Source organism: Spiroplasma alleghenense (genome assembly GCF_003363775.1).
In the GTDB taxonomy this organism is placed as follows: Bacteria; Bacillota_I; Bacilli_A; order Mycoplasmatales; family Mycoplasmataceae; genus Spiroplasma_B; species Spiroplasma_B alleghenense.
Map to the genome: position 1 here is coordinate 1,038,084 of NZ_CP031376.1, position 115,343 is coordinate 1,153,426.

The following is a 115,343-nucleotide window of genomic DNA, read 5'->3' on the forward strand; positions in this document are numbered from 1 at the left end:
AATATTGAAAATCTGTATTTGATACTAAAGTGTAGTCAAAACCTCTTTTAGCTTGTGGAACCTCTGATAATATAGCGGTTTCAATCTGATTTAAAAATAATTCTTGATTTGTTTTAAAATTGAAATCAAATGATTCAATAGTTTCCTTTAAATCTTTAATATTATAGGTTTGAACAACAAACTCAACATCTTCACCAGTTAAGATTCGCGAATCTTTTTTAGCAACTATTTTTACTTTATCTCCCTCTCTTAGTGAGTTTGAGCCTGATGGGAATTCAAAAGTGTAGTCTTCACCCTTTTTGGCATCAAAAACATTAGTTTGTATGACTTTTTCAAGTCGCGTTTCTACATCTACTATTTTCTCATTTATTCTAGGAATTGATTTTTCATAATTAATGGTATTTATGTCAAAAATATTGATTTGTACAACAGATGCTCCTCGAACTATTCTTGATTTTGGTAAAGAAGACACAGTAATAGAATCTCCTTTTGAAAAAGACAAATCATTTTTCATATTATAAATTATTTCATAATCGGTTTTTAGTTTAATTCCCCTTATTTTTGCTTCCAAAAATTCAATTAATATTTTATCAAAAGTATTTTTGTCTTCTCCTGGTAAAGGCTTTATTAAATTTAATTCTTCATCTAATTCCGATAAGCTAATTAAATTTGTTGCTTTATTGATTATTTTTCCATAGATTTTATCATTATCTTTAACTGGTTTGATATAGACTTGATCACCAACCGTGAATTCCGCCTCTTTATTAGTAGCAATTATTTCATAATGAGTTTTATAAATTAAATCTTTAGACCAATTTTCAAAAATACTAACAACTTCATCAATATAGTCGGTTACAAGATCTTTTGGTCGGGGCTCACGGATTTGTGTCTCAATATCAGCCATATTTAACATTTCTACTTCATCTTCAAAAATATGCTTAACTTCTTTAGAACAAGATAAAGTTAATACCGGGGATGAAGTTATTGAAATTATTAATGATAGAGATAATAATAATTTTTTCATTTTATATATCTTCCTTATGATTTTATTATATACTATATATGAACAAGGACAAATACAAAATGAAAAGTTTTATCAAAAATTATTGATTTGCAATAGCGCCGTTTATTAATTTTTTACTTATATTAATATTTTTTATCTTTTATTTATTTTTTGCAAGCAACGGAATAAACTTTGCAAAAAATCAAATGCAATTAATTAATTTAAATAATCTAAAAAATTTATTAGAAGAAGATGAATACTACATTGTTATCAATGAGGGCAATGAGTCTCGAGTTGAAAGTATATTGGATGGGGTTTTTCAAGATGCATTTAGTCACTTAGAAAACGGTTTATCAATTGTCAAAGACGATGAATGAACCGTATTTATTGAAGAATTTACCTCTTTTCAAAAATATGAAAATAACTTGAATTACTTTGATTTTGCATTGGAAATCTTAAACTTGCCCACAACCTTTCTAAGTTATCAATGTGATAGCTTTCGAAGAAATGATTATAAGGCGGTTTTTAGTCCGAAGGCAATCGCCAGTCTAAACACTCAATACTATGAAAGTGATATCATAAATAATGAATTTTGAGTAGATTTTGAAACTGATTATAACTATTTTGTTTATCAAAAGATATTTACCGAGCAAATGGTTAAAACTCTAATGGGAATAATTAATCAGGATTTAGAAACACCCGAAAAGAAGATTCTTTCCAAAAATTATAGTCAATCAAAAAATTACTACTTAAATAAACGATTAGAAAATTTTGAGATTTTTCTCAAAAATTATGAAATTAAAAATTACTTAAATAATCTTTTGATTAGTTGCTATATGACAGTTGTATGAATGCCACTATTTATAATTGAAATAATTTATGGATTTGGATTAATGTTTTTCTTAAGATTTTCAGAAAACTATTATTTTCATAAGTATATTCAAGTTATTGATCGTTAAAAATAAAAAATGTTCTTACTTATATGATAGTGTACACCTAAATAAAACATTTTATGCATTATTTAATTAATGCATTAAAATAGTTACATATGGGTGTACACTCTCTATGTTGAGAGCATTTTTTTTCTATAATAAAAAACCAATTTTTAGGCTTCGAAAGCTGGCTTTTCTTGATAAAGAACATCATTTTTGTTATTACGTCTTTTTTCTAACTTTGTATCTAAATAAGTATAAATTCATCACGCAGTAATAGTCAAAGCAGAGATAAGAGCAAATGTGATAGCAAAAGCATTGCTAATAGCAAAACTATTATAATTAAAAACTTCATTAATTGATTCTCTTAATATTTGTAATTGACTTTGAAGCTCATCTGTATTAAAAAAATCTTTACCGAAATATTTAAAAATTTGTTCATCAAACGCGCGATAAAAAACTCCCCCACTTAAGGAAATCGAGTATATAACTATTAAAAAAATTGATACTGTAAATTCGACCACTGATCTTCACATAAGGTTTTTTTTACCTCAAAGCTCTGATGGATGAAATCAAGCAAGACTAGTTATCGGCTCAAAAAGCAAGGCAATTAAAAGTCCAGTACACCAACACATTAATATATAACCCGAAATATTATTAGAAAAGCCAAAAATTGATGAATATACCCCTTCTGTGCTTAGGGATGCCGTTTTGTAGATACTTACTCCATTTACTTGAAATTCATTAAAAAAGTAATCTTCAATTCCGGGCATATCTTTAATAAAAACCTCTGACCCTCCGATTAAAAAAATAGGTAAAGATATTATGATTACGCTGATTATCAGTACCAATTGATAGGAAATAGTTATTTGATATTTTGGAATTTTTTTAATTTTCATTTATGTTCTCCTTGATAGTATACTTACTTTGGTTTTAGCGCTTTTTAAATTAAAAAATAAAATAGTGCGATATTAGTATTAAAATAATTGTTATTGATATTGAACAAGTCACTTACAATAAAATACTCATTATTATAATTTTTTTTCAATAATAGTTTTTAAAACCTCAGCTGTTTGTTCTATTTGTTAATTGATTTTTTTGCTCTAACATTTTTTACTAAATAATTTCTTTAAAAGTATAAATCCCTATTTTTAGCAATGTTAATTTCAAATATTTTTGGATTTAAAAAAATATTAACCGAATAATTATATTTAATGTAAATAAAATAGTAAAAAATCAAGTACCTCTAACAATTAATTTATTTGAGTCGCTTTTTTGGATTCAACCAATCATCGTTAAGATAATTGTGCAAATAATTCAAAATGGCAAAAATGTAATATATACCACTTTATTATCTTTGGCACTTCTCAATTTTCAAAATGAAATTATCATTATTTTAGATTAATATAGGGTCTTTCAATTAAGCCATCATTCTGATTGAATAAATCCTTTTGGAAATATGCGATATCATAAATTAAAGTTTTTTTTATTTCAAAAAAAAATAATACATGACTTAAGACTAACGACAGCAGTGAAAAAGTGATAAAAGTGTTCAAGTAGTTTTCTTAAAATTACCTATTTAATTCTCCCTTTTAAAAAAGTTCGATACAAATTAAATGTAAAATAAATTATTTAAAATATTTATTTTGTTCATGAAAATATCTTCAAAAATAGTTCTCCAATAATTTTTATCATTGTAAGAATATTCGTTTTCGAAAATATTTAAATTAGATTTAAGTTCATTTATCTTTTTTTCATTATCGAGTCTTAAATTAATATAGAAATCTTTTAAATCATCATCACCAATTTTATCATAATTAGCGGAAGAATTTCTTTTGATAAAACTATTTTTTTGAATTAAATTACCGTAAGAAAAAACATCCTCAACATCTGAGTAGTTTAAATCTAATTCACGATTAAACATTTCAATATCTCTATTTTTTATTTTTAAAAGGTTATTGTAATTAATTAGATTATTTTTTTCTAACATTAATAAATATACTTCATTATCAAAACTTTTAATTTGCGAAGCAATAGAGTTTTTCTCTAAAAAACTAGTATTTAAAGAATTAGTTTCAATCTCTCTAGTTTTAAATTTAAATCCATATTTTATTTCATTATAATTATCAGTTATTTTAGTCATTGTATGAATCGTATTAAGCATTGTCAGTATCGCCAAAGCTTTATTTAAAGCCTTAGAACATTTATCGGTAATTTTTATGAAATTTCTACTAAGAACTCCATTTTGTTTATATGTTCCCATAATTCTTAATGCAAATCTTCCATGCAAAATAAATATTTGAATGCGTTCAAAAGCTTCATATTCTCTGCTGCCTAAATTGTCAGTCGCATTTCTAAATCCCGCAGCCGATTCTTTAAAAGCGATATTGCTTAAAATGGCTGCAGGCATAAATCAAGCACATCACATTGATAAGGCAACGGCAGCAACGGTGCTACTACCAGTACCCATTACTCAATTATATCTTGTAGTTAAGTCGGCAAAATTATTTCAACTATCGGTTGTCTCTTCCAATAACTTTGAGTCTAATCTATTTATATTGTCAATTTGAGAATTTAGCTCAGCAATCGATTCGTCTACATCTCTTGTCTTTTCATCAATTTCTGAAACACGTATTGTGTTTTCTGCTACTACTTCATTGTTTCCCAAAAATTCCCTTCGCATAATTTCCTGCTTAATTTTCTTTAAATCTAGAAGTCCTTGAATAACCTTTATAAAAGACTCTCTGCAGTTATAAATATACTTATATTTTTCTACATTATTTAAATTAGATCATTCATCAAAATTATACTTAAAGAATTCTATTTTCATGATTTGATCATAATCATCTGAGCTTACTAGATTTTCGTATGCTAAAATATTTTGAAATAAAATATTTTTTACAAAACCAATTTGTTCACGAACTTGACCTTCGCTATAATTTCGAGTTACCAATCTGGAAGAAATTTCATTTTGGATTTGTAGATTGACATCTATAAAATCGCTATTTTGAACCATACTTTTGTGAAACGAATTGGTGCTAACCTTTTCTAATTCATTTAAATACAAAGCAATCAATTCTTCTTCAATGTCAGCCTTTTGAAATGAGGAAATAACTTGTTGTTTTGAAGTAAAATTATAATTATTTTTTAATAAAATTTTAGGATTATTATTGTGTGATAAAGAGTTTGCTAAAATCGCTGAACTAGAGGCCACTAGCGCCAAACTACCAAAAACTCCTAATCATAAATATGTTTTTTTATTGGATTTAATTTTCATTTTCGCACTTTTCTATTATGACTTATTGAATTTTATCAAAAAATCATGAAATTTGATTTTTAACTATATCAGCTATTAAATAGAAAATTGCAAAGTAAATTTATGCTTTATTCTTGATTAAGTATCATATACTCTATAAAAGCTAACAACTTAATTATATACTATTCATATTAAAATTAGCAAAAATATAAAATTTAAGTAATATGAAAAAAACAGCGCATGAACGCTGTTTTTGCACCACTCTAAACATTCTCCCCATTTGATTTAATTAGTTTTTGATATCAATAAAAACTATCTTTTTTAAAACGTTTTTTAGTACCTTGTCCTAAATCATCTTGGTCAACATAAATTAAACCATAACGTTTTGACATTTCACTAGTTCCATGAGAGATTACATCAATTGGAATTCATAAAGTATAGCCTAAAACCTCTACTACATCTTCATTAATAGCTTTACTCATTTCATTAATATGTTGACTTAAATAATCAATTCGATAATCATCATGGATTTCATTATTATTATCTAAACTCTCAACAACTCCAATACCGTTTTCAGTCACCACTAATGGTAAGTTATAATGGGAGTACAAATCATTCATAGTATAACGAATTCCTTGATGATCAATTTGTCATCCTCATTCTGAAGCTTTTAAAAATGGATTTTTACTCAGTAGATAAAATGTTTATAATTTCTTTTATTTTAGGATCTTTTAAATTCTCTTCACCCATAGCCGTAACTTTCTCAATGAGCAAATCTAAATCCAAATTTATACTTAGATTTTCAACTCCAGTGTAATTAATAAGTTTTGAATTTTTAATTCAATCTTTAATACCGGCATTTCTTAAATTTTCTATTCCATATTTTTTCATGCTATACCAACTATTCTTTCCAAATCATTATTGATAATGTAAATATAATACATTAATATTGTGTAATTTAAAGGCAACACTTCCACCATTACTCTTTAATTACATAATATTAGTAATTAAATATAAGATGACCAAAGTGCAATAAAAATATTTTTTTTGAAGGTTAACTATATCTTTGTATTAAACTCCATAGTTTAAATTTAAAGACTTAATTTTATTTTCATATTTTTTAACTACTTTAGTTTTAACTTTTTCATTTTTAAATTCTAGCGAGTCAATCAAGTTATTGATTTCCCCAATTCATTGATTTTGACAAGTTGTTAATTCCTTTAATTGCAAATCCAAATCATTTTTTATACTCAAAGCCTGGTTTTCTAAAGTGGTTAGCAAAATTTGATTTTTCTCACTAGTTATTGATGTTTTTGAACTAGTTTGAGTTTTATTAACTTTGTTAAGTTTTTCTTGGTTTTTTTGTCCTAAGATAATGTTATTTTCTATTTGGTTAATGAATTCTTGTTTAGCCTGAATTGTTAAGCTAATTTCATTTAAAGCATCTAAAGTTACTTGATTATTTTCTTTAACTTGATTTTTTAAATGTTTATTTAAGTAAACTACACTTTTGAATTCATCTGGTCGTTCACGATAAGTTAATAATGTAAATACCAAGGCTAAACCAACGACTCCAAATCCTAAGGCTAAATAAATTCAAATGTTTGCAATGCTATTAAATCCTAAAGCCGAGAAAACCCCATTACCAGTATAATTGTTCATTTCTAAATTTAGTAATCCAGCAATGAAACCACCAATTCCAGCAGCTGTACAAGCACTAACAAATGGTTTTCCTTTTGGCAATGTTATGGCATATAATGCTGGTTCGGTAATTCCAAAGAATGTTGCAATCGGAAAAATTCCATAAGCATTTCTTTTGAAAGCTAAATCTTTACTGCGAATTGCAGCTCCTAGAACCGCTCCCCCTTGACCAAAGGCTGCTAGTCCCACACAGACAAAGTAGATTGAAGCTTCACCAGTATTAATCATTGACTGCATTACAATTGTTGATAAAGCTAAATGAGCTCCAGTTAATACTAATGGTTGTAATAAGAAGGCAACAATTAGTGGTCCAATTCCAAAAGGAATTTTTAAAGATACCAAAACCCCTTTTGCTAATAGTTCTTCAAATAATGTTACAAATGGTCCTACTACAAAGAAGGCAACACTAATAGTTACCCCAACACTGACAATTGGAGTAAAAATATTTGAGACACTGTCAGGCATTCATTTTTCTACTCATCGATTTAGATAAGCATAACCAATAACAGCGATAATATAAATTAATACTGAATTTTCATATCCTTTTCAACTAATATTTCTTTCCCCAAACACATTTGCAATAATAGGTCATTCAACTCCAAATAATAAACGACTTGATAGAGTTAAACAAATTAATAAAGCTAGAATGGGATTGGCATTGAAATATTTAGCAGTGGTGTATCCAAAGAATACTCCAAGTAGCATAAATCCAACTCTTGAGTTAATGATTAGGAAAGCTGAGAAAGGATCTAAATCACCAAGTCCTTCTCATCCTGGTTTGGCTCATCCCAGTTGTTGAAATAAAGCAGCCACCCCACTACTCAGTCCGGTGTAAAACATTAATGGTAAACATGGTACAACAACTGCTACTACAAATTGTAGTAAACGACGATACCAAACAATTTTGGTTTTCCCTTGATTGGTAATAGTTTTACTGCCGTGATTCATTAATTCATCAATTGCGTTTTTAACTTTACGAACCTCAGATCCAATAACAATTTGTAGTTCACTACCGTTTCATACCAAACCCTTAACTAATCGGTTTTGACTTATAGCTTCACTATCAACTAAATTTTTATCTATAATTGTGAATCTTAATCTTGTTAAACAGTTACGATAATCACTAAAATTCTCTGGACCTCCAACTTGTTTTAAAAAGTCACTTGCTGCCTGATTAATTATTTTGGCTTTAAGAGCAGATTTCTTAAGACTTACATCATCAGCTTCTAAAGTCAACTGACCAATCAGGGTTCCAGCCTTAACAACTCCACTGGTTAATGTTTTAGTTAGTTGATATTTTTTTAAAATGTCTTCTTCAATTACTAAGGCAGTTTGTGAAGATATATTTTTATTTTTGAGAAGCTTTAAATCAACATCAACAATCTTATCAGTTAATTTGAATTTTTCACCAACTTCTTTGTGAGTTGAAAAACCTTGACCATTTAATTTAACAGTATCAATTCCAATATGCATTAATAAATTAATATCTTCATTTTGAAAATAAATGGCGTGTTTAGTTTCAAAAATCATTGGAATAGTTCCTGATTTAAATACTGGATAGAAAGTATTACTTGACGGAGTTATACAAAAACCATCCCCTAAACTTTTGCTAGAAAAGACTTCATCATCCATTGCGGTGATATCATTAATTTCCCCATCACAGGGAGCATATAATTTAATTACTTTCACAATCTAGTCCTCCTTAATTGTGGTATCTCCATTTGACTTGATTACTTTTTTGTATCATTCAAACGAAGCTTTTTTGATTCGAGATTTAGTACCATTGCCATAATCATCTTGGTCAACGTAAATCAGGCCATATCGTTTTGACATTTGATGTGTTGAAAACGAGATAATATCAATAGCACTTCAAGTTACATAACCAAGACACTCAACCCCATCAGCGACTGCTGATTTTATTTGTTCAATGTGATCTGATAAATACTTAATTCTGTAAGTATCATTAATCATTTTCAAATCAGGATTGTCTTCCTTAACCCCCATACCATTTTCTAAAATAAATAAAGGTTTGGCATAACGATCATATAAATCTAACATGGCAATTTTTAAACCAACTGGATCCACTTGTCAACCTCATGCGGTTTTCTCTAAGTACTCATTAACCCCAGTGGCCATAACATTTCCCCCAGTTACTTTTTCATCTTCTCTAAAAGTTGCAGTTCCTGACGAATAATAACTAAAACCAATAAAGTCAGCAGTATAATTTTTTATTAATTCCAACTCTTGTGGTGTAGTTCTTAGTTTAACTTTTAAATCACTGAAAAGTTTTTCTGTATATCATGGGTACTGTCCCTTCAAAAAGACATCGGCAAAAAAATAGTTTTCTTTTTGCATTTTTTGATAATTTTCTAAAACATCTTTGGGATGACAAGTTAGTGGATATGATAGCATTCATCCTAACATAGTTCCAAATTGATTATTAGCATCAATTTGTTTTCCTAATTGAATTACTTTAGCGTTAGCAACAAACTGATTATGAAAGGCATTGTAAGATTCATTTATTAAATCTTTGGTGTCATCATAAATAGCAGTATTATCAAAACCCAAATGATTAAATTCATTAAATGGTACCCAGTAATTAACCTTACCTTTAAATTTATTCATTACCACCAAAGCATAGTTAACAAAGAAATCAATTACTTTTTTGTTAGCTCAACCCCCGTAGTTTTGCGCAATCCCTAAAGGGATTTCATTATGTTGGAGAGTGAATAAAACTTTAATGTTATATTTCAAACACTCGTTGACAATATTTTCATAATATTTTAAACCCGCTTGATTTGGTTCTTTTTCATCTCCGTTAGGAAAAATTCTTGTTCAAGCAATTGACATCCTGAATACTTTTAATCCTAACTCCGATAATATTTTAATATCCTCTTTGTAAGTTTGGTAGAAACCAATTCCATTACGCTTTGGAAAGTAGTAATCATTTTTGGGATCCAAGTACTTAGCAATTTTTTCTTTGGTCATCGTAATTCCCTCAATGACATTATTGACATCAAAGTTCTTATCAATTGGTCAAGCATCTGCTGTTGAGATTCCTTTACCATCAACATTGGTAAATCCCTCAGCTTGATTGGCAGCTATTCCAGCTCCTCATAAAAAATTCTTTTTTAATTCTTTCATTGTATCACCCACTTTTATTATTCACCCAAAAAATGATTTTAAAACCAAAAATTCTTTTTGGGAAAAAGTTGGACTTGTGGCAACTAGTTGTCAAAAAAAATAACTAGAGCAGGAAAGCTGGTTCGCTTGCTCTAGTTATTTTTGAATTTATGATATTAATTATTTGTTGATTTATATAGTTAAAATATATTTCTTTATAATTGCTGTCAAAGCGAGAATCGGTTGGGTCGATAATAATTATTTTCTCTGCTTGTAAGTTTGAAAACTTTTGAGATTGTGATTGAGAACAGACTACAAAAACATTTTCCTTAAAGTGCAAACTTTCAAAAACTTTCATTAAGTACTCATTATCAACTCCAGAAACATAAATTATCATTAGGTCAGGGGCTTGCATTTTTTCAACAACAAATGAAAAAGTCTTTTTGTTTTTGGGATTCCAACATGGTTTATCAATTGATAATAAGTACTCATTCAAACCCTCACTGACATTTATATTTTCATAACTTGATAATAAATAAATATCACTAGCCTTCATGATTGCTTCAGCTAAATTTACTATTTTATTAATTTGTGAATTGATGCTATTAATTTGTTTTATAAATGTTTGATGGAATTCTTTAAAGATTTCATCACTTGAAGTTGGGGTAATAATTTTGTTTTGATTCAAAGTGATTTTTTCAATTTCTAATTTTAAAACAAAAGAGAAATCTTTATAGCCTTGGAATCCTAAACTCTGACAAAATCTAGTAATTGAAGATTTATTAGTAAAGCAACCTGCAGCAATATCTGAAATACTCATTTCACTTACTTGATTTGAATTTTTCAAAATAAAAGCAGCCACAGTTTTGTAAAGTGTGTTTTTATCAAGATTCTTGTATTTATTTAAATCTTCTAGTACTTCTCTCATAATTTAACTCCTTATAAAATAAATAGAAAACTGACGCCCATTATTGTGGCAGCTGTTAAAGGGGCTGCGACTGGAATTCATGCGTATTTTCAATCTGCTTTTATTTTATCTTTTATTGGTAATAAATGATACATTAATCGCATCGTTAAATCTCTAGTTGGTGAAATTGCAGAACCGGTTGTTCCTGAAAATGATAGACCAATTGCTAGAACCGCAATAAAAGTAAAGATAAAAGAAGCGCGGGGATCTAAAACATCATTGAAGTTGAAAATTATAAAAACATAAACTAACAAGAATATAATTGTTGCTAGAAATTCTGACATAAAACTAAAAACATTATTGTTATTTTTTGAAGCAGTGCAAAAACTCATTTTCAAATAAAAGGCTTCTTCAGATTTGGCAGTAGCTTTCATATTGATTCAATATATTAATATGACTACAAGTTGACCACAAATATATCCCAATACTTGGGCTATTAAAAATATAATTATCAATCAATATGATGAAAAGTAATTTAATCATCCCATGCAGATAAACAAAAATGTAATAGCAAAATTTAAATGACTAACTCCACCAATCATTAACCCAACTACAATTCCAATAGTTATACCACAAGCTCAACCAAAAGCAATCGGCAATAAATTAGACTTTGTATTTCTTCCATAAGAATCTTTTAAAAATGTGTTAGCCATTATTCCATTACCAATTGCTACAAGTAAAAAACTACCAATAAATTCACTTAAAAAATATGTATTTAAACTTGACATTTTATCACCTATTAAATTAATTATATAATTTCAAAAAATTTAAGAGTTAATTTTAAAAGAAAAAACAATTAGTTGCCAAAGTGGTAACTAATTGTTTTTTCTTATGAATGATAAATTAGATTTGCATAGTGAATAAAAAGTCAATATTACAATTAAAGAACTCAAAACAAGCGCCGTTATTGCCACTGGGTTATATTTACCTGCGTACAAACTTTTCAATCCCAAGGCTGATTGTCTAATTTGAAAATCTAGAGTATCTTGGCCGACAGTTTTAATAAGATAATTTTGTTCGAAATAGAAGAAAAGATTTTTTCTAAATTGAATTTCATAAATTTTGGGATTAAGGAAAAACGAGAATTGAATGATTATATTAACCATTATTATCAATAAAATAATACTATATCAAAAAAATGTTTGCCCAGTAAATTTCATTTTTTGAGATTTTCCAAATTCAAATGCAGCAATTAATACCCAAGCTGATATAGGGAAATAAGTAATTGAAATCATCAATTCTTCGTTTAAATTGCTTAAACCTCCGTAAGAAGTTATGAGTAATCACTGTTCAAAGCGGATGTCATTATAATTTTCCCCGTTTTCATTAATAAAACCATTAAAATAATCGCTATTTACATTTGGGATTTTAACAAAATGGAGCGTTTCTATTGTAATTGAAATATAAAAAGAAAAAATTAAAACAGATAAGATTGTGGTTAAGATAAAAATTATTAGAAAATATTTTCTCAAACTATTAATTTGAGATTCGCTTAAGTGCGCCTTATTTATTTTAAAAGATAAATCCAATTGTTGATTATTAGAATTTTGTAGCAGTTGTTGATTTTTATTATCCGAATTATCTAACTGTAAATTTAAAATATTAACATTTTTAGATTTTTTAATATCCAGATAATCTTCTAATAGGCAAACCAAAATAGAAATAAAAGATAGTATTGAAATTATTATTGCTGCAATATTAACTCCAATATATTTTGAATAACCAAAGTTTTGAAATATTGATTCCCTCAAAATTGCAAGTTGATTTTCTAACTCTGGTGTATTAAAGAAATCACGACCAAAGTAGCCATAAATTTGTTCGTCGAATACTTTTTTAAATATACTTATGTCTAATGGAAAAGAAAGACCTACTAATAAAAAAATAATTATTATTAGTGCGATTAAACCTCCAATAGAAAACATTTTTCTACCTAAAGTTCTAGGACTAAACCTACAAGCGACAAGAGGTAAATAAATAACAATTCCCAAAATTGTTATTAGACTTCACATAGCATTATGGCCGCTAGCAAATATTTTCCCACCAAATGGAAATAATAAATACTTACTGGTCAAAATCGTTTTATCTGAAATATCTAAACCATTTACAATAAATCCATTAAAAAAATCATCTTCAATTCCAGGCAGGTATTTAATATTTATATTTTTTGTTGTTATTATAGATGTAGAAATAAAGGTCAAAGCCAATAGTGCGGTAACTAAAAAATATGCAATTAAAATTCTTATTGATTTTCATTTTAATTTTTTAGACAAATTTTCGCCCCCTTATTATGCTTTTATTGCAAACTTAATTTAATAAAACAAATTATTTAAAATATTGATTTTTTCTAAAACACAAAATTAAGGAAATCTAAAATAGATTACTCAAAGTTGATTTTTTTCGTAAATTTTGTTATGTATTTTTTATTTTTTTATATTTCTAACCTATCATATTTTTCATAAAGCACATCATTCTTGTCCTGCTTTCTTCTATCAAATTTATTTTCAAAGTGATCATGCAGCAATCATAATAATATGGCCAAAATAGAAATTGAAGCTAAGCTTATTTCAATGGCATTTTCAATTAAAAACTGATTGTAGCTGAAAGTTTGACCAATTCCTAATTTTAATAATTGAAATTGTTCTTGAAGCTCAGGAGTATTAAAAAAATCTCTTCCAAAATAATCAAACACTTGATTTTCAAAAGTTTGATTAAATACATCTTTGTTCATAGGAGTTGATAGTCCAATAATTATAAAAATTAGCAGGGCTATATTAAAAAAAGAGGTTCAAAAACATCAAAATCTACTTCAAAGATTTTCTAAAGTATAGGCCAATATTCTAAAGACCGGTCCTAAAACAATAGAAAGAAGCGCAAATGCCGTTCAAAATAATATTCAATAACCTGAGAAATTACCATTTCCCAAAAATGATGAGTATATACCTTTTCAACTTAGATAGGCAGTATTAAGAACTGAAACACCATTTACTTGAAAATTATTAAAAAAGGATTCTTCAATACCAGGTAAATCTTTTATATAAATCCTTGAATTTACTATGTTTAAAATAGAAGCAATGATTGTTATTGAAGTAATTGTAAGAATAAATTGCGTAATAAATGTCATTGTTAATCTAGATATTTTAATTTTTTCCATTTTATCCTCCTAGCTTTTTAATAAAGAATATGAATAAATTATTTAATACCAAAATTCTATATTTGCAATTGATAATTATTTTTTAATCACTGATTTAAATCCCTCTGCATTATAAACAAAATAGTTTGGATTGAATAACACTCATGGTCAAACTCATAATATATATGAAGTAATTAATATTTTTGAAGAAAATTTTTAGAGTCCTAAGCCAGATTATCCTTGGTATACAACATCATTTTTATTATTACTTCTTTTTTCAAACTTTGTATATAAATAAGTATAAATTCATCAAGCAATTATCGTCAAAGCAGAGATGAGAGCAAATACGATTGCAAATGCACTGCTAATAGCAAAACTATTATAATTGAAAACTTGATTAATTGATTCTCTTAATACTTGTAATTGATTTTGAAGTTCATCGGTACTAAAAAAATCCTTACCAAAGTATTTAAAAATTTGATCGTTAAACGTTCGATTAAAACAACCCCCACTTAAAGAAATTGAGTATATAACTATTAAAAAAATAAATAATATAAATTCGACTACCGATGTTCATATAAGGGTTTTTTTAGTTCACACCTCTGATGGAGGACTTCAAGCAAGAAAACCTATTGGACCTCATAGAAAAAAAATCCCGAACGAAGTTAAGTAAAGCATTAATGTGTGACCTGATGTAAAATTTGAGAAGCCGAAAATTGATGAATAAACTCCTTCTGTACTTAGGTATGCTGTTTTGTAGATACTTACCCCATTTACCTGAAACTCATTAAAAAAGTAACTTTCAATTCCGGGCATATCTTTAATAAAAACCTTTGACCCTCCTATTAAAAAAAAAGGCAAAGAAGCCAAAATTATACTAATCATCATTATCAATTGATAGGCAATAGTTATTTTATATTTAGGAATTTTTAGAATTTTCATTTGTGCTCTCCTTGATAATTTATTTATTTTCGTATTTATAGTGCAATTTAGTTTTATTAAAAATAATGAAATATCAATAATAATAGTTATAATAATATTTTTAAGTTAATTTTAATTTTAAATATAAGCATAATGTAATTATTTTTTTAAAATTTTGGTAAAAATATGTCAGATATAACATTTGTATTAAAAATTTAAAATTATTATAACTTAATAAATTATAGTTACTTAAATAGATAGGACGCTATTAATAGTAAGAAAAATATCCTATAAATTTATTAAAGTATCTATAAATAAAATAAGTTATTCAATATATTTATTTTATTTATAAATATATCTTCAAAAATTGTTTTTCAATAATTTTTATCATTATAAGAATATTCTTTATTAAAAACATTTAGACTCGATTTGAGCTCCTTAATATTTTTTTCGATATCAAGTCTTGATTTAATATATATTTCATCTAAATTTTCATCTTTAACTGAGCGAATAATATCATTACTATTTTTTTTAATAAAAATATTTTTTTGAATTAAGTTACCATGTGAGAAAACTTCCTCGATATCTGAGTAGTTTGATTCTAATTCAAAATTGAACATTTTGATATCTCTATTTTTTATATTTAGAAAATTATTTAAACTAATTAAATTGTTTTTCTCCAGTGTTAATAAGTAAACTTCATTATCAAAACTTTTAATTCGCGAAGTAATAGAATTTTTTTCTAAAAAACTAGCATTTAATGAGTTAGTTTCAACAGATCTAGTTTTATATCTAAAGCCATATCTCATGTCGTTATAGGTGTTGTTCATCATGGTCATAGCCACAGCCGTTGTGAATATTGTTATGATTGCTAAAGCCTTTCGGATGGTTTGAGAAGAAATCTCAACTGTACCATTTCAATTTTTATAATAAACTTTATTCAGTCCATAGGCGCTTGATATTCGTAAGGGAAAAATAATTGACTGAAAATGGGTTATCATTCTATTAACAGAAGCAATATCTCCATCACCTAAAGTGTCGGTAGCTTTTTGAAATTGAATAGTAGCTTCTTTAAAAAGAACGTTACTTATAACTGCAGCGGGAACGAATCATATCCACCAAATTGATAAAGCAGTTGCTGCAATTGAGCTAGCCCCAATATTCATAGCATTATTATATTTAGAAGTCACATCATTAAAATTGTTTCAACTATAAGTTGTTTCATCAAATAATTTCGAATCTAATCTACTTATATTATCAATTTCAAAATTAAGTTCAGTAATTGATTCGTTTACATTTTTTGTTTTTTCATCAATTTCTGAAACACGAATTATGTTATCTGCTATTATTTCATTATTTTCTACAAACTCTTTTTTCATAATTTCTTGTTTAATAATTTTTATATCCAGAAGGCCTTGAATGACCTTTATAAAAGACTCTCTACAGTTATATATATACTTGTATTTTTCAACATTATTTAAATTTGATCATTCATCAAAATTATATTTAAAGAATTCTATTTTCATGATTTGATCATAATCATCTGAGCTTACTAGATTTTCATATGCTAAAATATTTTGAAATAAAATATTTTTTACAAAACCAATTTGTTCACGAACTTGACCTTCACTATAATTTCGGGTTACCAATCTGGAAGAAATTTCATTTTGAATTTGTAGATTGACATCAACAAAATCACTGTTTTGAACCATACTTCTATGGAAAGAATTAGCACTAACCTTTTCTAATTCGTTTAAATACAAAGCTGTTAATTCCTCTTCAATGTCAGCCTTTTGAAATGAGGAGATAACTTGTTGTTTTGAAGTAAAATTATAATTATTTTTTAATTGAATTTGAGGGTTATTATTATGTGATAAAGAGTTTGCTAAAATTGCTGAACTGGAAGCCACTAGCGCCAGACTACCAAAGACCCCTAATCATAAATATGTTTTTTTATTTGATTTAATTTTCATTTTCGCACTTTTCTATTATGACTTATTGAATTTTATCAAAAAATCAATGAATTTGATTTTTAACTATATCAGCTATTAAATAGAAAATTGCAAAGTAAATTTATGCTTTATTCTTGATTAAGTATTATATACTCTATAAAAGCTAACAAATTAATTATATACTATTCTTATTAAAATTAGCAAAAATATAAAATTTGAGTAATATGAAAAAAAACAGCGTATAAACGCTGTTTTTGCACTATTCTTAAACATTCTCCCCTTTTGATTAAATTATTTTTTGATATCAATGAAAAAAATCTTTTTTAAAAAGCTTTTTGTTTCCATCTCAAAAATCATCTTGGTCTATATAAATTAAACCATAAAGTTTCGACATTTCAATAGTTCCATGAGGGATTACATCAATTTGAGTCCATAAAGTATAACCTAAAACATCTACCTTATCTTCATTAATAGCTTTACTCATTTCATTAATATTTTGACTTAAATAATCAATTCGATAATCATCATGGATTTCATTATTCTTATCTAAACTATCAACAACTCCAATACCGTTTCAGCCACCACTAATGGTAAGTTATAGCGGAAGTATAAATCATTCATAGTATAACGAATTCCTTGAGGATCAATTTGTCATCCTCATTCTGAAGCCTTTAAAAATGGATTTTACCAAGGGTCACTAAGTTTCCTTCGGTTTTTTGGCCATTATCAAATCCTGAAGTTCCTGACATATAATGGTTGGAACCAATATAATTCACAGGATTATTAAAAAATGAAATAGAGCATAACGGCTCTATGGTCCATATAAATAAATTGAAAGGATTTTAAGACATTACTTCCCCATTCCTTTAACCATTGTATTAAAAATATTGTGTTTTGATTAACTTGTGAGGAATCTTATATAAAAATCCAAATTAGTTTATGTGAATTTACTTTAGGTAAAAACTACTATGAAACTTTTCTAAAATTTTGAAAAAATAAACTTTGTGCAATAAAATATGAGAAATAAATATGATAACTAACGGAAAAAATATTTATCAATCATTAAATCTTATTTAGGAACCATTTTATGTCTCTTTAAGGTAGATGTTTCTTAATAACTATTATACAAATATACTTATTATTAAAATTTTTAATAATTTTGATTTTTAATTCAAACTTATCTTTATACTTGAAGTCGATTTTAAAATTATTTGCAAAATTTGATGTAGCAAAATTTTCAATAATATCTTTAAATTATTTTTAAATTCTTGTTTCTAAAAATAAGATAATGAATCATCGATAACGTAATTAATAAAATAGCCGCAGAAAATGCCACCAGAAGAAATATTACTACTGGATTAAAAGCCGCTGCATACAAACTTTGTAATCCTTTTGCAGCATTATCTATCTGTAATTCTAAAGCTTCCTTACCAACTGTTTTAATTAGATAATTTTTTTCAAATATAAAATAAAGAGAACTTTCAAAAGCGACTCTATAGCTTTCGGGATTAAGGAAAAATATCAATTGAACTGTGGTATTAATAATCAAAATTAACAAAAAGACATTATTAATAATAAACCTTTTTTCACTTACATTCCCTTTTTGATATGCTTTCAGCGAAAATAAATTTAAAAAAGAAAAACCTCACAAAAGTAAAAATGTTATAAAAAATAGCCAAGAAGGATCTATTAATCTACCAATAGAATAAGAGTTGACTAGTAAATTTGGATAAAAATAGGTATTTTTTATCACATCACCATTTTGGTCGATGAATCCGTTGAAATAATCGATTTCAACAAATGGGATTTCTCGAAAACTTACTGAATTGAAAATTAAGACAAATCAAAATATCATCGATAGTGAAGATACAATCAAAGTTGATATAAATGATATTAAATAATATTTTTTTGCTATCTCAAATCCTGGTTTATTCGAACACAATTGTGTCACTTTGAAATCGATTTCAGTTTTACCATGCTCTAATTCAGAGTTAATCAATTGCTCTTTCAAAAAATTTTTTGTAAATGATTCATCTTTTATTGAATCCGATTTTTTATTTTTAATTTCAAAAAAATCTTGAATCAAGCAAAACAATATTGTAAAAATTGTTAAAATACAAGTAGTAATAGCTACAATATTTAATATAAAAAATTTATTATATTCAAAACTTTCAATTACTGACTTTCTGAATATCTCAAGTTCTTTTTGAGAATTTGTTGTATTAAAAAAATCTCTACCAAAATAATTATATATTTGTTCATCAAATACTTTTGTGAAAGTATTTTTATTAAGTGGCATAGAAAACCCTATTATTAAAATGATGATAATGATTATTGAAAGTATCCCCGAAGTAATAAAAGTTTTTCTTCCAATTATTCCCTCTTTTATCTGTAGTATTAAAGGCGGCAGAAAAGCAATAAAAAATAACATGTTTGTTAAAAATGATATAAAAAAACGACCATTATAAAATATTTTGCCTCCAAAAGGAAATAATAAATATTTAGAATTTAATATTGTTTTATCTGAAATATCAACTCCATTTACAACAAAGCCGTTAAAAAAATCTTTTTCTATTCCTGGAAGGTATTTTATATTAATTTCTTTGTCAATTATTAAGCAAAAATAAAAGTCAGAAAAAAATACTAATAAAGCAAGTAAAATATATGCGATAACAATTGCAATTAATTTTTGTTTTTTGTTCATTTTATCCTTTCCAAATTCTTGTATTGAATTTAATTGTTTTAAAATTAATAAAATAAATTATTTAAAATGTTAATATTTTTAATATAAATATCTTCAAAAATAGTTTGTCAATAAATTTTGTCACTATAGGTGTATTCAGAATTAAATTTATCAAGTTTATTTTTCAAAACATCAATGCTTTGATTAACTTCTTTTCTAGAACTTATATACTTTTCAGTTAATTCAATACTGTTATAGTAGCTTTTTTCGTTATTTTGATTTTTAAAAAAAATATCATTTTCTTGAATAAGATTTCCTGCCGAGAATTTTTTATCCATGTCTGAAAAATTTAATTCAATTTCTTGATTAAAAACTTTGAGATCACTATTTTTGATTTTTGCAATTTTATTTTCGAAGTTTAAATTATTTTTTTCAAATAATAAATTGAATATTTCATTGTCAAATAATCTAATTTTTGAAGTGATGGAATCAATTTCTCCCTTAGAAGTATCAAGACTTTGCTTTTCTATTTTTTTAGAAGTTTCATTAAATTCTTTTTTTGATTTAATATAATTGTCAGTTATGAAACCCATTGTGGCTGCTGTTATTAAAATATTAAAGGCTTTTATCAGGCGATCAACTATAATAATGGTTTTGCCAAAAAATTCACTAAGATTATTTGATAAATTTAGATTTTTAATGAATATTTTAATTATTGGTACAGAATATTTTATTTTTTTAAATACATTGGATATAAAATCTATAGATTTTTCTAATTCAGATTTTGAATATACTATAGAATTTTTGAAAAGTTTAACATCTAATTCAAAAATCTTGCCTGCAGCAATAGCGGCCAAAGTGGCCGGAGGTCAAAAAAAACTCCAAGCGGTTACACCGATTGTAATAGAACCCTGTGTCATAGCCAATGCATATCTTGCTGTAACATCCACAAATTTATCATTATTTTCTGTTATTTCGTTAATAAGAGAGTTATCAAGATAATCAACATTTTCAATTTCAACCGCTAATTCTTTAATAGAATTATCCGCATCACGAGTTTGTTCATCAATTACCGTAATTCTTTCTTCATTTTCTTTAATTGTATCTAAATTTGCTTCAAATTCCCTCTTCATTAGTTCTTGTTTGATTTCCTTGGTTTTTATTAAATTTTGCAATACCGATACTAGAGTCTCTCTATAATCATATATATACTTATATTTTTCGACATTATTTAAATTTGATCATTCATCAAAATTATATTTAAAGAATTCTATTTTCATGATTTGATCATAATCATCTGAACTTACTAGATTTTCATATGCTAAAATATTTTGAAATAAAATATTTTTTACAAAACCAATTTGTTCACGAACTTGACCTTCACTATAATTTCGGGTTACCAATCTGGAAGAAATTTCATTTTGAATTTGTAGATTGACATCAACAAAATCACTGTTTTGAACCATACTTTTGTAGAATGAATTAGTGCTAACCTTTTCTAATTCGTTTAAATACAAAGCTATCAATTCTTCTTCAATGTCCGCCTTTTGAAATGAGGAGATAACTTGTTGTTTTGAAGTAAAATCATAATTATTTTTTAATTGAATTTGAGGGTTATTATTGTGTGATAAAGAGTTTGCTAAAATTGCTGAACTGGAAGCGACCAGCGCTAGACTACCAAATACACCTAATCATAAATATGTTTTTTTGTTTGATTTAATTTTCATTTTTGCACTTTTCTATTATGACTAATTGAATTTTATCAAAAAATCATTGAATTTGATTTTTAACTATATCAGCTATTAAATAGAAGATTGCAAAATAAATTTATGCTTTATTCTTGATTAAGTATTATATACTCTATAAAAGCTAACAACTTAATTATATACTATTCATATTAAAATTAGCAAAAATATAAAATTTAAGTAATATGTAAAAACAGCGTTTACACGCTGTTTTTACACCCTATTAAAAATTCTCCACATTTGATTTAATTAGTTTTTGATATCAATAAAAACTATTTTTTTTAAAACGCTTTTTAGTACCCTGTCCTAAATCATCTTGGTCTACATAAATTAAACCATAACGTTTTGACATTTCACTAGTTCCATGAGAGATTACATCAATTGGGGTTCATAAAGTATAACCTAAAACCTCTACTCCATCTTCATTAATAGCTTTACTCATTTCATTAATATGTTGACTTAAATAATCAATTCGATAATCATCATGGATTTCATTATTCTTATCTAAATTCTCAATAACTCCAATACCGTTTTCAGCCACCACTAATGGCAAGTTATAGCGGAAGTATAAATCATTCATAGTATAACGAATTCCTTGAGGATCTATTTGTCATCCTCATTCTGAAGCTTTTAAAAATGGATTTTTACCAAAGGTTACTAGGTTTCCTTCGGTTTTTTGGCCATTATCAACTCCTGAAGTTCCTGACATATAATAACTAAAGCCAATATAATCTAATGTATATTTTTTCAGTAATTCTAAATCTGCGGGTTCAAACTTTAACTGCAGTTTTTCTTTTTCAAATTTTTTAAGCATAAATTTAGGATACTCACCTTTACACATAACATCATAGTAGAATAAAACTCTTTCTTGATGTTCTTTGGTAGCATGAATAACATCTTCGGGTTTACAAGTTGCTGGATAACTGGTCATATGAGCCACCATACATCCAATTTGGTTTTTCGGATTTACTTCATGACCAATCTTAACCGCTCAAGCATTGGCTACAAACAAATTATGCATTGCTTGATAGGAAGCTTGAGATAAATTAGCTTCCCCATCATCAATTAATCCCGCTCCCGCTCAGACACTATAAATTGCGGCATTAATTTCATTAAATGGCATTCAATGAATTACATATTTTTTGTATCTTTCAAACACTAGTTTAGCATACACTTTATAAAATTCAATTAACTGTGGATTTTTTCAACCCCCATATTTTTCTACTAAATTATATGGGGTATCATAATGAGAAATTGTCACTAATGGTTTAATTCCATATTTCTCACATTCTTGAAACACATTTTCATAAAACTTTAACCCAGCTTCATTGGGAACCTTATCATCTCCATTGGGAAAAATTCGCGCTCATGAAATTGACATTCTAAATCATTGCATGTTCATTTCCCCAAACAATTTAATATCTTCTTTGTAGTGATTGAAAAAATCAATTCCGTGACGTTTAGGAAAATAATCACCCACTTTAGGATTTAAAGCTTTTTGTAATTTAGCTTTAGTCATTGGACGTTCGCCGTTAAGGTTAGAGCGATCTAGATTTTTATTATACATCCTTAAATCAGCAACTGTCAATCCTTTACCATCAACATCTCAACCTCCTTCAATTTGGTTGGCAGCAACCGCTCCTCCTCATAAAAAGTCTTTTGGAAATTTGCTCATATTTATTTTTCTCCTTTATGTATTTTTTAATAACTTTATTGTTGGTTTTAACTGGTTTGATTTCTTCAATCCTAGTTTCTTCATTAATAATTCCTCAGTCTGCTTCAAAGATTTGAGCAGTACGAGTTTTAAAGTATTTAGTTTGACCCAGTATTATAGTTGAGATAAAAGTCACAGGAACCATGACCAATACCCCAATAGTTTCTCAAACAATTCCTCCCCCAGCTCAAGTTTGAATTCCAATTTCGGTTGGGGGTTGTTGGGCCATTGAAATAATTCCAAAGATTCCTGCTGACCCCACAACTCCAAATACTCCCGCAGCTGTAATTAGTATTGTTCCTACCAGAGTTCCAATTGAAGCTGCTAGTAATGGATACAAGTATTTAAAATTAACTCCAAATAAGACTGGTTCACTAATACCTCCCACAATGGCCGCCAGCCCTGAAGGAATAGCAACTTCACTGACATTTTTAACTTTTCGGTGTTGGTAGTTCATCGCCAAACAAGCCACTCCTTGAGAAATGTTATTGATAATAATAAACCCGATTAGGATTGTTCCTTGGTACAACGCTTGATCTTGAAACAAGATCGGGGTAACTGTTCGGTGTAATCCTAAAATTACCATGGGCCCATAACAAGCTGCTAGAATTGGGGTAAAAATAAATTTAGCAACACTTTGAGTAGTGGCTCACTTAATCGCAATTGAAATATAGTTAGTCATTAACAATCCAATGGGAGCTATAATAAATATCGCTACTAAATAGGTTGTTAGAATAACCAATAATGGTTGAAGCAACATTTTAGCTGTACCATTTTTAATATTGTTAGTTCACTTTTCCATGTAAGCCCCAAAGATAGCTACCCCAATCATGGGAATGATTAATCCTGCAAATGATATTTTTCATGGATAAAATACTGTGCTATTGAATAGATTTCATCCCGGCATAACATCAATGATATTTTGTCCTTTATCTGGGGTGACTGCCCCCATGGCTGTTAGAGCGGGAGAAGTTAGCACAACCCCAAGTGCTAAACCAAATAATCCATTACAGTTAAAGGCTTTAAAGGTTGTATAAGCTACACCCACAGTTATAAATAAGGTTAGCCCATCAATTAGAACTTTTAAAATTGAATCAAATTGATTAAAGAACTCTACACTTCCTGCCAGTGAGCCATTATTACCAGTAAAGTCAATGGTTCCTAAAGCACGAATTGTTGATATTAGTCCATAGGCAATTAGCACCGTCACAATGGGAGCAAAGATTCGCGACACTGTTCTTAAAGCTCGCGAGAATCAATTCCCTTGTTTGATTTGATTATTTTTAACTTCAAAATTAATATCCCCAGAATATAAAGGTTGAAACTGGTTATAAAATTCAATAACATCAGCTCCAATTACCACTTGATATTCACCCGGTGCATTAATAATTCCTTTACACCAAGAATGAGATTTGATTTCTTTTTCCTTAATTTTATCTAAGTCTTTAATTTCAAAGCGCATTCGTGTTTAACAGTGAGTCACTCGATTAATGTTATCTTTACCACCCAAGAGCTTTAATAACTCCACGGCAGGTTGGCCATACTTTGATAATTTACTCATAATATTTTCCCTTCCTGTAGGAACTCCTACATTAATATTATAAAAGAGTAGAGAAATATTTTTTTCCTCACCTAAGGTACGGAAATATTTTTTATGAGTTATAATTATTTTAAAAGGAGTTATTATGGAGCAATTTTATACTACAAAGCAAATTTCCAAAATATGTTCAGTTACTCGCAAAGGTTTAAATTACTATCAAGAAAAAGGTTTGTTAATTCCAGCAAAGATCGAGAATAATAAAGCTCTATATAGTGGTGCCAACATTGCCACTTTACAACAAATTTTATTATTAAAAAAACTTCATTACTCAATTGATGAAATTGAAATCATTATGCTTAGTGAAAACTGAAATCCTAAATATATGTTCCAAAACTATCAAGTCTATTTAAAACAACGAATTTTAGATTATCAAACTATGTGTGAATCTTTACAAGAAGTTGAGCAGATGTATGAGAATAATAACTTTGATAATATTATGGATCGAAAAAACTTTATTATCTTTAGTAAAAAGAAATCCGTTTCATCAGTTATATGAAAATTTTGAGATGATAAGAATGAATTTATTAAAAATAAAAATCAAAAAGATTTACTAACCAGCTACATGAAAAAAACTTTTGTTATGTACAAAGATTATCTAGAAAATAAAATAGAGCTTGTCCAGCTTTATGATTTATATGAAGAAATTGAAGGGATTTTAAAACAATCTTTCCCCCATTACTTTAACCCTTATATTAAAAATCTGGGGTTTTGATGAACCTATGAAGAATCTTATATTAAAATCCAAATCAGTTTATGTGGATTTACTTTAGGTAAAAACTACTATGAAACTTTTTTAAGATTTTGACAAAATAAACTTTGCTCTGGGGGATATGAGAATTAGAATTAAATACGAAAAAGTACTTTTAAAATAAATAAAAAATCAGCTTAATGAGAAACATCAACCTTAAGGAGACATCATCAAAAACGATGAATCTCCTTTTTTAATTAATACCTTAAATTTTGTAGATTATTTTTGGCAAAAACAAATTTACTAAATTCATTTTCAAAATTTTCTATGCTATCAAATTCTATTCCACAAGTTTTAAAAAAAATTGTCTTTATTCAACCATTCATAGATTCTGTTGGTGCGTTATGTTTAAAACCCGCTTTAGACATCGACATGATAAAGTTATTTTGTTTTTCTTCGAAATTTTTAACTATAATTGAGGCATTTGCTCTGCCGCGATCAGATTGAATAATTGCATCATTGAAACTATTTTTCAAACAATATTTGTGTACTTGTTTTATAACATCCAAAACAATTTGTGCATTTTCGCTGGTACCAAATTTTCATCCAATTACTTTGCGACTGTAGAAATCATAGGCAATTTCACAAAGTAATTCAACTTTCTTACCATCAATTAATAGCTTAAATACGGTTCCATCAATTCCGATTTTTTCGCCGCAATTGTTAGCACTAAAATTGTTTTCGATCAAATCAGCTCTAATGGTTTTTTCCATTAAATCGCGACCTAGAATTTTGCTTCGCTTGAATCGGTAAGGGCTTTGAAATTTAAATTCGTTATCTTTCATTATTTTTAGAATTGTTTTAACACTAACTTTAATGTTAAAAACAGATTTAATTCATAATTTAATGTTTTTAGCACCCGATGATATCTTGTTTTCTTTGAAAAACTCATTTATCAATTGAATAACATCGTGCTTAATTTTACTTTGAAAAATCGGTAAAGTGCTTGAATTAAATTTATAATCATTTTTAGAAATATTGTTTAATAATAAATTATCTTTTTTAAACTTTTGATATTTGCTTCGAGAAACCTTGGCAATTTTGCACATTTTGGCAATTGATAAAACTTTGCGAAATTCAATTTCATAAATTAAACAAAAAGCTTTGTACTTATACTCCCTCGTTGCTTGAATCATCATCACTTGTTGGCGGCTGTAATTCATGCAAGAGGGCATGCACTTTTCCATGAACTCTTTTTCAATCTGTAGTTTTAAAAATTCCTCATCTTTCTTTTTTAGTTGTTTTTGTAGCTCTTCTATTTTGTCTGTTAATACTTTATTACTAACATCTTTTTTCAAAATATAATCTCCTTTGCAAGATAATTTATTTCCTGCATTCTTTATGGATTGATTATACATTGAAACTCATAATTTTATAAGTTGTGGACCAGATTTTATATCATAATCTTTTGCAAGTTCACTAGCACTAAATCCTTTATTATAAAGTTCAATAATTAATAATTTTAATTCCTGAGAATATGGTTTTTGGGGCAAAAAAATCAACCTTTCTTTAGGAAACCATTTTAGGTCTCCTTAAGGTTGATGTTTCTATGGAAACTAAATAAATTTTCCAGATAGAGCTGATATTTTATTTTAAAACTATTTATTAAATTTTTGATACATTCTAAGCATCTTTTTAGCCAAGGCAATAATTGTTTGACTTGACAGTAATTGGTCTTCTGAACGAATTAGCAATAAACTAATTTCATTTTTTTCACCTTTGGTTTCATAAAAAATTAATTCGCTGTGAGTTTTTTCATCATTTAATGCCGCTTAATCAGCTATTACTATTTTTTAGTTTGCCAGGTTATAATCACCTTTTTTTGCAAAATCGATCACCTCTATTGCGTGAGATTTAGAATCCCCATATGATGAAAAAATTGCAAAGCATGCTAATTCTAATTTCTCGCTCCCAGATTAAATTTTTTAATTATAGTGATCCTCCATAGTTATTACATCCTTTGAGGAAATTAAACGCAAATTTATATATTATCAAAACATAAAATAATAGAATAAAAATACTCCATTATTTAATATCCAATTGTTCAAATATTACCAAGAACAGAAGCTCAGCAATTATTTTTCTGTAGTACGTATTAAAGTATTTTACTTTACTTCTTAAAACCATGACATTCTTTTCTTTTTCTATTCTTTTCTCTTGACCAGTTGTTGTAATAAAGAAAAGATTTTCATAATCACTTTTTTTAATTTTTTGGTACAAATAGTACAACCATAGTCAACTTGTACGTCTAATGTTTTAGCACAACACAATTTTACAAGGTACCATAACACAAAGATACTACAAAAGCAACAGTTTCTAGTTTTAGCACAACACAATTTTACAAGGTACCATAACAAGCTGTCCAATAATTGTAGCAAAACTCTAGTTTTAGCACAACACAATTTTACAAGGTACCATAACCTCAATCCATTTTCTATTCCTCCTTTCTAAGTTTTAGCACAACACAATTTTACAAGGTACCATAACTATCATCAACTCCATCAGTTTCATATTTTAGTTTTAGCACAACACAATTTTACAAGGTACCATAACCAGCTGCTTCTCATACAAAGCATGGAACAAGTTTTAGCACAACACAATTTTACAAGGTACCATAACATGTTTTTAATTCTGCTACTGTCATTTGTTGTTTTAGCACAACACAATTTTACAAGGTACCATAACACCACGATAGCAAGCAAGCACATAAAACTAGTTTTAGCACAACACAATTTTACAAGGTACCATAACAACTCATTAAAAGGTATTCGCTTTCAATTTGTTTTAGCACAACACAATTTTACAAGGTACCATAACACAACGGAATTTATAGAAAAGATTTTAAAAGTTTTAGCACAACACAATTTTACAAGGTACCATAACAATTCTTCTCATTGACAATCTCAATTTTTTGTTTTAGCACAACACAATTTTACAAGGTACCATAACTGCTTACTGCTAAGTTTGTGTGTTCTGGAAGTTTTAGCACAACACAATTTTACAAGGTACCATAACATGCTTTTATATAAACATCTGTTAACTCTGGTTTTAGCACAACACAATTTTACAAGGTACCATAACTTACCATATCAATCAGAAAGTTTCTATATTGTTTTAGCACAACACAATTTTACAAGGTACCATAACATAGTCCTTTATACCCTCTACATTGATCAGTTTTAGCACAACACAATTTTACAAGGTACCATAACTGTAATAAGTACTTCACTACTATTTAATAAGTTTTAGCACAACACAATTTTACAAGGTACCATAACTAGAAGTATCTATACGATTCCCTGTTAAATGTTTTAGCACAACACAATTTTACAAGGTACCATAACATGGTGGGTCAGTTAGTATCATATCAATACGTTTTAGCACAACACAATTTTACAAGGTACCATAACTCAGCCATAGGTTCTTTTTAGGAACTGGGTGTTTTAGCACAACACAATTTTACAAGGTACCATAACGTATTAGGATACCGAATTTCTCTTACACCCGTTTTAGCACAACACAATTTTACAAGGTACCATAACAGGTTTGAGTTCCTTTTTCAAATGGATTCTGTTTTAGCACAACACAATTTTACAAGGTACCATAACTGAAACTACTTTTTGATACTCTTCGGTTTCGTTTTAGCACAACACAATTTTACAAGGTACCATAACGTGTAATCAAAATCAATCTCTTTTTCTCTAGTTTTAGCACAACACAATTTTACAAGGTACCATAACTGTAGTTCTCTTTCGCTAACCTTTTCCATTGTTTTAGCACAACACAATTTTACAAGGTACCATAACCCACTAGCCGCTCTTTATCGGATTCATTTTGTTTTAGCACAACACAATTTTACAAGGTACCATAACACACGATTCACTACGATTGTTAATGGTGCTGTTTTAGCACAACACAATTTTACAAGGTACCATAACAAGAACCAGGAGGTGCTAAGGTGTTATTAGGGTTTTAGCACAACACAATTTTACAAGGTACCATAACAATCAACTTCAACTCTCTCACCAAAAAGTTGTTTTAGCACAACACAATTTTACAAGGTACCATAACTACAAGAGCGATTAATACCGCCTCCATTTGGTTTTAGCACAACACAATTTTACAAGGTACCATAACTATAGTATATTTGCTCTGCCAACTTTTTATGTTTTAGCACAACACAATTTTACAAGGTACCATAACAGATTAAAGATATTGATTATCAAAAATGAGGTTTTAGCACAACACAATTTTACAAGGTACCATAACGAGTAGCCAATATTCTTGCATATTCAAGTTGTTTTAGCACAACACAATTTTACAAGGTACCATAACAGGGAAGAAACAAGAAAAAGAACTTTAGAAGTTTTAGCACAACACAATTTTACAAGGTACCATAACATTTCCTCACAATCAACTTGGAAGTTCCTAGTTTTAGCACAACACAATTTTACAAGGTACCATAACTAACAACAAACCCGAAATCGAACAATTCATGTTTTAGCACAACACAATTTTACAAGGTACCATAACCGATTTGATAGAAGTAGTCCTCAGCACTTTGTTTTAGCACAACACAATTTTACAAGGTACCATAACGAGTGAACCGACCAGATGATGATTTCTATTGTTTTAGCACAACACAATTTTACAAGGTACCATAACCGTAATAGCAATTTTTACAAAGATAAGGGGGTTTTAGCACAACACAATTTTACAAGGTACCATAACATTCATCTTTATTTTCAGCCATTCAATTTGGTTTTAGCACAACACAATTTTACAAGGTACCATAACGCTAAAATATTTGTTCCGGTAAAAAAAATAGTTTTAGCACAACACAATTTTACAAGGTACCATAACAGCCAGTAAAGCGTATTAACTACGTTAATGGTTTTAGCACAACACAATTTTACAAGGTACCATAACAGTATAGCAACTGGTCGCTCATTGTTTAGTGTTTTAGCACAACACAATTTTACAAGGTACCATAACGATAATGTGCGTTATCATTAAAATTTGCGAGTTTTAGCACAACACAATTTTACAAGGTACCATAACTTAACTGTTGGAAAGGGTATATTATTTGATGTTTTAGCACAACACAATTTTACAAGGTACCATAACGGAGTTATCGATGTTTTTTTGACAGAGAGGGTTTTAGCACAACACAATTTTACAAGGTACCATAACTATAGTAGATTTGCTCTGACAACTTTTTATGTTTTAGCACAACACAATTTTACAAGGTACCATAACTCTGTTATACAATAAAAGAGTCAAAGGAAAGTTTTAGCACAACACAATTTTACAAGGTACCATAACTGTATTCATGTGGATTATTCAATTTGTCTGGTTTTAGCACAACACAATTTTACAAGGTACCATAACATTCAGGGATTATGAAGTGTCCATCAAATCGTTTTAGCACAACACAATTTTACAAGGTACCATAACTTCAAATCGGAGATTCCAACGAACATCCTTGTTTTAGCACAACACAATTTTACAAGGTACCATAACCCCAAATCAAGAGTTTTTGGTAAAAAATTAAAGTTTTCTGTCGAAAACTATCTTTCCGGCCCTAAAAGGCATATTTTCACTTTTTTCAAATAACGAAAGCAGTTGTTCTTTAGTGTAGTATAGAATGTTTAAGGAGAGGTACTTTTGTATAAAAATAAATAAATTTTCTAAAAATATATTTTTATCGGGTTTATCAAAATACTCTAAGTACTCCGTTGGGTCGTCAATTATTTTTGCAATATCTATAATATTATTAAAAGCAATAATTTTTGAATTTTCAATATTTTTAATTTCAATATGGCAGCTATTTGACAAAAAAATAATATAGTTATCCAGTTTATTTATTTGATTTGATAAATCCAATATTTCTTTAGTATTAAGAGAAATAAACGGGTTATTAAAGATGAATAGTAGATGCTTGCTTTCCAATTGATTGAATAAATCTATTATTGCAAAATATAAATTGCTAATTTCTTTGCTCAATAAATATAAATTTTCTTCATCAAATTTGTTCATAAATCTTAAGGATAAATTATCAACCAAATAATCAATAAATTTGTCTTCAATAAAAAAGTTAATTTTATTTTCTTCGCTGTCAAAACACTCTTTTATTGTGGAAATAACCTCAACTGAGTTAATATCAATACCTGAAATGAGATTATAAATCATATTCAGTTGCTCGTTTTGAAACAAACTATTTTCTAGAACTATTTTAAATAGCGATTTCAATACACCTTTTTTTCCGTTGATTAAATCAATATTTAATTCCATAAGAGATGGTATATGAATAATTTTTCAATTTGTCTTATCATAAACTGTATCATTCTCCTGATACTCAATTATAATATCAGTTGTTTCCAATTTTCCAGATACAGCATTTATATAAGCTTGATTTAAAATCTTCATTTCGTCTAAGTTATTTATAATAAATGTGTTTTTGTTTAAATTAATAAATTCAAGATAAAAATCATTTTTATGTTTGAAATTAATTATCATTAATAAATCACCAACCTTCTATCGTTTGACTCCTTCTCTTGAAGTGATTTTTTGCCATTGAAAAATATCATTTTTGCATACTGCTTTTCAGTTACAATCATCGCTCTTATATTACCTTCCGAAGGCTTTATTTTTTCAATTCTTGAAACTAGTCTATTCATAGATTCTTCGTTTATACAAATTTTTGAATAAACAGAATATTGAACTAAGACAAAACCCTCTTTTAATAATTTGTTTCTAAATTGATTGTATGTTTTAACAAGATTTTTCTTGTTCATTGGAAGATCATAAAATAGAATCATTCTCATATATCTATAACTCATAATATAAAACCGATGAAACATCAGGAAATTTTTCATCTGAAAACTTCTTTTCTTTAAAGAAATTGATAACTTCATCGATATAAATTTCTATCGCGTTAGTAAGATAAACACTTTTACCATTTATTGTAACTTTACAATTAAGCAAATTAATCAAAGCAATTCTATGATTCCTTGAAAAATAGTCTTCGTTCATTATTTTACTAAATACATACAAATCAACAATGGGTCTAAATGGTTCCATTAAGTCATCCGCTAAAGCAAAAGCATTAAAGCCGTTGTGATGAAATAAAGAAATTGACGGATGAAGTCCTTTTGAGCAAATTGTTCTAGCTACTGCGCTTCTGATAATTGAATAACCAAAATTTAAAGCAGAGTTAATATGATTATCTTTATTTCTCCTAAATTCCATGCCAAATAATTCGTGAAAATATACTTTTGCAGCGTGAGCTTCGCGATTTGTTGAATCCCCCAACTGTAATTCTGAAATAAACTTATTTAGATGAGCAACTTTATCAAAATTTTTATTTGTCATTTTTAAATTATCAATTTGATTTTCAATTTTATTTTTAACTATTTTAGTTCATAAAAATAGTTTATCTTTTTTATTTCAATTTATCTGGTTTAATATTTGTTCGTATTGTTTATGGTGACCTTTGATGGGAGTTATTAATGCATTAGGCATCAGGGTGTCATCACACAAAATTGTTAAAACACCTTTTTCAGCAAGCTTATTTATTACTCTAGTTGTAATCGTTGTTTTATAACTTTCAAATATTACAGAATTAAGATCACCAATTGGTTGCTTGACTTCGCCTTGTTTTGTTCTTATTACTACACTATCCAGAAATACATTTATGTATTCTGAGTCTTTTATTATTAACGTTTTTCAACTCATAAAATAAAAAAAAGAGGGTCGAAACCCTCACTTACGGCATTTAAGCCTTATATACGGTAGTCTTGTAAAATTGTGTTGTGCTAAAACTATGTATACATAATTATTATAGCAAACACCAAAATTAAGTCAAGATTTTTATTTTATTTTTAATAATATTTGAAGTAACTTTTTTAAAATCTTTAATCTTTGATACTGATTTAATCATTCTCTTTTCTTCAATCTGTGATAATTTTTTGAATTCAATTAAATTAGTTGATTGAACAAAACCAACAACATATAAATTATTGTTATTTTCACCATCATATTTAAATTTAACTTCATCATATTTATTTAATTCAAATACTTTTTCAAAAGTGTCACTTATTTTTAATTTTTCCTTGGATTTTTGGTAAGCAACCGGATCAATAGTGATTTGATCCTCTTGCATTTTGGAAATTAATAAGGAATTAATTGCTAAAATTTTATAAACATCTAAGGTTTTGCTATATCAAACATCAAGTCTTAATCAATTTTTACCATCTAAAAGGACTCTTTTTTTATCAGCTGAAATATTTTTGTACTTGTGAGAAATATCAAATATTTCATCTAATTTGATTGGACTCTTATCTCGATATCTTAGGAAGCTTATTTTTGGAGGATTATCCTCATTAGATTGTTTTGTTATACTTTCCCCCAATTCATTTTTAGCAAAAATGAATGCATTTCTGGATTTTCCGCTTTCTTTATCAATTGAGTATTCATTTCAAATACTTTGTAAAAAATTAAAAGTTTTTGGGTCAGAGTCTTTCATTAATACCTGATTAGATTCTTCATTAAATAATTTAGATATTGTTTTTCATTTTTTAGAGTCGTCGGTATAAATATCTATTTTATTAATTTTGAAGAAGTTGTCCCCGATTTTTTTAGCAGAATAAATTGTTTCATCTGATATTTTCATATTATTTTTTTGCTTAACTTTTCTGGTAAATTTGTAATTATCAAATTTTGAAATATTATCTCCAACTTGAGCCCATTTTTTGTAGAATTCAGTTTGATCAAAATCTAGGTCCAATTTTTCTTCTTCAGTTTTAGTATTAATCAAATCAAATAGTTTTTTGTTTTTGTACTTAAATTCTGCAGCCAGAGAAATCATAATCGCATCTTCGGCATGATGTTTATTTTGCTCACGAATTTTATTTGGAATTCTAAAATAATTTTTACGCAATTGGTGAGTAAATCCTCCATTAATTGTTTTAACTTGAATATCTAAATCATTGGTTTTGATATAGTTTTCAATATATTTTTTGACCTCTAATGTTGCGTAACGAGTGTCTACTAAATTTCTTTGAATGAATCCTTGTTGTGTTTTAAATGAATTGATGTCCTCTTCAAATAATAAATAATTGATTTTTTTAAATAATTGTTTTCGATTTGGGAATCGCGTATCATTTTGTTTATAAATGCGATTAACTCCTTCTAAGTATTCTTTTCAAGCAACCTGACCCTTATCATTAATAATATATTGATATGGGGTTCTATTTTTCTTGCTTTGGTTTTCTGAGTTTAATACTAATACTTTATTGCTTCGTGAATTATCAAATGAAATTGATACTGGAATAATGTGGTCTATTTCACAATAATTGTAATCTGACATAAGTCTTGTAATATCAATCTTTTCTCCACTATAAATACAGTTTCCATCTTGTTCTAAGTAATAAGACATTTTTTCTTGAAATTTAAAGTTATCAATTCCACTAGTATTTACTTTAGCGATTTCTTTCTTCATTTCAGTTCCTAAAGCTTCGTTTTGCTTTTGAATTTTGTTAATGAATTGTCTTTGTTCAGCTGAATTTTTTTCACGCGCCATTTCAATTACAATATTTTTTATTTCTAAATCTTTTAGTTTTTGAATTTCTTTAATTACTTTTAATGATTGAATTAAAGATCTTTTCACAACTGGGGAAATATACATTTCATTAATTGATTTTCTTAAAACTGGAATAGTTTGTGTTTTACTAAAGTTTTTATGGTAATCGGGTTGACGGCCTTGCTCGGTTAGAATTTGCATACTATTTTTATTGGTATCTCACATTTCTGCAATTACTTCATTCATAGTTTTAAAACTTAAAGCATGAGTTCCGCTATTTTTAACATAACTTAAAACTTCACAAATTCTTAAACTTAAAAAATCATAATTTAATTTTTGTAGTTGTTCTAGTCTGCTTGCATAGTCTTGATACTTAGTTAGTATTGTCAATATTTCATCAATTTTATCTTTATTTTTAAAAGCAATTCAATCAATTGGTAAATTATTATTTCTCATTATGTCTTTAATTTTATTAATACCTTTAAATTCAGTAAAAATGGCCTTATTATTTTTATCAATTCTAAATCCAGAAATATCTTCAGGATTAACTTGGATAAATTTAGCAATTCTATCTAATTTTAGGTTTCAAGTTTTTGGTGATTCAATACATTTAATGATTAAATCTCTTTTTTCAATATTTGTAATACCTTCTTCTCTGTTTAGAATTTTTAAGTTATTTAAATCATTTAAGGTATTAAAAATATATGCAGTTAATGATTCTTTAGGTGCTCGCGGTTGAGTTTTATCATAGGTATCATTTCCTGCAAGACGATCAAAAAATTCTTCATCCCCATTTCAGCCCCAAGGACTTAAAGTACCAGTTTTTTGATTTTCCAATCCTGGACCAGTAAAGTAATCTCTTTTACGAGTGAATATTTTAATAAAGTCATTTATAAAATCTTCGTTAATTGAACCAAAATCCTTTTGCTTATTTAAAATTTCTTTTAGTTCAGCGAGTAATTCTTCGTTTGTAAATCTGATGCTATCATCTTTAACTCCGATTAATTTTCCATTCGCTTCATGAAACTCCTTCATTATTAATGATGGTTCGGTTACTTCCTTTCTTTCAGAAATATCAACGTTTTCTAAATTTTTACTTGCACTTTCCTCAATTATTTCATCTTCTCAAGAAAAAATCCCTCTTTTTTTAACTGCATGATATAAAATTGCTGCTATTTCATAATTAGTTAAAAGTTCTTTTTTTCCTTTTAATTTCAGATTAAAAATCATTTCTTGAGGAATGTTGGCTTGAAAATCATCATTACTTTTAATCAAATTATTTTTAATCATCAAATTAATTAAATCGGATTTACGTAAATTTCTTCTTCTTAATCTTCTTCGCGAACTTCTCTTAATTCTACGATCTGCTCCACTTGTGCCACTACCGGTTTGACCAGCTTCTTCAAAAAGACTAACTCCTGCATCGATAATATTTAATTCTTCATCCGTAATCGCTCATCCCACAGAGGCAATTCCAATATCTAACCCTATATTTACTTTTTTCATATTTTAACTCCATTCCCAATTATTATATTACTTTTATAATAAAATTAAAGTAATTATTATAGGCCGGAATAGAATTAATATTTTTACCTCATTAAAAGTTAGTTACTTACTTTTAATGAAAATTAATTTTTTAGCAATTATTTAGATGCATTAAAAATATTTTAATCTTAAAAATTAAATATAAAATCAACCCTTTTTTGGAAACCATCTTAGGTCTCCTAAAGGTTGATTTTACTATTTTATTTATTATATATTTTTCTATTTTCTCTGTTTTCAATTGATTTTTTAAATCTGTTAAAAATTTTATCAATTTGATTTAAAATAAATTTCTCTCAATTTTTTTCTAAATCACCCAGATTTTTAACGCTGTTAAATTCATTATTAATTTTAAATGAACTTGTCCTAATTATATTTATTTTAGTTTCAAAAATTTTATCTGCTGCCTCTTTGTTTTGTTCTGGGGATAAAATCGTTAAATTGGATAGTTTATTGACATGGAATTTTACTATTTTAACATTATTATCTTCCAAAAATTTTTTTCATTCATCATTTTCTGAAAAACTTTGAGGAATAATATGCTCAACTGTTGTAGATCTATAAAAATCCAAACTATCTATTTTCATAGAATCGCTCATATCATTATTTATAATTGTAAACAAATATTTAGATCTACTGAAATCTGTAAAAGCGACTTTTATGTGTTCGGTAAATTCTGCATTATCAACTTCTCTTAAATTATTATTCAATTTATTATTTTCACTAATAGTCTCACTTATTGCTGAACAAATTATGTCGGGCAATTTTTGTTTTTTATTTTTTTCTAATGCTGATATTTTAATTAAGATATTGATAAAAAATTTTCTTTCTTGAGCTGTTATTCCAATTACTTTTCGTTTATAAATATAGGTATTTACAAACGAAAGAACTAAGTCAAAAAAACTGATTCTTATTTCTCCGCTTATTAGTTTATCTGATAAATACATTAAAAATGAGTTAGCAGCATCCACATTCAAGAACTTGTACTCGGCAAGATGCAAGTCTCAATTTTTTTTATTGACAATTGCAACTAATTTATCGGCAAAAAATTCAGAAAGCCTTTTGTTTGTTTTTATAGAAGAATAGATGTCGAAATAGCGCACAATTTCATCTATAAATGATATAACACCCTTCGTCTTATCTTTAAAACCTTCTAGCTTCGAGTTTAAAATTAATTTAAAACCTTTGTGAATTTCGTAAGCCTTATCAGCTACAACTTTACATGAAATCATAGACACATAATCTCTGAAAAATTTATCTAAATCTACATTCGAATCGTTTTTAAATTTTCTTTCCCACTTAAGTCTGTGAATCTTTTCTTGTTTTTTTTCATCTTCTATATTCATAAAAATGGAGTTTACGATTAAATCGTAATTTTTAAGTGGTTCATTTTTGGAGTTAAAAGATTCAAATAGGTTATTTGGGTCTATTTTAAGATTCGCTAAATCAATATTAAAAAGATTGATATCTAAAATTTTTTTTGCAAAATCAAATAAAGTTGATGCTTCAAATTTATCTAAAGATTCACCTATTATTTTATATGCTTTGGAAATAGAATACTTTTGATCTTCCAAATCAAGATCATAATTATCCATTATTTTTTCCAAAATTATTCTGTCTCTATAAGACTTTAGTTTTACTACAAGTTCATTATTTTCTTTATTAAATAGACAGCTCTCTATTTTACTAATAATTTCGTTTACTTGGGTTGAGCTATCCATTTCATTAAACTTCAAAATTAATTTATTTAAAATTAAGGAAATTGTGACGATTCTCTGTTGACCATCAACTACGATTAATTCTTTATTTTTTCTATGACAAAATATAACGCCTATAAAAAATTCTCCCCCCGGCTCCGTATCATTGATATCGTTAATCAATTGATTTACTTGCTTAGTTCAAGAGTAACTTCTTTGATATGGTGGTATCTTGAAAGTTGTCTTTCCGTCATTTTCTAAAAAATCTTTTATTGTTTGAAGTTGTATAGAACTGTTATTGGCCATTTTTACCTCTTTTTATTTTAATATTCATTAAAATAATTATAATACTTTTTTAGGCATTTTTCCAAATTTTCAGACTTTATTAAATAAAAATTTGAAATTCCATTTATATGATTGTTCAGCTCGTTCATTTTTTGCTCATCGTAATATTCTCCATCACAAATATAAAATACTACAAAGTTCTTTTCACAAGGGTACGGACTTTTTGCGGATTGCATTGAAAAAATTACATCATTTTTTTGATTATCCTGGGCTCCGCCTGATTCTTTTGTGTACTTATGAAATACATAAAAATCAGTTTTTAAATCCTTGTAATTAAATTTAAAGTCCATAGATTTTGATTTTTTTCTGATAGAATCGGGCAAATCTTCTCCCATTCTGACTTCTTGTTCGGAAATATAAACCGAATTCTTTTTACTCCCATTTGGTAAATTAACCGCATCTCTAACTCCATCTATGTTCTTAATAAATTCAAAAGCTGTTTTTTCGTAAAGATTTTGCTTTGTTGGATCTTTAATAAAAAAGGCCTTTAAGTACGGATGAATATAATCTCTTATGTATAGAGGTAGAATAAAAAAATTATTCTAGTAAACTCTTTGCATAGGAGGTTTTTTAAATGGCCAATTTAAAAGGAAATAAAAGTCACATGACTTCTTTTGATAAAAAGTTAGAAATCGCGCATGATTGATTGCAAAATCAACAAAGTTGAAAAAAATTAGCAGCTAAATACAATGTCTCATACTCGGCAGCTCGAAAATGAGCTTTGGGATACGAGCAGTTTGGGGAAGAGTATTTAAAGAGAATATCATCTAGAAAAGGACAAACTGCAGGTATTAGTAGAATTGGAGCGCCGTCTAAGCGAGATAAATTAAGTTATGAATTACATCGTTTGAAAAAGAAAAATAAGGAACTTGAAATGGAAAACGAATTTCTAAAGAAGTTCAATCAATACCTGGAGGATTTAGAAAAAAACAACAAATAAAATATCAGTCAATTGACACTCAGAGAAAATTATGACCGGTATCTTTTATCTGCAAAATTTTAAAAACAACTCAATCAAGCTATTATCGCTGAGTTAAAAATAATCGACCAAACTTTAATTACAAAATTGATCAAGAACTTTTAGATTTAATTGAAAGTATTTTTCAACAATACAAAGAAATTTATGGATATCCAAGGATAAGAATTGTTTTAAAAAACCAATATAATATTTCTGTTTCAGGCAAAAAAGTATATCGTTATATGCAAGAATTAGGGATAAAATCCAAGACAAGAATCAAAAAGAAACGCAAACCAAAAGAAGTAAAAATTTTAAAAAACAGAAAACACGAAAATATTGTAAATCGAAAATGAAATAAATATAGTAAGGGCGAACTTTTTGTAACCGATGTTTCTTTTTTGCCATTTTCAAATAACAGATTTGCCTATCTTAGTATTTTGAAAGACGTGAGCACTGGGTTTATTGTTGGATATGATGTTTCTTTAAGGAATGACAACAAAATCTATTTAAAAACATTGAAAATGGCTGAGAGTTATTTTGATTTTGATAAAAATATAATAATCCATTCTGATAACGGATTTCAATATACCAGTGACGCTGTTGAAATATATTGTAGTAAAAATAATATAAAAATTTCGCTGAGCAGGCCCGGTAATTCCGTTGATAACGCTGTTGCTGAGTCCTTTTTCGCTTGCTATAAAACAGAGTGGTTTAGGAAAAATTTTAAAACCTACTCAGAGGTGTATAATAATTTCATAGACTACATTAATTTTTATAACTTTAATAGAGTCATGATTAAGCACGAAAAAACTCCATGACAAGCATGGAGTACCTTATAGAATAAAAAAACTTATTCTATACTTGACAGAATAAGTTCACTTTAAGTACGGACTTTTTTCTATTTCTTTGAATACGTCACTCTCGTCAAAGTTAAATTTTTCACAAAATTTTTTAATTTTTTCTTTTTCGCTTTTTCCATTTACATTAAATTTTTCTAAATTGTTCTGTAGTCAAATTTTATGAATGTAATTGTAATTCGGTCCCATTTATATCTCCTATTATAACTTTTTGATAAGCGATTTCAATTATTGCTCTAGCGATTTTAAAATCAAGTCTTCTTCTTCTAGAATTATTTTTATCATTACCTTTAAATGGTGTTAATAAAACATCTCTTGTCTGTTCTCTATAATTATTAAGCAAACTGTTTGAGCAATCTATCATTTTTTCAATTGATTTATCATCCAAATTAGAAAGTTTTTTACTATTAATAATTGTAATCGCTCTTGAAGAAACTTTAATATTTGAAAGATTATAGTTCAAATCCGATTTATTTAAAAATTTTATTTTTTCATTTGGATTTGTTGAATCAACGCCCTTAATTGCAATTCTTCCTTTAATGTCATTAAATCTTAAATCAAATAAATTAATATTCTTTGCTAAAGGGTTCATTTCAAGCAATTTGCTAAGTTTGCCGATTTTATCATTATTTTTATATATTACACAATCTTGTTTTTTCGAACCATCAAAACACACTATACAAATAGGAACTTCGGTATCTGCAAATGGGTTGGGCTCAATTATTACTATCTTACTTATAAATTCCTTTGAAAATTTTGAATTAATAAATGTTTCTGGAACAATTGCTACACCAGGTATTTTTAAATCTATCATTGTTTCCAAAGCAATTAGATAAAGGTCAACATGCATTGAATTATTAAAGTATTTTTTATAAGTATCATTAAATCCATTTCTTTTGCAACTATTTTTAGCAAGATAAGGAGGGTTTGTTATAATAAAAGTTTTATCTGGACTATTTAAAGGTATTTGTTTTAAACTGTCATTTATTTCCCAAGATAATTCTTTATCTATGTCGAATCCTTTGTATTCAAATTCTTTATTGGGAATTTTACTATTTATTGCATCAAAAAGGTCTCCATTTCCAGCAAATGGATCTAAGATTAAATTCCTTGATAATATATTTTTATTTATAAATGAAAGAACAGGTCTAGTAATTCAGCTATTTTTAACAGTAAAGTACTGTCCCAACTCGTTTTTTTTCATATCTTTTGTCCTCGAAACTCTTTAAATATAATTATAGTTTATTATTTTTAAACTATTTTATCAATACTTAAATAAATTATTTACAATATTATTCATAAATACTAAATATTGGAATAATAAAAAATAGAGTTCAATTCATTAGGACTAGGTATTTTTGAAGTTTTTAATAACGAATTGCAATATTATCACGAATATTTTCTACCATTTTGTTTGTATCAATAAAATTATTCATATTCTAATATTTATTTTATCTTTAATTATTATGAAAAATAAAACTAGTAAATTATAACTATTTATAATATTAAGATTTGGTTTTTGACTTTCTTAATACATCAATTTTTCGGCCATCTTCTAATTGGAATCTTACTCAACCATTTGAAGAAACTCCGGTAATAAAGCAGGCCGCTGACGAAGGTGATTCAAAAAACAAATCCTCGGTTAGAACAAATCTATCATTATTTTCCTCAAATCTAGCTAACTTTAAACTTTTAATTGGTGCGTATCTATTATTATTAGGTTCATAAATGACCGAACCAGAAGGTACAATAACCGAATAATTACTTTTTATTAATTTTGCTTTAGTTAGGTTTCCGTTTCAGTTAATAGAAATATCTAAATAATCTTCTTCTGTATTTTCACCAGCATTGTAAATTTCAATATTTTCATTTTTTTTGAAAAAATTGTTATCAAGAATTGATATTAAATATAATAGATTTTCAAAAATAATATTATTCATATACAGTTCCTGTGGGTGAATTTTTGATGCTTCTATTTTGGTCTGAACATTTAGAAGTTTAATTCCATCATAAATTTGATTCTTAATTTTATTAATAAATAAATTTTCAAAATAAAGTCTCTGTTGACTAGTAAATTTATTTGAATAATCTGTTGAGAAAATTACAATTATTTCTGTATGTTCTTTTAATTTATCGTGAGTTTTGATTCTTTTTAGAAAATCATCTGTTTCCCCAACATAATAACTCAAAAATCCATCAATCGTTTCTTCTTTAAAAATATAAAGAGAAGGATTATTCAAATCTTCTCCGAAAATAAGTTCAGCTTTTTTAATATCAGAATTATTAAATTTTAAAATTTTTATGGATGAGCTTTGCATTATTATTGCTTCAATATCTATATCAAATTTAAATATTTCTATTTTTTCTACTTTATTGTTCATGTTTTACCTCTATTTAAATTTTTAAATATTGTTTAGAATAAAAATTATTATATTATACAGTATCATCAATTTTTTCCTCATAAAATGCAGTCTTTAAAATATATTTTATTCTTCATTGCTTAAATACTCTATTTAATAATTATATCTTATTATTATAATTTAGAATAGGACTACATTAAATTATGGCTAATTAAGAATAAATTAATATATAAAAAAATATATTTAAATACTATATCATTATATTATAAGAGGATTTATTATGATATTTACAGACCTACAACATAAAGAATTAATTAAGACATTTAGAGAACTTATTTTGAAAAGCCATACCATCAAGATAATTTCCCCCTTTATCACTAAACAAGCCTTTAATATCTTCAATGATGAATTTGATAGTTTTTTTGAAAATAAGGGAAAACTACAGATTCTAACCACAACTTATAATAAAGATGGTAGTGGCTTTCATTACCAGGATCTAACACAAATTAATAAAATGGGTGATACTCAAATAAAAGTTCAAGTAATTACCAATCAAGCCCCAATTCATATGAAGGTTTATGTCTTTGAAACTCACCAAGGAGTATTTGTGATATCTGGTTCTAGTAATATGACTTCAAAAGGTCTTAGCTATGGGGAGGAACTTTAACTGTTCTAAAATCTTTCATTATAATTCGTATTAAATCAAAATTTATCTATATTTTGTTTATGATATAATCTAATTTATTAGCTAAATTAGGAGAAAATATGGATAAGTATATAAAAAGTCCCATTAATTATACGGGCAATAAATTTCGTATTCTTGATCAAATTTTTGAAAAACTTCCCAAAAATAAGCATAAATTTATAGATTTATTTTGTGGAGGCGCGACTGTAGGGATTAACTCAAATTATGACGAGGTAATATTTATTGATAAAAATCCATACATAATAAATTTATTAAGTACACTAGCAAATAATGATATAAATAAAATAATTAATAAAATAAAGTCTATTATTCAAGAGTATAATTTATCTTACTCTGCAGAAATGGGATATAAATACTATTCTCTTCAAAAAAGTGAAATCGATAATAACGGATTGAAGTTTTTTAATAAGCAAGGGTATTATAAGTTAAGAGAAGATTATAATAGTACGAAAAACAAAAACTCATTTGATTCAAATTTGAAACTATATTTGTTAATAATTTACGGATTTAATAATGATATTAGATTTAATAATAGCGGTGGATTTAATTTACCGGTAGGCAAAACCGATTTTAATAAAAATAACTTAAAAAAGATTACCGAATTTAACCTTAGGGCAAAGGGCAAAAAATTTATTTTCATGCAAGGTAGTTTTGAAGATGAAGAAATTGAACAATTAGTATTTGCTGATAGCTTTGTTTATATGGACCCTCCCTATTTAATTACTACGGCCTTTTATAATGAAAATAAGGGTTGAAACCTTGAAGAGGAAAAAAAATTACTAAGTTTTATGGATAAATTAATTAAAAATGAAACTCCATTCGCCCTCTCAAATATTATTTCCAGGGACAACGCTATAAACCAACCGCTTTTTGATTGAATTAAAGGTAATCAGGAACTAATTGAAATTCACGAGATAAACATTAATTACTCTAGTGCTAGTTACAATAAACTGGTTAGATATTCAAAGGATAAAGAAATTTTACTGATTGGAGGTTTAAAAAATGGGTTTAAAAATAGAAAATAGACGATACATTGGCAGCAAGAGGAAACTTGTTGAAGAGATATATGCTATTTCTCAAAAATATTTTGGAAATAAAAAAATCTCTTTTTCAGACGTATTCGCCGGAACTGGAATTGTGGCAAAGTACTTTTTTGACAGAGGACATGATGTAATAGTTAATGATTTGCTAAAATCAAATTTTATAGCTTATTCAGCTTGAATTTCAAATGAAGATTATGATTATAAAAAAATTGAAAAATTACTTGAAAAATTTAATAGCTTTGATGCATCAATTTTAAAACCCAATTATTTTTCAGATACATATGGGGATAAATATTTTTCAGTAAATGATGCAAAAAAAATCGGCTATATTCGAGATAAAATAGAGGAAATGAAAAATAGTTTGACATTTAGGGAATACTGCATTTTATTGTCTTCGCTAATGTATACAACCGATAAAATTGCTAATACTGTTGGACACTTTGAACATTTTTTGTCTCAAAAACCCGTATACAAAAACTTCACCTTGGATAAACTCGATTTATCAGAACCAAGCTGAAACAAGGCTCTTATTTTTAACGAAGATTCAAACAAACTTGTAAAAAAAATTGAAAGCGATGTAATTTACATAGATCCCCCTTATAATGCAAGACAGTATGTTAATTTTTATCATGTTTTAGAGAATCTTGTGAATTGAGATAAACCAAATGAATTTGAAGGCAGCTCAATGAAGTTTAAAAGAAACCATTTAAAAAGTGAGTACTCGCGTTCTAAGGCTGTATATTTTTTCGAGGAACTAATAAACAATATCAAAGCAAAATTAATTATAGTTTCTTACAATAATACATATAATGCTAAAAGCAGCGCTTCAAACAATAAAATTAAAGAATCAGAAATGATTAATATTTTGAAGAAAAAAGGTAAATTAACAGTTAAAGAGTTTGAGCATCCCTTTTTCAACTCAGGGACAACAAACTTCAATAATCACTTAGAAAAAATTTATATTTGCGAGGTAAATTAATATGAATGAATTAATACAATATTGTAACAAAATAACTAATGACGAATTACTAAATAAAAGGTATACAAGCTCAAGTGAAAAAGAAGGATTTTATATAGGTAAATTTTATAGTTTTATTAATACAAATTACCGCAACTTAATGTCTTTTGGAAAGGCATTTAGAGAATTCGAATCAGTTGAAGGGATTGATAGATTAAAATGGCCGAAGAAAGAAAAATCTAATCAAGAAATTCACAAGCAATATAAAAATCCTATGGTTTGAACTCGCCTGTTCGAAGGCAATCAAAACACCTTTAAAAAAACTCTTAAAGGAGATTTATTTAAGCAGGTATGGGATTCAAATTTTAGTAATGACGAAAAATGAATCTTAGCGCTTTTACTTTTGCTGGACTCAAACTTGCAGAACAAGTATCAATATTTTAAGTCCTTTTATGAAGAATTTTTGAACTTAGTAAGCTGATTAAATTTAGATAGAGAAATAATTTTCATAGAAATAAGGGAATTATTTATGAGCAGCAATTTTGAAAAAGATATACTTGCTAGCGATTTGTTTATCCTAAACACATTTTATAAAGATAAGGATTTTCTTAAGATATTTTTTAATTCTACAAGTGCTGAAAAAGAAGAGTTTAAAAATCATATATTTAAAAATTTTTCAAAGAAAGATTCGAAGCAATGTTTTATTTCAAATAAATTTTTCTCAACAAAGTTTCATATCAATTCTATAAAAGATGAATTAAAAATTCTCTATTACTCAAACTTAATATCTTTGGAATTATTAAAAAATAACGAAGATATTAAGTTTGACTTTATAAGCGAATACTGTAGAAATTTTAATTTGAATGACTTAAAGATGCTAAATTTTATTAAAGAGAATTTATTTACTATCAAAACAATTTTGAAAAATGGTTTTTCAAATTCTTCAAAATTTGAAAAAGAAGAAGAAGCAATTTGCGATTTAAAATCATTGGTTCTAGGTGATGATGAACCCCAAGAAAAAGAAGTATTTGCAACTTACATTAATCTAAGATCACCTAGTAAAAGATTTGAAAAGTTGAAACCATTTGTTCGAAAATTAAATAACTATAAATGTTTTTTTGAGAATATTAATAAATGTTGATATTTCCCAGAAAAAAAAGAAGGTAATAATTACGTCGAGATTCATCATTTAATACCGAGAGAATTTTCAGGAAATTTTGGGTACTCAATTGAAGTTGCCGCAAATTATGTTTCTCTATGCCCAAATTGTCACAGGATGCTTCATATCGGAAAATCGGATTTTAAGAAAGAATATATAAAGTTACTTTACCTTGACAGAAAAAATCGTCTAAAAAAATGTAAATTAGATATTTCACTAACCGAACTGGAAGATCTATATTTTATAAATTAGGTGTTTTTATTATAAAAAACCGTCATGTTTTATTTACAAACAATTATTAATTTCGTAGGTAATAGCTTCTTTATAAAATTTTGCTATCAGTAAAGAACTCAAATTAATGTAAATAAATTTAAATTGTAAAATTCTAATTTAATATATAATAATATGGATTAAAACAAAAAGCTTATATGGTAAGTAGAAAATCAATCTTAAGTAGAATGAACCCTGATTAATATGCAAAAAGTTTATTGAAATTTTTCAATAAACTTTTTATTTTTCTTAAATCTTCTTTGTTTCTTATCGTGATTGAGACTATAACTTTTTAGTTTTAATAAGCTAATTTTATATTTTATGTATAAATTAAATTATCTCGCCACTACTTTGATTTATGTAAAAAGGATTATCATATTTTTCTTGAAATTCAGGATCTTCATTTTTTGGAATTATCATAGCGATTGTTGGTGCTATTTTTAAAAATACCTTTTCTTCATCATTTTTTGAAATTATTTTTGAAAAAATGATGAATAGAACCGGGCCGTCTTTCATGGTTCTAATTTTGGCTTTTTCAGTACTTTTAAAAAACTTATCGTTTTTTGAATCTTCGAAAGATTTTTTCTCAAAATTTTCTAATGAAGTCGTAAGAATCGATTTTAGTCTAAAAGTTTGTAGATTTAACTTTTCATCAAATTTAATATTTTCACTAAAAACAGATTTACTCGATAGGTTAATATTAAATTCTCTTAAATTTATAGTTCCATTATTATCCTTGATGTTAGTAGATATTACGACCTTTCATTTTTCAAAATACTCTTTGTTTAGCTTTATTTTATCCATTTTTTCCTTAATGTGACTTAAGTTTTTATTTGAAACTTCGGGTAATTTTAATTCTGATAAAAAACCAGAAATACTGTTGTAGCTAATATTTTCATAGATTTTAAAATATTTATTTTTGACATAAACATTATTTTGGTTAATAAAATTTTTAGTTTTTTCTAAATTATATTCATTTGTATGGTCATCCTTAAAATAAGTAGAAATAAAATTTCTTCCACTAAATGAAACTTTATTGACCTCAATTGCCCCCTTTATTTTATTTAATGAACTGGGCTTCATACCATTTGAAAATTTCTCAATTTTAATTTGAATTTGCTCTGGGGTAAGATCTCTTTCATTCATTTCCCTTAAGTCATTTTTTAAATTTTCAAAACTTGAAAATACTCTAAAAAACATATCCAAAATAATTTCGCTTGTGAATATTTTACACAAGTCTATATATTCTGTTCTATAGCCAAATCATCGACACATTTGCATTAAAGTATCTGCCATTTTTGTATTTCTATAGAAAATTGAGGTTAATAGACACGGAACCGTCATTCCTCGAGAAAGTTTATAACCACCTACTCAAACTTGAAATTCCGCATTATTTTCATCCGCAAAACCATTTGAAGAGTTTTTAATCACTATTTTAACTTTTTCATAAAGAAAAATATTTTTAATTTCTTCCCATACCCTTATCCATGAATATTCATTTATCTCTGAATACTCTTTATAAAAAATAGTTTCAAATTCTTTTTCAATATTTGCGTTATTTATATTATCTGAATAATATTTTATTAGTTCTTTAATTACTTTAACTATTTCGTCTTGATTTTTATTTACATGGTGAATATTTATCATCATAGTTTTAACTTTATTAATTCTAACTTCCTCATTAAGTTCTCTTAATTTTAAAATCGAACCAGAAATTATAAATCTTTGAAATGCTTTTTTAAAAACCTCATTATCAGATAATTTTGCCTTTCTGTCTTTGAAAAACGAGTTTAAATTTTCTATTTCTTCGGTTTTTAAAGGAATCATTGAGTACTTTGAGTTCTCACTTATTTCCAAAAACTTTTGATAACCTGTGTAATATTTACCAGGATTTAATACTGTTATAAAGTCATCTGGATATAAATTTATGTTATGAGAAGTTCTATCTTTATCTGTTAATAAATTTGCAAAAGGCGAGGCAGTATACCCAATATAGCAGCATTTAGGGAAAACTGTGGCCAGTTTTGTAATTTGCTCATAGGTTTTACTTACAACACTTTTATCAGTTTTTGTTCCCGAACTTTCCAAAGATGCCTGATCGGCCTCATCATCTATTATTAGAGTCTTAAAGTTTATAGGTTTGTCGTTACCTTCATTTCCGAATACTGATCTAACATTTTCAAAATAATCATTTATTTTTTTTAAATTTGCAGCTGTTTTTTTTATTATTCAAATGTTCTTTAACTGAATTTCGTTAGCCTGGTTATTATGAAATGTGTCTTTTTTAATATCACCATTTTTAGTTGGAAAATTTATTCCTTTACTAAGAAAGTGCATCCAGCCACCGTAATTATCCTGAACTTTTTCATCCGGATGACCCAAGGCAGACTTGGCTCTATTTAAGGTTTGCACTCTTAAATCTTCCAGCAACCCAGTCAAAATAATAACTCTCTTATATCCTAAATCAAAGGCCAAGCTGGTTAAAGCCATAAAGTTTGTTGTTTTACCAGACTGTATGTCACCCAGCACCAGGCCCTTAATTGAAAATTTTTCTAGTTCATCGCTAATATTTATTTTGCTTCCTAAATCAAGAGTGGATTTCTTTATATCTTCAACATCTTCAAACATCACTTCGTTAGAATCGAGTAAATTATTAATATAATCGTTAAATATAGTCAAATAATTTCTATTGATTGCTTTAACTTCATAGTCATTTTTTTTATCTAAAGTAAATGTCTTTGATTCATCTCTTTCAATTGATTCTAAAACTTCTTCTTCGGTACAGTTCAATTTTTCAATCACCTGTCTTATTGCTCATGACTTGGCTCCCTCTTCTGTATTATGTCTTAATCCAAACGCGTAATGTTCAGTGAATAGCCTCGCTATTTTATCTCTCATTTATATACTCCTTTGCTAATTGGCTTGACTTAAATTTATCAAAACCAAAATCGTGATTTAAAATTTCCTTTGTTTTATTTTCGCCTAATTTTTTTGCTTGAAATTTTATTTTTTCAAGTTGTGTTGAAAAATTATCTGAAGGGTTTTTGAAAACTGTTAAATTTAAATTATTACAAAAAATATTGCCCGATACCTCAAAATTCAGATTATTTCCATTAACTAAAATTGAATAAAGGAGTTGCATGGTCATCGGAGTTTTAAGTTCAATTGAATGCTTTAGAAGCAACATTTCATGGAAATGCAAATTATTAAAATTAAAACTTTTACAAAAATTTGAATAATTTGTGATTTCTTGAATTTGTTTAGTAAATAACTCAGTCTTAAAATCAGCAAAATCTGATTTGATAAGTATTTTATCTTTTTTGATCAGAAATATCTCTCCATTAACTATTTTATCAGTAATTATTTTTTTAAACTTTTCAGTATCAATTTTTACTCCGTAAGCTTTTAATAGTATTTGGAATATAGTATTTAAGTTAGTCTGCTTATTTTGAAAAATTTCTTTATCAATAGTATCTAACATCTATAAAGATCTCCATAAATTTGATAATAAAAATTCTGAGACCGTAGTACCTTTTGCCTCCAATTCGCTTTCCAATATGTAATTTTCAGCAAGGATGCCCCGCGATGTATTAGTCTGAATAAGCCCTATAATAATTAAACAATCATTTTCGTTTTCATATTTAGACCTATTATTCATTATATTTTTAGCTAATTCATTTTTCATTCTAACCAAAACTCTAGAGGCTCTGGGATTTAAGTCAATTCCATGTGCATTTACATTTAGACTAAAATAGAAATCAGCTTCGTACTCCTTGTAGGATTTTGAATCTATAAAACCTTTTAAAAAACCTAAATTCATATAAATACCTCACAAATTTATTATACAACCAAATTCATATAATTTATAATAAAATATGCGAAACCGATTATTATTCGATTGAACATGCATCAAGTATTAACCAACTTTTAATCACCAATAACTATGCTAGTGCTATTTTAACCAGTGATTCAGAACAAGTTAGTGATCGGCAACAAATCTTAGCTGGCTTTGCTAGTCAAAAAATCAACTTCTTATGTGTGGTTGATATTCTCAATGAAGGAGTTGATATCCCCAATATTAACAATGTTATCTTTGCTCGTCCTACAAATTCCACCACCATCTTCTTACAACAACTGGGAAGAGGATTAAGAAAACAAAGTGACAAAGTCTTAAATGTCTTTGATTTAGTCGCCAATATAAATTCTCCCAATTATTGATATTTACGACTAAATCAATTAACTAAATTAACCCCAAATATGACCAGTTATGGATATGACATCTTAGAATTAGATAATGTTTGTTTAATCTATGATAAGTTAAGTTACCAAGAAGTAGTTGGTAGTTTAGAGAAAAAATGAGCTAAAACCTATCAGCTTAATTTAACCCAGTATGATATTAAAAAGACTAAAGCCAAAGATGAGTTAACAAAAGATGAGGTTATCCTTTACTACTTATTTAATAATAAAAACTTATCTCATCAATGATGTGGGGTAATTGGGAGTTACTTAAATAAACCCAATACCTTTATAGACGAAAAAACTTTAAACCAAATGGATTTAACAAGTTGAGAAAAAGACTTTCAGGGAGTTAGGTTTACTAGGTTTATGGATAAGTATAAAGATGTAGAACAACTGGGATTAGAAGATATGGTTAAGTTGGTAAAACATGAAATAGGTAAAAATAAAACCAAAACCAATTCCCTGCTTTATAATTATGGCTCACAGGTTTTGGGGGGAGATAGCCTTATAAAAAATGACTCCGTGATGTTCAAATTAATTCAAGGTAAGTTTTTAGCTAAAGCAGTTAAAAAAGATGGTAATTACATCTTAATGTCTGGTTCGCATTTTAAACCCCGAGGACGAGAAAACTACAATAGTGAGGACGAGAAATTGTGAGATAAATATTGCCAAAATATTGAAGACAGAGTTAGTCAAAATCCTGATATCTACCAGATAAAAAAAGATATAGTATTTTTTGATCCTAGTAAAATGTGTCGCTTTGTGGTTGGAGGAGATTCTGGTTTTAATGAAGAATTTTTTCTTGAAAATCCTAAAATTAAAATCAGAAATTATATTTGTCAATTAATTAAATCAGAAATTGAAAAGTATAGTTAGTTTATAAATAGACGTAAAAAAACTTCTTGAAAAAGAAGTTTTTTTAAATATATTTTATAGAATGAATTATTGTAATTATTCAGGCTTTTTAGATTTGAAAAGCGAATTCAAATATCGAACATCTTTTCTATTAATTTTTTCTGTTAAATAAAATGATTTTCCCATGGTTCTTATATATATTGATCGCTTAAAGAAATAGTACTTTTCCTCAATTGGAAGACTCAGAAAAAAACCCTTTTCCTCATCATTAGGAATTGATTGTCGGCATTCATAAAACTTTCCATCAGATTCTTTAAAGTCATAAAATCTAATGTCTCAGTTGTTTTTTAATGCTAATTTAGTATTTTTTTTAACATTTTTATATTTTTTTATTAAATAAATTCTTATCATTTCTAATTCAGGTTTTAAATTACTCTTGATTGAATTATTTAAATAAATTCAAAAATAGATAAAGAAATTATAATTATATGTTTTTTGAATATCGACTTTTTCGTCTAAGCTTTTCTCGTTCATAAAATCCATTTCATTTATCATAAACTTTACTACTTTGTTTGTGAAATTATTTTTTCACTTTAAAAAAGGTATTAAGAAAAATGTCAGTACTGCCGATAACAAAGATATAGTTATAGCTATTATTGAAACTATTATTTCCGTTCTGATTTTAATTACCTCTTTTCTGCAATTTTATAATCCTCAACAAATTTTAAAATATTGTCTAAGAACTCTTGTTTTTTAACTCCATCTAAATCTCATCAGTGAGTTGATAGAATTCTCATAAATTTTCATCCTTGATTTTCTAAGTACTCTTGACGATAATAGTCATTCATTTTTTGTTCACGAGTTGAGGTGTGATATCGAGCACCATCAGCTTCGATTGCTAAGATATGCTTATTTTCTTTCTTATCATAAATTGTCATGTCGATTCTATAGCCAGCTTGTTGAATTTGTCTCTTAATAACAAATCTTTCAGACAAGTGATTTAGTTTATTTCTAACTCCATCAAAAACTTCTAATTCAAATTCTGAATCACTTCAACCTTCTTCATCAGTACTTTGGCGAACCAATGGGTTGACACTTGTAAGTAGTGATTTAATTACTGGTGAGTCTAATTCATTTTCTTGAATAGATTCAACGTATTCTAAATACTTTTTGAAAATAATTGTGTTGGGATTTTGAGTATTTATTATAGAAGAGTGAATTGATTTAACTACATACATTTTAATTTTAGATCTTGTAATGGCAACATTCAGTCGGTTTGGACCACCATCTTGTTGAATAGGACCAAAATTATTAATAAATCTTCCGTTTAAATCAGGGGCAAATGTAACTGAGAAAATAATAATGTCTCTTTCATCTCCTTGAACATTTTCAATATTTTTAACAAAAATTGAATTTTCATTTAAGGCAACAGATAGTTCAGGAATTTCACGAGCTTGGTCTTCTAGCATTTCTTCAATATACTTCATTTGGGTTGAATTTGTTGTAATTACCCCAATTGAAGTTTGTCCATTTAAAACATGTTTAATAACTAAATAAACAACCGCTTCTGCTTCTTTAGGATTAATTTTTTCCTTTTTAAATCTTAATCCATCTTTTATATAAACATGCTCTAATGGAAGTTCTACAGTACTTGGCTTATCAGAAACAAATAATTCGTTTTCGTAAAATGCCGCACTTGAATAACTAATTAATTCCTTATGATTACTACGATAATGGAATTTCAACATTGTTTTAGGAAAGCGACTAATTGCAAAATCTAGTAAACTTTCATCTTGTAGTGTTGTTAGTTTTTCTTCTATTTCTTCATAATTATCATCATCAATTTCATCAAAGTCTTCATCATCAATTTCTGAACCCAATCTCTTTGAAGCAAACCAGTTTGATGGTCGCAATTGTTTTGGATCTCCTGCAATGATGGCTTTCTTGGCTCTGAATAAACTTGGCAAGGCGTTTTCGGTAAAAATTTGTGAGGCTTCATCAAAAATAACAAAGTCATAAGCATTTTGTTTTCAAGGGAAAATTAAACGGTTAGAACTAGTGTCAGGGGATGATATTTTAATCGGAAACATTACTTTTAAAAGCGATTCATAGACTTTAAATAACCTAGGAATATTATGACGACCCTTTTCTTTTGATAAAATACTTGATAATTTAATATATTTATTATTTAATTCATCATCATTTGAAATTAATAAATGCATTTGATAAATTATATTTCAATAAATTTTATCAGTTGTTGCTTTAATTTGTTTTGAGTTAGTATTGGCAATTTTTTCAAATCAATCAAAAGACCCAAATTTTAAGATTTCCCTATTTTCATTTTCAAACATTTTAATTAAGTTGTGCTTTGTGGCAATTTCAATCGTTTCAAAATCATCAACACCCAATTCATACATTTCTTTTATTTGGATAATTTGATTGTTTTGTTGCCTGCTATAGAAAAAGTAAACTAAATCGTGACTAAGATTTTCTTGAAAAAATTTTAATTCGTCTAAACATTGTTTGCAGCTTTCAGAACTTAAAAATATTTGAAATTTTTTACGTGAAAAAAATCCGATTTTAAATTTAATTTTTGATTTATGAAAATAGTTGAATAAGTACTGAGAATAACTACTTGCACTAATATTTTCATTTTCCAATAATATTCTCTCCAGTGACGGGGTTCTTGAAATTTTGGAACAAGTTTTTTCAAACTTTTCATATTCTCTAATTGATTCAAAAGCTTTATTAATAGTTTCTTTTGATGTCAAAGTGTTTTTCATTTTTAAAATACTAAATTTTTCTAAAGCTTCAGACATTTTTTTTAACTGATCAAAGTTTTCTTGATATATTTTTAAGTTATTCGGTGAAGTATCTAAAGAACTTTTCAAATCTTTTTTATATTTTAAGTATTCTTGACCTTCTTCTGTATTTAATAGTTCTTTAAACTTAGCAACGTTTTCAAAAATTTCATCAATTTCACTACCATATTCTGAATTTGCAAATTTCATATCTAAGTTCATAAAATTATCTAAGTCCTTGGTAAGAACTTTAATCTGGTTGTAAATGCTTAACTTATCTTTTTCAATATTATGAATTCACAAAGCTAGATTTGATAGCTTACCAATTCTTTCAAAAACAACTTCTGAAGCTACCTTTTTTTCAGTTAAAAATAGCGCTGTTTTAGCATCGCTTAAAATATTGGCAATAATATTTGAAATAGTTTGAGACTTACCTGTTCCTGGTGGTCCCTCAATTACTAAATCTCCTTTTTTAGCTTTTTTGATTGCTAGCTTTTGAAAGTAGTCTAACTTGCTTATTAGTTTAACTTCGCTTTCATTAAAGTCATCTTCTTGACTATTTAATCCACTAAAGCTATTTGCTCCAAAAAAGTTTTCTAACTCCTCGTCAGTTAACTCTTTAAGCTCTTCATAGTTTGCAAAAATTCCTGTTGAAGTCATATTATATCTTCCAATACTCAAGTTTGGGGAAATGCTAGCAATACAATCTCCATTTTTTGCAAACTCAGATTTATTTTCTTCATTGAATTCTCTTTTAACTTTTAATACTAGTGGTTCTAATTTAATTGGATTTGTGAAAAAATTATAAAGTTCATTTTTTTGACTGAAACCAACTCCGGTATTTCTAAATAATTTATTAGTCTTAATTAAGTTATCGATAAATTCTGAGTCTAAATTTTTATTAAATTCAAAACCTTCTGAAATGATAGAATTTTCTTCTTCGCTAACCTCAACTTGTTCAAAGTCAAGTTTAAAATCGTTGATTCTGTTATAAACAGCAGCATTAGAAATAATTGAAGAATTAACAACAAAATCCTTGCTGACTTGGAACTCAAAGCGATCATGTCCAACCTTGGTCATTTTTAAATCATAAAAAAATAATGGAGCTCTAAAGTTTGTAGCTTCATTTGATAAATTTATGGCCCCTTTTACAAATGGGAAACCAACTCTAAGTGACTCAATAGAAAATTGTTGCTGGTCGTTTAAACATTCTTTAATAATACTTTTTAATCTTTTAAAAATAGTGCTTCTAGTTTTATCCATAGTATCGGTTCATCCACTTTGTCTTAAGCGAGCCGGAATTAACTCTTTACTAAAATTAATAATGAATCCTCCAGATTCAAAGCACTTCATTGGCAAATTTTCAATATCTTCTACATTAATAGAATTATGTCTAATTTCAACTAAATAGTATTTAAATAAATCCAAAAAATCAATTGAACTTGATTTAGTTGAAAAAAACGTATTAGTTCTTGTATTATTTGAAACTAATCGGTTTTGTAAGTCTTTCAGTATTTCTCTATAATTTGCTGCCATAAAGTCCCTCAGTTTGTATCATAATTATTATACCTAAAATATATTACTATTATAACTAAATGGAAAACTTGTTATGATTTCAAAAATAAAAAAATTTTATATTTAGTAAATATAATAGCCATTGCTAATTTCGTTTTCACAAATAAGTAAGTAAAGAATTTCCAATTCTCTGAAATATTCCGATTCTGCTCTTTTTGCTTCACGGCTATTTTTATTTGCATTTTTTTCACACGAATTTAATGATTTATTAACTTTTGCATTTTGTTCAGACACAAATAAAATATAGTAATAGAAGGCTTTTTGCTTAATATCTAAAAATTCTAATTTTTTTCTTAAAAGTATTTCACGGCTGAGAAGGAGATCTCCGTTGAGAAGGAGATCTTTTGATTTAATTTTAGTCAGCAAAAGTTTCAGTTCTTTTACGGTTATTTTCTCGTTAGAAACCACTTTAGATAAATTTTTTATATCTAACTCAAAAAAAATATTAAAATTTTGATTGATGTTTAAAATAGCGGAGTATCCAGTTTTCATCCTGAATGATTCAACCATTATTCAAGAAATTATAGGACCCGTAAATGATGGTATGAAAATATTATTAAATTCGTAGACATTACTTTGATAATTTTTTGAGAGGATATTTCAAATTACAAAAATCACAGACATCAAAAGAATTCAAAATGACATAATTATTTTATTTGTTTTCGCTGCTTTTTTTGAAACTAGTTGGTTAATAATCGAATTGAAGTGGCCTAATATCGGATTGTTGGTATTGTTGGTATTGTTGGTATTGTTGTTATTATCGACTATTTTTAATTTAACATTAAAAATGGTCTTTGGTCCAAAAAGTAATCACATAATGAATCCAATTGATATAATGAATCAGAATATAGCAATAACCAAGTAGTAATAAATTTCCTTATAAGAAATTCAATTTGAGTTAGATTGAGAAATTGGTCAAAAAAACAGAGCAAGAAAAGCGATTAGAAGTAAATTAAAAAAACAAAAAACTATATAAAACAAAATTCAAAATAAACGAATTTTTTTAGTAGAATTCATAAATTAATCACCCTCTTTATATTAATTCTTTAGATTATATTTATTTATATTTTATATTTTATTAAATTAAATTTCAAATATTGCTAATTTTATTAGAAAAGTATGCCTCACTCATTTACACATTTAATTGTACTTTCCAACTTCTTATGTGTTGTCGATATTCTCACCCAAGGTGTTGATATCCCCAATATTAACAATGTTATCTTTGCTCGTCCTACAAATTCCACCACCATCTTCTTACAACAACCGGGAAGAGGATTAAGAAGACAAAGTGATAAGGTCTTAAATGTCTTTGATTTAGTCGCCAATATTAATTCCCCCAATTATTGATACTTACGACTAAATCAATTAACCAAATTAACCCCAAATATGACCAGTTATGGATATGACATCTTAGAATTAGATAATGTTTGTTTAATCTATGATAAGTTAAGTTACCAAGAAGTAGTTGGTAGTTTAGAGAAAAAATGAGCTAAAACCTATCAGCTTAATTTAACCCAGTATGATATTAAAAAGACTAAAGCCAAAGATGAGTTAACAAAAGATGAGGTTATCCTTTACTACTTATTTAATAATAAAAACTTATCTCATCAATGATGTGGGGTAATTGGGAGTTATTTAAATAAACCCAATACCTTTATAGATGAAAAAACTTTAAACCAAATGGATTTAACAAGTTTGGAAAAAGACTTTCAAGGAGTTAGGTTTACTAAGTTTATGGATAAGTATAAAGATGTTAACCAGTTAGGGTTTGAGGATATGGTGAAGGTTGTGAAGGCTAAAAGTACAACTAGTTCAAAAGAGTTTACCTTGCTATATAATTATGGTAAAAAAGTTTGTCCTGAAATTTTATATATAGCCCCAGGTACAACTATATCTAGAAAAGTTGATCAGCAATATCCAGCAACTTTAGTTAAAGAAGAAATTGGTTATACTTTAAAATCAAGTTCTTACTTTAAACCCCAAGGCAGAATCCGTGTTAACAATAAGGTAACCCAGTTGTGAGAAAAACACTGTCATGGTGAAAGTAATTTAGTTGACAAAGAAAAAAACATCTTCTTACTAGAAGAAGATGTTTACTTTGATAGACAAAATATCTTAGGTCAGTTTGTCATTGGGGGTAATGCTAGTTTTCCTATTGAATTTAGAATTGATGAATATAACATGTCAATTTCGAAGTGATATGTTAAACAACTAAAAGATATTATTGGGGGTTGCGGTTAAAAATAGCATAATTCAGATTCTTATAGATATTCATTAATAAGAGCTTTTTTTAGTAATTCTGAAATAACTTTATTTCTATCAACTATTTCTTCTTCTTTAAAAACTTTCAATTGCTTTACTGATAATTTTTTGAATATTTTTTCCTCGACTCCGAATAAGGTTTCATCAATATATTCTTGATTAGAATAAACCTTACCTTTTTTATCCTCAAATCCACAGTTACTTAATTTTGCATTTAGTTTTTTCTTTAGCAAAATCATATTACCAATAGAAAATTTTATTGTGTCATAATTTTCAATTTTATTTTTAGATTCCTTCTGCTTGATTGGTAGTATATGTTCCAATTCATATTTTCTCTTGATAATCTCATGTTTATTGGAAGCTGAAAAAAAGAACAAATCTTGGAGAATTGCTTTAGACGCACCATTATCTTTAAATAATTCTGATTTAATATCTTCAACCTCTTCAGATAGTTTTTGGATATATTTATTTCACTCGCTGTCTTCTAATAGTGATTTAAATAGCGGATCTTCTAAAATATTGTTTTCATCGTCTTTTTTGCTATTTAAATTTATTAGTGCTTTATAAATGTCTTTTGATTTAAGAAACTCTTTTGAAATTTCTCTAAATTTATTATCATGCCAGTTTGCCTTTTTATCATAGCAATTTAGATTAATTAAATAAATATATGAGAGTTTCTTCACAAAATTTGTTGCTTTATTTTTCAACTCTCTGCTGTTTTTTATCGAATCATCTCTGTCTATCGCTGTATGCATACCTATTAACATAGATTTCAGTACTTTAAAATTTAAATTATTTATTACTCTATAGCAGTTGTAAAAATCAAGGTCTCTATCATCTTCTCCGATTGAATATTCCTCTGGGTTTTTAGGAAAGATTTCACAATAATTTTTAAAATAAATTTGTAAATCCCTTAATAAAATACACGGATTTTCCTTATACCTATCATCATTTTTGAGTACTTGGCTCACCCTTTCAAATATATTGGCTTTATTAACGTCTTCCACTTTTTTCAAGTGATTTAAAAATAATCCTTTATAAAAATCCAATAAATATTCATTATTATCGAGACTCTTATAGGAATCTATTATTAGGTTTTCAATTTCCTCTATCTGCTGAGCAAATTCTTCCTCATTGAATTTTTGCTTAGACTTTTTTATTGATTGATATATCGCATTTTTGAGCAGGTCAAATGGAGTCAATTGGGTTCCTTTGGAGTTAATATTTTCAAAGATTTTTGAAATTTGATCTTCTTTTTTTATATTAAAAACACCTATTTGAAAATATTCAGAAATATCAAATGTGAACATAAACATTGTAAGTAATAATGTAAAGTTTGGAGAATTAATTTTTTGTAAATAGTCAATTTCGCTATAATTATTTTCTTCAATTTTCTTAATTTTACTTAAAAAATAATTTTCAGCGTAAATAAAAGCATTAAAGATTTTAGAGTCTATTATTGATTTATATGAGGAATTTTTTTTAGTATTTTTTAAATCATTTGAAAGACTTAGTTGAAATTCTTTAAAATTTGAAAAATTATCATCAAAAACTTTATCTAAGAATGGCTTTCCATCTATTATTTTAAATAAATTTTCTCATACATTTTTATCGTTCAAGTTTTCGGTTTCAAATTTACTATTTCCAAATAGTTTATCATTATTTTTTGACATGAATATTAATTCTTTTATTGATCTACTAAAATAATCAAGCATTTCGCTTGCTCTTTTTTTCAGTTTTGTTTCTTCTATATTATTAATTAGATTTTTGAATTCTTTTTCATGTCTTTTTAAGAGAGACCACTGTGCAATTAGAAATATGTACAATGTTGTTATTCTTTGCTGACCGTCTATTATTTTGGTAAGCGCACTTTGCTGTTTTAAAATATAAATTGGACCAAAAAAAGTTCTAAAGACATTATTTGTCATTTTAGCTTTTTTAACAACTTCATCTTGTTGGTCATATGTAGGCATATCATTGCTAGCTTCTTTTAAAAATGATTCAAAATATTTGTCATACTCATTTGAAAAATCTACAAGTTGTTCTTCAGATCATGAATAGTTTCTTTGAAAAATAGGAATGTTTATTTTCCCCTGATTTAAATCCTTATTATGGAATATATCATGGAATGTGTACATTTCTCTTTCATTTTCGGCGTTTTCACTTGGTTTTGTTAAAATTTGAATGTATTCGTTCATTTAATTTTCTCTTTTCTTAAATATATAATATATTATACACAATAAAATATTTTTAATGCGTATAATTTAAACGCTAATTTTTATAATTAATTGTATAATCTTTATAGAGGTTATTACTATGAATAAAGAAGAGATTTTACAGATAGCAAAAGGTGCGATTAACAAAACCATTGGGGAAATAATTGGTAATCAAGAAATTGAATTAATTAAAAAAGACAAGGGTGCGATTGGACAAGCAATTGAACAAGGTCTATTTGGATTAAAAAGAAATAACTTGGATAAGGCTGATTTTGCTGAGATTGGATTAGAACTTAAAGTCATCCCGTTAAAAAGAGATAGTAAAAATAATTTAGTTCCAAAGGAACGTATGGTTTTAAGTATCATTAATTATGAAAAAGACTTTCTATTCAAATTTAAAGAAAGTCATGTTTATGAGAAAAATAATTGTATTCTAGTTTTAGCCTATGAACACAATTACATAGATTTAAATAAATTAAATTATGTTATCAAAGATGCTTTTCTATTAGATTTAAATACCATTGAAGAGTATCAGATTATTGAAGAAGATTATTTAACTTTAAAGAAAATGGTTGAATTAGGAAATGCTCACTTAATTTCAGAGAGTAACTCAAATATTCTAGCGGCTTGTACTAAGGGTTCCAAAGGTGATAATTTTAGAACTCAACCATTTTCTTCAACCCCTGCCAAACAACGTGCTTTTTCTTTTAAAGTCGGATTCATTAAGAAAATCTTAAATTCTAAAACACGAAATCAACACTTAGAATATAACCTATTTGATAAAATTGATTATATTATTGAGAAATATCAAAATATAAATGTTATTGATTATTATCTTAACCACATTAGAAAAGATGTCACTAAAAAGATTCCCAAAAACATTAATAGAATAGTTTTAGATTACTGAATGAAGCTAGAAGTTCCCAATTACAAAAAACAACTACAAGCCTTAACTTGTGAGTTAAGAACTTGTACAGTTAACAAAGATGGTAAAATTCAAGAATCATTATCTTTAAATGTCATTAACCCCTTAGCAATAGTTGAAGATAGTTTTGAGGATTCTTCAGAATATCTTGATTTATTTGAAAATAAGTTCTTAATGTTTGCTTTTAAAAAAGTTGATAAGCAGCATATTTATTTAGAAAAAATGTTTGAATTAGAGTTTGATAAATCCGAATATGAGACTATTCAATCAGTTTGAGAAGATACTAAATTAAAATTCATCTCTGATTATCAAGAAACCATTTCCCCAAATGGTCAAGTTAAAGATAACTTTATTAAAGAAAGTAGTAATAAAATTATTCATATAAGACCTAAGGGTGTTAATAAACTAGATCAGTACTTAATAATGAATAATACTAAATCAATCTGTAAAAAGTCATTTTGAATTAACAACAAATACATACAAAAAAAGTATGATAACTCAAAATAGTTATCATACTTTTTATTTCTCATTAAACTCAATGATGTTTTTACCAATTGCTTTAACAATATCAACCACTAAGGCATTTCCCATACAAAAGTAACGCATTTTTTCTGGCATTCCTGTATTAGTTCAATTATCATCAAATCCATTTAAGCGCTCAGCTTCAATTGGGGTGATAAACCTAATTTTATCTTTTCCTACTGCTATAAAATGAGATGAACGATTAATTGTTGATTCACTAGTTAACATAGTTCTTCCTGGTTTATTAACATCATCTACTAGAGACATTTTACCTTCAGCATAATAATATTCTTCCCCATTGGGTTTATATCTTAAAATCTTTTTAGCACCTTTAACATATTCAGCTTTAAGTTTTTGTTCACTTGTAAGTAAATAATTATCACCAACGTTGTTTTCTAAAATTGAACCTAAAGTTTTAATTATTTTTGGTTCATTTTGAGGTTTGGTTCTAAGCGTATAAATGTCTCCATTTATCATTACCCCAGTATTTTCAAATTTTTGATTAATTCAGTTTTGTGTAATATCTATTTCATCTTTAAATTCTTCTTTAAAGTCATATTTGCTAACTTGGGTATCCTCTAAGAAAGGTTTAATTTTAAACGCCTTATTAATTACTCCGTATTGATTTAATACATCAGTTAAAGAACTACTTGAAAAATCACTTTTCTTAATTATGGCTTTACTTTTCTTGTAAGCAAAAATGAATACTCTTTTTCTTCTCTGAACCATGCCATATTCTGCAGCATTAACAACTTGTCATTCAACATTATAGCCATTTTTATAAAAGTTCATTAACATAATGGCAAAATCTCGCCCACGATTTTTAGATGGAGATAACAATAATCGATCAACATTTTCTAGTAAAACATATTTTGGTTTTTTGTTTTCAAGAATATGAGAAATTTCTCATCACAAAACACCCTTTTTACCCTCAATTCCTTTGGCCCCAGTTGATGCCACCGAATAATCTTGACAAGGAAATCCCCCAACTAATAGGTCGAAGCTATTGGGAATTTGGTATTTAGCAATTTCAATATTTTCATTTGAGGTATTTTCAATACCAAAATGATTTACATAACAATTATAAGCATGTTGGACCTTTTTATTTGGTTCTCACTGATTGGCAAAAACTAATTCAAAAACACTTTTATTAGCTTTTTCTAGACCAAGGCGAAAGCCTCCTACCCCAGCAAACAACTCTACTACTTTTATCTTTTTCATAACTACCTACTTACAAGTTTCATACAATTAATTATATCTAAAAAGGCAATTTAGATCAAGAGCAAATTTATATTAATATATTTATTTTTTTATTTTATTTGATTAATTATATAAAATAATGGAAAGGACTAATATGATATGAAAGAAAAAATAGAAAAAAACAACCCATTACTTTCCGATTATATTTATGGAAAAGAGAAAGTGGTTAAAAAAAGATTTAATTATATACCGGATGATTTATTTTTAATAATCGCATATTTTATTATAATTCTAATAGCTCTAATTGCACCTTCATTAGTAATTTGAAAAAAGTGAGAGTTTAAATGTAATTATATTACTATTTTATTTATTGCCACGTTGGTTAATTCTTTATTTTTAATTGTTTTTGTGACAAAGCCAAATGAAATTGCTAATTTTAAGGAGGAAGTTTACATAAACAAAGTCTTAGGTAGAGAAAATTATCATTATTCAAATATAAAAATTGGCTATAAACAGATTAATAAACCTCTAACTAAATTGATTTCTCTAATAATTATTGCATTGATTTTAATGACTTCTGCAATCATAAATTTGATTTCAATTATTTATGTTATAAGTTTAATTAATACTAATTTTTATTACAAATTTATTTTTGGATTTTTTTCTTATCATTCCACTATAATATTTTTTTTCTTTATAATAAAAAACTTTTTTAAAATTTTAATCAAAAATTTTAAAATAATAAATAAAGACATATCTGAATTTGAATACGAAATTTTAGAATATCCGGATCTATTTAAAGATTTTGAAATTTCGAAAAATAAGAAATACTGGATAAACCCCAAACTTGAAATAGAAACTAAAAGAAATTTTTTTAAAGCACAGGATTATTTATCCTATCCTAATTTAGGCAATGATATCTTAAATTTTTATAATAATCTATGATATGAGTACTTAAATTTTAAAGGAAAAAAACTTGATTATAAAAAGAAACAATACGTTATAGTTGAAAAAACCTATAAGTTTATATTTAGAAATTTCTTGAAATTGGAAATTAGAAAATAATATGTATTTTTTAAAATTTTATTAGATCAATTATTTAATATGTTTATTTTTACCAAAATTAATAGAATCAATAACGTCCCTGAAATCTTGTCCACTATTCATAAATTTTTTTTGGTCTTCAGAATACATCATAAAGTTGCCTTTACCAAAATAATTAATACCCATTTTTGAAAAAATTTTTTCTGCAAGCTCATCCTTGTTTTCAAATAAAATATATTTAAAATATCGATTAAGGAGTCTAGCTATATTGTCAGCAAACTGCAAAATGATATAATTTTCGCTTTCCAAAAAATTAATTTCCGAAATGAAATTTTTTAGAAAATGTTCCTCAGTTTTAATTCTTTGAAACTCTTCATTATTATCATAATAAACATTATATTTTTTTAAAATATCTAGGGAAAGAAAGTTGCTATCATTGTCCACCATAGAAAAGAGATATAAAATAGATTCTAAATGATGAAATTTTGCGTATTTTTTGTCTTGAATAAATATTTTAAAATTACTTTCTAAATTAATTTGAGAAATATTCTCATAATAGGGTCCAAAATCTATATTTTTAGTTATGTTTTTATAATATTTGCTTAAATCTAAAGATTTTAAAAGTTCAAAATATTCTTTGACAATAAAATCTATTTTATCTCTATTTAGTTGTACTGCTTCATAAATTCCATATGATTTTTCGTCAAACGAATTCGGAAACAACAAGTATAGGGCATCATTGCAAATATCAAATGTCTTATCAATTACTGAAAAAAATCAAAAATCTTTTTCAATAATGAGGTCGATAAAATCCGCTAAAATATGATTATTTTTCTTACTAAACATTTCTTCTTTAAACTCTGATCCAGTGAATTTGTGTTTTAATAAAAATTTTGTATAAATATTTTCGATTTCTCTATATTCTTTTTCGTTATTTATAAGAATTGATGCCACCACAAATAGTGGCTGGCGTAAATATTTTTCATGGTCTGTATCCAGTTTTATATTTCCAGAAAAACCACTCTCATCACAAAATAAGATTGGTTTATCAAAATTAATTTTATTCATATTTTTCTACTTGGTTAATTATTTGACTACGACCACATATATTATTTTCAATAAAGTCTTCTACTTCTTTTATAAATGGAAGAGCTTCTCTTGCAAAAACCAAATTATGGGGTTCTTCAAGGTACTGTGTGTATTCCTTTGTTTTAGATTTTAAGTAGTTTTTTAGTTTAATTGTAAATGGAGTTGATATTTTTTCGTCTTGATTTATAATGAATTTCAAGACACTCTTGTTGTAAAATCATTTACCAGTAAAAATGCAACCAAGCAAGAAGTTGAAAAAACTTCCAAGTTTGATCTCTAAACTTCATCAATAAATTAATAATCTTTGAAAAATTTCATAACTTTCAGTATTAGATTCAAGGGAATTTAAGATAAACTCATTAGCTATTTCATGTTTCTTTTGGTATTCTGAAAAGTGTCCACTGTATAAAGACTCGTTTAAATCATCTACATAGAATCTTCAAGAATCATTGTTAAATTTTTTTCCAACCAACTTGTATCTTTTTTTAACTAATTCAGCCAATGTTGATTCAATTCTAAAGTAATTCTTTTTAAGTTGATATAAATTTAAATTAAATAGCGAATTGTGGTAGATTTTTTCAAATTTCATCTCTTCACCACCATCAGCTTCAAAATTTTCTATAAAAGAGTCAAATTCATTTGATTTAAATTTATCATTTAGAAATATGGATAGAGAACTGCTTATTTTAGTTATAGAATTGTAACTATAGTAACTATCTATGAATATATATTCCCAAAACTTGAAATTAAATGAATCTTCTAAAAATTTATCAAGACACTTTTCGGGTTTTAACAATCTCGAAGATTCATCAATATATTCCAAAAAGAATTCACTTTTGTTTTGTTCATTTACATTATTTATAATTTCAGGATTTATTAAAAACTTTGAAAATTTTCTGTTTTTTAAATTTATAATTTTGTTAGTTTCGGTAAAAACATACTCACTTTCTCCCAAATTTTGGTAGTATTCATTACTTTGAGAATTATATTTCTTTATTTCATCAGCTTCTTGTATTGGCAACTTATTTAAATCTTCAAATTTATATTTATAGCCTAGGTGGTCTTTAGGATTTACAAAATCTTTATCAGGTTTAAAACCTTCTGATACTACTCCGTTTCAAAATTTTCTTTTGTACTCAAAAATAGTTTCAAAACATTCACTATATTGTCTTTTTTGTTCTAAGTATTTTTTGAAATTCCATATATCATGAAATTCAAAATTTTTTCCTTCTTCAATTTTTTCTAATAAATTAGCAATCGATTCGTCTTCATTATAAATTGTTTCTAAAAGAGAGACCGTCTCAACCGAATTTCGGTCAAACATTTTTAATTTTTCTTCTGAAATTTTTAGTAACTTTTTATCCAATATATTGACATATTCGTTTATTTGCCTGAAGCTTCTCATCTTACTGAAAATCATTTTTTCGTAATCCGAGAACTTTCTGTCTTTATAAATATATTTCAATTTTTCTAAATCAAATTTAAAGTGTAAACGCTTAGACAAAAATTTATAAACAAAATCTGAATCACTTTTATTAACAAGGTCATCAGAAGTAATAAAAACTAAAATAATGTTTTCTGGAGGAGTACACATAACGTTATTTACCCCCGATACTTTCATAATAAAATCTTCTTGAGTTTCTCTTGTCAATCTATTCAGGTCATCAATAAAGATTAGGTACTTTTTGTTTTTATAACTCGTTTTTCGTTTATTGGGAATGCTTATTTTGTTACTTTTATAAAAGTCTTTTTCTAATGTTATTTTCTTAAAAGTTGATTTAAAGCTGAGGAAAAACCACAATAAAAATGAGATAAGGGCCAATAAGGATACAACTGAAAGAGTAGCAATGAAAATATAATCTTTTAAATTAAAAAAGGCAAATGATACAGATGTAATAGAAATAATAAAAGCAAAAAAAGCAGAAATTATACTTAACAAGAATGAAGATTTTGATGCATCCAAATTTTCATCTCAAGAAGCAGAATTTTTCTTTATAAAGTTTGATATTACTTTGTGGCTTTTGCTTCTAAGTGATTCATTACCTCCAGAAAAATTGTCAACAAAATCGGTACACGAAACCTTTAAAACTTTTACTCCTTCTTGTTCCAACGAGGGCATTAATTTCTCTTTTATAAAATGAGTTTTACCAACGCCCTTTCCTCCGTAGATACAGATGTTCTTATAATCATCTAATTGAAGTTTTTCATCAAATAAATCGCCAATTTCTTTTTTATAGTTCTCTAATTGCGATTTTAATTTTTCTTCATTTGCTTTATCCATAAAATCTCCTTAACTTTATCCTCTATTATATACATTATATACCTTTGAAAATAATTTTTTATATATATTTTAGGAGTATAAATCTCTTAATAAACCAAAAAATCAAACCTTCCGGTTTGATTTTACTTATTTCATTAATACTAACTCTAATCCATCATAATTAACACCAACTGAGTTTAAGAAGTATGATAAGTTGTTTTCTAACTTCTCTTTATTTTCGGGGTTAATTTTAGCAATTAAGGTTTTAGTTTTATTGATAACTGTATCATTTACTTGACTATTTAGTTGTTGTAATTGATTGATGTTCAGATTAACTTGTTCTAACTGTGACTGTAATTGTTGAATCTTGTTTTCATCTACAATCTTTTTAGCTTGATTAGCTTTAATGACATCAATTAATTTAGCTTTTTTAATAAAGTTTTTCTCTAACTCTAAGTAGTTAGAGTTATTATTTTTAACTAATTCTTCAATGGTTTTAAAGTCATTGTAGTATTCTCAATCAACTATTTTAACTTTACCTGCAAGTTGTTTGGAACTGACTTTATATAGTTGTTTTTCAATTTTAACTAATCCTTTATATTCATCCACTCGTTCACTATAAAAGATTAAGGTTCCTAGTAATCCTAAACCAATTGAGATTCCAGCCACTAGTAAGAATCACAACATACTTGAAGTTTTATCAAAACTTAAGACTCCTAAAATTCCAAATCCTCCTAAGTGATCTGCTTGCAGGTTTAATAAACCCGCAATTACCCCGGCAATCCCACTAGCAATACATCCAATTACTAAGGGACGAACTTTTTGTAAGTTCACCCCATAAATTACTGGTTCAGTTATCCCTAAGGTAGCTGGTAGTAGAAATGATAATCCTTGGCGACGTGTTTCTAAAACTTTACTACGAATGATAACCCCAATTAAAGCTCCAACTTGTCCAAGTTCTGCAATTCTTACACAAGTAATATAAATGGTTGGCACTCCTGCTGCAATTGATGGGGAGAATACGGCAAACAAGGCTAAGTGACCTCCTAGTAAAACAATTGGTTGCATTAATAAAGCCAATAGTCCTGAACCGATTCCAAAAGGAATACTCATTACCCAAGCGGCCCCAATTCCAACTAATTGTTCAATCATTCCTAAGAATGGTGAGAATAAGAAGAAAGATAACCCAATGGTGGTGATGAAACTGATAAAGGGTCTAAAGATGGGGTCAACACTAACTGGCATTCAAGTTTTAACTCATTTATCAAAAATTAAGTAAAAACTAACAGCTCCCACAAATGGTAGAATAGTTCCATAAATAGATTTGAAGTAGACGTTTTGTCCCCCAATACTAAATAGTTTTCAACCAACCCCATCGTTGGCAAGAACTCCATGACCATTGCCTAAATATCCTCCAGCTCCAAGTAATAAATGACTTGATAAACTTAAAGCAATTAATAAGGCCATGGTTTCATTACCCTTAAAGTATCGAGCAATCGACCAAGAAAAGAAGGTTCCCAATACTGCTAATCCAACTGAAGAGGATGCAATAAAGATTGCTGATAGTGGATCGGTTTGAGTTAAGTCTCCACTCTCAGGAATGACAATAACTTTTGAGATTGTCAGAATTGATTGTAGTGAGTACAATAATCCCGTTACAATTAATACTGGAATAATTGGGGAAATTACCCCTGATAAAGTTGATAAGATTTTTTTACCAAATGAGACTTTGGTTTTGGGTCCTGTGGAGTTTGAGAGAATAAAATCAATGTTTCCTTTGACTTTATAAACCTCTCCCCCAATAATAATTTGTAGTTCATCTCCACTTCAATTTAAGCCTTTAACAATATCAATTTCTTTAATTTTAGCTTCTTGAATTAAATCTTTATTGTGAACCACTACTCTTAATCGAGTCATACAGTTGTTGATATTTTTTAAGTTATCTTCGCCTCCCAAGAATTGAATGATATCTTGTGATATTGGAGAGTAATCTTTTTTGACTTTTTTAGGTTTAACTTTAGCTTTATCTAAAATTGTAATGGTGGCAATCACCTCTCCTTGTTTAACCTCTTGGGCCAGTTTAAGTTTTTTAATTTCAACTTGGTCTAAGTAATTGGGGTCAACCAAAATTGGAGTTGCCATATTTAAACTTTTTAAAAACTTTTTATCAAAACTTAAAACTTTGCTGTTATGATTGACCAAGTCGTTAACTTTAACCAACGATTCAAAACTGTTTTCTTGATATTTATCTGATTGCAATCCTGTATGCATTAGGATTGGTATGGTTTGTTTTTCAAAATAAATAGCGTGTTTAGTTTCAACTAACAAACTAACTTTTCCCTCATCAATGACACAATTCATTACATTGCTGCTAGGTTTAATATAAATCCCATCTCCCAAAACCAATTGAGAGAAAATTGGATCATCTAGGTTTTTGATGTCATCAACTCAACCATCACATGGTGCAAAAATTTCTATTACTTTTTTATTACCACTCATAATTAAGCCTCCTTACATTTTTTCACCATTAGTTTTTATTACCTGGGCAAATCAATCATAAGATTTCTTTTTATATCTTTTACCAGACCCATTACCGAAGTCATCTTTGTCAACATAGATTAACCCATAACGTTTAGTAATTTCTTGTGAACTATATGAGATTAAATCAATTGGTGTTCATAGGGTATAACCAAATAATTCAACTCCATCTGCTATGGCTAAACTCATTTGTTCAAAGTGAGCTTTTAAATAATCAATTCGATAGTCATCAATTACGGTATTATTTTTATCCAATTCCTCGGGGGCAGAAAATCCATTCTCTGAAATAAATAAAGGCAGTTTATAGCGATCATATAATTTATTTAAAACAATTCTTAGACCAACTGGATCTACTTGTCAACCTCATTTAGTTGCATCCAAGTATGGGTTCTTCCCTGTCATAAAAACATTTCCCCCAGTTTTTTGAGTTTCCAACTGAACACTTTCAGTTCCTGAAGAATAATAACTAAAACTTACAAAGTCTAATGTATTTTCTTTTAAAGTTTTTAGCTCATCATTTGTAATATCTAATTTAATGTTATTTTTTTCAAAATAACTTTTCATAAATCATGGGTATTCCCCTTTGGCCATTACATCATAGAAGAAATCGTTGTTTCAATAATCCATTTGTTGATTCAACAATACATCATTGGGATGACAAGTTAATGGATAACATAGAACATGTCCAATCATTGAACCAAATTGCATTTTTAAATTTAGTTTTTTATTTACTTCTTTTTTATATTTAATCACCAAAGCATTTGCCACGAATTGATTATGAAAAGCTTGATAAGACAACTCTAATAAATTAGATTCGTTATCAAAAATTCCAGTGTTGTCAAAAGTAATATGGTTGAATTCGTTAAATGGAATTCAGTATTCAACATCTTTAGCAAATGCATCAATAATACTTTTGGCATAGTTCATATAAAAGGTAATAACTTTTTTATTACTCCATCCCCCATACTCCATTACTAAGTGTAATGGCATTTCTAAGTGAGAAATGGTTACCATAATTTTTAAGTTATATTTTTTGCACTCCGCAAATACCTTGGCGTAAAAATCTAGTCCGGCCTGATTTGGTTTAGTTTCATCTCCATTGGGGAAAATTCGCGTTCATGCAATTGATAAACGAAAGACCTTAATACCTAAATCAGCAATCAACTTAATGTCTTCTTTATAAGTGTGATAAAAGTCAATTCCATGACGTTTTGGAAAATAATAATCTTGAGGATTATTAATTAATTCATTAATCTTTTCTTTTGAAAGTTTTAATTCATCTTTCATATTTGAGCGGTCAATTTTAGGGTTATAATTGCGAATATCAGCAATTGATAATCCCTTGCCATCTTTATCAAATGCTCCCTCAATTTGGTTAGCAGCCAATGCTGTTCCCCAGAGAAAGTCTTTTGGAAATTTGTTCATATTTTTAACTCCTTTGGATATATCCAAGTTCATTATATGACTTAACAAATTTAAAAGGTTGATTTTACAGGGTTTGGGTATTAGTTGCGAAAAGCAAAATAAATACCTTTAAAAAGCGTATTTTTGGTCATTTAATGTTTTAAGTAGTTTTTCATTATTTGATACTAGGTAATTTATGATTTGGCGAAATAAGTAGTTTAAATGAATTTCTTTATTATAAATAATCACCTTATCAACACTTGCATCAATTGTGATTTTTAAGTCACAATCATCAAACTTATGAAATTGAGAAATAGAACTAACAACGGCAGTGTTCGAAAAATCTTTTTTAATTAAGCTAAACATGTTTTCTAAATAGGCATTATCCATTCCTGCCACCACGAAAAGCACAAGATCATCTGATTTTATGTTGTCTAACATTACTGACATATTTTTTCTAGATTTAGAAAAGAATAAATTCTTATTAATTATTTGCAAAAAGTCTATCAAAATTTTGGCAGTATCTTCTACTTCATATGAAAAGAACATATAAATATTTTTGGCTTGATTAATTTTTTCGCTTAAGGCAATGATGCTAGTAATTTGTTGATCAAATTGGTTTAAGTCATTAATTAATTGTTTCTTATATTCTTGAAAACCAGCACTACTAGATGCATTAATTACTTTATCAAGATTTTGATAATAGTTGTTGTCCTGGTTTTTTAAAGTATAAATCAATTCCTTATATCCTGTATACCCCAATTGATTACAAAATCTTGTGACTGTAGACTTGGTTGTAAAGGCGCTTCAAGCAACCTCTTGCATACTAGGATAATTTTTTAAGGTAATTTGCTCTATTATGAATTCGCAAATCATTTTATACAACTCGTTGGTAGTTACTTTATTGTAATTGATAAGATTTTCTCTGACACTTTTCATTTTTTTCCTTTTAATTTTCTTGAAATTAACCAATATAGAATAAATTTTAAAATTTATTATTTATTATTTATTATTTATTATTTATTAGTATTTGCTTTTAAATCTATTCTATTAAAAGCTAATTTTAATTCATTAATGCTTTTAAATCTTTTATATTCTGGGTAGTCCATTCCTTTTTCCATAAATTCAGAAACATTAAAGTAGTATTTTTTATATTTTAATTTATCAAGATTTGTAATTCCAGTTATTACGTATAATAACGTATATGTTAGGGCGTATATTTCGTGATGATAATTATATTTATCTCAGCCAAGCTGAGCTAATTTTGGGTCATTATAGGATTTGCCCTTCATTTTTGTACCCTCTCTTGTCAAAGATTGAATTTCGTCTAATTTGGCTAAACCGAAATCGCTTATTTTAGGAATTATTTGATCATTATATTTTTTTATTAAGATATTGTGTGGCGATATATCTCTATGTAGGGTTTTTTGGCTATGAATAAATTCAAATCCATTAATAATTTTATTTCCCAATAGTTTCCTTTCTTTTAGGGTTAAACTATTGTTATTTAATTTAATGTAATTAAATAGGGTTTGGTCCATTAATTCCATAATATAGCTAGTTTCGTCGACCATTGAATAAACTTTCAGTAAGAATAAGTTATTTCATTTTTTCAAAAATTCAAATTCCCTCTGAAATCTTTTCTTATCTTCTTCAGAATATCCATTCTTTAATGATTTAATTGCGAATTTCTCATCCATAAATTCATCTTTAAATACAAATATATTTGCATATGAACCCTCTGCTAAAAAACTTTTGCTTATAATTTGGGAATTGCCTCTACGTTTTATTTCTAAGGAAAGTTTTTTATTTTTTCATGAATAAACAGCTCTGCCTGAAATATATTTTTGTTCATATATTTCAATATTGTCATAATTTAAACAATCGTTTATTGACTTAAGAAAGTTCCTCCAATCATTGCTTTCCTTTCTTACTTCGGGATGGAACATTTCGCACAAAAAATTCAGAAATATTTCGTCATCTCCGTCTAGCAATCCGAATCTATTGTCATCAAAAACTCACCCATTAGGTCAATCATAATTATTAATAGTATGCTGTCAAATTTCATCTTCAATTTTATTAAATCTTGTATCGTGTATTTCAATTTTTCTTAAATCAAAAACCCTAGCTAAAAAATCAGTTTCCCATATTCGTCCATAATAATTATCTGTGAAACTATTCTCGAATTTATTTTTTATTAATTCAATAATGTCCATTCTAGTTATTTTTGATACTTTTTCCATTAAATCACCTAATCTTAAAAAAATACTATAATTATTATATCAACTATTTGTCAGACAAATTTAATTCTATCGATAAAATTAAACCATATTGATAATATATATTGAAATTAATTCTTTACTCCCAATTTTCTCAGTTCATCAAAAATTTCTTTATTTTTTTCTGGATTCCAAATTCCCGAAAGTTCGTTAAAGTAAAATGATCTAAGTAGTGGTCGGTCAAATCCTAAACTCAAAAGTTTTTCTATACATTTAAAATAATCAGATTTTAGCGGTATAACTACCTCTACAACCTTCTGCTTTCAAGGTTGTTTATAAGAAATTCCGGAATAAATATCATTTAGTTCTGGGGCAATAAAATTATAGATGCCGCCAATTCCAACATCCTCTCCTATATTTTTATTCTTATTAGGATATTCAAATATTTTTATATGCAATAGCAAATGTTCTAAGAGGTTGCAATAAACCAATCTATCTGCCTTTTGAAATTCAAAAGGATTTTCTCTTGCATATTCAGGGGTAGATAATAATATAGCTTTGTCTTCATCTATATGGTGAATATACAAACCCTCTTTACCTCTTGTTACTTTTGTATTTTTACGTGTACATTCCTCGTCATTAAAATAGTTTCCGCCTACTTTTCCGTATTTATTAATAAAATAATTACAGCAATCTTCATAATTTAATTCTAATAATTTTTCTATTTCTGTCATAAAATTTCCTCTTCTCTAAAAATTATTCTTCTACGATTATCATTGATAATGGAATAATTGAAATATTTTTTTAAAAACATAGAGCAATATTGCTAAAATTAATGCCTTATAAATTTTTGTTTTTTACCGGTTGAAATCAGGCATCATGATGTGTTTAGTGTATTTTAAAAAATATTACAATTCTACTAGTTCTAATATAGCTGTTTTCAGTTTTTCAAATGAGTCGGAATTATAATTTTTTTCTTGAATAATTTTTTTAAAATTATTTGCTATTTCAAATTTTACTTGGCCAATTTTAACTTTATTTTTTTCTTGTTTGATATTCTGTAATAGTTCATATTTTGCTTGCTCTTCTTTAGTTAAGATATCAAATATTAAATCTTCAATCTCTTTTTTTTCTTCAGATATTTTTTTAAACTTAATTTTTGTAAATTGGCTATATAAATTCTTGTATTTCACAAAATGTTTTTCAGAAACATCGGTTGCATCATTGTCTCTAATACAAATTATTGAATTATATTTATAATCCAATAACTGGTTAAGTATTAGTGGCATTGTGGTGTACCCATTAGCAACTATAATTAAAACTGATTTTTTCTTTATATATTCTTCGCCTAAAATGGATTCAATAATGATTTGATCTGTTACACCCTCAACAATAATAATATTTTTATTTTTAAATTCATCTTGACCTCATTCTGTTCCAAATACACTTGAAAGTATATTTACCCTTAAATCAATTCAGTAATTATTTGATGTATTAAAATGATTTGAAGCAATAAAAAATCCCCCACTTTTCTGCAAACAAATAATATCATTTACGTTCATCATCTCCAGATTATGACTTGTAAATATTATTTTGCTGGAATTCTGCTTGAAAAGTTCTATTAGTTTCATCCTGTTATCGAAATGAAGGCTATTTCCCGGCTCGTCAATTAGAATCACCTTTTTTCCTTCAGTTAAATTAATATCATAAAGCGCTATAAATAAATTTAAGTATTCAATAAATCCAGTGGATTTATATTCTGAAATTTCTCTCTCAACATTTTTTTCCGCCTCATCCCAAACGCCTATCTCAAATGAGTGTTCATAATTCTTTTCGCTATAATTGTCAATCTCAAATATTTTATTATTTACTGATTCTAGTTCGTTTATTGAATTTATTTTGTTATAAAAAGTAAGAAATTCTTTCGATAAATCGTCAAGTTTTTTTTGAACACTTTCTCTAGCTGTTCTTCATAAATCTCTGGTTCCATGATTTCAAAGTTTTAATTCTTCCTCTGTAATTTTACTTAAATTTAAAAAAGACTTCTGAATTTGATTTAAACTCTTATTCTTAATCATAATTTCCTTTATTCCCATAAAGCTAGAATCATTTTGGTTTAATCTAATAAATTTTGTACTAAAATGAAAGTTTGTTAATTCCTGTATTAACATTTTTTCAAAATAAAAGTAATATGTTTTATCAAGATAATCCTTCAAAGTAACATTATCCCCATACCTTCTATTTGGGAAAATGTTTAAAAAGTCCTCGTCTATTTCTGTTTCATAATTTATCTCGCTATCAATAGAAAATCCAAGCTCTTCTTTATGAGACTCAATGAATTCAAAAATCAATTTATAATTAAGAGAAAAAGAATCGTCAGATATTAGAAACAAGTTTTCATCAGATTCGTTTAAATAAGCGAATTGAACATCGTTGATTTTTGATTCTTTTAAAAAGTTTTTAACACTTTCAGTCATATATTTTTTAATTTCTAAACTACTTTCTTCGAAATTGGCTGCACTTAAAAAAGCATTAAAATAATTATTTTTCAGTTCTTCAATTTTTTTCGAAAATAAAATTTTTGCATTTTTTATTTCAGTAAAAACGCTTCCACTATCCATTCTTTCTATGACTACGTTTTCAAATTTGAATGATATTTTTGAATTACTATAAACCTTATCATTCATTATTTTTTCATATCTAAAATTCGAAAAGTCTTCCATTAACTTTAGCAACTGCGTTTTTCCAGCCTCATTTGGACCAGCAATTAATGTAGGGGGCCCTTCAATATCAATTTTAATTGTGCATTTATCTTTAAAGTGGATAAAATTTTCTAATTCTATTTCTATAAATCTTTCATTTTTCAAAATAATTACCTCTATTCATAAATATAATACAATAAAATGATTTAAAATTTACTTATAAATAAAATATATAGAAAAATTAAAAACATTGGTTACGGAGATAAGAACTAATTTATCTCCTTTACCAATGCATATTTAGTATTTCTACTACCCCAATTTCTCCCCATTACTTTTAATAACCTCTTGGTATCAATAAGAGCTTTTCTTGCGATAGCGTTTTAAGTCTAAAATTTCTTCATCACTACGATTGACATAAATAAACCCATAGCGTTTTTTAATCCCTTCATGAGTTGAGACTAAATCAATAGCACTTCAAGGATTATAACCAAATACTTCAACTCCTTCATTGATAGCTTCTTTGATTTGAAAGATATGTTCTTGGTAGTATTTAATGCGATAATCATCATTGATTTGATGATTTTTATCTAAACTATCATAACCCCCAATGCCATTCTCAGTTACTATTAATGGTAAGTTATAACGTTCATAGATTTCTTTTAAAGTATTTTTAAAACCAATGGGATCTATTTCTCATCCAAACTCAGTTTTATCTAAACTATCATTGCTAACTTGTTGATACATTCCCGCAACACTTCTAACTCGTTGTTGGTCAGTTAATTGACTAAAGTCTAAATCTGATTCAGGAAATTTTACAGTTGACGAAGCATAGTAGTTAAAAGCGATAAAGTCAGGTTGAGCTTTTTTTAAGACTTCTAAATCATCTACTTGGATTTCAAATAAAGCGTCTTGTTTTTCTAAGTATGCTAAGGCAATTGGATTATAAACTCCTTTTACTGCAACATCCAAGTAAAACCAGTTACGCATAATTCTCATATTTAAAGCAGCAGTTGCATCTTCGGGTTTATTTGAATCACTATAAATCGCGGAGATATTTGGTGCGGGTCCAATTTTAGCGTTGACCAGCATTTCATGACACAACACCATCGCTTTTGCTTGAGCCACCATCATATGATGATTTAACTGATAAATACTTTTGAGTTTATTGTCCCCATTAGGTAATTTAACCCCGATGATTTCCCCCAGCATTATCATGATATTTTGTTCATTGATAGTTAACCAGTATTTAACTCTATCCCCATAGTTTTCAAATAGCACTTGAGCATACTTTTCAAAAGCAGTAATAGTTTCAGGATTACTTCAACCGCCCTTTTGTTCTAATGCTTCAGGTAAATCAAAGTGGTACATCGTAACAATGGGTTCAATCTTGTATTTAATTAATTCATTAATTAAATCATTGTAGAATTTAACCCCTGCACTATTAACCACCCCATCCCCATCAGGAATAATTCGCGTTCAGGCAATCGAAAAGCGATATGATTTTAAACCCATTTCATGCATCATTTTAATATCAGCTTTAAAGTTATGGTAGTGGTCAACAGCTACTTTTATATCAGCCAAACTAGCATCTTTAATTGTTTTAACATCTTGGATGGACAATCCTTTACCATCAATATTTCAAGCTCCTTCAACTTGATAAGCGCTGGTGGAAGCGCCTCATAGAAAGTCTTTAGGAAATGGTTTGTTTAATTTTTTCATTACTGGACTCCTTACTTTTCTTTTTAGTTTTAGTTAAATTAAATGGTAATTTATCACAGAGGTTATAGTTAATTTCAATTGAGTTTAAACAATTACAATAACCATTTTTTAATTCTGTATAGTTTAAGTAATCAGGGTTAATCAACAAACAAGCAGAGATTAGACCATCCACTTCAACTAATACTTTAACAATATTTTCATCATAGGTTTGTTTAGCCAATTTAGCTTGAGTTTCTAATAAAGCTATTTGATCACTAATTTGTTTGATATCCTCTTCCTTATTAAAGTCAAGATATAACTGGGCAGCCAAATTGTATTTAGCCAAATCCTTATCTTTTAATTTCATCGCTTTTAAATAAAGTTTATCTCTATCAGCTTCAACCCTATTAACTAGTAGAATGAACCCATATTAATATGCAAAGAGCTTTATTGAAAAATTTCAATAAGCTTTTTATTTTTTTTAAATATATATCAGTTATTTCAATCAATGACATCAGTAACGTAGGCATTAATATCTGTATATTCATTATTATGAATTGTTCCTTTCTTTAAAAGAGCGTGAAAGCTTTCAATTACAACGTTATCACTACATTGACCGACTCTTCCCATAGAAATTTTGATCCCTTCTGCATGACATCTATTTTTGTAAGCATTTGAGATATATTGTGATCCGTGGTCAGAATGAATTATAATTCCGTTTGTGCTAGAATTAATTTTTTTTATTCTAATCACTGCAGCATTAAAATTATCTAAAACCAATTTTAAATCGTTAAATTTAGAAATTTGAAAATCTATTATTTGTTTTGTACAAGCATCAATAATTGTTGATTGATACATTCTTTTTCCATTTAAAACTAAGTATGTTACATCTGTATATAAAACTGTAAGTTCCTTTTGAATATTATATTTTCTTTTAACCAAGTCTGGAAAATCTCAAATTTTATTTACTTTAGCTTTTCGTCTTTTGTAAATATATTTCCTGACATATTTTGAAATAATTCCTTGTTCTTTCATAATTCTAAGTACTTTTTTATGATTAATTCTTGGTAAACCAATTGATTCGTAGTATTCGTTAGTAAATTTGGTTAATTGTCTGTAACCAAACTGTTCCTTGTTTTCTTTAAAAATTTTTCAAAGCGTATCAATATGAAATTGATCTTTAATAATCGTTCAGTCTTTATTTTTGAAACGATTTCAATAAGAACGCTTTAATTCACAAACTTCAAGTAAAATTTTTAACTTATGATCTTTTAATTCCTCACGAATGAATTCTACTTTTTGTCTTCTGTTGACTTGTAGAATTCATGGAGCTTTTTTAAAATTTCATATTTTTCCTCCAAAGAATCCATTTCTTTTTTTTGTTTATTTAGTTCCTTGTTGGGAGAAATGCTATTTCTTTCCTTATAGAATCAATCCCTGATAGTGTGGTGAGACATATTGAATTTTTTTCCTGCCACAACATTTCCCTCAGTTCTTGCATAATCCATTATTTCTTTTTTTAATTCATTAGTATAGCTGTTAAATTTTTGTCCTTTAGTTGCCATAAAAAAATGAACCTCCTAAATGTATTATAAGGGGTTTCCCAGATATTACAATGGCGGGTTCATTCTACTAGAAGTTGCTTTTTCTGCTCTAGTTTAGCTAATTTAATAACCAATATCTCATAGACTTTATTATCGGTTAAGTTGGCTTTTTCTAATTTCAAAATTGTTTCAAAATTATTTTTTAATTCCACATTTTGATTTTCTGTGATAATATTTTTTAGCACAATTGTGTTCATTTTTTTCAAGCCAGTTATTTCACTAGGACGTTCTTTGTAAAAACAAATTGTTAAAAGCAAAGCTGATCCTAAAGCAATTCCCGCAGCACTTAATCCCATGGCAGTATTTAATGGAGTTCCAAATCCCAGGTAACTTAGAATTCCCGTTCCAGTTCTAGTTATTTGTTCAGCTCCAACAATTCCAGCAAACATTCCCCCAATAAAGGCTCCTAGACATCCATATAAGAATGGTCATAGTTTTGGTAAGTTTACCCCAAAGATGGCAGGTTCAGTTATTCCAAAGATAGCTCCAGGAATTGAACCGTATGCTGTTTGTTTGGTTTTTTGATTACTAGTTCTTAAAGCCACAGCCAGCACAGCCCCAATTTGAGCAAACACAGCAATGTTAACAGCCACATACATAGCTGAAGGTTGAGCTGGAATTTGAGTCATTGGTAAACTAACTGCTTGAACTACCGCCACATGAGTTCCAGTTAATACTAATGGTTGTCATAACAAAGCAAAGATTCCTACCCCAATTCCTATTGGCAATTTTCCTAAGATTAAGACAAATTGTGACAATAGTTGTTCGACTATTTTTAATACCGGACCAACTGTAAACAATGTGACAATAACAGTTACCAACATTACTAACCCAGGTCTAAAGACAATATCTACTGCTGTGGGCATTCATTTTTGGACTCACTTATCAAGATAGTAAACCACAAATCCAGCGGCCACCATTGGTAGAACAGTTCCTTCATAACTTTGGATCCCTACTGGATTACCAAAAAGATTAAATAATACCCAACTAGTTCCAAATAAATGGCGACTAGTTAATACCATTCCTACAAAAATTCCCATAATGGGATTTCCTCCTAGATATTTAACAGTGTTATAAATAAAGATTAAACCAATTAATTCTAGTCCAACTTTACCTGCAACATAGAATATTGCCGATCACAAATTTAAGTCTGCAACAGTCTCACCAAGTCCTGGAGCTTGTAAAACTCCAAAGGCCACCAGCATTGCTTGAATTCCCCCAAGAATCCCAGTTCCTAAAAGGACCGGAATAGCTGGAGTCACAATTCCTGCAACTGCGGGCATAATTTTTTTACGAAATGGGGTTTTAGTTTTAACTACTTTATCATTGCTTGTAGTTTTGTTTTCTAAGATGTTAATTACTTCATCTTTAATTTTATAAACTTCTCCCCCAATAATAACTTGGAGTTCATCTCCGTTTTGATTCAGACCTTTAACCACTTCAATTTTTTTCAATTCATCGCAGTTAACTAATTTTTGATCAATTATTTTAATTCTCAATCGGGTCATACAGTTATAAACCGAATTTTGATTGCCTTTACCCCCAATGGCTGCCAAGATTTGTTCGGCAACTTTTTGATACTTGCCTTTACTTCTAACAATTTCAATAATTTCTTGTTGGTTGATTTTTTCCTCGTATGTTCAAACCCCAATTTTATCTCCTTGTTTCACTTTACCATTTAGTTTCAGTGCTTTAAAAACTCAGTTTTTAGTTGAATTCACATCCATTACAATTGGAGTTGCAAGTGAACATTTATTATTTTTAATTAAGTCAAAATCAACCTCTACAATTGGTGATTTTCAAGTTACGTTATCATTGACTTGGGCCAGTAATTTATACGGAGCTCCGTTTAAGCCAACGGTTTCTAAACCAATGTGCATTAACAATTGCAGCCCATCTTCTTGTTCAAAATAGTAAGCATGTTTGGTGTCCGCTATCAAAGCAATCTTGGCTTGACCAATTGGGGCGTGGAAAATATTTGAACTTGGTTCAATAAAAATTCCTTCACCCAAAGCTTTAGAAGCAAATGCTTCATCTTGGATAAAAGTTATATCTTTGATGACTCCATCACAGGGAGCATAAAGGTAAACTTCTTTTTTCATAAATACCTCCTTTAAATAGAAAAAATTCTATAACTTAATTATAGAATTTAAAATATTTATTGAAAGAATTTTGAAATTGTTCTAATTTTCAAAAGTACTTTATAAAAGGCTTATTAAGTGGGTTAATGTATAGTTCATTTGACCATTTCTGATTAAAGCCCGAGTTTTTTTATTACTAATTACGGTTTTATTTAAAAATAAGACTGTATTATCCTGATTAGGTATTAGTTTAGAAGTTTGAGAACTACTCCCAATAACATCATAGTTAATATTATTTAAGTCTAAAGTTTTCAAGTTTTCAAATAGTTCGCCATTATCTAAACCAACAAGTAAAACTAGAACTTCATCTTGATTGGTAATCTTATTAATGAAATTACGATCTGTTTTACGGTTGGCTGAAAAATAAACTTGTTTATCTTCTCATAAAGCATTAGCAACCAATTGACCATGATGCATTACTTCATAACTTGATAGAATAAATAATTTATCCTTGGATTTAATGTTACAAGCAATCTTTTGGATTTTATCAAATTGAGCATCAATCTCATCAATAAAAGTATTATGATCGAATTTAGAAACTACTTCATTTTTATTGCTTTCGTTATTAGTGAAATAGTTATAGTATTCTGATTCAACCATTAATCTAATATAAACTTCTCGATAGCCTTCATAACCAATTCGTTTTGAAAAAGCAGTTAAACTTGATTCTGACACAAATGCTTTTGCAGCCAGTTCTTTACTTCTTAAAAAGATGTTTTGGTCAGCGTTTCTAATGATGATTTCTGCTAAATTAGCATCAACTTTATTAACTTTTGATGCTGCCACATTTTTTAAGACTTCTCTAATTGATTGGAACATATAATCACCTCTTTTGTATTTTACTATAAAGATTTTTTATAGCACAAAATTTGGTTAATAATTTAAATTTTGCTTTTTAAAACTTTTTCTTTAAATCAAGGTTCTATTTTTTCAAAAACTTTTATTGCTGATTTGTTCATAAACCTAAATCACTCAAAAATTTCACTTTTATTTACAAAAACAATAAGTTTATTTCACTGCTTGTGTTCACAAGGTTCTTCAATTCAAATAATTATTTTAATGCAAGGACCCTGCGCATCTTGATATCAGTCATGAATTGAAACATTTAGAACCGCAGTACTGAATTCTTTATATTTTTTCCTAAAAATTCTTTCATTTTTAATTTCCAACCTATCTTTCTCTTCAGAATATTCTCAATAATCATATTTGCTAATATACTTATTTTTAATACCAATATCTATCCAACCAACTATTCGTTTGTATTCTAATTTTTTTTTATTAAGATGAGTAAATAAATGTGTATACATATTTCTTAAGGTATCAAAAAAGCCAATTTCATTATCATCGATATCGGGAATTTCACAGTTTTTAACACCTTTGATGCTTCTATACAAATCTATCAGTGTGTAGAATTTGCTAAAAATATCAACAATGTCCGAATCTGTTCTGTAATGGTCTTTTGAATAATATTCATTTTCAGCTATTTTTCTAATGAATTTCATTTCATCAATTATTAAAGATAGAAATCTGTCCAATATACCCTTAAATAATTTTTTGATTTTTAAATTTTGCTTAAGCTTATTCACTGTGTATATTATATTATCTTTTATTTCTATATAACTAGGCTCTCCGGCAGCCAAGCTTTCTATGTCTTTTTCAATTTCTTCAATAATATTATTTTTTGTGCTGATCATTTAATTTTTCCTATTTATTTTCTAATAGTTATATTTTACATTTTTATAAAAGCAAATCAAAATATGTTCCTTAAAGCTCGATTTAATTATTAAATAGATTTTATTAAAAACAGTTTTGATTTTTAAATTTTAAATTAATATTACCTTCTTCAATTTGTAATTATTTTACTCTCCCATTGATATTTAGTATAATTAATATAGAAAATAACAAGGAGTTAATCATGAGAAAAATCTTAAATACCCTAGCAATCCTTTTACCAACCCTGATGACAAGTGCTAGTGTTGTGTCTTGTATAGATACTAGAACTGATATTAATAAAAATGTGGAAGTTCGCGATCTAGGATATTTAGAAAATCTTAAAAACGAAACGGTGCTTAATGCCTTTAGAGAAAAAAATCCTAAGGCGAAACATGATTTACTATATTTTGACGGAGACTCTAACAAAGGAGTAATTAGTTCGGTTGCTGTAAAATTTTATAAAGGAGAAATTAACGTCACTTATAAAACTAAAATTAGTTTTATGGAAATAGATAGTAACGATGACGAATACTTTTGTGAAATTAATAGTTATGAGGATGAATGTGTTGTTGATACCAAACTATTAGTTAGTAAGGAAGAAATTAGCGATGAGGATAAAACTAATTTTGGAATACAAACTATGGAGGAGTTATCATTAAGAAGCGAACTAATAGATGACAGAAATATAAAAATGCACTTTTATATTGATGAAAATAAACCCTTTAGAAATCAACACAGAAATCGAGTTTTAATAAGATGATATGATGCCTTTGTTTGATGATGTCAAATCTATGTTGATATTAAATAAAAAATATTAGAAATACCAAGGAGTTAATTATGAAAAAATCTTAAATACCCTAGCAATAGTAATACCAACTTTAATGACAAGTGCTAATGCTGTGTCTTGTGCTGATACTCGAATTGATATTAATAGAAATGTTGAAATTCGAGATTTAGGATATTTAGAAAATCTTGAAGAGCAAACCATTTTAAATGCCTTTAGAGAGAAAAATCCCAAGGCCAAACATGATTCTCTATATTTTTATGGGGATACTAATAAAGGAACTATTAGATCAGTCGCTGCTATATTTTATAAGGGAGAAATTAGAATTACTTATACTTCTAAAATTAGTTTTATAAAAATGGATAACGATGATGAATGTTTTTGTGAAATTAATAAATTTGAAGAGGAATGCGTTAGTGAAGCAAAACTTTTAGTTGATAAAGGAGAAATTAGCCAAAAGGAGAAAAATAATTTTAGTATTTGAGGCATGGATGAATTGTCATTAAGATATGAGCTAATAGATAACAAAGATTTGAAAATGTACTTTTATGTTGATAAAAATAAACCTTTTATAAATCAAGGCAAAAAACAAGTTGTTATCAAGTGATATGATGCTTATGCTTGAGAATGTGACATTTATGTTGATATAAAATAGAAAATAGCGCTAAAGTAATTTCGCGCTATTTTATTTTTTAATCTAAATCAAATACAATATTACATCGAATTAGTGTTGCGATATGTCATTTAATACGAAAGTAGTAATTATATTCGGGTTTTACCTCATAGTCTTCTTTTAAAATCGCTTTAATATTATAAGCATCTCCTTTTTCATTGATATTCTGAGATAAATCGAAATTATCATATAGACTTTCTGATATTTCTATCGCTTTGTCTTTTTCTGGATCATAGGTTGAATCTAGAATTGAAATATCTAGTTCACAGGTTTTATTAGTTTTTGAAACTATACAATCAATTTCATTGGACTCACCCTTTGTCTTATAAGCAAGTTTTGAATTAAAAGAAATTTCTACAAACCCTTTATACCTGTTTAGGTAAGCTGGATGAAGTCCAACTTTGGCTTCATAGCTTTTAATATTACCACTAAATTGGAAGGCTTCTTCCATTCCCTCTGCTTTGGGATTATTATTTACTAGACTTTTTATTATTTCTTCTGAACTCAAGTTTTCAACAAAACCCAATTCAGTCACTTCAATTAATTCGTTAATATCTATCCTTTCATCAACACAAGATACTACTTGATTTGATAAAAATATTGCCGGACTAATTACGGCTAGTGTTTTTAAAATTTTTCTCATTTTTTATTCCTTTAATAAGGATCAACATTTTTGAAAGTTAAACCTTTTTTTTCTAATTCTGTTCAAGTATACATCTTACCATCATATTGAAATCTTGGCTTTGGAGCTAACGCTTTTTTAGATTTGGGGTAAAAAGCATTTCAGAATCCTAATGAAAAATAGGATCAAACATCGCTTTTCTTAATAATCACAGCCGAGTATCGTTCTCACGAGTTACCCGGTCATCCTCAATGAACTAAATAACTTTTGGTTTTTTTATCGTAGCCGTAAATCACAACATTGTGAGCAACGCCTTTGGCTGCAAACGAGAGCATGACAGGTACATTATTTTGCATCATTTTAGTTTCTGGTTTAGACGAGTGCATAGTAGAGGTACAAGATTTAATGTGAATTCTCTTTTTTATTTCTTTGCTTTTAATAAATTCTCTTAAGGTATCGTCAACACCACCACCAAATTTAATATTAATTTTTTTTCCATTTAAAATAAATAATTTTGCTACCAATGATTCCTCCTTTTTGTCATATTCTGCATTTTCATGATATGGCATATTAATAAATTTTCCTATTTTTTTCTGCAAATCAAAATAATGATCTCATTCGCCTTCGGTAAAATAACCCGAATTGCAAAATAATTCTTGGTAAGTCATTAAAGTGGAAAGCGAAATATATTCACATAATCCTATTCCGCTTACCCCTTTTAGACCTTCTGCATCAATGTAGCCAATTGCGTTATAAGAATGAAGTTTGGTTAATCATTCATAATTAGGTACAAGGTATGAAAATTTTTTAATCTCTTCATCAGTAGCGAAGCGACCTAGCTCTAGGTCCCCTCCTTGATTCTTATTAAAGTTTATTTTATTACTAAATTTATTTTTCATAAAAAACTCCTTTTTATTTTTAAGTTAATACCAAGAAAAAACATTAATTTCTCTTAATAATATTATAAACCTTATATAAGGTAAATGAAATGAAAACTTTTTGGTAATAAAAAGGGTTTTGTAGAAATTGAGTTGTTATCAAGTGATATGATGCTCATGCTTGGGAATGTGACATTTATGTTGATATAAAATAGAAAATAGCGCGAAAGTAATTTCGCGCTATTTTATTTTTTAATCTAAATCAAATACAATATTACATGCCACTAAAGAAGCATCATGTCAATGAACATATAAGTTATAATTATAACTTGGATTTATTTCATGACCTTCTTTTAAAGTCGCTTTAATATTATAAGCATCCTTATTATCATTCAAGGTTTTAGTGACTATGAAATCATCATTTAGATCTTCTCTTAATTTTATAGGTTCATCTTTTACTTCATCATAGGTAGGATCAAGAATTGAGATATCTAATTCACAACTAGTATTAGTTTTTGAAATCACACACTCAGTTTTAAATGAGTCATCTTTTGTTTTATAAGCAAGTTTTGAATTATAACCAATCTTTGCATAACCTTTATAGATTTTGCTATATGCTGGATGGGTTCCAACTTTTGCATCATAACTTTTAGTATTATCTCTGAAATCTAAGATATCTTCCATCCCTTCGGTTTTAGGATTATGTTCAATTATGCTTTTTTTAATTTCATCATAACTCAAGTGTTCGATAAAACCTAGTTCTGTGGTTTCGATTAATTCGTTAATATCAATTCTCTCGTCAACACAAGATACTACTTGATTTGATAAAAATATTGCCGGACTGATTACCGCAAGTGTTTTTATAATTTTTTTCATTTTTTGTTCCTCTTAATAAGGGTCAACATTTTTAAAAGTTAAACCTTTTTAGTTTTAAGTTAATACCGAGAAACTAAGTATTAATTTCTCTTAATAATATTATAAACCTTATATAAGATAATCAAATCGCTATTTTACAATGATGTTGCATTCAACAAATGTCGCATAGTATCAATGAACTCTAAAAGAATAATCGAAATTTAGATTTAGTTCAGCTTCTTTAACTTTAGAAACATAAACCCTGTAAACACCGTCTTCCTTAATTAACTCTTTGCTGGTTTGAATAAAATCCTCATTGTAATTATCAACATTAATATCTTTATCTTTTTGTAAATCATAACTGGAATCTAGAATTGAAATATCTATTTCACAACTGCTACTTTCATTTGAAATTACACAATCAAATTGATTTGAATCATCTTTTGTTTTATATCCTAGTTTTGAATTATAAGAAATATCTACAAATCCTTTATATTTATTGTGATAAGCGGGATGCACTCCCATTTTAGCACTATAACTTGTAAAGTCACCTTCTAACATAAAAATATTGCCCAGACCATGGGTTTTAGGATTTTTTAGAATTAGGGTTTGATTTATTGTATCCAAACTTAAGTTTTCAATATAACCCAAGTCTGTCACTTCAACTAGTTCATTAATATCAATTCGATTATCAACACAAGATACTACTTGATTTGATAGAAATACCACAGGACTAATTACTGCCAGTATTTTTAAAATTTTTTTCATTTTTTTGTTCCTTTAATAAGGTTCAACATCTTTGAAAGTTAAACCTTTTTTCTCCAATTCGTTTCACGTATACATTTTTCCATCGAATTCAAATCTTGGTTTTGGAGATTTAGCTTTTTTTGATTTAGTATAAAAAGCATTTCAAAATCCCAATGATAAGTATTGTCAGACAAGAAGTTTTGGAATAATAACAGCAGAAAACCTTTCGCCATTTTCGGTAGGTCATCCTCAGTGTACTAGATAACTTTTAGTTTTTTTATTATATCCATAAATTACAACATTATGCGCAATTCCAGGCAGGGCAAAAGATAACATAACTGGAACGTTGTTTTTTATCATTTTAGTCTCTGGCTGAGACGTGTGCATAGTTGATCAGCATGATTTAATGTGAATTCTATCTTTAATTTCTTTACCTTCAAGAAACTCCCTTAAAGTGTGATCTACTCCGCCCCCAAATTTAATATCAATTTTTTTATCGTTAAGATTTCATAACTTTGTCACCAAAGAGTTTTCTTTGGAACTTCAATTATGATATCTGTGATACGGCATGTTTATAAATTTACCGATCTTTGTCTGAAGTGCAAAATAGTCTTTTCATTCAGAATCGGTAAAGTAGCCAGAATTACAAAATAATTCTTGATAAGTCATTAGTGTTGCAAGCGAAATATACTCGCACAATCCGGTACTATTTCCGCTGCTATCTTTCATTCCTGCAGCGTTAGTGAACCCTAAGGCTTCATATGATTGTAGTTTAACTAACCATTCATAATTTGGAACCAGATAGGAAAACTTTTTAATTTCTTCATCTGTTGCGAAGCGACCTATCTTCAGAGATCCTCCCTCATTTTTGTTAAAGTCAATTTTATTACTAAATTTATTTTTCATAAAAAACTCCTTTATTTTTAATTATTTTAATCAATACCGAGAAACTAAGTATTAATTTCTCTTAATAATATTATAAACCTTATATAAGGTAAATGAAATAACAACTTTTTGATGATAAAAAAACTCATTCTATTAAAGATAGAATGAGTTTAGTTTGATAGTCTTCGATAATTAATTTCCCAGATTATTCACTTCTTTAGTTTTATGAATTTGTTTTTCTTTACGCTTCTTTACCCCATTATAAATAATGTAGCCCAAAATAATCGCACTTGAAGTAAAGGCTAAAATATTGGCAATATAAATTTGGGGTGAGTTTTTTAAAAAACCGTAGACAGTTCATAAAATATAATTGGTTACTGCAAAGATAAACATCACCAAAGAAACTGATTCGGTCTTTTTGGTTTTAATAACTTTTAAAACTTGGGGTACCAGCATAAGTGAACTGGTAGTAAAAGCTAGTCACCCAATTATTTCTTTTGCAAGATTCATTTGACCCCTCTTTTCTAATTAAAGATTTTAATAAAATCTAAATTTTGTTCAAGCATTTATATAATCTAGAATTACCATTTGATCACCTAGATTTTCAATGAAGTTAAACTTATTTTCTTTATCAAGATAATTATCTTTTAAAATAATTTGTAACTCCCCTTTATAATGCTTGGCATTATCGTTTAAAACCACAATATCTCCCATCATAAATTTTGATTTTAGTTTATCTGGTTTAATCAATTCATTTTTATACTTGGGACGAGTCATGGTTGAGCGAATCACAAATTCACTAATATCACCACGACGGAAATGTAAATTATCAAAAATAATTTTTTGCTCAATTGGTAATAATTTATTTTTATCAAGATTAATTTTAATCGTGATAAATTCTCTTTGTAAATTACTTAAAAGTTGTAACTCTTCATCGCTGGCAAAAGCATTACCAATCACAACCCAATCAATTAAATTAGTTGCAAATAAATGTTTGGCTTGGATATCAATTTCTAAATGACGATGAGATTCTAAAGTTACCAACTTACTTGCTCCTGGGACTGGTCCTTGAGTGCCGTTTTTACCACCAACAAATCCCATAGTAGTTAAGTTATGTTTTTTGAAACGAGTAGTTGACTGGTTAAAGAATTCTAATGGTAATCCACTATCCTCTAAAGGATAAAAATTATGTGACCCTGAAACTTTATTGACAATTGGTTGGTAATCTAAAATATTATCAATAAAGCTATCGTTGTTTGAAATATTGACTTGAACATCAATGCCAAAATCATTATAAGTTGACATCGCAACTTGGGCGGGCAATAGTGGAGCATCTAGTCGCAAACAACTAACTCCAAGCTCGCTAAATGGTTTGAGATTATTAATGTCACATTCCATAATTTCAAAAGCACTATCAGCTACATCTAAAATAATATAGTAATTTAATTTCTTAGCTTCTTTAATTACCGCATAATAATCATTCCTATGTTTGGCAAAACTAGTTTTATCAAATTGCAGTATTGATAAAAATAAAATATTAAAACCTAATTTTGAAGCTTTATTTAAATATGTGATATTATCTTGGAGTTGAGATTGCTCTGGGTATAGTGAAATTCCAATTCTACGCATGCTGGTCCTCCTTGCTTGCTTGATAAACTTTGATAATTGAATTAAAACCATATTTAAATGATTTTGGTTTAATTTTTAAGACATCTTTATTTTGACTAAATTCTAATTCTTCATTATCATCAAGTCCGATGATAGTTTTTATTTTATTTGAAATATTTTTTAATTCTAAAGTTGGTAAAGCTTGAGCACCATAAGCAATTTCATCAACATGTCCTCCTGATTTTAAATTATCAACTAGAATAAAGTAATCATTTTTGGTTTCAATGACACTGACCATTTCTTTTTGGTAGACCACACTAAAGTCTTCAAATAAGCAAAAGCCATTTTGCTTAATTCACTCCCCCACTTTTGTTAAAGTTTCTTGTTCTAAACCACCAACCTTATCTTTGCTGGTTAACCCAACATTAATCAGATAGTTGGCTTTGTTTAATCTAATGTTAACTAAGCTTTTAATAATTTGAGAAACTGATTTAAAATTAAAATCATTTTTAGCAAAGCCTCAATGATCATTAACAGTTTCACAAACCTCTTTAACAACTTGTCCGCTTGCTTGTGATAATTGTTCAGTTAAAGCACCTTGTTCAAAAGTAATTATTTCAAGAAATTCATTTTTTAAATTTCCCTTATCATTTAATCCAGTATTATTTGCGATAATAGCATTGGGTTGATTTTTTCTAATCATCGAATATAGTTCATTTTCTTTTCAATCATTTTCAGGTTTACTTCAATTTCCATCAAACCAAAACCCACCAACTTCACCATAATTTTTTGTTAAGATTTCAACTGACTTATAAAGATAATCAAGATAATTATCAAAATTATTTTCAAAATCTGGGTGAGCTCAATCTAAAGTGGTATGATAAAAAACAGGTTTAATTTTGTGTTTGTCACAAGCTTGAACAAAATTTTTAATTAAATCTTTTTGAGTTTTAGTATGAGTGATATCAAGTGATGATAAACCTTTTGTGTCATACAAAGAAAAACCATCATGATGACGAGTTGTTAAAACAATATAATTTAAACCACTAGCTTTTGCCCATTTGGCAATTCCATCAAAGTCGGGTTTTAATTCAACCTGATTAAGTGGGCCGATTTTTTGATAATATTCTTCTTTGGTTAATTTGTTCATATTTCAGTATCATTCGCCTTCACCAAATCGTGAATACAAACCATAGTGAATGAAGAGACCATAACCTAAAGAGCTATAGTTTTGTACTCTTGTATTCATTTTTGTCTCCTATTTATTTTAAAGAACAAATAATTATTTTAGATTTCACTGCGATTTAAAAAATTAGCTAAATTTTCGTCTATTAAGTAAATTAAAATCATTTTCAAAATAAAGATAGTTGAAATTTCTGATGAAAATCTTATCCCCAATTGATTATCAGAAGTTCCGATTTCAATTATGTTTAATGGATCAACTTTTTCTAGAACTTTTGCACTAGTTCTTTTTGTTATAAAAAATGGTTCAATTTCTTTCAAGTTCGGTTTATCAAGCAATCATTCAAAAATTGGATCTGATAAACTTACCGAAACTATACAAACAAAATCTTCTTTAGTAATGTTTGAAGCATACGCCATTTGTTGTTCAGTATTTTTTGAAAATACTACATTAAAGTTCATTCTTACTAACAAATCACTTATCAATTTTATGAGAATGGCATTACTTCCTAAACCAAAGAAATAAATCCTTTTAGCTTTCTTTATTTCTAAAGCCATTTTTTCAAATTTTTGATTGTTCATATCAAAACCGTTTCGAACTGAATTTATTACATTTTGAGTAAATAATTCTCCACGCTTATCATTTTCTGAAATTAGTAATTCTGAATCAACTTTTCTAAGAATTTCATGACCTTCATCTTTTAATAAAAATTGTAATTCTTTAAAACCATCTATGCCCATGCTACGACAAAATCTAGTTATAGTTGGTGCACTGGTATTGGTTAATTTTGCTAATTTAAAAATCGTTAAATTATTAAAATCTAATTCATTATTTTTCATTAAGTAATTGGCAACCGATACATAACTTTGATTTACGTTATCGTCAATTACTTTCTTCATTTTTTCTACTAAACTTAACTTCATATTAAAATTATATACTATTTTAAAATAACTATCTTGTCATTTTGCTTAACATACCATTTAATTGTTAAATTTGGATTATTATCGTTTAGATTGAACTTTCAGTTAGTTTTTAGATCTACTTTAAATTCAATCAGTTTTTTTTCTTTTGCTTTAAGTTCAACTTTCTCAAAATCCACAAGTTCTTCTTTTCGCTGAGTAAATATTGAGTCGCGGACTTCCTTAAATAACAAGATTGGTTCTGTTCTATTAAATGAGTTAGGATTTTCTAATTCTAGGATAATCGAAACTTGATTATCGTTTTTAGCAAAGTCCTTTGCTTTAATTTCAAATGGCAGACCATATCCCAGACCATATCCGAACGGAAATAAGGTTTCGCTTTCGGGTAAATCAAAGTACTTATAGCCTCCAATATTTTTATCATTGTATCTTAATGAATTTATACTTGTATATCTTGGAAAGCTGTGATTTAATCTCCCTGATGGTTCTAAATCTCCTAATAAGATTTTTGAAATTACATCTCCAGCTCTATTTCCTGGATATCAGGTAATAACCATAGCATCACTTCTAGAAAAGATCGTTGTTAGTACCATTGGTTTACCAGTATTGATAATAGTTATAATTTTTTTAGCCTTTATAGTTTCAAAAGAATTAATTTGTTCTTTTGGTAAATCTAAATTATGCAAGTCAACACCTTCCCCAGATGTCATAGTTTTTTGTTTGCTACTTTTTATAGCTCCGTTACTTTCAAACTGAGCTGTGAAATCGCGCTTGCTATTTCCACCTCCAAAAAATATAACTAAATCATAATCTTGGGTATTTACTTTAATGTCATAATTTGAATATGATACTTTTCAATTTAATTTATTTGCAATCTGATTAATTCCATCTTGATAAGTACTAAAATTATCTTTTTGAAAAGATGAATAATCACCAAGTTGATAATAAACATCATCTATATTGTCACCAACAACTAAAACTTTTTGATTATAAGTTTTTAATGGTAGGATATCTTTATCGTTTTTTAAAACAACAGAACCTGAAGCAGCCATTGCAATATTAATATTTTGATCTTCTTGAAATATTTTTTTCTCTTCAAATAAATTTTTGTCCAATAAATTTAGTTCGTTTTTTAATTTTAAAACATTAAAGACTGCCTGATCGATATCTGATTCTTTTATAAGATTTTGTTTTAGACACGAATCTAAATCTAAAAATGTTTTATCTCAAAGAGAAATATCAATTCCAGATTTTAAAGCCGAAGCCGCTACAATATGATTATTATTTATTCATTTCTGTTGCAAACCATCTATAGCCAGTCCATCAGCCATTATCATTCCTTGATAATTTAATTTATTTCTTAAAATATCTTTTAAAAGCCACTCATTAACAATACAAGGCACTCCGTCAATTTCATTGTAGGCCACCATAACTGATTTTACTTTCTTATCCAAAGCTCCGTAAAAAGGTTTCATATGGATTTCTTCAAGTTCTCTATTTCCAATATTTGCATTTAATCCATTTTTTCCATCTGCAGCTGCTCCATAAGCAATAAAATGTTTTATCGTAACTCCCACTTTATCTTCGGCTTGCATATTTTCAACCATAACAGAATTAAATTTACTTGCAATTAAAGGATCCTCTGAAAAACATTCTTCAGTTCTTCCTCAACGCTTGTCAACGGGAATATCCAGACCAGAAATTAAAGCAAGATTTACCCCTTTACTCTCTAAAAGTTTTCTTTGTTCATTAATAACTTTTCCATAATTTTTTAAATCAAAACTAGAACCAATGGAAATATTTGTAGGATAAGATTCTGAGAAAAGGGACTGATGTCCGTGAGGGCACTCTTCTGCAATTAATGCAGGAATTTTCAATCTAGTGTTTTCTAAAATATAATTCTGTACTAGATTAATAATTTTTATTTGATCACCATTAGCAAATCCATTTTCAAAATCTTTCTTTGTTCATGGGTCTGTTCTCAGTATTCCGTATATCGAACCAACGCCACCAAAATCTTTAATAAAATTTTTAAACTCATCAGTTAAGAAATACTGGTTGTCTTTTTTGTATCAGATAGTTCAACCATAATGAGGTTGATTAATTTGACCAATTTTTTCCTTCAAAGTCATAGACTCAATAATTTTTAATATTTCTTTTTTGTTTTTCATTTGTACCTACTTATAGAGCAACATGGCTCCTATTTTTCCTGATTCATTTTCAAATTCAGCACTTTTAATTTCAGCATTTAATTCTAATCCTGTTTTTTTAAAGTTATCACTAACTTTGTTTTTCAATTTTTCTAAGAAGAAATTATTTTTACTCACAGCTCCTCCGATTAAAATCAATTCTAAATCTAGTAATAATAAAGTATTGGTTAATACAGAAGCAATATTTTCAATTTGTTTTTCTGCCAATTGAACGGCAACTTGATTTGATTTTTCTTCAGCTTCTTTTCATATTTGAGCGGCGGTTTTTTTAATTTCAGTTTTAATTAAATACTTTTCCATTAACCCATACATTCCGCACTCCTGAGAAATATTACGATTTTGGTTAAAGTCTATAAAACCACACCCAATTTCCCCGGCAGAAAATGAAGATCCAATAATAATTTGGCTATTCAAGCAAAGCGAACCTCCCAAGGCAGTGCCTATAGTAAACATGGCAAAGTCCTTTGATTTTTTGGCAGCTCCAAGAAATTGTTCTGCTCGCAAGGCACAACGTGCATCATTGTCGATTCTAATTTCTACGTCTTTTAAATCTATTAAATCTTTAATTTTCTTAATTTCTTTTTTGCTATTACCGGTTTTAATATAGACAATTTCTCCAGCAACCGGATCAACAATCCCAGATGATGAAATAGCAATTCCAAATAAAGAAATTTTATCCTTTAAATTAAGATAAATTTCCTTTATGCTATTTCATATTTCTTCTCGGGGAGCCAATTCATAATTGATTTGTCCCTTTTCATACTCTTTTAAAGACTCATCAAGAACTGAATATTTTAAACTTAGTCCTCCAATATCAAAACATAAATATTTTTTCATTTTAAATTTCCTTTGTATCTGATACTCTTTTAAAGTATCTTCCTGATTTTTTGATTGTTCGTTTTTGAGTTTTTAAATCTACGCTAATTAGTCCATAGCGGTTTTTATAGGCATTTGCTCAGCTTCAACAATCAATTGGTGTTCACACGCAATAAGCAAAACAATTTGCTCCGTCCTCGATTGTTTCGGCTAAAACTTTTAAATGATCTTGAATAAACTCAATTCTGTAATCATCTTGAATTACCCCATCTTTTAAAAATCTTTCTTCGTCTGAAACTCCCATTCCATTTTCTGATAAGAATCAGCTAATGTTGTTATATTTTTCCTTAATAGTTTTTGCAATTTCTTTTATAGCGTCAGGATATATCTCTCAACCACGATAAATATTCATCTTGGCATTTGGGTCAGAATAAGCTTCAAAGTATCTACTTAAATTATTAGCTTTGCTATTTTTAGGTTTTGGTTTTTGAACTCTTCGAGGAGCATAATAATTTACACCAATAAAGTCAACCGTATTTTCCTTAATAATTTTAAGTTGTTTTGTATCAAACTCTGGCAAGACGTTGAGGCTCTTAAGAACTTCTACTAATTCCTTTGAAAATGTTCCTTTAACTGCGGCATCTAAAAAAGAATAATTAGAATAAATATTGCTAATATTGGCAGCAGCAACATTTTCTGGCTTGTCATCTTTTGGAATTGCCGGGGTTAAATTTAAGATAATACTAATTTTTTTATCAGGATTATTTTTAAATAATCCTCTAAATTCTCGTACAGCTTTTGCGCTTGCTAGAATTTGATGATAAGAAACTTGTACTCCTTTTTTGAAATCATTTAAACCGGGTCATCAAAAGTCATGAATGTAGAATGACTCACTAACAACTATTGGTTCATTCATTGTGGCTCAGTTATCGATGAGATCTCCGAATTCTTGGAAACAAATTTTTGCATATTGTCCAAAGGCATCAGTAAATTCTTTATTTTCTCATCCCCCAAGTTTATGCCAATAAATTGGAATATCGAAGTGAAATAAATTCAAGATAACTTTAATATTTTTTTTCTTAAGTCTAGAAAAGTAGTCTCGATAAAATTTTACAGCTTCTTGATTTACTTCAAACGTTTTCATATCTTTTATTAATCGACTTCATTGAACCGTTGTTCGATAAATTTGAATTCCAACCTCACTCAATAATTCAATATCATTTTTATAGTGATGATAGAAATCCGAGGTAATGTTAGGACCGACCTGATTATGAAATGGTTTTTGGTCTTGTTGATATCAGTAATCAAAAATATTTTGATTTGGTTTTTCAGCTATTCCTTCCGTTTGGGGACCACTTGTGGAACCTCCAATTAGAAATTCTTTTGGTAAATGTTTACTCATTACTTATACAAACTCATTGCTAATTCGGCTACTTCTTTACCGCTTCCGTTTTGATAAATAGCTGCTGGTATTGCTGCCACAGGCTTATCAGTCAAAGCTTTGATTTCATTGATTGCATAAGCCATTTGTGGAGCAATTAAAACCATATCTCATTCAGTAACAATTGATTTTACCTGCGCTAAGGGAACAGCTTCTAAACGCACATCAATATCATTGTCATCAAATCAGTTGTACATTTTTTCTACAAGTACTGAGGTTGAAAACCCAGCACTACAACATAATAGTATTTTTTTCATTTTAACTTCTTCTTTCTCTCACTTTTAAAGTGATTTTTTTCTCCTCTGATAATTCGTTTAGATATCTAGTTGTTTCTGCTCTACGGAATAATAATTTACTTTTACTTGAGAAACGACTAACAACTACATCAGGGTTTGCTTGTTTTGCATGAACATTTGAAACAATTACAAATGGTGCATAGATTCCAATACCCATTCCGAATAAAATCATTGCTAGGAACAGTGCTCCTATATCTCCTCCACTGGCAATGTATGGTCCAATTATTGAAGGAGTTGTTCATGGGGTAATAACGTATAATGGGGTTACAAATCCTCAACTAGTTGCTAAGTAAGCTGTAATTGTTAGAAGTTGTGATCCTAATACTAATGGGATTGCTAAGATTGGGTTAAGAACAACTGGTAGTCCAAACATTACTGGTTCAGAAATATTAAATAATGCTGGAATAGTTGCTACTAACATAATTGATAAGTGATCTTTTCTTCTTGAGAAAATGAATAATGATGCAACAATAATAATGTTATTCATTGGTAGGATGTATGAATCCATAAACGTTGAAGTTACGATTCATATTGGATCTTGACCTTGAGCTACTAAAGCTGCATTTTCAGTCAAGTGTTGTAGATAAACTGGTCCAACAATGGGTCCAATCATATTTTGACCATGAATTCCAAATACTCAAAGTCCATCTGCAATAATTCTAATTAATAAGGCTCCCCCAAGTGATTCAATTCCACTTGATAAAGGTTTTTGCACAGCTATTTCAATAATTTCTTTCAGGTTTTTACCCGCAAAGAATAGTAAGGAGAATGAAAACGAGGCAAAAACAAATGTTACTAAAAAGAAAGGAATAATAACGTTAAATGATTTGGCTACAGCCGTTGGTACTTGTTTAGGCATTTTGATTTTTAATCAAGTAGGTTTTAAGAACAGACGGTAAAGTTCAATTCCCCCAATACCTGTAATTATTGCTAAGAACATTGATGAAGAACCAAGTTCAGCAAAATTAACAAACGTTCCAACAATATCTAATCCTCCAGATTCTGTTAGAGAACCTGTCATAATTGGGGTGAATATAATGAATGCTGAAAGTCCAACTAATCCAGATTCAATTTTGCCAAATTTATAACGGTCACCAAGAACAGCAGCTATGGATACTGACAATGCTAGACCCATAATACCTAAAGTGGCGTTATTTACAAGCCCTCCAATTTGTTTAAAATTTGTTAGTCCCTGAGTTTCGCTAACTCCAAAGGCGTGTAACAACCCTCCTTGAGATGTTGATAGAATAACACTATTTAATAAAATTCAAAATGCAGCTACTAAAGTGTATGGCATCATGTAGATTAAACTAGTTTTAATGGCGTGCATGTGTCTTTGTTGGTCAAATTTAGTTACACCACTATTAACTCCGGCTAAAAATTGATTTGATCATCATTTTCTATTACCTGGTTTATTGCGATTTAGCATTGCAGCGAATTTTTGCTCACGCTTAGCTTTGTAATCATTTTTTTTAGCATTAATGAAATTAATTTTTTGAGATAAATCGTCTGCGAATTTTCGATTTAATTTTTTAAATTCACGAATTTTATTTTTAATTTTAGTTAATTCATTAAAATGCTTAATTGCAATAATTTCTGCTTCTCAATAATCGTTTTCTTTTTGGTAATTCTCTAAAAATTTGACTTCTAATTCAGTTTCACTTTTTCTTAAATCTGCTACTTTTTGGTTATTAGATTCAATTTTATCTCCAAATTTTTTATTTAAAGATTCAATAGTACTATCAAATTTGGCTATTTTAGATTCGGTCTTTGAATCATATTGCCCTTTCATAGATTCGATATAAATTTGATTTTGATTTTTTCAAACCTGATTAATATCGTTGTCATATTTATCTTTAGCTTCTTTTAACTGATTTTTAATAGCAATTACTTGATGATTTTCAGTTTTTTTGTAATCATTAATTTCATTGATATGATTTTTTAAAAGCTTTGATTTTTGTTCTTTTTCAGTAACTTGGTCAGCTTCAGTCTTCAACTTGGCTTTAAAGTAATCTAAATTGGTCTTAAAATTAGTTTCAGCTATTTTTAATTCTTTTTCCAAATTAGACTTATCTTGAAGATACTGTTGCTTAATATTGTCATAAGTGTCTTTCATATTTCCTCCTATACATATTTATTAAATAACATATTATGAAACAAAAAATTAAATAGTGTGAAATTAATTTCACACTATTTAAATATAATTGATAAATAAATAATAGAAATTTATAACTTTGAGAAGCATTAACCTTAAACGGTTATTGCTCCAAAAAGTATTAATATGATTTTTAGTTGCAAAAAATTTTAAAGAAAAAAATGAAGCAAGTTGATTCAATCTTGCAAATAAAATTTACCCCAATTTCTCCCCATTACTTTTAATAACCTCTTGGTATCAATAAGAGCTTTTCTTACGATAGCGTTTTAAATCCAAAATTTCTTTATCACTACGATTAACATAAATAAATCCATAGCGTTTTTTAATTCCTTCATGAGTTGAGACTAAATCTATAGCACTTCAAGGATTATAGCCAAATACTTGTACTCCATCATTGATAGCTTCTTTGATTTGAAAGATATGTTCTTGGTAGTATTTAATACGATAATCATCATTGATTTGATGATTTTTATCTAAACTATCATAACCCCCAATCCCATTCTCAGTTACTAGTAATGGTAAGTTATAACGTTCATAGATTTCTTTTAAAGTATTTTTAAAACCAATAGGATCTATTTCTCATCCAAATTCAGTTTTATTTAAACTATCATTGCTAACTTGTTGATACATTCCTGCCACACTTCTAACTCGTTGTTGGTCAGTTAATTGACTAAAGTCTAAATCTGATTCAGGAAATTTCACAGTTGCCGAAGCATAGTAGTTAAAAGCAATAAAGTCAGGTTGAGCTTGTTTTAAGACTTCTAAATCATCCACTTGGATTTCAAATAAAGCATCTTGTTTTTCTAAGTACGCTAACGCTATGGGATTATAAACTCCTTTTACAGCCACATCCAAGTAAAACCAGTTACGCATAATTCTCATATTTAAAGCAGCAGTGGCATCTTCGGGTTTATTTGAATCACTATAAATGGCTGAGATATTTGGTGCGGGTCCAATTTTAGCGTTGGCTAGCATTTTGTGACACAACACCATCACCTTTGCTTGGGCCACCATCATATGATGATTTAACTGATAAATACTTTTGAGTTTATTTCCCCCATCAGGTAATTTAACCCCAATAATTTCACCCAGCATTATCATGATATTTTGTTCATTGATAGTTAACCAGTATTTAACTCTATCCCCATAGTTTTCAAATAGCACTTGAGCATACTTTTCAAAAGCAGTAATAGTTTCACGATTACTTCAACCACCCTTTTGTTCTAAAGCATCAGATAAATCAAAGTGGTACATCGTAACAATGGGTTCAATCTGATATTTTATTAATTCATTAATTAAATCATTGTAGAATTTAATCCCAGCACTATTAACTTCCCCATCACCATCAGGAATAATTCGCGTTCAGGCAATTGAAAAGCGATATGATTTTAAACCCATTTCATGCATCATTTTAATATCAGCTTTAAATTTATGGTAGTGGTCAACCGCTACTTTTATATCAGCTAAACTAGCATCTTTAATTGGTTTAACATCTTGGATAGACAATCCTTTACCATCAACATTTCAAGCTCCCTCAACTTGATAAGCACTGGTGGATGCTCCTCATAAAAAGTCTTTAGGAAATGGTTTGTTTAATTTTTTCATTACTAGCCTCCTTACTTTTCTTTTTAGTTTTAGTTAAATTAAATGGTAATTTATCACAGAGGTTATAGTTAATTTCAATTGAGTTTAAACAATTACAATAACCATTTTTTAATTCTGTATAGTTTAAGTAATCAGGATTAATCAACAAACAAGCAGAGATTAGACCATCTACTTCAACTAATACTTTACCAATATTTTCATCATAGGTTTGTTTTGCTATTTTAGCTTGACTTTCTAATAAAGCAATTTGATCACTTATTTGTTTGATATCCTCATCCTTATTAAAATCAAGATATAACTGGGCTGTGATATTGTATTTAGCCAAATCCTTATCTTTTAATTTCATTGCTTTTAAATAAAGTTTATCTCTATCAGCTTCAACCCTATTAACTAGAAGTTGTTTTTTCTGCTCTAGTTTAGCTAATTTAATAACCAATCTCTCATAGACTTTATTATCGGTTAAGTTGGCTTTTTCTAATTTCAAAATTGTTTCAAAATTATTTTTTAATTCCACATTTTGATTTTCTGTGATAATATTTTTTAGCACAATTGTGTTCATTTTTTTCAAGCCAGCAATTTCACTAGGACGTTCTTTGTAAAAACAAATTGTTAATAGTAAAGCTGATCCTAAAGCAATTCCCGCAGCACTTAATCCCATGGCGGTATTTAATGGAGTTCCAAATCCTAAGTAACTTAGAATTCCTGTTCCCGTTCTAGTTATTTGTTCAGCTCCAACAATTCCAGCAAACATTCCCCCAATAAAGGCTCCTAGACATCCATGTAAGAAAGGTCACAGTTTTGGTAAGTTTACCCCAAAGATTGCTGGTTCAGTTATTCCAAAAATAGCTCCTGGAATTGAACCGTATGCTGTTTGTTTGGTTTTTTGATTACTAGTTCTTAGGGCCACAGCCAGTACAGCCCCAATTTGAGCAAAAACAGCAATGTTAACAGCCACATACATAGCTGAAGGTTGAGCTGGAATTTGAGTCATTGGTAAACTAACTGCTTGAACTACCGCCACATGAGTTCCAGTTAATACTAATGGTTGTCATAACAAAGCAAAGATTCCTACCCCAATTCCTATTGGCAATTTTCCTAAGATTAAGACAAATTGTGATAATAGTTGTTCGACTATTTTTAATATTGGACCAACTGTAAACAATGTGACAATAACAGTTACCAACATTACTAATCCTGGTCGAAAGACAATGTCTACTGCTGTGGGCATTCATTTTTGAACTCATTTATCAAGATAGTAAACCACAAATCCAGCGGCCACCATTGGTAGAACAGTTCCTTCATAACTTTGGATACCTACTGGATTACCAAAGAGATTAAATAAAACCCAACTAGTTCCAAATAAATGGCGACTAGTTAATACCATTCCTACAAAGATTCCCATGATGGGATTTCCTCCCAGATATTTAACAGTATTGTAAATAAAGATTAAACCAATTAATTCCAATCCAACTTTACCAACAACATAAAATATTGCCGATCACAAATTTAAGTCCGCAACAGTCTCTCCAAGTCCTGGAGCTTGTAAAACTCCAAAGGCCACCAGCATTGCTTGAATCCCCCCAAGTATTCCAGTTCCTAAAAGTACTGGAATAGCTGGAGTTACAATTCCTGCAACTGCGGGCATAATTTTTTTACGAAATGGGGTTTTAGTTTTAACTACTTTATCATTGCTTGTAGTTTTGTTTTCTAAGATGTTTATTACTTCATCTTTAATTTTATAAACTTCTCCCCCAATAATAACTTGGAGTTCATCCCCATTTTGATTCAGACCTTTAACCACTTCAATTTTTTTCAATTCATCGTAGTTAACTAATTTCTGATCAATTATTTTAATTCTCAATCGGGTCATACAGTTATAAACCGAATTTTGATTGCCTTTGCCCCCAACGGCTGCTAAGATTTGTTCAGCAACCTTTTGATACTTGCCTTTACTTCTAACAATTTCAATAATTTCTTGTTGATTGATTTTTTCCTCGTATGTTCAAACCCCAATTTTATCTCCTTGTTTCACTTTACCATTTAGTTTTAGTGCTTTAAAAACTCAGTTTTTAGTTGAATTAACATCCATTACAATTGGAGTTGCAAGTGAATATTTATTTTTTTTAATTAAGTCAAAATTCACTTCTACAATTGGTGATTTTCAAGTTACGTTATCATTGACTTGGGCCAGTAATTTATATGGAGCTCCGTTTAAACCAACGGTTTCTAAACCAATGTGCATTAACAATTGCAACCCATCTTCTTGTTCAAAATAGTAAGCATGTTTGGTGTCGGCTATCAAAGCAATCTTGGCTTGACCAATTGGGGCGTGGAAAATATTTGAACTTGGTTCAATAAAAATTCCTTCACCCAAAGCTTTAGAAGCAAACGCTTCATCTTGGATCAAAGTTATATCTTTGATGACTCCATCACAGGGAGCATAAAGGTAAACTTCTTTTTTCATAAATACCTCCTTTAAATAGAAAAAATTCTATAAATAAATTATAGAATTTGAAATATTTATTAAAAGGATTTTGAAATTGTTCTAATTTTCAAAAGTACTTTATAAAAGACTTATTAGGTGGGTTAATGTATAGTTCATTTGACCATTTCGGATTAAAGCGCGAGTTTTTTTATTACTAATTACGGTTTTATTTAGGAACAAGACTGTATTATCCTGATTGGGTATTAGTTTAGAAGTTTGAGAACTACTTCCAATAACATCATAGTTAATATTATTTAAGTCTAAAGTTTTCAAGTTTTCAAATAACTCACCGTTGTCTAAACCAACAAGTAAAACCAGAACTTCATCTTGATTGGTTATCTTATTAATGAAATTACGATCAGTTTTACGGTTAGCTGAAAAATAAACTTGTTTATCTTCTCATAAAGCATTAGCAACCAATTGACCATGATGCATTACTTCATAACTTGACAGAATAAATAATTTATCCTTGGATTTAATGTTACTAGCAATCTTTTGGATTTTATCAAATTGAGCATCAATCTCATCAATAAAGGTATTATGATCGAATTTAGAAACTATTTCATTTTTATTGCTTTCGTTATTAGTGAAATAGTTATAGTATTCTGATTCAACCATTAATCTAATATAAACTTCTCGATAACCTTCATAGCCAATTCGTTTTGAAAAAGCAGTTAAACTTGATTCTGAAACAAATGCTTTAGCAGCCAGTTCCTTACTTCTTAAAAAAATGTTTTGGTCAGCGTGCCTAATTATAATTTCTGCCAAATTAGCATCAACTTTATTAACTTTTGATGATGCCACATTTTTCAAGACTTCTCTAATTGATTGAAACATGTAATCACCTCTTTTGTATTTTACTATAAAGATTTCCTAAGATTCCTCAAAAATTGTAATCAATTTTGGTAACATGTTGGATCAATCATCATTTAGAATGACTTGATTTCCTTTTCCGTTCATTCTAGGGTTTAATGAACTTTTTTCGTCATAAATATAATTAATGGCTTCGGTTTGCTTTATTTGATAATAAATATTTTCGTGGATTAAAATAAAATCTTTTTTTAACAAATTTACCAGTCATTTTGTTTCGTCTTCTGATACAACATCACCCTCCATCATTATGCGGTGGAAAAAATCTGCAATAAAGTTAAACCCCTCTATTTTTAGAAAAAATTTTATAAATTTATTAATATTTTGTTCCTTATTTTCTCTAATCAAGTTTGACATAATTATTTTATTATTATGGTCTTTGAAAATATCTCCATCAATTTTAATTAAATTGATACCTTTTTTGGAGTAATTGCCTAAAACTTCTATATCTTCATTATTTCAATGTTCTCTAATTATTTCAAAATTTTTCATAAGTTCAAAAAAGTCATCTATATTAAAATCTTTTTTTAAAAAATAATCTCCTTCAAAAAATAATGATGATCACATATTATTAAAATTGTTGATAAAATCGTGCTTATGTCTATAATTTTTAAATCCAATTTTTCCTAATAAAAATTCCTTAATTTCATGCGCTTGTCTCTTAGTGGTGCTTTCATAAAATAATTTTCAATCCGATTCAAATATTTGTTTAGAATAAAATTCGCTCGAAATTTTGGTTTCATTTAATGTTATCCATCTTTTAAACAATTTTTCAAAATTTAAAAGGCCTGAATAAGAGTATTTGAAAGAGTCTTTTTCAAAAAATAATTGAAAGCAATTTTCCAAATCATAAGTTTCTATTTTTTCAACCAAGGTTTTAGGGTTTAATATAAATTCAAAAATAAATTCCAAATCTTCTTCACAAGAAAAAACAAAATCACCCATCTTGTTCGATTCGGACCAAATAAATTTAAATTCTTCTTTAAAAAGAACACCTCTATATTTGTCAATTATTGGATTTCTAGAAACATAAAATAGGTTATTTATATCAGATGAGTTGTTTTCATTAATAAACTTTTTGTCAAGTTCAAAAAGAAGTTCATCGTTGTAGATCTTAGGTTTGTGTTCAAATTGTTCCAATATTTTGGAATAAAGTCCCTTTTCAAAATGGTATAAATAACTTATAGCTATAATATTTTTTATTTTAAAAAATTTTTCTATTATTTTATTTTTATCAACTTTATCAAGATTGTCAAAAAGAGCGATAAACTTTTCTATTTCTCTAAACTTGTCGCTTTTTTTTACTCTTTCTACAAATTCATAGTCTATATTTTCACTCAAAATAATACTACTGTTTATTTTTTTTAGAACATCCTCCTGACTTGGTTTTTTAAGAAATACCTTATCAAAATTTTTTGACTCAAAATCTATACTTAATAGATCACATTCAGAACTATCAATCATTATTAAAACCGTCTTCTTGTTTTTATTTAATAATCTTTCAAATAAATTATAAATCTCTTTTTTCTTATCAAGCGAACTTATTCTATTTAAGTCGTCAACCACCACTCACATGCATTTTCTAATTTTTTTTGATAATACATTCATATCGTTTAGATAAAATAGTTTTCAAATCAAGGTGATGATAAAAAGGGCTATAGAAATTCCGATTGGTATGCTAATATAAACTAATTCCACTTTTTCAATAAAATTAATAAAAAAAACAGAGATCGTGGCAATAAGTGCTACAGCAAAATTTAAAACAGAAATTATTGAAACGAAAAAAGGACCTTTACTTCATCCCCATACTGCTCATTTTGGAAAACAAGTTTTTAATACAGTTTCTGCAACATTGTCTGAGTTTGCCAAAATATTTGCATCGACTCTCAAAATTTTTTTCTTATTATCTAAAAATTCATTAATAGAGGTAGTCTTTCCACTTCCGAATTCCCCTTTTATCAGTATCCGTTGTTTTTTACCTTCTTCGTTTATTTTGTTTTTATAGTCTTGGCTTTTTCTTGCTATTTCCATTATTAATCACCTCTATTTATATAATATTATATTTATATATAATTATCTTATTTTAATTAAAAGTTTATATTTCATTATTTAGAATCTTTTAAAATTCTTGGTTGTTTATAAATAAAAACGAACAAGTAATTTAGTTTTAAACAAAAATTAAGGTTATACTTCTAATTATTTTACTCTTTCATTGATATTTAGTATAATTAATATATAAAATAACAGTGAGTCAATCATGAGAAAAATCTTAAGTACTCTATCAATCCTTATACCAACCTTAGTAGCAAGCAATAGAGTTGTATCGTGTATAGGTAGAACCGATATTAATAAAAATGTACAAGTTCGAGATTTAGGATATTTAGAAAATCTTAAAAGCGAAACAGTTCTGAACGCCTTTAGAGAGAAAAATCCCAGAGCCCAACATGATTACTTAATTTTTGGTGGAGATACCCATAAAGGAGTTATTAGATCCTATGCAACAAAAGCTTATAAAGGAGAAATTAACGTTACTTATACTACTAAAATTAGTTTTATGAAGATTAATAGTGAAGATGAATACTTTTGTGAAATTAATAGTTTTGAGGATGAGTGTGTTGTTGAGGCAAAACTACTAGTACCCAAAGAAGAAATTAGCGAGCAAGATAAGATTGATTTCAGCTTCGCTGTTAAGGATGATTTGTCACTAAGATATGAGTTAATAGATGACCTGGATGTGAAAATATACTTTTTTATTGATAAGAATAAGCCCTTTAAAAATAAAGATACTAACCGAGTTTACATTAGGTGATATGGTAACTGAGTCTGAATATCTGAAATTTATGTTGATATAAAATAAAAAATAGCACGAAAAAATTTTCGTGCTATTCAAATTTATGCACATAATAGATACACTAATTTTAGAACTTTCAATTTCTAACAATTATAATGATTTTAACCAATAACGTGTCAGAATTGAAATACAAAATTTAAATTTGCTATTTTTTAACAAATTGAAGATTGTAAACGAACAGTTGATTTTTTGCACTTGCTCAATAAGCATTTCATGCAGTTGCATAAGTCTCTGTTTCTACATCAAATTGCAGAGTGATTGTGTCTCCGGCTCATCTATATCCAAAGAATCCATATGATTTCATATAGTTTACATTGTTATATATTCTAGAGTAAAGCATTGTTCTTGACATGCTAGATGAATTCATTATGTAAGTTTTTTTCTTCGTAACTATTTTATCTTTGTTTTCCTTTATATTATTTTTTGTATTATACTTTATGACACCATCATCGCCATAATCGTTATGATATCAATCGCCGTGTTTTTGTCCCTTACCATTTTCCCAGGTTTTTGCTATTCATTCAAATTGAATAAAACCAAAGTAATCTAAAAATTTTTCTTTTCCAAGATATGGTGTATATTCAATTTCTACCGCCTCCTTATCACTTTGCTTCGAGTCGTATGCATGGGCGTATAATTCCTTTGTTTGCAAATCATATTTAAATGATAGTTCACTTGAATAAGTTACATATTTTGTTCCAAAATAAATTCTTGAATCTTCATTTGCTGTAACTCTAACACCACCATAAGACATTGAAGTGTAATGAATCTGGGTTGTATCGATCGAATATTTTTTTTCTAAATAATTATTCAATTTGGTTTCGCTTACATCAGTAATTTTGCCAAAATCATTTTCTTTTATTAAGATATTTAAGTCTTGATAGTTTTTTTCCTGTAATAATTCCGTGTTTGATAATTGAGCCATTCCAAATATAGATGGACCAGTTTGAATTGCTGCCAATAAAATTTTAAAGTACATTTTTTCTCCTTTTACAAATTACTTTATTACACCCTTAAAATAATTTTTAAAAGTATAATAATTTAATTATATCATTTAATTTATAATATTACTAATAAAGAGATATATAAAATATTCTAATCTCACCTTTTGTAATTTTCAGCCCTCTTCAAGAAACCAAAATATCCAATTAAAATCAGACTACAGGCCATCGTTATTCCCACTAAGTAATTAGCTGTAACGCTAAAGGGTCGCTTCGTAAAATATGGTTTATTTTTTTTGTCTAATTTGACTATTTGAAAATCCAATATTGGCATTGGTGAGGAATTAATACTTAGAGAGTCACTTAAAGGATTATCACTGTGAGAAAATAGTATCATTTCAACAAATCACATTGCCGGGTTGATTTGATAGTTAAGATTTAAAGCAGTCAGTTCGCTGTCTTCGTCAGCTTCTCATTCCATATCATATGCTCACAATATTTGTTCCAAACACATAATTAATAAATTGGTGCCATAAGAAAATTCCTTGGCCTGATATCATTGATTTCAATTATTTAATAAAAAATATTCTGTGAAGGGAATCGGTGAAGAATATTTGTTCTCATATGTTCCATATTCTAAATAAGAATCTTTTCAAGAAAATTTGTAAAAATAAACTTCCATTAATGCGTTGACTAGCAATTTCAAATCTCTTGCATTTAAATCAAATTCCTGATCAATTTTACTTAAATTAACTATTAGTTCTTGGTTAAAGTTTTTTAAAATATCATTAAATTGATTTTCAGCTACTAGGTTTTTACGACTATTATTATTGAGTAACGAGTTTTTGAAGTTCACTTTTTTATTACCAGTATTTTTATCAGCGACCATTTCAAGAAATTCTAAATAAAAATTGCTTTCAATTCTTGATTTTAATTCTTCATTATCAATTTTTATTGAAATTTTTTCATCAATTTTTAAATTAATTAAATAATCATCAATTTTTTGTTGAAATGAATTATCTTTAATTCAATGATTATAGTCCAAAAGAAATCCCAATTCAAAAGCAGAGTAATTGAAGTAATTTCGAATTGTACCGTATTTCCAATCTTCTAGCTCATTTTCAGTGTTAATTTCAAATAAATCTTCATCCCTGAATAGATCTACAATTTTATCTCGATCTTCACCCATTTTTACCATAAGTTTACTATGCTTTTGTCCGTGTTTTTCAAAATAATCAAAAGCAACAAAATCCATAATTTCATTTTGATATGAATCAACTGGCGTAAAAACATATGGGACTATAGCGAACATAAATGAAAACATTGACATAATTACGAAAATCCACGCTACAGGAATTGATTTTTTGTATGATTTAGTAAAACAAGAGATTGATAAAGTAATCGCGGTAATTAACAGATCAATTACCAATAGTGAAAAGATTCCAAAAGAGTAGTTCAAAACAATTATCTTATAATAAGATTTATTAAAAAATAAGGGACAAATTATGAAAGCCAGGTAAACTAAAATTATTCATGAAAATGATATTATTTTATTTGCTAAAAGCTTTGATCAAAAAATCTCTTTTAGAGTTGCTCCTCTTCTTATTTCTAAACTTTGAATTCCAGAATTCAAATCCCCAATTATGAAACTGGTCGTATTATTGATGTTAAAGAAACCTAATCAAAAAACCGAAATAATAACATTAATTATTAATAGGGTTGAAATATATTTCGGACCTGTAGTTAAAGCTAAAAAAGTAAAGTTTAAAATGATTATTAAAGTCATTAAGACAGCGGAAATTATTATTAATGGGATATTTTTCTTAACCCTTAATAATGAGAAGTTAAATACAGTTTTAAAGTTATTGTTTTTCATTTATGCATCCTTTTTATTTAATTATATACTTATTTTAAATAAAAACCACCACTATTAATGACAATACAATTTAAACTAGCAACTAAAAAACCATGAGAAAATCATGGGTTTTTGAATTATAAAAATATAAATGTTATAGTTTAGCTATTAAATTAATAAGTGTTTACTTTATTGCTATTTTATTTTTTGCATCAATAAATACTTCACTATACCTTGTCGCCCATTTCCTCAATTAATAATTCTTGCTCCTCTAAAGTTAATTCAGGTTTACTAAATATTCAAAAGTGAAATAAAGAGTATATTATCAAAATAGTACTAATTACCCCAGCTATTATTAAAAGAATTGAAAAAATTAATTGCACACCAGTATTAAACCATTCCAACAAACCTTGACGAGCGACATTTAGTTGTTCTAAAATTTCTTGTGGTAAATTATGTGAATCATATTGATTAAAAAAGAAAAAAAACTGCTTATCAAAAGTTTTAATTAAAAAAGAGCTATTAAAATAAAAGATTGATTGAATAATTGTAATAATCAAAAAAGGTAACACAAATATCAACATACTGGTTGATCTTTTAAATGTTGGTTTGAACTCATTTGTTGTAAATATTCAAAAATCTATTAAAGGATACGATAGAAAAACAATTGTTAATGTTATTAAAATAGTAACCATTATTTCATTGGGACTTTGTCCCGAAAATGTAAAGAAGAAATTTTTTAACTCAAAAGTAGCTCAATTTTCAACCAACATACCATTGTTTGTAAAATTATTGAAGAAACTGCTTTCAACTCCAGGTAAATCTCTAATTAAAACTGTTTGGCTTTTCATCCAAAATAGGTTAGAAAAAATTAATAATACCATAAAGATAATTAATGAAAAAATCGATCAATAGATGACTTTTTCACCCTTTTTGTTGATTGTAAAAATATTTTTAAAACTATTTTGACTCATTTCTAATATTACCTCTTGCTTTTCTTTTTACTTCAAATATTCTTTCATCTTCAGTTCTAACAATATCTTTTATTTTTCATTTACTTTTAAATCAAGCATAAATTGTAATAAAAGTTAGTACGCTCAAACTAGTAATTCCTACCAAATTAGTAATTAATATTATAAAGTAAACTCTTTCAAGTCCTAGTTTGACAACTTCCAATTGATTTTTAAATAATTCCTCATTGAACATTTCTCTACCAAAATATTCATAAATTTGACTTTCAGCAGAATAATAAAACAAAGTTTTTATCATTGGTAACAGAAATACCATAAATTGCAAACAAAGCAATGGTAATGTTGTGAAAAATCGCTGCAAACCCCAACTATATCTAAAGCGGTATCTTGGAGAAAATCCATCTGCATTACCAGTGTAAATCATCATGAAAAACAGCGATTCTGTTAAAAGTATCTGCAATATTTGCCCCCCACCAAACTTTAAATTTAAAAATGGTAAAAAGATATTTAGCATATTTATCTTTGCTGTTTTATAAATGTTTTCACCTCCAGAATTAAAATCATTGAAAAATGATTTATCAACCCCTTGGATACTATTTATTCTAAAATTTGTACTTACACTAATTATAAAAGCTATTACCGATGCAATTATTACAATGGTTGCTAGAACAACTGCAGTAATATAATAAAACTTCTCATTTATTTTTTGATTTTTCATTTTTTACTCCACGTATTATTTTTCTGATTTTTAACTAATTACTTCATATGTTAATTTATTTATAAAAATCAATATGATTATTATTAAAGATACCGATACCCCTGTGATATTCAGAGGTAAGGCCATATTATATATCTCCTTCATTCATATTCTTATATATTCAAATTGGGCATTTAAAACATTATCTTGCCTGAAATCTTTTCCAAAATATTCGCCGACCTGAGATTCTATTTTGGATTCTCAAATACTAAAGTTTAGAGGAAACGCAAAGGACATTAAGAATAATACAAATAGTGGCACTCAAAAAATATCAGGGCAAAATCCACCAAACCAGATAGAACCAGGTCTGCGGCTTTGGTCCTTAAAAGAGATAACTATATAAAGCGTTCAAGCTAACACAGCTACAGCCGATAGCAGATAAGCGTGCATACCCATAAAAGGAAATACCATGTTATTTGTAATTAAATATGCTCTTTCGTAGACATTAATTCCATTAGAGTCAAAATCATTAAAAAAATCTGGCTCTATATTAGGAATATTTTTTATAAACACTTTGTTTTGTATAAATAAATGAGCCACAAAAAGTAATATAAGTATAAAAATTGAAAGAATAAATATGGTAATCGACATTATTTTGTTCTTTACATTTATTTGTCTTCTCATAATTGTTCCTTTTTACTAATAAAATATATTCTCTAAACTTTGTAATTTAAATCCAAAAATATCTAAAAATACTGTCTTTCAATAATCTTTGTCGTTGTAATTATATTCGTTTATAAATTTATTATATTTATCTTGAACTTGATTTGATTTAACATATCTTTGGGATTTCAACTCCTGAAATCTTGACTTGAGTTCATCATCTGAGTAATTTTGAAAATCGTTTTTTTTCAAATTAAAATTAAAATCATCTTTTTGAAAAAGACCTCCATTTGAAAATATTTCTTCAAAATTACTAAAACTATTTTCCAAATTATCATATTCACTAGAATAACCATCAATTTGAAATTGTTTTTCAAGAGAATCTTTTTCTAAAAGCGTTTTTTCTTCTTCCAATAAGTATAAACCATGATCATATTTTTTTATATTTTGATTTATAGTATCCATTTCTTCAGAGTTAGCTTTATTAATTAAATCTCAAATATCTTTAAAATAACCAGAAATTGTTTTTTCAAATTCAACAAAAATGAGTGTCAAGTCTACCATTGTAACAGCGGTCAAAATAATTGCAAAAACCGCGAGAGCTTTATTTCACAATGATTTTGAAGCTAAGTTGAAATCTTTGGAACTAAATATATCCTTCTCAATATTTTTTATATACTTAGACAATCTTAAAGAAATAGTTCTTCCAGTTCATATTGCTGAAGCATCCTTTATAGAAAAACCCTGTTTTAATGCTAAAGCATTAAAACTTTTTCCAACTATACCCGTCTGAACAGTAAATGATAAGGAAGACAACTTGGCAGGAATAAAAAATCATGGCATAAATATTGAAGTTGCCAAAAGTCCAATAGTTGCTGCTCCAAGCCCCATTGAGATACCATAGTTTACAGCAGTCCATTTTTTCTCTGATTTTTCTTCATTTAAATTGGAAATCAAGAGATTTACAGCATCTCCAACTTCTTTTTTATATTCTAATAATTTCTTAGTATTTTCATTGGTACTGACTATTTCATCATTTAAATCGAAAATTTTCTTTGAATTCAATTTTATAATTTCATTATTTTTTGAGATTTTTCTTTTCAGAATCTCCTGATTTACATCTTTTAATTCATTCAAATTTTCTAAATAATCCTTTAAGTTCTCCCTATAATCATATATTAAACGATACTTATCAACTTGATTCATGCTGGTTCATTCATTAAAATTGTATTTAAAAAATTCAATTTTTGATAACTGAGCATAATCATCATTATCAACCACTTTTTCATAAGCTTTAATATTTTGCATGAGAATTTCTTTGACAAGCCCTATTTGTTTTCTTAATTCTGATTCGGATAAATTTTTCGTTACCAATCTTGAAGAAAGCTCGTTTTGGATTGCTAAAGTAGCATCTATGAAATCCGCTTCATTAACTAATTTTTTTCTCAAATTAAAATTATTCAAATTAGATAATATCTCCAAATAATTTTGTTCCAATTCCAAAGGAATTTCGGCTTTTTTAAATTGTTCTTTGACAATGTTTTGTTTTGTAAAATCTAATTTATCTTGTAGGAAAACAAAATTTTCATTTGATTTGGATAGCGAATGCGCCAAAACTGTTGAGCTTGATAAAATTAAAGCAGCGCTGCCAAAAATCCCAAGTAATAAATATTTTTTGTTACTTAACTTTTTCATACTAATTACCTTTTACTAAAGATTAATTTCTAATATTGTTTCTTTTTCTATTCATTTTCCAGAATAAAATGTAATATTTAAATCTTTTGTTCCTCTTTCTATATTTTTTTCAGGAGAGCTAGATCACTCTATTTTGTAATCCACATTTTCCTTCATAAAAGATGCATTAATTAAAATACAATCTTTTATAATTTTGTTGTTTTCTAGGTCGCTATTTTCAGGGCTTAATTCTATTTTTTGCAACTCTAAAATTAATTTTTCTATTTCAAACTCAGTAGCAAATCAATCTACCGGTTCTCCCACCAAAAGCCTAGAGTCTTTGTTTGCTTTTATACCAAAAGAATCTTCAAGTTTCAAGTATTCATCAACTGAACTTCACGTAACTTCGTAGTCAACGTCAATTTTTAATGTTGAATATCTAGTACTTGTTTTCAGTAAATCTATAATCAAATCTTTTATCATTTTAAAATTAGAACCAGCTGAAAGATTTATTATAGGCGATATAAATTCGTAAATTTCATCAACTTTCAAATAAGAATTTTTAATCTCAATCATATCTGAATCGTTTTTAAAAAATATTGAATCTTTTTTGGGTTCTATTTTTATAGTTGTGTCAGAATAAATAATTTCATCAGAATCGCTTTTAAATATTTTTATTTCGTCAGTAATATCGTGGT

At 27.7% G+C, this 115,343-nt stretch carries 93 protein-coding genes and 1 CRISPR repeat array (2 of these 94 cut by a window edge); of the genes, 15 read left to right on the forward strand and 78 right to left on the reverse strand.

Annotated features, from left to right (window positions below; translation table 4 throughout):
• A protein-coding gene (locus SALLE_RS04735) for a hypothetical protein (protein WP_115558476.1) crosses the window boundary here: on the reverse strand, positions 1-1,024 show its 5' portion. The gene continues 860 nt to the left of window position 1, outside the view; the window shows 1,024 of its 1,884 coding nt (coding positions 1-1,024); it begins with the start codon at positions 1,022-1,024; its stop codon lies off the left edge, out of view.
• 59 nt (positions 1,025-1,083) lie between these two features.
• Between SALLE_RS04735 and SALLE_RS04740 the strand changes: the two genes are divergently transcribed.
• The gene (locus tag SALLE_RS04740; RefSeq protein ID WP_115558477.1) at positions 1,084-1,962 is read left to right on the forward strand and encodes a hypothetical protein; all 879 of its coding nucleotides are present in this window, start codon (positions 1,084-1,086) and stop codon (positions 1,960-1,962) included.
• Between the two features lie 146 nt (positions 1,963-2,108).
• Here SALLE_RS04740 and SALLE_RS04745 read toward each other — a convergent pair whose 3' ends face one another.
• The 17 genes from SALLE_RS04745 to SALLE_RS04825 all read right to left on the reverse strand — a co-directional run bounded on the left by SALLE_RS04745 (position 2,109) and on the right by SALLE_RS04825 (position 24,589).
• The gene (locus tag SALLE_RS04745; protein WP_115558478.1) at positions 2,109-2,834 is read right to left on the reverse strand and encodes a hypothetical protein; all 726 of its coding nucleotides are present in this window, start codon (positions 2,832-2,834) and stop codon (positions 2,109-2,111) included.
• A gap of 713 nt (positions 2,835-3,547) precedes the next feature.
• Complete coding sequence (locus tag SALLE_RS04750) at positions 3,548-5,212, reverse strand: hypothetical protein (RefSeq protein ID WP_115558479.1); 1,665 nt, start codon at positions 5,210-5,212, stop codon at positions 3,548-3,550.
• Positions 5,213-5,454: 242 nt separating this feature from the next.
• Positions 5,455-5,883, reverse strand: a complete 429-nt coding sequence (locus SALLE_RS04755; protein WP_342768169.1) for a family 1 glycosylhydrolase — start codon at positions 5,881-5,883, stop codon at positions 5,455-5,457.
• Positions 5,876-6,082, reverse strand: a complete 207-nt coding sequence (locus SALLE_RS04760) for a hypothetical protein (protein ID WP_115558481.1) — start codon at positions 6,080-6,082, stop codon at positions 5,876-5,878. Before SALLE_RS04760 ends, SALLE_RS04755 begins: the two co-directional genes overlap by 8 nt.
• Before the next feature lie 180 nt (positions 6,083-6,262).
• Entirely contained in the window at positions 6,263-8,581 is a 2,319-nt protein-coding gene (locus SALLE_RS04765) for a PTS sugar transporter subunit IIABC (protein WP_115558482.1), read from the reverse strand.
• Positions 8,582-8,584: 3 nt separating this feature from the next.
• Entirely contained in the window at positions 8,585-10,036 is a 1,452-nt protein-coding gene (locus SALLE_RS04770; RefSeq protein ID WP_115558483.1) for a glycoside hydrolase family 1 protein, read from the reverse strand.
• 103 nt (positions 10,037-10,139) lie between these two features.
• Positions 10,140-10,943, reverse strand: coding sequence for a MurR/RpiR family transcriptional regulator (locus SALLE_RS04775; protein ID WP_115558484.1), 804 nt, complete (start codon positions 10,941-10,943; stop codon positions 10,140-10,142).
• 11 nt (positions 10,944-10,954) lie between these two features.
• Positions 10,955-11,710, reverse strand: coding sequence for an MIP/aquaporin family protein (locus SALLE_RS04780; RefSeq protein ID WP_115558485.1), 756 nt, complete (start codon positions 11,708-11,710; stop codon positions 10,955-10,957).
• 87 nt (positions 11,711-11,797) lie between these two features.
• Positions 11,798-13,252, reverse strand: coding sequence for a hypothetical protein (locus SALLE_RS04785; RefSeq protein WP_115558486.1), 1,455 nt, complete (start codon positions 13,250-13,252; stop codon positions 11,798-11,800).
• A gap of 158 nt (positions 13,253-13,410) precedes the next feature.
• Positions 13,411-14,133: a hypothetical protein gene (locus SALLE_RS04790; RefSeq protein ID WP_115558487.1), complete on the reverse strand. Its 723-nt coding sequence runs from the start codon at positions 14,131-14,133 to the stop codon at positions 13,411-13,413.
• 213 nt (positions 14,134-14,346) lie between these two features.
• Positions 14,347-15,054: a hypothetical protein gene (locus SALLE_RS04795; protein WP_115558488.1), complete on the reverse strand. Its 708-nt coding sequence runs from the start codon at positions 15,052-15,054 to the stop codon at positions 14,347-14,349.
• A gap of 287 nt (positions 15,055-15,341) precedes the next feature.
• On the reverse strand, positions 15,342-17,006 hold the full coding sequence (locus SALLE_RS04800; RefSeq protein ID WP_115558489.1) for a hypothetical protein: 1,665 nt from the start codon (positions 17,004-17,006) through the stop codon (positions 15,342-15,344).
• 265 nt (positions 17,007-17,271) lie between these two features.
• Positions 17,272-17,574 (reverse strand): family 1 glycosylhydrolase, encoded by a 303-nt coding sequence (locus SALLE_RS04805; protein WP_115558490.1) that lies wholly within the window; start codon positions 17,572-17,574, stop codon positions 17,272-17,274.
• Positions 17,575-18,234: 660 nt separating this feature from the next.
• A complete protein-coding gene (locus tag SALLE_RS04810) occupies positions 18,235-19,689 on the reverse strand; it encodes a hypothetical protein (RefSeq protein ID WP_115558491.1) in 1,455 nt (484 codons plus the stop codon).
• Between the two features lie 44 nt (positions 19,690-19,733).
• Positions 19,734-21,395, reverse strand: a complete 1,662-nt coding sequence (locus tag SALLE_RS04815) for a hypothetical protein (RefSeq protein WP_115558492.1) — start codon at positions 21,393-21,395, stop codon at positions 19,734-19,736.
• Positions 21,396-21,636: 241 nt separating this feature from the next.
• Positions 21,637-23,088, reverse strand: a complete 1,452-nt coding sequence (locus tag SALLE_RS04820) for a glycoside hydrolase family 1 protein (protein ID WP_115558493.1) — start codon at positions 23,086-23,088, stop codon at positions 21,637-21,639.
• A complete protein-coding gene (locus tag SALLE_RS04825; RefSeq protein WP_115558494.1) occupies positions 23,006-24,589 on the reverse strand; it encodes a PTS transporter subunit EIIC in 1,584 nt (527 codons plus the stop codon). Before SALLE_RS04825 ends, SALLE_RS04820 begins: the two co-directional genes overlap by 83 nt.
• A 223-nt stretch (positions 24,590-24,812) precedes the next feature.
• Here SALLE_RS04825 and SALLE_RS04835 point away from each other — a divergent pair, with 223 nt between their 5' ends.
• Positions 24,813-25,568: a MerR family transcriptional regulator gene (locus SALLE_RS04835; RefSeq protein ID WP_115558496.1), complete on the forward strand. Its 756-nt coding sequence runs from the start codon at positions 24,813-24,815 to the stop codon at positions 25,566-25,568.
• Positions 25,569-25,672: 104 nt separating this feature from the next.
• On the opposite strand, the gene SALLE_RS04840 is transcribed toward SALLE_RS04835, so the two are convergent.
• The 9 genes from SALLE_RS04840 to SALLE_RS04875 all read right to left on the reverse strand — a co-directional run bounded on the left by SALLE_RS04840 (position 25,673) and on the right by SALLE_RS04875 (position 38,977).
• Positions 25,673-26,968 (reverse strand): hypothetical protein, encoded by a 1,296-nt coding sequence (locus tag SALLE_RS04840; RefSeq protein ID WP_115558497.1) that lies wholly within the window; start codon positions 26,966-26,968, stop codon positions 25,673-25,675.
• A 105-nt stretch (positions 26,969-27,073) separates the two neighbouring features.
• On the reverse strand, positions 27,074-27,241 hold the full coding sequence (locus SALLE_RS06135) for a PTS lactose/cellobiose transporter subunit IIA (RefSeq protein WP_115558498.1): 168 nt from the start codon (positions 27,239-27,241) through the stop codon (positions 27,074-27,076).
• A 259-nt stretch (positions 27,242-27,500) separates the two neighbouring features.
• Positions 27,501-27,695: a hypothetical protein gene (locus SALLE_RS05965; RefSeq protein ID WP_162807960.1), complete on the reverse strand. Its 195-nt coding sequence runs from the start codon at positions 27,693-27,695 to the stop codon at positions 27,501-27,503.
• Between the two features lie 33 nt (positions 27,696-27,728).
• Positions 27,729-30,998: direct repeats of the CRISPR family, unit length 36 nt; unit sequence GTTTTAGCACAACACAATTTTACAAGGTACCATAAC.
• Between the two features lie 27 nt (positions 30,999-31,025).
• Entirely contained in the window at positions 31,026-31,994 is a 969-nt protein-coding gene (locus SALLE_RS04850) for a hypothetical protein (protein WP_115558499.1), read from the reverse strand.
• Positions 31,994-32,302, reverse strand: a complete 309-nt coding sequence (gene cas2, locus SALLE_RS04855; protein WP_162807961.1) for a CRISPR-associated endonuclease Cas2 — start codon at positions 32,300-32,302, stop codon at positions 31,994-31,996. The genes SALLE_RS04850 and cas2 overlap by 1 nt, the downstream gene beginning before the upstream one ends.
• Positions 32,303-32,306: 4 nt before the next feature.
• Entirely contained in the window at positions 32,307-33,212 is a 906-nt protein-coding gene (gene cas1, locus SALLE_RS04860; protein WP_115558501.1) for a type II CRISPR-associated endonuclease Cas1, read from the reverse strand.
• A gap of 121 nt (positions 33,213-33,333) precedes the next feature.
• Positions 33,334-36,564: a type II CRISPR RNA-guided endonuclease Cas9 gene (cas9, locus tag SALLE_RS04865; RefSeq protein WP_115558502.1), complete on the reverse strand. Its 3,231-nt coding sequence runs from the start codon at positions 36,562-36,564 to the stop codon at positions 33,334-33,336.
• A gap of 239 nt (positions 36,565-36,803) precedes the next feature.
• Entirely contained in the window at positions 36,804-38,603 is a 1,800-nt protein-coding gene (locus tag SALLE_RS04870) for a DUF262 domain-containing protein (protein WP_115558503.1), read from the reverse strand.
• 17 nt (positions 38,604-38,620) lie between these two features.
• A complete protein-coding gene (locus SALLE_RS04875; protein WP_115558504.1) occupies positions 38,621-38,977 on the reverse strand; it encodes a hypothetical protein in 357 nt (118 codons plus the stop codon).
• A gap of 239 nt (positions 38,978-39,216) precedes the next feature.
• On the opposite strand from SALLE_RS04875, the gene SALLE_RS04880 reads away from it, so the two are divergent.
• Both SALLE_RS04880 and SALLE_RS06065 read left to right on the forward strand, forming a co-directional pair.
• A complete protein-coding gene (locus SALLE_RS04880; protein WP_115557738.1) occupies positions 39,217-39,582 on the forward strand; it encodes a helix-turn-helix domain-containing protein in 366 nt (121 codons plus the stop codon).
• 29 nt (positions 39,583-39,611) lie between these two features.
• Entirely contained in the window at positions 39,612-40,439 is an 828-nt protein-coding gene (locus tag SALLE_RS06065) for an IS3 family transposase (protein ID WP_245886023.1), read from the forward strand.
• Here the strand turns inward: SALLE_RS06065 and SALLE_RS04890 are convergent.
• The 3 genes from SALLE_RS04890 to SALLE_RS04900 form a co-directional block, all read right to left on the reverse strand.
• Positions 40,434-40,646 (reverse strand): hypothetical protein, encoded by a 213-nt coding sequence (locus SALLE_RS04890; protein WP_115558505.1) that lies wholly within the window; start codon positions 40,644-40,646, stop codon positions 40,434-40,436. The genes SALLE_RS06065 and SALLE_RS04890 overlap by 6 nt on opposite strands.
• Positions 40,618-41,661 (reverse strand): Eco57I restriction-modification methylase domain-containing protein, encoded by a 1,044-nt coding sequence (locus SALLE_RS04895; RefSeq protein ID WP_115558506.1) that lies wholly within the window; start codon positions 41,659-41,661, stop codon positions 40,618-40,620. Before SALLE_RS04895 ends, SALLE_RS04890 begins: the two co-directional genes overlap by 29 nt.
• Positions 41,662-41,962: 301 nt before the next feature.
• The gene (locus SALLE_RS04900; RefSeq protein ID WP_115558507.1) at positions 41,963-42,838 is read right to left on the reverse strand and encodes a DUF4357 domain-containing protein; all 876 of its coding nucleotides are present in this window, start codon (positions 42,836-42,838) and stop codon (positions 41,963-41,965) included.
• A 259-nt stretch (positions 42,839-43,097) separates the two neighbouring features.
• On the opposite strand from SALLE_RS04900, the gene SALLE_RS04905 reads away from it, so the two are divergent.
• The 4 genes from SALLE_RS04905 to SALLE_RS04920 all read left to right on the forward strand — a co-directional run bounded on the left by SALLE_RS04905 (position 43,098) and on the right by SALLE_RS04920 (position 46,935).
• Entirely contained in the window at positions 43,098-43,484 is a 387-nt protein-coding gene (locus tag SALLE_RS04905; protein ID WP_115558508.1) for a restriction endonuclease PLD domain-containing protein, read from the forward strand.
• A gap of 98 nt (positions 43,485-43,582) precedes the next feature.
• Complete coding sequence (locus SALLE_RS04910; RefSeq protein WP_115558509.1) at positions 43,583-44,548, forward strand: Dam family site-specific DNA-(adenine-N6)-methyltransferase; 966 nt, start codon at positions 43,583-43,585, stop codon at positions 44,546-44,548.
• On the forward strand, positions 44,526-45,545 hold the full coding sequence (locus SALLE_RS04915) for a DNA adenine methylase (protein ID WP_115558510.1): 1,020 nt from the start codon (positions 44,526-44,528) through the stop codon (positions 45,543-45,545). The genes SALLE_RS04910 and SALLE_RS04915 overlap by 23 nt, the downstream gene beginning before the upstream one ends.
• A gap of 1 nt (position 45,546) precedes the next feature.
• Positions 45,547-46,935: an HNH endonuclease gene (locus tag SALLE_RS04920; RefSeq protein WP_115558511.1), complete on the forward strand. Its 1,389-nt coding sequence runs from the start codon at positions 45,547-45,549 to the stop codon at positions 46,933-46,935.
• 348 nt (positions 46,936-47,283) lie between these two features.
• On the opposite strand, the gene SALLE_RS04925 is transcribed toward SALLE_RS04920, so the two are convergent.
• From SALLE_RS04925 to SALLE_RS04935, 3 genes are read right to left on the reverse strand one after another with little or no spacing between them, the layout of a single operon-like run.
• Complete coding sequence (locus tag SALLE_RS04925) at positions 47,284-49,851, reverse strand: Z1 domain-containing protein (RefSeq protein WP_115558512.1); 2,568 nt, start codon at positions 49,849-49,851, stop codon at positions 47,284-47,286.
• A complete protein-coding gene (locus SALLE_RS04930; protein WP_115558513.1) occupies positions 49,841-50,434 on the reverse strand; it encodes a hypothetical protein in 594 nt (197 codons plus the stop codon). Before SALLE_RS04930 ends, SALLE_RS04925 begins: the two co-directional genes overlap by 11 nt.
• On the reverse strand, positions 50,435-50,773 hold the full coding sequence (locus tag SALLE_RS04935; protein ID WP_115558514.1) for a hypothetical protein: 339 nt from the start codon (positions 50,771-50,773) through the stop codon (positions 50,435-50,437).
• Between the two features lie 95 nt (positions 50,774-50,868).
• On the opposite strand from SALLE_RS04935, the gene SALLE_RS04940 reads away from it, so the two are divergent.
• Entirely contained in the window at positions 50,869-52,068 is a 1,200-nt protein-coding gene (locus tag SALLE_RS04940) for a DEAD/DEAH box helicase (protein ID WP_342768170.1), read from the forward strand.
• A 75-nt stretch (positions 52,069-52,143) separates the two neighbouring features.
• Here SALLE_RS04940 and SALLE_RS04945 read toward each other — a convergent pair whose 3' ends face one another.
• From SALLE_RS04945 to SALLE_RS04955, 3 genes are all read right to left on the reverse strand, one after another.
• Positions 52,144-52,602: a hypothetical protein gene (locus SALLE_RS04945; protein ID WP_115558516.1), complete on the reverse strand. Its 459-nt coding sequence runs from the start codon at positions 52,600-52,602 to the stop codon at positions 52,144-52,146.
• 131 nt (positions 52,603-52,733) lie between these two features.
• A complete protein-coding gene (locus SALLE_RS04950; RefSeq protein ID WP_115558517.1) occupies positions 52,734-56,384 on the reverse strand; it encodes an AAA domain-containing protein in 3,651 nt (1,216 codons plus the stop codon).
• Positions 56,385-56,486: 102 nt separating this feature from the next.
• The gene (locus SALLE_RS04955; RefSeq protein WP_115558518.1) at positions 56,487-57,440 is read right to left on the reverse strand and encodes a hypothetical protein; all 954 of its coding nucleotides are present in this window, start codon (positions 57,438-57,440) and stop codon (positions 56,487-56,489) included.
• Between the two features lie 102 nt (positions 57,441-57,542).
• Here SALLE_RS04955 and SALLE_RS06140 point away from each other — a divergent pair, with 102 nt between their 5' ends.
• Positions 57,543-58,664 carry a P-loop NTPase family protein gene (locus SALLE_RS06140; protein ID WP_115558519.1) on the forward strand — a complete coding sequence of 374 codons (1,122 nt, stop codon included), beginning with the start codon at positions 57,543-57,545 and terminating at the stop codon, positions 58,662-58,664.
• A 20-nt stretch (positions 58,665-58,684) separates the two neighbouring features.
• On the opposite strand, the gene SALLE_RS04965 is transcribed toward SALLE_RS06140, so the two are convergent.
• Positions 58,685-60,883 carry a DUF262 domain-containing protein gene (locus tag SALLE_RS04965; protein WP_115558520.1) on the reverse strand — a complete coding sequence of 733 codons (2,199 nt, stop codon included), beginning with the start codon at positions 60,881-60,883 and terminating at the stop codon, positions 58,685-58,687.
• Positions 60,884-61,001: 118 nt separating this feature from the next.
• On the opposite strand from SALLE_RS04965, the gene SALLE_RS04970 reads away from it, so the two are divergent.
• Positions 61,002-62,333: a MutH/Sau3AI family endonuclease gene (locus tag SALLE_RS04970; protein WP_115558521.1), complete on the forward strand. Its 1,332-nt coding sequence runs from the start codon at positions 61,002-61,004 to the stop codon at positions 62,331-62,333.
• Between the two features lie 12 nt (positions 62,334-62,345).
• On the opposite strand, the gene dcm is transcribed toward SALLE_RS04970, so the two are convergent.
• Positions 62,346-63,569: a DNA (cytosine-5-)-methyltransferase gene (dcm, locus tag SALLE_RS04975; protein ID WP_115558522.1), complete on the reverse strand. Its 1,224-nt coding sequence runs from the start codon at positions 63,567-63,569 to the stop codon at positions 62,346-62,348.
• 138 nt (positions 63,570-63,707) lie between these two features.
• Between dcm and SALLE_RS04980 the strand changes: the two genes are divergently transcribed.
• Entirely contained in the window at positions 63,708-64,613 is a 906-nt protein-coding gene (locus tag SALLE_RS04980; protein WP_115558523.1) for a hypothetical protein, read from the forward strand.
• A 30-nt stretch (positions 64,614-64,643) separates the two neighbouring features.
• On the opposite strand, the gene SALLE_RS04985 is transcribed toward SALLE_RS04980, so the two are convergent.
• The 15 genes from SALLE_RS04985 to SALLE_RS05055 form a co-directional block, all read right to left on the reverse strand.
• Positions 64,644-65,660 carry a DUF3800 domain-containing protein gene (locus tag SALLE_RS04985; RefSeq protein WP_115558524.1) on the reverse strand — a complete coding sequence of 339 codons (1,017 nt, stop codon included), beginning with the start codon at positions 65,658-65,660 and terminating at the stop codon, positions 64,644-64,646.
• Positions 65,653-67,962 (reverse strand): P-loop NTPase family protein, encoded by a 2,310-nt coding sequence (locus SALLE_RS04990; protein ID WP_115558525.1) that lies wholly within the window; start codon positions 67,960-67,962, stop codon positions 65,653-65,655. The genes SALLE_RS04985 and SALLE_RS04990 overlap by 8 nt, the downstream gene beginning before the upstream one ends.
• Positions 67,963-68,088: 126 nt before the next feature.
• Positions 68,089-70,440: a PTS glucose transporter subunit IIA gene (locus tag SALLE_RS04995; protein ID WP_115558526.1), complete on the reverse strand. Its 2,352-nt coding sequence runs from the start codon at positions 70,438-70,440 to the stop codon at positions 68,089-68,091.
• A 12-nt stretch (positions 70,441-70,452) separates the two neighbouring features.
• Complete coding sequence (locus tag SALLE_RS05000) at positions 70,453-71,904, reverse strand: glycoside hydrolase family 1 protein (protein ID WP_115558527.1); 1,452 nt, start codon at positions 71,902-71,904, stop codon at positions 70,453-70,455.
• Between the two features lie 108 nt (positions 71,905-72,012).
• Positions 72,013-72,822, reverse strand: a complete 810-nt coding sequence (locus SALLE_RS05005) for a MurR/RpiR family transcriptional regulator (protein WP_115558528.1) — start codon at positions 72,820-72,822, stop codon at positions 72,013-72,015.
• Positions 72,823-72,899: 77 nt separating this feature from the next.
• Complete coding sequence (locus SALLE_RS05010) at positions 72,900-74,126, reverse strand: AbiJ-related protein (RefSeq protein ID WP_115558529.1); 1,227 nt, start codon at positions 74,124-74,126, stop codon at positions 72,900-72,902.
• A gap of 107 nt (positions 74,127-74,233) precedes the next feature.
• Complete coding sequence (locus SALLE_RS05015) at positions 74,234-74,836, reverse strand: SAV1803-related protein (RefSeq protein ID WP_115558530.1); 603 nt, start codon at positions 74,834-74,836, stop codon at positions 74,234-74,236.
• Between the two features lie 174 nt (positions 74,837-75,010).
• Positions 75,011-76,969, reverse strand: coding sequence for an AAA family ATPase (locus SALLE_RS05020; protein ID WP_115558531.1), 1,959 nt, complete (start codon positions 76,967-76,969; stop codon positions 75,011-75,013).
• A 144-nt stretch (positions 76,970-77,113) separates the two neighbouring features.
• A complete protein-coding gene (locus SALLE_RS05025) occupies positions 77,114-78,523 on the reverse strand; it encodes a glycoside hydrolase family 1 protein (protein WP_115558532.1) in 1,410 nt (469 codons plus the stop codon).
• On the reverse strand, positions 78,495-78,848 hold the full coding sequence (locus SALLE_RS05030) for a hypothetical protein (protein WP_162807962.1): 354 nt from the start codon (positions 78,846-78,848) through the stop codon (positions 78,495-78,497). The genes SALLE_RS05025 and SALLE_RS05030 overlap by 29 nt, the downstream gene beginning before the upstream one ends.
• A gap of 101 nt (positions 78,849-78,949) precedes the next feature.
• Entirely contained in the window at positions 78,950-79,852 is a 903-nt protein-coding gene (locus tag SALLE_RS05035; protein ID WP_218936938.1) for an IS3 family transposase, read from the reverse strand.
• Complete coding sequence (locus tag SALLE_RS05040; protein ID WP_115557854.1) at positions 79,795-80,067, reverse strand: hypothetical protein; 273 nt, start codon at positions 80,065-80,067, stop codon at positions 79,795-79,797. Before SALLE_RS05040 ends, SALLE_RS05035 begins: the two co-directional genes overlap by 58 nt.
• Positions 80,022-82,208, reverse strand: a complete 2,187-nt coding sequence (locus SALLE_RS05045; protein WP_115558534.1) for a glucose PTS transporter subunit IIA — start codon at positions 82,206-82,208, stop codon at positions 80,022-80,024. The genes SALLE_RS05040 and SALLE_RS05045 overlap by 46 nt, the downstream gene beginning before the upstream one ends.
• Positions 82,209-82,307: 99 nt before the next feature.
• Positions 82,308-83,066: a MurR/RpiR family transcriptional regulator gene (locus tag SALLE_RS05050; protein WP_115558535.1), complete on the reverse strand. Its 759-nt coding sequence runs from the start codon at positions 83,064-83,066 to the stop codon at positions 82,308-82,310.
• Positions 83,067-83,128: 62 nt separating this feature from the next.
• Positions 83,129-83,941: a hypothetical protein gene (locus tag SALLE_RS05055; protein WP_115558536.1), complete on the reverse strand. Its 813-nt coding sequence runs from the start codon at positions 83,939-83,941 to the stop codon at positions 83,129-83,131.
• Positions 83,942-84,162: 221 nt separating this feature from the next.
• On the opposite strand from SALLE_RS05055, the gene SALLE_RS05060 reads away from it, so the two are divergent.
• Positions 84,163-84,768 carry a hypothetical protein gene (locus SALLE_RS05060; protein WP_115558537.1) on the forward strand — a complete coding sequence of 202 codons (606 nt, stop codon included), beginning with the start codon at positions 84,163-84,165 and terminating at the stop codon, positions 84,766-84,768.
• Between the two features lie 73 nt (positions 84,769-84,841).
• On the forward strand, positions 84,842-85,399 hold the full coding sequence (locus tag SALLE_RS05065; protein ID WP_162807963.1) for a hypothetical protein: 558 nt from the start codon (positions 84,842-84,844) through the stop codon (positions 85,397-85,399).
• Positions 85,400-85,436: 37 nt separating this feature from the next.
• Here SALLE_RS05065 and SALLE_RS05070 read toward each other — a convergent pair whose 3' ends face one another.
• The 18 genes from SALLE_RS05070 to SALLE_RS05155 form a co-directional block, all read right to left on the reverse strand.
• A complete protein-coding gene (locus SALLE_RS05070) occupies positions 85,437-86,060 on the reverse strand; it encodes a hypothetical protein (RefSeq protein WP_115558539.1) in 624 nt (207 codons plus the stop codon).
• Between the two features lie 11 nt (positions 86,061-86,071).
• Positions 86,072-86,938, reverse strand: coding sequence for a putative cysteine peptidase (locus tag SALLE_RS05075; RefSeq protein ID WP_115558540.1), 867 nt, complete (start codon positions 86,936-86,938; stop codon positions 86,072-86,074).
• Between the two features lie 231 nt (positions 86,939-87,169).
• The gene (locus SALLE_RS05080; protein ID WP_115558541.1) at positions 87,170-87,793 is read right to left on the reverse strand and encodes a hypothetical protein; all 624 of its coding nucleotides are present in this window, start codon (positions 87,791-87,793) and stop codon (positions 87,170-87,172) included.
• Positions 87,794-87,922: 129 nt separating this feature from the next.
• Positions 87,923-88,540, reverse strand: a complete 618-nt coding sequence (locus tag SALLE_RS05085; protein ID WP_115558542.1) for a hypothetical protein — start codon at positions 88,538-88,540, stop codon at positions 87,923-87,925.
• 12 nt (positions 88,541-88,552) lie between these two features.
• Positions 88,553-89,425, reverse strand: a complete 873-nt coding sequence (locus SALLE_RS05090; RefSeq protein WP_115558543.1) for a putative cysteine peptidase — start codon at positions 89,423-89,425, stop codon at positions 88,553-88,555.
• Positions 89,426-89,596: 171 nt separating this feature from the next.
• Positions 89,597-89,914 (reverse strand): SemiSWEET family sugar transporter, encoded by a 318-nt coding sequence (locus tag SALLE_RS05095; protein ID WP_115558544.1) that lies wholly within the window; start codon positions 89,912-89,914, stop codon positions 89,597-89,599.
• 27 nt (positions 89,915-89,941) lie between these two features.
• Positions 89,942-91,033, reverse strand: coding sequence for a MupG family TIM beta-alpha barrel fold protein (locus tag SALLE_RS05100; RefSeq protein WP_162807964.1), 1,092 nt, complete (start codon positions 91,031-91,033; stop codon positions 89,942-89,944).
• Positions 91,026-92,261, reverse strand: a complete 1,236-nt coding sequence (locus SALLE_RS05105; RefSeq protein ID WP_115558546.1) for an alpha-L-fucosidase — start codon at positions 92,259-92,261, stop codon at positions 91,026-91,028. The genes SALLE_RS05100 and SALLE_RS05105 overlap by 8 nt, the downstream gene beginning before the upstream one ends.
• Positions 92,262-92,299: 38 nt before the next feature.
• Positions 92,300-93,094, reverse strand: a complete 795-nt coding sequence (locus SALLE_RS05110) for a MurR/RpiR family transcriptional regulator (protein ID WP_162807965.1) — start codon at positions 93,092-93,094, stop codon at positions 92,300-92,302.
• A gap of 38 nt (positions 93,095-93,132) precedes the next feature.
• Positions 93,133-95,286: a glycoside hydrolase family 3 protein gene (locus SALLE_RS05115; RefSeq protein ID WP_115558548.1), complete on the reverse strand. Its 2,154-nt coding sequence runs from the start codon at positions 95,284-95,286 to the stop codon at positions 93,133-93,135.
• 6 nt (positions 95,287-95,292) lie between these two features.
• On the reverse strand, positions 95,293-96,162 hold the full coding sequence (locus tag SALLE_RS05120; protein ID WP_115558549.1) for an ROK family protein: 870 nt from the start codon (positions 96,160-96,162) through the stop codon (positions 95,293-95,295).
• A gap of 1 nt (position 96,163) precedes the next feature.
• Complete coding sequence (locus SALLE_RS05125; RefSeq protein WP_115558550.1) at positions 96,164-97,543, reverse strand: glycoside hydrolase family 1 protein; 1,380 nt, start codon at positions 97,541-97,543, stop codon at positions 96,164-96,166.
• The gene (locus SALLE_RS05130; protein ID WP_115558551.1) at positions 97,543-97,839 is read right to left on the reverse strand and encodes a PTS sugar transporter subunit IIB; all 297 of its coding nucleotides are present in this window, start codon (positions 97,837-97,839) and stop codon (positions 97,543-97,545) included. Before SALLE_RS05130 ends, SALLE_RS05125 begins: the two co-directional genes overlap by 1 nt.
• A gap of 1 nt (position 97,840) precedes the next feature.
• Positions 97,841-99,994, reverse strand: a complete 2,154-nt coding sequence (locus SALLE_RS05135; RefSeq protein WP_115558552.1) for a PTS transporter subunit EIIC — start codon at positions 99,992-99,994, stop codon at positions 97,841-97,843.
• Positions 99,995-100,228: 234 nt separating this feature from the next.
• Positions 100,229-101,638 carry a glycoside hydrolase family 1 protein gene (locus SALLE_RS05140; RefSeq protein ID WP_115558553.1) on the reverse strand — a complete coding sequence of 470 codons (1,410 nt, stop codon included), beginning with the start codon at positions 101,636-101,638 and terminating at the stop codon, positions 100,229-100,231.
• Positions 101,610-104,102: a glucose PTS transporter subunit IIA gene (locus SALLE_RS05145; RefSeq protein WP_115558554.1), complete on the reverse strand. Its 2,493-nt coding sequence runs from the start codon at positions 104,100-104,102 to the stop codon at positions 101,610-101,612. Before SALLE_RS05145 ends, SALLE_RS05140 begins: the two co-directional genes overlap by 29 nt.
• A gap of 99 nt (positions 104,103-104,201) precedes the next feature.
• Positions 104,202-104,960 (reverse strand): MurR/RpiR family transcriptional regulator, encoded by a 759-nt coding sequence (locus SALLE_RS05150; protein ID WP_115558555.1) that lies wholly within the window; start codon positions 104,958-104,960, stop codon positions 104,202-104,204.
• A gap of 36 nt (positions 104,961-104,996) precedes the next feature.
• A complete protein-coding gene (locus SALLE_RS05155) occupies positions 104,997-107,024 on the reverse strand; it encodes a hypothetical protein (protein WP_115558556.1) in 2,028 nt (675 codons plus the stop codon).
• A 226-nt stretch (positions 107,025-107,250) separates the two neighbouring features.
• Here SALLE_RS05155 and SALLE_RS05160 point away from each other — a divergent pair, with 226 nt between their 5' ends.
• A complete protein-coding gene (locus SALLE_RS05160) occupies positions 107,251-107,850 on the forward strand; it encodes a hypothetical protein (RefSeq protein WP_115558557.1) in 600 nt (199 codons plus the stop codon).
• Between the two features lie 139 nt (positions 107,851-107,989).
• On the opposite strand, the gene SALLE_RS05165 is transcribed toward SALLE_RS05160, so the two are convergent.
• The 7 genes from SALLE_RS05165 to SALLE_RS05195 form a co-directional block, all read right to left on the reverse strand.
• On the reverse strand, positions 107,990-108,823 hold the full coding sequence (locus tag SALLE_RS05165) for a hypothetical protein (protein WP_115558558.1): 834 nt from the start codon (positions 108,821-108,823) through the stop codon (positions 107,990-107,992).
• 116 nt (positions 108,824-108,939) lie between these two features.
• Positions 108,940-110,661 (reverse strand): ABC transporter permease, encoded by a 1,722-nt coding sequence (locus tag SALLE_RS05170; RefSeq protein ID WP_115558559.1) that lies wholly within the window; start codon positions 110,659-110,661, stop codon positions 108,940-108,942.
• Positions 110,662-110,867: 206 nt separating this feature from the next.
• Positions 110,868-111,614, reverse strand: coding sequence for a hypothetical protein (locus SALLE_RS05175; RefSeq protein WP_115558560.1), 747 nt, complete (start codon positions 111,612-111,614; stop codon positions 110,868-110,870).
• Positions 111,601-112,329 carry a hypothetical protein gene (locus SALLE_RS05180; protein WP_115558561.1) on the reverse strand — a complete coding sequence of 243 codons (729 nt, stop codon included), beginning with the start codon at positions 112,327-112,329 and terminating at the stop codon, positions 111,601-111,603. Before SALLE_RS05180 ends, SALLE_RS05175 begins: the two co-directional genes overlap by 14 nt.
• Before the next feature lie 30 nt (positions 112,330-112,359).
• Positions 112,360-112,992, reverse strand: coding sequence for a hypothetical protein (locus tag SALLE_RS05185; RefSeq protein ID WP_115558562.1), 633 nt, complete (start codon positions 112,990-112,992; stop codon positions 112,360-112,362).
• 15 nt (positions 112,993-113,007) lie between these two features.
• A complete protein-coding gene (locus tag SALLE_RS05190; RefSeq protein WP_115558563.1) occupies positions 113,008-114,666 on the reverse strand; it encodes a hypothetical protein in 1,659 nt (552 codons plus the stop codon).
• 15 nt (positions 114,667-114,681) lie between these two features.
• Positions 114,682-115,343 carry the 3' end of a hypothetical protein gene (locus SALLE_RS05195; RefSeq protein ID WP_115558564.1) on the reverse strand. The gene runs 1,222 nt beyond the window's last position, so 662 of the gene's 1,884 nt are visible here — the last part of the coding sequence; its start codon lies off the right edge, out of view — the gene reads right to left on this strand; it ends in the stop codon at positions 114,682-114,684.